Here is a 115,343-nt window from a genome sequence, read left to right as displayed (position 1 = left end):
TCAGTAAAAAATTAAAACCACGACTTCACATTAACTTAATTTAAACAAAATTCCAGTTACTCCCTGTTTAATACTGTCTGAATCAATAAAAAAGAATATCCTTTTGATGATTGCCATCATGAGAAAATTAGATTTAAAAACCAAATATAAGCTAACAAAAGAAATAAAAATCTAAAATAATAGTAATTTAAGATTTTTATTCTTAATTTGAGATTTATTAATCGAATCGACTCATTTTTTAATATGGTTGAGGTCATTTCATAAGAGAAGGTAAAATTTATTAGTACTTTTAACAGAATCCATGAATGCAAAGACGCCCCTGATATATCGCCGTGATGGTTAAAATAGAGGCAATGCGTGGAGGCAACATAATGGATCAACATAGTAAAAAGGTTTTTGGCTATGTGATTGAAAAGGATATTCAGGTCAACATCGTGCAGAACAGTGTTATCAACATTAACCACCTTAACCGGGAGAAAAACCCGGCCGTGGTGACGTTGAGGAAAACCATGATGCGACTGTTTATATACCTCCTTGAAAATGCAGATGGCAAAGTCATCCCACATGAAGATATTTTACTTAACGTCTGGGATAAATATGGTCTGAGTTCATCAACTCAGCGTCTGTGGCAGGTAATGCGATGTCTGCGTAATAAATTATCTTCTCTGGGAATACCGGAAGATTTCATTACCCGCATAGAAACAGGCCCGGAAAGAGGCTATCGAGTCAATAAAGATAAAGTCACCACTATTTATTATTACGACCAAAAGAATTTGTAGCAATCAATCTACAAATACCTTCCATTTACGGGAAGGGTATGTGGCTCAGTTTGCAATAAAAGAGCCACTAAAATCATCTGAAATAGTAAAAGGAGTTAATATGAAATACGCAACGCTTGCGGCAGTTATTTTCGCTGCATGTTCATCAGCTAATGTTTATGCTGCTGCTGAAGGTACAATTACTTTTAACGGCACGCTTCAGGCCACAACCTGTAACAGCAGCATCAATGGTGGCGATGCCAGTGCTGATGTTGAACTGCCAATTGTGGGTATTAATCAGCTTGCATCTGCTGGTCAGACTGCTGGTCAGACCCAATTTACTATTGGCCTGAGTGGTTGTGAAGGTGTGCTGACTACCGCTGCAGCCTTCTTTGAAACTGGCGATACCGTTGACTCTAATGGTCGCCTGATCGATCAGAACGACACTACCGATCAGAAAGTCGCATTCCAGCTGCGCAATGCTGGTAATCAGTCAATTATTGTTGTGGGTAACAGCAGCCAGGAAACCAACAATACCTATGGTGAAATGGTTGATGGAAGTTTAACCCTGCCTTACCTGGTTGAATACTATGCTAACTCCGCAGCAGGTGCTGGCACAGTAACCAGTAATGTAACCTACTCTATTATGTACAAATAATAGTGTCTGTAGCAGAGAGACGTCGTCTCTCTGCTTTTTAATTTAAAAAAACTTTTTATCGAATAAAGAATCCTGCATGAAAAAATTATTTTCTTCCGCGTTGCTGCTGGCAATGATTGCCACCCTGTACAGCCCCGTGTTATTTGCCAGTATCGTGGTCAATGGCACGCGCGTAATTTATCCCGGCAATGCCCGTGAAATTAGCGTAAAAATGACTAATATGGGGAAACGACCTTTATTGATACAGAGCTGGATTGACGATGGAGATATGAAAGCAAAACCAGAAAATATCCATGTTCCTTTTGTTCTCTCTCCACCTTTTAACCGCGTCGATGCCGGAAAAGGTCAGACACTAAGAATAAGCCAGACCGATTCAAGCCTGCCGGAAGATCGCGAATCAGTATTCTGGTTAAATATTCTGGAAATTCAGGCTAAAAATCCCCAACTCAGCGACAGTAATCATTTACAGATGGCCTTTCGTACGCGTATCAAATTTTTCTATCGGCCAGATAAACTGGCAGGTGATGCCAACGACGCAATCAAAATGGTCAAATGGCAGCAGCGTGGGAATCAGCTGATGGCCAGTAATCCTGGTCCTTATTATATTTCACTGGTCAATATTAAGTTGAATGGCAAAAAAGTCGAAGGTGAAATGATTGCGCCATTCCAGTCCCAGGCCTTTGCTCTTACAGGTAAATCCGGCGATGCGCTCACCGGAGAGTTTATCAATGATTATGGCGCGCTGATAAGCTTTGAAGCGAAGTTACAGGAATAACGCCCGCGTTAATTTAATGAATACTGACGGCATGGATGTTTCTGAAAAGGATTTCAATGAAAGTCTCCTTCTGTGGCCAGTGCAACAGAAAAGCCCTGCTGCTTTGTTTTTCTCTGATGCATATAACCGGCTTTGCCTCTGAGACAGATGAAAATATATCCGCACAAGAGCAGGAAGTAGAATTTGATTCATCGTTTCTCTATGTCAGTGACAAGAATGCTATTGATTTAAGCCGTTTTGCCAGCAGCGCATCGGTACTGCCAGGAATATACCGCACTGCGGTATATGTTAATAATACCGCATAAGGAAAGGATGATATTCATTTTATTTCCCGCCAGGACGGTTCAGTTTATGCATGCTTTAACGCGTCGTTGCTGAAAAAAATTCCCTTTGCTGAGGCGAAGTTGCCCGAGGATTTCTACCACGGCATCCGTGAAAGTGATCCTGAATCCTGTATTGATCTACGCGAAAAGCTCCCGCAGGCCGAGGTGCTCTATGACAGCAATGAGCAGCGTCTTGATATCAGCGTGCCGCAAATATTGTTAGTTAAAAAAGCGCGAGGTGCGGTTGACAAGGAAGAGTGGGATAGCGGTATTGCCGCGATGCCACTGGGCTACAACATAACGGGTTACCGCAGTGAAAGTCAGGGCAATGTCTGGCAGTCGGCTTACGGTACACTTAATGCCGGGTTGAATCTGGGTCCATGGTATTTCCGGCATAATGGTAACGGCAACTGGCAGGAACATAAAGAATTCAGTTACAACGCGGTAAACACCTGGCTGCAACGTGATCTGCCTGTTATACAGGGACGCATACTGGCAGGCCAGACCTCCACGCCTGGATTGATCTTCGATACGTTGCCGTTCAGCGGCGTGCAGATTGCCAGCGATGATCGCATGCTTCCCTACTCACTGCGCGGCTATGCTCCTGAAATCAGAGGTATAGCCCGCACTTCGGCTCGCGTTACGGTGAGGCAAAACAATCAGTTAATCTATGACACCACCGTCCCACCCGGTGAATTTTTGATTAACGATATTTATCCTGCTGGTTACGGCAGCGATCTGTATGTAACCGTGCGGGAAGCAGATGGTTCGGAGCAAAACTTTCAGGTTCCCTACTCTTCTATTGCTCAGTTACTGCGTCCTGGCAATCACCGCTATTCCTTTACCGCAGGTAAGATACGCAGCAGTAATCTGCATGACCATCCGCCATTCTGGGAGGCGACCTGGCAATACGGTTTCAGCAATATCCTCACCGGCTGGAGCGGCCTGCAACTCAGTGAACGCTACTCAGCTGTACAATTTGGTGCTGCGGTGGGAACGTCGGCGGGTGCCTTCGCGCTGGACATCACTCATGCCCGCGACAGCGAAAAGCAATGGAACAATCTCCAGAAAAGTAGCGGAGAAAGTTACAAGTTCAGCTACAGCAAAACGGTGGATGCCACCAGCAGTAATCTTAACCTTTCCGCCTGGCAATTCTCATCCCCGGGGTATCAGGATCTGCTGACTACGCTGCAAAATCGTCAGTCGCTGAAAAGTGGAACATCGACTTCTGCCAGCTGGCGAACTCGCCAGCGTCTGACGCTGACGCTCGATCAGTCTCTGCCGACAGGTTTTGGTCACCTGACCTTCTCAGGTTCGATACAGAATTACTGGAACCAGCCGCATGATACCCGGCAATTTCAGTTCGGCTACAGCAACAGATTTAAATCACTTACCTGGGGGATCACCGCCAACCGGACCTACTCTTCTGATGGTGACGCTGAAAATAATTACCTGCTGAATTTCACACTTCCGTTAGCAAAAAGCGCCAGCCACACCAGTTCACAGCTCCGTGTCGATTTAAGTCGCGATGGTGACGGACGGTATGCCAGACAGGCCACATTGACGGGAACGCTGGGCGACGCCAACCCGTTCAGCTACGGCATTTCCGCCACCAGTGAAAATGGTAATGGCACCTCCGGATCGGTGACCGGCAGCTATCACAGCCGTCTGACGGCAATGAGCGGCAGCTGGAGTCAGGGTAGCGGCTACAAAAGCGGCTCCTTCAGCCTCAGCGGCACGATGCTGGCCCATGCAGGAGGCGTCACTCTGACGCCTTATAATTCTGACACCTTTGCACTGATTGAAGCACGCGGCGCAGAGGGAGCCAGAGTCTCCACCTATCCTGGCGTTTATGTTGATCATGCCGGATTTGCCGCAGTTCCCTATCTCAATCCTTATCAGTTGAATGAAGTCACCATCGATCCCGTTGGTGCATCCAGCAGCATTGAGCTGGATAACACCACCCAGCGGGTTGTCCCCTGGTCCGGCGCCGTTGTTGCGGTGAAATACAACACCCGCTATGGCAATCCACTGTTAATCAACGCGCTCTACAACGGGGAACCGGTAAGATTTGGTGCAGAAGTTATTGATGAAGAAGGAAATTCATTGGGCTCTGTCGGACAGGCCGGACAAATTTTTGTCCGGGTCAACACCATGCAGGGGCAACTGACCGTGAAATGGGCAGAGGGCGCGGACGGTCGCTGTACGGTGGACTATCAGCTACAACGCGTTAAAAAGGAAAAACATCCTCGCCTGCAACGCTTTAACACTGTGTGCGCGGGTGCACCATCCGATGCGCTCCCGGTAAACAACCCGCGTGAATAAGCCAAAAGCTAACCGGCGGAACAAAAAGGAATTTAATGATGAAAATCACCTGCGGGCCCGGCGCTGTTACCACCCTCATTCTGCTGATGGCCTCAGCCTCCTGCCCTTCCTTTGCAGCCAGCTGTCAGCTCAGTAACAGCGCGCTCAAATCCACGGTTTTGCCGCTGCAAAGCAGCGCCCTGACGGTCGGCCAGGATGTCAGCAACGGCACCATTATTTATCATCAGCATTTCCGTCCCGCAACTTCTGTCACGCTCAGTTGCGAAAACGGCATCCCCGCAAACCCGACCATTCGCGGCGCACTCACCACAGCTCGCCGCCTGTCTGACTGGTCAGATGGTCGCTTTGCACCAGGCACGGTTTATCAGACCGACGTGCCCGGAATAGGCATGGCGATTTATGCTTATGGTAATACGCAATACACCGTTCCTTTCAGTTATCCATTAGCGGGAATACAAACGAACGATCTCTCCGAACGGGGATGGATACCCCATGAAGGAATTGAATTTGATGTTGTATTAATTAAAACCGGGGTTATTATACCCGGCAGAATTGGTGGCGAGAGTTTACCCGGTGTTAACTACAGTTTATATTCTGCCGATCATTCTCCGATTAATCTGGGCAATCTGCGATTTTCCGGCGCTATTGAAATAGTATCAAGGACCTGCACCACGCCGGATATTATTGTGCCGATGGGCAACTATGAAATATCAGGAACCTTTAAACAACCCGGCAGCTACAGCCCCTGGCAGGATGCCTCGATAAAGCTGACCGACTGTCCGCGATTTCACGGTATGATGTCGATGAGCAGTGGATCGGGAAACCTGCAACAAGGGAATAAAATTAATAACAGCATTAAGCTATCACTTTCTCCTAACACCCCGATTATTGACAGCTATAAGGGAATTCTGGCTGTAAAAAGCGGTAATGGCAGCGCTTCTGGGGTAGGCATCCAGTTAGCCTGGGGTACGCAGGGCGATCCTTCACCGCAATGGGTAAATTTTGCTGAAAGCCGGCAATTTTTTCTGCCTGATGACGGCGCCACCCAATTTTCTCTACCGCTGATGGCGCGTTATATCCAGACATCATCTCAGGTCATGCCGGGTAAAGCGGATGCCACAGTGACATTTACCATCTATTACTACTGAAATATGTCAAAAGGTTGTTAAGGATAATCAAACATAGAGGGAATTATGTGTATATATATTATTTCTGATGATCGTTTTTTTGTCGCAGGTCTGAGAGAAATTCTGAGCGCGACAGAAAACGAATTAAAGACGTATAGCTACGCGAATGGATTACTTCTTTTTTATTATTGTGGTTTTCGACAAGAAGATATTGTGATTGTCGATATCCATTATATGCAAATGACCCCATCACAAAACCTGGCCTACAACACCTGCTATTTTGGCGTAAATATTCTTTTTGTGGTTGATTTACCCTTACAGAACGAGCCGGGTAATTTCTATCCTTACTGGATAGTCTCCAAAAAATGTCCAGTAAAAATACTGCTACCGCTGCTGAAATCGATTGCCAGTGACAAACCGCCACATACCGACCACCTGTCCCGAAAAGAGAATATCGTACTGCGCGAACTGGCCGTTGGGCACTCGACTGACTTTATTTCTCGTAAGCTGAATCTTTCCACTAAAACTATCAGTTCCCATAAGCAAAATGCGTTTCGCAAACTGGGAATGACCCGGCTCAATGATATGTCACTGATTTGTTACCGACAGATACTGAATTTGTATGCCGGATTCAATCACTCTTGTGCTCAGCGAGCAAGAGGGCATGTTCCTCTGCCCGCTGGGATCAAACACTATTCACTAACCCGGTAACGTTCCAGCCAGTGAGCATAAGGAGCAGGCAGAACCCAGGAAGGTCGCTCTTTGTTCAGCGTCAGCGCTGCCTGATAAGGCCAGTTGGGATTGGAAAGATGTGCGCGACCCACCATCACCAGGTCGAGTTCTCCTTTCTCAATGGTCTGACTGGCAATCAGCGGGGAGTCGATCCCCCAGGCAGAAGCCACCGGAATTTCTGCTTCACGTCGGACCCGCTCAGCCACGGGAGCAAGGAAAGCCGGCCCCCACGGGATCTGCGCGTCTGGCGTGGAGAAACCGACGCTGACGCTCAGCAGATCCAGGCCACCGGCGCGGAACTGTCTGGTCAGGTCGATGGCTTCATTCAGCGTTTCTTCATCGCGCCCGTCGTATTCAATCACCCCAAAGCGGGCCGTCAGCGGCAGGCTGTCAGGCCACTCTCTACGAACCGCCGCCAGCGTCTCCAGCAGAAAGCGGCTTCGGCCCTGCAGATTGCCGCCCCAGGCATCGTCGCGCTGATTGGCATGGACGGAGAAAAAACTCTGAGCCAGATAGCCATGGGCAAAATGCAGTTCAAGCCATTCAAAACCGGCCTCCCTGGCACGTCTGGCCGCCTGGGCAAAGTCTTGCTGGATGCGGGCTATATCCACCCCAGTCATTTCCTGCGGGACCTTCGACAAATTAGCACCGAAAGAAATGGCGGAAGGTGAGAGCGTTGCCCAGCCGCGCGGGTCATTCTCAGCAATATGATCGTCGCCTTCCCACGGCTTGTTGGCACTGGCTTTGCGCCCGGCATGAGCAATCTGGATGCCCGGCACTGCCCCGGCAGCTTTTATTGTCGCCGCAATCTCTGCCAGTTTTTCAGCCTGCGCATCATTCCAGATACCCAGACAGGCCGGGGTAATCCGCCCTTCCGGCGATACGGCTGTTGCTTCCACAATCACCAGACCTGCACCACCCCGGGCCAGACTGCTGTAGTGCACGCGGTGCCAGTCATTACTGACACCGTCAATCGCGCTGTACTGGCACATCGGAGGCACCGCAATACGATTGCGTAACCTGATATTTTTTAACGTAAAAGGGGTAAAAAGTCCGGCCATAATTACCTCGTTATAACAGAATGATTTGTTTGCCGCTGAAGTTACGATGTTTAAGAGCATCAAGCTGCTGCGGCAGCTGCGCAAAAGAGAAGTGCAGCAGGGTTTCCTGCTTCAGGGTGCCCGACGCGATTTGTTGCAACAGCTGCTCACCGCTGGCGGTCAGCTTTTGCCAGTCTGACGCATCGCCATGTTGATGCAGTGCACCCAACGCCACCTCATGCATCGACAGCGCCCGGCCAAAAGGCGTGCAGGGCCAGTCTTCGACACGCCCCTGAATGCAGACCAGATGGCCGTTAGCTTTCAGCAAATCCGCAAGCGCCCGCGCATGCTCAGCGCCGACACAGTCAATCAGCGCAAAATAGCGCGGTGAGTCAGCCGGAGTGGCAATCTGTTCGCGGTTGGTCAGGCAACGCTGCGCGCCCAGTTCACTCAGACGTGACCAGTGCCGTTCGCTACACATCACCGTCACCCGGAAGCCTCTTGCCACCGCCAACTGGACCAGATAGTGCCCGACCGAACCGCCGGCACCGGCGATTAACAGCTCAGCACCCGGCTGCGTCGGCAGCTTTTCCAGCGCCTGCCAGGCGGTCAGTCCGGGACAGGGAAATGCCGCGGCCTGAGCAAACTCAAGAGCGTCGGGCAGCTGCATCAGTACATCAGCTGCAAGAGGGGTGTATCCCGCAAAACTACCGGCAGCGCGCAGATTCTGGTGATAGGCTACCCGCTTTCCCAGCCAGCTTTGCGCCACGCCACGGCCGACAGCCACTACGGTTCCGGCACCGTCCACGCCGGGCACCAGCCCTGTCTGGCTGTCCAGAACTTTCCAGTCTACCGGGTTCAGACCGATTGCCGCGTTTTGCACCAGCACCTCACCCGGCTGCAAGGGCATTGCATTGATGGTTGTCTGCCGGAGATGCTGCGCAGACTCCCCTCCCTGCCATACCCAGCCCTGCCAGGCGGCGGGCAGAACGGATGATACAGGCTTATTCATAGGCACCTGCCGAATAGGTCAGCTCATAGCTGTGGCTGTAAATTTCGAGGATATTGCCAAAAGGATCTTCCATGTACACCATGCGATACGGCTTCTCGCCGGGGAAGTATTCACGGACGGGCATCCGCTGACGGCCTCCCGCCGCCACAATTTTTGCCGCCAGCCGCTCAACATCCGGATCCTGCACACAGAAGTGGAAGACGCCCGATTTCCAGTATTCAAAGTTATCTTCACGACGCTGGGCATCGCGAAACTGGAAAATTTCCACCCCGACACGATCGCCGGTGGAGAGGTGGGCAATGCGGAACGAACCCCAGCCCGCACCAAATACATCACTGCACATCACGCCAATCGCTGAGTCATCTTCCCTGATTTCCGTGGGCGGCATAATCAGATACCAGCCCATTACCTCAGTGTAAAATTTCACCGCCGCATCAAGGTCGGTGACTGACAGACCAATATGAGAAAAGCTACGCGGGTAGCCTGGGATCATGGTTTTCACTCCTCATTATACAGAATGATATTCAGGCTACGCCCACCCCCCTATAATGAAAACAGAGTAATGGTTATGAGGATTATAAAATTTCATTATGTTAAATCCGCAATGGCTTCGTTCCTTTACCGTACTGACCGAAACAGGCAGCTTTACCGCCGCCGCCGAACGCCTGGGGATGACGCAGGCCGCCGTCAGCCAGCATATCCGTCACCTTGAGCAGCACCTTGGTTTGCTCATCCTGCGTAGCAAACGTCCACAGACGCTGACGCCGTCCGGCCTGGCCCTGCTGGATTATTGTCAGGAGCTGGACAGAGCAGAGAAACGCCTGATTCTGAGAATGAGTGAAACGGATATCACCTGCGGCGAGATCGGGCTGATTAGCCCCGGCAGCATCGGACTGCGCCTGTACCCTCTGCTGCTGACACTCCAGCAGCAACATCCGGCATTGTGCATAAGGCATCGCTTTGCTCCCGATCAGGAAGTGACCGAGGCGGTGCTGCATAACCGTTTTGAAATGGGACTGGTGACGCTGAAACCGGACGACCGACGGCTGCACGCCAGACCCTTTACCGAAGAGCCGCTGGAGCTGGTGATCCCACAGGCAGAAGAGGTTAACGGCTGGGACGATCTGGCACGCCTGGGCTTTATCGATCATCCGGATGGCATGGCGATGGCGACCCGTTTGCTCAGCCGTCGTTTTCCCGGCAATCCTGGCGTTCGCAATCTGCCGCAGCGTGGTTTTATCAATCAAATAGGCCTGATTCTGGAACCGGTGGCCCGCGGGCTGGGTTTCGCTGTACTGCCACGCTTTGCCCGCCAGGCCTTTGCGCAGCAGCAGGCAATCCGCGTGGTGGAATGTGATGTGCCGGTGGTGGATACCATCTGGTTGATCCACCGCGCCGAGTGGCCGCTGTCGCGCCGGGCCACAGAGGCGATCAACTTTCTGCAACAACACTTTCAGCCATCGCCCGGTCCGGAAAAAGAGTAAAAATTGCGGCCATTTGTAACATCGTCAATAAATGTCACACTTTAACCGTCGCAAATGCATCTTTCTGGTCGTGATTTGTTACGCAATCTTTATCATTGGGCGGAAAAACTGGCTATAACGCGATTGCCCGGTAATGAAATTCAGAGATTTTGCAGAAGAAGAAAAGTTGTTTGTACGCAGGGCATTGGTGGCCTTTGGATTAGTGCTGGCCGGTTTCGTCACGCTGGTCGTCAACCTCTGGCACCTGCAAATCGAGCAGAATCAGTACTACCAGACGCGTTCGAATCAGAATGACATCAAAATGATCCCTATTGCGCCAACCCGCGGGATGATCTTTGATCGCAACGGCATTCCGCTGGTGAAAAACGTCACCTGGTATGACATTGAGATCCTGCCGTACAAAGTCGAGGACATGAAAAGCTTACTGGCGCAACTGACGCCGATTGTTGACCTCACACCTGACGATATTGATACCTTCACCCACGCGCTGCATGCTAACAGCCGTTACAAACCGGTGGTGTTGAAAACCGAGCTGACCGACGAAGAGGTGGCGCGCTTCTCCGTCAATCAGTACAAATTCACCGGCGTCACCATCAGTAGCTATGAAGATCTCCAGTATCCTTACGGCCCCGATCTGGCCCACGTTATCGGCTACGTTTCCAAAATTAACGACAACGACTATAAGCGGCTGGATAAAGCCGGTATTGGTGAGAACTACGCCGCTGACCACAATATCGGTAAGCAGGGGATTGAAGGCTATTATGAATCGGTACTGCACGGTAAAACCGGCTATCAGGAAGTGGAGGTGGATAACCACGGTCGGGTGATCCGCGTGTTGAAAGAGGTGCCGCCGGTGGCCGGAAAAGATCTGTGGCTGACGCTGGATCTGCATCTGCATCTGCAACAGTATGTGGAAACCCAGATTGTCGGTCAGCGTGCCGCCGTGCTGATCGAAAATCCGCAAAATGGCGACGTGCTGGCAATGGTTTCCAGCCCAAGCTACGATCCCAATCCTTTTGTAAAAGGCATCAGTTACAAAGCGTATAAAGCATTGCTGGAAAACAAAGACCTGCCGCTTATTAATCGGGTTACCCAGGGATTGTATCCTCCGGCTTCTACCGTCAAGCCTTATATGGCGATGTCGGCGCTGTTAACTCACGTCATCACGCCATCTTCCACCTTCTTTGGCGCGGCCACCTGGACTCTGCCCGGCACCACACGGAAATATCGCGATTGGAAAAAAACCGGTCACGGTACGCTGGATGTCACCCGCGCCATTGAAGAGTCTGCCGACACCTTCTTTTATCAGGTGGCCTTTATGCTGGGCATTGATCGCATCCATACCATGCTCAGCCAGTTTGGCTACGGTAAGCCCACGGGTATCGACCTCAACGAGGAGTATAACGGCCTGTTGCCCAGCCGCGAGTGGAAGCAGAAAGTACATAAAAAGGGCTGGTATCAGGGAGATACCGTCTCGGTAGGCATCGGCCAGGGTTACTGGATTGCCACCCCGGTGCAGATGGTCAAAGCGCTGGATACGCTGATTAACAACGGTCGGGTGATCCAGCCGCATCTGCTCTATCAGGAAAAACAGGGAAAAGAGGTTACGCCGTGGAAACAGACCATTCCTGTTCAGCAAATCGGTGACGCCAACTCGCCATACTGGGGACTGGTGCGCCGGGCGATGTTTGGCATGGCAAATGCGCCAAACGGGACGGGCTATAAATACTTTCACACCGCGCCTTACGGCATCGCGGGAAAAAGTGGAACGTCCCAGGTGTTTGGACTGAAACAGAATCAGATCTATAACGCAAAAATGATCCCACAGCGCCTGCGCGATCATATTTTTTATACCGTCTTCGCCCCTTTCGATAAACCCAGGGTGGCGATGGCTCTGATCCTCGAAAATGGCGGGGTGAATGGCGTCACCGCCGCACCGCTGGCAAGGAATATTCTGGACCACATTTTCCTGCCACCGGATGTGGCACCGATGTCAGCCACCGCCGATCCCGGAAGTAACGTCAGTGCGCAGTAACGGTTTGAGTTCTTAACGGCGCAGGACAATTTGTGGCACCGCATCCTGACTGTGATGGTGAACCTGAAGGTCAGCCTGATACCAGCGGGTCAGCGTCGCCTCGGTCATGACCTCTGCGGGCGTGCCGCTGGCAACCAGGTGGCCCTGATGCAGTAACAACATGCGATCGGACCACAGCGCGGCCAGATTGAGATCGTGCAGCACGCAGCAGACCGTCAGTTCACCCTGGCGGGTCAGCTGATGCAGCAGCCGCAGCGCATGTTGTTGATGGTAGAGATCCAGCGCCGAAGTAGGCTCGTCAAGAAACAGCCAGCCACGAGGTCCGTCATCATGCCAGAGCTGGACCAGCGCGCGCGCCAGCTGCACCCGCTGCTGTTCGCCGCCGGAAAGGAAGCGATAGTCACGCTGCGCCAGCTGCTCACACCCCGTCAGTTCCATAACCCGATCGACAATCTCCCGGGCGGTTTTTTCAGACCAGGGCGCCCGCCCCATCGCCACCACCTCGCGTACCGGCACGGCAAACTCGATATGGCTTTGCTGACGCATCACCGCACGTCGTCGGGCCAGCTGGTCACCGTGCCACTCGGCAATCGGCCGGTCATCAAGACAGCAGCGTCCTGCACTGAGCGGTAAAAAACCGGTCAGTAGCCGCATCAGGGTCGATTTTCCCGCACCGTTCGGCCCAATCAGCGCCACCATCTCACCCGGATGCAAGGTCAGCGACACGCTGTCAATCAACAGACGCTGACCGAGACGATAAGAGGCATCAGTCGCCTGTAAAAGCTGGCTCACAAGCGGCCCCCCTGACGACGAAGGATCAGCCATAAGAACCAGGGCGCACCCAGCAGGCTGGTGAGCAGGCCGACCGGCATTTCTGCCGGAGACACCAGGGTTCTGGCCAGCGTATCGGCCACCAGCATCAGCATCGCCCCCAATAACACCGCACCGGGTAACAACCAACGGTGGTCACCCCCCATGCAGAGTCGGATCAGATGCGGTACGACCAGACCAACAAAAGCAATCACGCCGCTGACCGCCACCGCCGCCGCGACCATCAGCGCACTGAGGATCAGCAGGATACGCTGCGTGCGCCGCACATCCACCCCCAGATAATGTGCTTCCTCATCACCCAGTTGCAGCAAATTGAGCCGCTGCGCCTGCTACTGGGTCGCCAGCATGGTCGGCAGGATCAAAACAGCACAGGCCACGACCGTCGGCCACTGCGCCTGTCCCAGGGAGCCCATTCCCCATAGCGAAAGCTGGCGTAGCTGCTGATCGTTGCTGATCCATGACAGAACGCCCACCGCCGCCCCGCACAGGGCATTGATGGCTATGCCTGCCAGCAGCAGTCGCGGAAGCGTGGTGCTGCGATGACGGCTGAGGATAAAAATCATCATCGTCACCAGCAGACTTCCGACAAATGCCGCCAGCATCGGCCACCACAGCGCCAGTGCCGCAGGCAGCGTAACAGGTATCACTACGGCAAACGCCAGCATCAATGAGGCACCGCTGCTGATCCCCAACAGGCCGGGATCGGCCAGCGGATTACGAAACAGCCCCTGCATGGTGGCCCCGGAAAGTGCCAGCGCCGCCCCCACCAGTACGGCAAGAAGCACGCGCGGCAGGCGAATGTTCCACCAGATTTTCCAGATCATGCTGTCGGCAGGTGCCTGCCAGACCATTGCCAGCGACAGACGCATGGCACCGGTATTGGCCGCCAGTAGCATCATCGCCAGCAGCATCAGCAACATCACCAGCAAACGACGCTGCACCTTCACTCTTTTCATTGCGCTACGGTTTCCGCAGCCTTACGCAGCTTGACGATGGCCCCCGGCGTCTGTACACCAAAGCCCAGCAGCGCCATTTCATCTACGACCAGCAGGCTGTGATTTTTGCCTGCGGGCGTCAGCGCAAGACCCGGCAATTGCCAGATTTTGTCCTCACCGCCCATCGCCTTCAGGCCGTCCTCACCAATCACCACCAGCTGAGGCGCACTGGCAACAATCCCTTCCTGCGTCAACGCCTGATAGTGCGGGATATTGCCCATCGCGTTTTGTAGTCCGGCGCTACGAATAGCACCATCAGCAGCGGTTTCAGTACCGGCCGCCATGGCTTTCATCCCGGAATGATTGAGGATATAGAGCACTTTAACCGGCAGCGGCTTATCCGCTACGCCAGCCAGCTGGTCGTTGATTTTTGCTTCCAGTGCCTTGCCCTGCTCCTCACGGTGCAGCGCACCGGCAATGGTGCTCACTTTCTGCTTAATGGCGCTCAGTGAAGGCTCACTGGTAACGGTGACCACTTTCACTCCGGCCTGCTCAACCTGCTGCAAGGCGACGGAAGGCTTCGCCAGCGCGCTGACGATAACCAGTGTCGGTTTCATCGCCAGGATACCTTCTGCGTTCAGCTGACGCATGTAGCCCACATCAGGCAGTTTCGTCACCACCGCAGGTTGGAGGCTGGTGGAGTCACGGCCCACCAAATCCTGCTGGGCGTCCAGCGCATAGATAATTTCTGTCAAATCGCCGCCAATCGACACCACCCGCTCCTGCGCCAGCAGGGTAAAAGGCAGCGCCAGTAGCGCCAGCAGCCAGGTTTTCATGCGACTTCCCCCTCGCCCAGTAGCGATATCTGTTCACGCCAGCGGGTCTGCTCCGGCATTCCCTCAGTGCGCTGACCATTCAGCTGAGCAATCTGCGTCCCGTCGGCAGCAAACAGCTCCAGGCTGGTGACCATGCCATCTTTGGTAGGCTTGCGGACTACCCAGCTTTCCGCAATGGCGTCAGCCATCAGATGCAGGGTGAAGGTCGGATTAAAAATATTCAGCCAGTTGTCCATTGGCATCAGCTTCTCGACCACGCCGGTAAAGATCTGCACACACCCCCGGTTGCCAATGAAAATCATGATCTCATTCGCGTCTTTCTGCGCCATCTCCAGTAATTCGCTGAGCGCACCGTTATCCACCTGCTGCGCCAGATCGTCGGAAACGGCCCGGAAAGCCTGCTGGCGGCTGATATTGTGTCGTTTCAGCAGGCCAAAGAACTGATGGACGTCAGTCATCGCACGCCATTCCTGTTCTACCAGAGCACAGTCAGGCTGTGGGTCAGACGCCTCCACCTCCGGGCTGCTGATATGCAGTTCAGCGGCATTTTCTACGGTAAATCCGCCGATCAGCGTCTGCCAGGCAGCCATATCACTCTGCGGCGTGGTGTAGATTTTCAGTACGGCATCACCCTGGGCATCAAAAATCTGAATGCTGTGGCGATCGCCTCGCGCCGTTTTTTCATGTAACGCGAAGGCGCTTTTCCATTTGGCAGGAAAAAAACGCAGATCCAGCGCGCGGGGATTGAGGATTAACGCTCCGTGATTACCCAGATGCAGATTGTCATAGCGCCCGACCTGTTCATGAACCGCCCAGGCATTGCGGGTGATCGATTTGGTTTCGCCAACTGCGGCCAGCGCCGGTAACAGTGCGGTGAAATCAGGCCGCAGGGTGACGGCATCATCCAGGGTGCGTGCGTGCGTCAACTCCGCTTCACTGACGCCGAGCAGGCTGGCCAGATCGCGGGCGTACGTTTTCGGTTGTTCTGCTTTCAACGCCTGGTAACGCTGAAAAAGTGTGCTCTTTTCCATTTGCTCTCCTTAAAGCCCTGCGGTGTTACGCAGGGCAAACTGTGATTGGTCAGGGCGACGATCAGAAATCGATATTCATGCCCAACTGGAAGGTACGGCCAGGCATGACGGCCAGCGCTTTATCGTAAGCATCCTGACGGGTGGTTTCTGTCAGGTTACGGCTGCTGAGGTAATCCCAGTATTTACGATCCGTCAGGTTGTAGATGCCGCCGTTTACTCTGACGTGCTTCGCCACCTGCCAGTAAGCGGTCATATCCACCAGACCATAACCCGGCACACGCATATATTCGGCGGTGGAGTCAGTCAGCGCACTGCCGCTGTTCGTGTAGCTCTCGCGATTGGTATCGGTAGCGCGTTTACCTTTAACAAAGGTGGCAGTCACCGCCGCGCCGTAACGCTTCGCCGGATCATCCCACGCCATGCCGACGATAGCTTTTACAGGTGCCACGCTGTCGAGATCAACATAGCGGTCGCCGGAGTAGCTGGATTTTGATTTCCCTTCGTTGTAACCCAGCGCAAAGGTGGCGCTCAGCCCGTTTACCTCTTCAAACCAGGTGCCAAAGTTCAGTTTAGTGCTGACCTGTCCACCATAGATATAGGCTTTATCGCGGTTCTCAGCCTGATAGATAGTGTAGATATTTGATGGCACATTGGTGAACATGCCAGGGTTAGCAGAGCGCGTATAACGGGTATAGGCAATAAAGTTTTCATAGGTGTTGTAGAACATCGCCGCACTCAGCGTCACCCCTTCAACGGCCTGGCCTTTCAATCCCCACTCGACGTTATTACTGGTTTCAGTTTTCAGATCGGAATTACCAATCAGCGCATACTGCTGTCTTCCGGCATAGTTGGAACCCAGGTTCCACGAGCCATACAGCTGGCTGGCGTTCGGGAACTGCGCGCCACGTTTGTACATCAGATAAGTCATCAGCTGCGGCGTGATATCGTAATTAAAGCTCAGAGAAGGCAGCACCTGCGTATCGGAATTTTCTTTGCCGTACAGCGTCTGCAACTGAGATTCGGTCAGGATACCGCTGCCAGTGGTCAGGCTACTGAGGTTCTGCGGTTTAGTGGTCTGATGGGCAACCCTTACACCGGGCACGATGCTGAAGTCATGACCACCAAGGTCGAAATGAATCTTATCCTGCACAAAACCGCCGAGCGTATAACTGCGGCTGTCAGCATCAGGTTGCATAATCACGCTGTACTGGCTGGGGGCTGGCTCCTGGCGGAACGGGCGACGGGTCTCGCTGATGCTGCCGTTCAGGCCGCCGCTCAGTTCGTGCCGTCCCAGCGATTTTGCCAGCTGAGTGCCGAAACCATAGGTATCCACTTCATAATCGGAATAAACCCGCTCCATCGCCGTGGCGCTGGAAGGCATCCAGGTGTTGTCGTGGGCCTGCGTCTGCTGGTAGTAAACACGCGATGTCAGGCTGTCAATCCAGGCATTGGCCGGTGTCCATTCATCTTTCAGACTGACACCCCAGCGACGGGTATTACTTTGTTGCTGTGCGGTGCCCCAGATGGTGCTGCCTGCCGAATCCCAGGTATCGTAATGGCTGTGATTAGTTTTTTCGTAGTAATCCACCGTTCCGGTCAGCTTATGTTCATCATTTGGCTGCCAGATACCTGAGGCCATCAACGCATTGGAGTGCCAGTTGGCCGGATAAGCCGCAAGGGTGCCGCTGTTGTTGCGGGTCTGCTGGCCATCGCGACGGCTGTAGACAAACACCCCGCGCAGGGTTTCATCCCCGGCAGCGGCGGTAATACCGTTGTGCCAGCTGCGGTTGGAAGAGTCGTAATCAGACTGATAACCGAAATAGCTATGTTTGTTGGGCGACAGATAATCATCTGCCGATTTAGGCATAAAGGAGACGGCACCGCCGATAGCGTTATTGGCCCGCGATGTCGAGGTGGCACCCGATTCGATATCCACCTGACCATACATGTAAGGGTCGATGTAATCGCGGCCGATACCGAAGGTATTCACCCCCACACGCCCCACATAGCTGCGACCCGTGGCTTCCGGCTGAGGAATGCCATCGACATCAAGTCCGACACGGTTACTCTCCAGACCACGAATGTTGTAGCCGGTGTAGCCGCTGCGGTCGAAACCACTTTTACCCGCTGAAGAACCGCCACTGGTGCCGGTTGCACCGATCAGGGGTTCATATCGCATAACAGAACCAAAATCATTGGTTCCTTTTTGCTGCATCTCTTCTGCGCTGATGGTGGTTTTGCTGCCCGCTTCCTTTTTGGGCAATGGTGCCGTCACCACCATGACCGGTTCATCGGCCTTTTTTTCAGAAGAAACGGTCAGCGGTTTGCCAGAGGTGGTAACAGGCTGAGTGTTGGTGATGCTTTCTGCCCCGATGGTGTAGCCAGAGGTGACCAGCGTACTGAATAAGACAGACGTCCGGACAATTTCCCTTGAGGAAATAGGTTTACGCATTTTAATAAGCCTTTATTCTTTATTAGTATCGACTCATACATTGCTGCCACAGGCGTAACATCCGCAAAAAGAGCGTGCGCTTGCTGCGCATTATAAATGTCGATCCCTGACCCAATAACAAATGAGAATGATAATCATATTGATTCATCATATCAACATCCTCCATAATTAATTCATAATTCAAAAAAGAACGCATGTTGACAGGCTGTTGCCAGGATAAAACAATGCTGTTAGCCGCCCTCAGGAAAAACCCAATGAAAAACGCACCAACCGTCACTATTCACTACTGTTCCCAATGCAACTGGCTGCTGCGCGCAGGCTGGATGGCACAGGAACTGCTGCACACCTTCAGCACCGATCTGGCCGCCGTTACCCTGATCCCCGGCACGGGCGGCATTTATCAAATCGCCATCGACGGAGAGTTAATCTGGGATCGTAAAACGGACGGCGGTTTTCCGGAGGTGAAAGAACTGAAACAGCGGGTACGCAATGTCTGTTTTCCCGAGCGTGATTTAGGGCATATTGATAAAGCCTGATGCGTGCATAAGCGAAACCGCTAACTTTTCTGCTCTGTCCCCGGTTGATGGTTGCCTTTCTGTGAGGTGAGTCCGTGGATCTGCGGGCAAAATGTTTTACTGTCTACCAACCCCGTTTGCGCAAACTGAAAAATCATGCGGTTGCAAAAAAATAAGGAATGGCTTTCGCGAATGCCTGTTTGCGCAGCAAAAAGTCACTGGTCTGCACAAGGAAGAATAATGTCTCAGGATATATTTATAAAACTGAGTGGTGTTGAGGGTGAATCTGAGGATGCCAGCCATAACGGCGATATTGAGGTACTCAACTGGAAATGGGTGATAAGCCAGACGTCGAATATGCATTCGGGCAGCGGCGGCGGTGCCGGGAAGGCAACCATTTACGATCTACATTTTGAACACTATATCGATAAATCCAGCCCCACCCTTCTTCAATATTGCCTGAGCGGGAAACCTGTTTCCCAGGCGATTATTACCCAGCGAAAAGCAGGTGGTTCTCCTCTGGAATATCTGTGTATCACGCTTCAGGAGATTATTATCACCGGCGTGCACCCTGTTTATTACAATACCATGCGTGTACCGCGCGAAGTGGTAGCCCTGTCTTTCTCCAGCGTAACAATGGATTATCTGTTACAAAATACGCAGGGAAATATGGCGGGCACCGTCTCAGCAGGATATAACATCAAGGCCAACGCAATAATCTGATGATGGAAAAATAACGCTAAGGAAGGAGATAATATGTTATTTATTGATAAAAATGGCATGACGGATGCTGAACGTATCGTTAAGAAAAGATTCACTACCATTGAGCGGCAGGATCTTAATCAAATAAACGGCATTGTGGTGCATCAGACCAGTTCGTCAACTCATCCTGAGATAGCCAGGAAAAACATTACCGAAGCGAGCACAGCGAAATGGTGAATATAAAGATTGCGCTTATATTTTTTTTCACTTTTTTTTCCAGGTTCGCCTGTTCAGATGTCGTGACTGATATTGAAATCAATGAATCCGGGATCGCCTATATCGGCCATAGCAAAGTCGAACAGGAAGGATGTAAATTATTCAGGCCCACCCCTGAGCAACTTGCAGAATATTTTAATCAGGCTCAGAGGCTTGAATTCGGTGGATGGCGAGAACATACCTACTATTCACCCTGTATAGTGACAGGGAAAGTCTCATTCAAAAGTGGTCAGTCAGGAAAATTCACCATACAGTCGAGTGGCTATGGCTATGGAACGTTCAACAATAAAGCTATTAATTTTTTTCACAAAGAAAACCCGTGGTTTGATCCCTTCCAGTGCAGTTACGCTATGGGCGATGAACCCGATCCGGGTTGTGATGATCCCCAGCCCTGACAACAGCAGATAATATCCAGCTATAGTTCAAAGTACGCCTTTACTGGCGTACTGCGAACCTGCTCAATCTCAGGCTTCACAACCGCGACCTGACTGATAAACAATGATAAATTTTGGGTGAATTCTGGCTTATTCCCACTTACAAGGACCGCTATGAGCAAACTGCAATGCTGGAAAGTTGGTGAACTGCGCATCAGCAAACTGATTGAACAAAGACTGAGCCTGCCCGCAGAAGTCCTGTTTCCGGAGGTAACAGAGCAACAGCTTGCGCACTCTTACCCCGTAATGACCCGGCAAAACACACTGGATATCGCTGTTCATAGCTGGCTGGTCGAATCGCCACAGGGGCGCTTTCTGATTGATACCGCAACGGGTAACAATAAATCCCGCCCCTTCAGCCCACAGTTTGACCGGTTGAACAGCCCGTGGATGGAGAATTTTCTTGCCAGCGGATTACAGCCGCAAGACATCGACTACGTATTACATACCCACCTGCACATTGACCACGTTGGCTGGAACACCCAATGGGATGGCACAGGGTGGGTGCCAACTTTCCCCAATGCACAATGGATTATCCCGCAGGAAGAAATTGACTGGTATCAGACGCCGGCAGCGGCAGAAAGAACGGTGATTTTTGCCGACAGCGTGCAGCCATTGATTGAGGCGGGGAAAGTACAGACGGTGGCGGCGAGCGGTGGCGAAATCCTGCCGGGCATCCACTATCTGCCAACGCAGGGGCACAGTGCCGGTCATATGAGCATTGCATTTGCTTCCGCAGGAGAGATCGCGCTGTTCACCGGGGACGTTATGCATAATCAGATGCAGGTCGCCAACCCGGAACTCTCTTCGGTGTTTTGCCAGGATAAAGATGCGGCACGCCGCTCACGTAAGGTATTACTGGACTACGCCGTTGGACACCATGCCACCCTGTTTACCGTGCATTTCAGCGACAGCGCGGTGGGACGAGTCAGCACTTCCCCTGACGGCTACTGCTGGACAGCTATCTGATACCGGGCGGGTTATCGCCTCCGCCCACCCTCAAACCGGGGGCGGAATATACCGGGGGAGCATCTGCTCCCCCTTCCCATTTCGTCAGGCAAACCTGAATACGCCAATCGCCTGTTTCAGCGCATCTGCCTGTTGTTGTTGCTGTTGAGCCACCTGGACCGTTTCGCTGACGTGTCCCACGTTATCCTGCACACTGCGGTCAATACTGGCGATGCTGTCGCGCATCCGGGTAATACTGCTGCACTGCTGTTCGCTCATCTCAGACAGCTCATTGACCAGCAGCGTCAACCCTTCAATGCTGGCGATAATCTCGCGCATGGTATGCCCGGCATGGGTCACCTGCTGTGAACCACTGCGGGTACACTCCACCGAGGTACCAATCAACTGATGAATTTCTTTTGCGGCACCTTCACAGCGCACGGCCAGCGTACGCACTTCCGAGGCGACTACCGCGAAACCTTTGCCGTGAACGCCCGCACTCGCGGCTTCTACTGACGCATTCAGCGACAGAATATTGGTCTGGAAAGCGATGCTGTCGATCAGCTCAAGCGCGGCATTGATCCGGCGGGATTCTTCGTCAATCTGCGCCATTGACTCCACCGCATCATCAATCTTTTCGCCGCCTTTCAGCGCCACTTTACTGGTGCTCGCCGCCAGCTCACGCGCCCTTTGCGCCTTTTCACTGGCCAGCATCGCCGCCGAATTCATCTCTTCCATCGCGCTGGCGGCAGTGGCTAACGCTGCCGCCTGCTCATCGGTGCGCGTAGAGAGCGCAGCGTTGCGCTGCAAAATACTCTCGGAAGCGATGAGCAGTTGGCTGACGCCGTCGCTCACCTGACACAAGGTGTCACCCATGGTGCCCAGGGTGTTATTGAAGGTTTTACCAAAGGCCGTTTCCGTCGCCTCTTCATCCTGTGCCAGCGTCAGTTTCCCCGGCTCGCGGGTGATCCACGATGCCAGATGCGCCACCTCACTGGCAGAGCGGGCATCGGCCGCCATATTCAACGCAATGGCGACCAGAATAGCCGTCTGTGCCACCACAAACAGCGCATGAAACACCACCATATGAAAACCAGGATGCATAAATACCACCACATCAAACAGCCCGTTTTCCTGAAAATAATTAAACAGTACATGGTGAACCGCAGCCGTCGCTGCGCCCATCAGCAACGGGCGATAATCGCGATAGGCCAGCAGGGCAGAGAGCAGCACAAAAATCGAGAAATGGTATTCCGTATCACCGTTCCCCAACTGAATAATCAATGCGGCATAGGCGATCAGCACAAAGGCAAACCAGAGGCGGGTGAACAACCGACCAGGCAGCAGAGCTCTGACCACGGTTGCGCTGAGCGTCAGCGTGATACCGGTGATCAGTGCCAGCTTTACCTCATCATTAAACCAGCCGATCACCCCCGCAAAAAGCAGCAGCCCCCAACAAATAAACAGCATTAACAGATCGGCCTGACGCCAGATTCGATCAAGAGAAACCTGCTGCGCCGGCTGAATTTTTGCCTGGTCTGGATTGGTCAGTAACATGATAGCCCCGGTGATTATATCCACGTCATTTTCCGCACAAAGCGCGGGGCGTGGCTTCAGCGTCAGATTAGGACCGCTTCACTGTCATCGTCAATGTGATTTGTCACCTGCCCCCCGGGCCACGGGCGCAGAAGCTGGGGGAAATATCACGGAGGAAAAGAACAATGTCGGGCAAATGATTTTTTGGCGATATTTTAGTACGACTTAAGTCTGACTCAGCGTAGTTAATGGCCTTTTAGAACACAGGTAACTGACTGTCATCCTGCTGTCACACATTTGTGATGCAGGATCAACTATGGCCCATGCCGGTCCTGTTCCGTCCGGCTCGCATCACGCACCACAACGGCAGTGGCAGGGTCACCAGCAGCAGCAGCCATAACAGCGAGTAAACCGCGTCAACGCCGTCATTCTGCAAATTGATAAACAGTTTGACCGGGATCCCCTGAGGAAAATAGCTGAAAACCAGCACGATACCGAATTCACCGATCACCCTGCCCCAGGTCAGGGCCAGCGCCGCCGCCAGCCCCCTCGCCGCCTGTGGCAACGTCAGTCGCCAGAAAATCTGCCACGCCGTGGCCCCCAGCGTCTGGCCAGCCTCTTCAATATCGACCGATACCTGCTCAAAGGCGGCTCTGGCAGCAACCACAAACCACGGTAAACCGCCATAAAATTGCGCAATGATAAAGGCCCCGGCATTGTTATTCAGCGACACACCGAGCGTAGCCAGCACTTCGCCGAGCGAACCATAGGGACCAAACACCGACACCAGCAGGATCCCCATCGCCAGCGGCGGGGTCAGCAGAGGCACCAGCACCGCCACTTCCACCGCCCCACGCCAGCGCGACGAGGTTCTGGACAGCCACAGGGCCAGCGGCAGACCAGCGGCAATAATCAGCGGAACAGCAACCGCACTCATCGCCAGCGAGGTGGCAACGGCATGGCCGTCACCCCACGCCAGCTGAAAAGTGGACCACGGCGTAATCGCCAGCAGGGTGATAAAAGGCGTGACCAACAGCAGCACTGCCGGTATCCCCAGCCACAGCGATCGCACCTTACATCGCCCCGCCTTTCGGCGCGCCATAGCCATGGTTCTGCAACAACGTCTGCCCCTCTTTTCCCTGCATAAACTGCACAAATTTCTGTGCCATTTCAGGATGTGGCGCGTTTTTCAGCACGGCGGCATAAAACACCAGCGGCTGGGTATGCAGCGTTTTTTTCTGGCCTTTGGCGTCGGTGATGTCAAAACTGACCCGGCTGTACCACTCTTTATCCAGCGACGGATCGCTCAGGTTGATTTCATCCGGCAGGGTAATGTAGGGCAGATGTGCCGAGCGGGTAGCGCTTTCATAGCCGGAAGCCGCATCAATCTGTCCGGCTTCAAGACGCGTCAGCAGGCCACCTTCCGCAAACACCTGCTGAGGGTTTTGCACATCACCCAACACCTTGTTCGCCAGATCCGGCTGCTGATAGTAACGACTGGCCAGCAGCATGGTGAAAATGATGTTCTGCCCTTGCGGATCGGTGGCAGGATCGGTGCGACCAAAACGCAACGACGGCGTTTGCAGCACCTGCCACCACGCTTTCGCCCCCTGCTGGTGGTCACGAATGGCGTTGAACTGCGCGGCGTATTTGCCTTTCGGATTCCAGGCAATCACCATACTTGTACTGGCGACCGGCACCGCATGGTCCACCAGCCCGGCTTTTTGCAGCACGGCAATCGGTCCGGGCGTCACGGAAACAAACACATCCGCCACCACCTTTTTCGACGCCAGCAGATTTGCCATGCCATATGCGCCCTGCCCCTGGCCCTGGTAATTCACCTTATTTTCCCTGGCAAACGCCGGTCCCAGCGCCTTGTCCATCACCACACCCATCGACCCGGCATAAGTGACGCGGAAATCATCCGCCGCCTGCGCCGCGCTGGAAAGCGCCAGCAGAACGGCGGCGGCACCCGCCAGGCGGGTAAGGGTAAAAGCTTTACATCCGGACATGATTAAACGCTCATCGTTATATAACTGGATACATTACGATAATCGAATCTCCGGCCACGTCAATAAGCACGCCAGTTAACTTCACCGTGGAGGTTGCGTCACTGCTGGCGCGATCGGGCTGCGTGTTTTTTCGTCCTTAAACCAGATACTTATTAAACCAGCCGAGGGTGCGCTGCCAGGCGAGGTCGGCGGCGGCTTTATCGTAGCGCGGCGTCGAATCGTTGTGAAAGCCGTGATTGACTTCCGGATAGATATGCGCCTCATACACCTTGTTACTGGCTTTCAGCGCCGCCTCATACGCGGGCCAGCCTTCATTGATGCGCGTGTCCAGCCCGGCATAGTGCAGCAACAGCGGAGCCTTGATACGCGCCACGTCTTTCGCATCCGGCTGACGGCCATAAAATGGCACCGCGCAGGCCAGCTCCGGGTATGCCACCGCAGCGGCATTGGCTACGCCACCGCCATAGCAAAAGCCAGTGATGCCCACTTTGCCGGTGGTCCGCGCATCCTGCATCAGAAACTCAATCGCGGCGAAAAAGTCGTTCATTAACCGGGTCGGATCGATCTGCTGTTGCAGCTCGCGCCCCTTTTCATCGTTGCCGGGATAACCGCCCATCGCGCTCAGGCCGTCCGGTGCCAGCGCGATAAATCCGGCCTTGGCAACCCGCCGCGCCACATCTTCAATATAGGGATTCAGCCCGCGGTTTTCGTGCACCACCACCACCGCAGGCAGCTTACCGCTGGCTTTTGCCGGGCGCACCAGATAGCCACGCACGCTTTTATTGCCCTGCGGTGAAGGATAATGAATGTACTCCGGCAGGATATCCGGATCGGTAAATTCCACCTGCTGCGCCAGCGCGTAATTGGGGCTGAGCGAGGAGAGCAGCGCCGCCGCCGTCAGTCCGCCAACGGCAAACTTACCGGCCAGCGACAAAAATTCACGCTTGGTGATTTTGCCATGAACGTAATAATCGTAAATTTCCAGCAATTCAGGAGAGAAGTCTTTCGCAGTCATTCGGGACATCGGTTGGCTCCTTAAGGTTGTTTATGCTGAACCGCACATTTTGGCCGGGCAGAGACGCGCGGTTTTAAGATATCATTTCGTTAACATTGCATATACTTTCAGTCAACCGCCAGATTATTCATTATGACCCAAGCCCGGCCTGCTTCTTCACCGCCCGTCTTTGACGGACATAACGATCTGTTGCTCCGGCTGTGGCTGCATCAGTCCGACGATGCAGTGGGGGATTTTCTCCATCGCTCGCTGGAAGGACATCTGGATATGGCCCGCATTCGCCAGGGGGGATTTGCCGGCGGGCTGTTTGCCGTTTTCGTCCCGCCTGCACAGTATGTCAGGCAGCATAACCCGGCTTACGATGAACGCAGTCACAGCCCGCTGGCCATCACCGACGCGCAGATTGCCTTGCTGCATCAGGTGGCAGAGCGCTCGCAGGGCCAGGCCCGTGTCTGTCAGAGCGCTGAGGAGACAGAAAAGTGCATCGCTGACGGCGTGCTGGCAATGGTGTTGCACATTGAAGGCGCTGAAGCGCTGGATGCCGAATGCAGCCAGCTGGAAGGCTGGATCGCCGCCGGACTGCGCAGCATCGGACCATTATGGAACCTGCAAAATGTGTTTGGTCACGGCGTGACCGGGGCTTTTCCCGGCTCACCGGACAGCGGCGAGGGGCTGACGGCTGCCGGTCTGAATCTGCTGCGGCTCTGCAATCAGCAAAGGCTACTGATTGATCTCTCTCATATGAATGAGAAAGCCTTCTGGCAGACCGCCCGGCTGAGCAGCGCGCCGCTGGTTGCCAGCCATTCTAATGCGCATACGCTTTGCCCCCAGCCGCGCAATCTGACCGACCGCCAGCTGGATGCCATCGCCGCCAGCGATGGCTTTGTCGGCGTGAATTTTGGCAACGCGTTTTTGCGCGCCGATGGCAAACGCGATGGCAGTACGCCGCTGAGCGAAATCGTCCGACATCTGGACTGGCTGCTGAACAGGCTGGGTGAAGAGGGCGTGGGGCTGGGATCCGATTTCGATGGCATCAGCGTGCCTGAACAACTGGGTGATGTCGCCGGGTTACCCCGACTGATTGCCGCGATGACTTCGGCAGGCTATTCCAGCCAGCTGATTGAAAAAATCTGCTGGCGCAACTGGCTGCGGGTATTAAAGAAAACCTGGGGAAAATGAACCACCTGGAACATTGAGAGCGCTTTTGAGGTTAATCCCTGCTTTACACAGGGTTGATATCAATGTGACACAGGCGCAACATTCGTTCCAGAAAATATAAGATAATTGCCGATAAACCGATCACCCTCCGTCATTATGACGGCTTTTTGATAAACACCATGAGGAGAGCACCATGAAGTGGACTAAACCAAAATTTGTTGATTTACGTCTGGGCTTAGAAGTCACGCTGTACATCTCCAACCGCTAATCCCCTGTGCCCACTTCGGTGGGCATCTTCCTTTTCCTTTGCTGGTTCACACATGCAGATTAACGTTCTCGGTTCTGCTGCGGGCGGTGGCTTCCCTCAGTGGAACTGCAATTGCAAAAACTGCCAGGGCCTGCGTAACGGCACCCTGAAAACCTCAGCCCGCACTCAGTCATCCATCGCCATCAGTGATAACGGCGTTGATTTTGTGCTGTGCAACGCCTCTCCGGATATTGCTCAGCAGATTGCCGCCACGCCAGTGCTGAACAAACAGGGGGTGCTGCGCGGCACGGCGATTGGCTCGATAATCCTGACCGACAGCCAGATCGATCACACCACCGGCCTGCTCAGCCTGCGTGAAGGTTGCCCACATCAGGTCTGGTGCACGTCAGAAGTGCATCAGGATCTGAGCACCGGCTTCCCGGTTTTTCCCATGCTCAGCCACTGGAACGGCGGCCTGGTACATCATGCCATTACGCCCGGTGAACCTTTTTCAGTGGCGGTCTGTCCGGCGCTGACCTTCACCGCCATTCCGCTGCTCAGCAATGCGCCGCCCTACTCCCCTTACCGTGACCGACCGCTGCCCGGCCACAACGTGGCGCTGTTTATTGCCGACAGCCGCAGCGGCAAAACGCTGCTGTATGCACCGGGCCTCGGCGAGCCGGACGCGCCGTTGCTGGAGTGGCTGAATAAGGCCGACTGCCTGCTGATTGACGGCACCCTGTGGCAGGATAATGAACTGGCAAACAGCGGTGTCGGACGCAATACCGGCCGGGATATGGGCCATCTGGCGCTGGCGGAAGAAGGCGGGCTGCTGGCCCTGTTGGCCTCCCTGCCGGCAGAACGCAAAATTCTGATCCACATTAACAACACCAACCCAATCCTTGATGAAGAGTCAGCCGAACGCCTTGCGTTGACCAGAGCGGGCATTGAAGTAAGCTGGGACGGGATGCAAATTGACCTGTAACGAGATGAAGATGAAGCCAGACACGATGCCGGCAGAGGCGATGACGCCAGATGCCTTTGAGCAGGCGCTGCGGGCACGCGGCGCTTATTACCATATCCATCACCCTTATCACATCGCGATGCACAACGGTCAGGCCAGCCGCGAGCAGATCCAGGGCTGGGTGGCAAATCGCTTCTATTATCAGACCAGCATCCCGATCAAAGACGCGGCGATTATGGCCAACTGCCCGGACCCGCAGGTCCGTCGCAAATGGGTGCAACGTATTCTCGATCACTACGGGCAGGAAAACAGTCAGGGCGGTATTGAAGCCTGGCTGCGGCTGGGCGAGGCCGTCGGGCTGCCGCGTGAGCAACTGCTGTCGGAAGAGTGGGTGCTGCCCGGCGTACGCTTTGCGGTGGATGCCTACGTCAACTTTGCCCGACGGGCGGTCTGGCAGGAAGCAGCCTGTAGCTCACTGACCGAGCTGTTTGCTCCGCAAATCCATCAGGCGCGCCTGGACAGCTGGCCAAAGCATTACGGCTGGATTGAAGCCGAAGGCTATCACTATTTCCGCAGCCGTCTGAGCCAGGCTAACCGCGATGTCGAGCACGGACTGGCGCTGGCGAAAGCCTGGTGCACCACGGCGGAAAAACAGCAAAGGATGTTGCAAATCCTCCAGTTCAAGCTGGATATCCTGTGGAGCATGCTGGATGCCATGAGCATGGCCTGGGAGCTGCACCGTCCGCCTTATCACACCGTCACCGACCAGCCGGTCTGGCACCATGAGAGACTGCTGTAATGAATATCACCGATCGGCATATTGCCGCCTTTCGCCGGGGCTACCGTCTGCAATGGGAGCCCACCCAGCAATGCCATGTGATCCTCTATCCGGAAGGCATGGCAAAGCTCAATGAGAGCGCCGCCGCCATCCTGCAACAGGTGGATGGCAAGCGTTGCATCGCAGAACTGATTGCCGTGCTCAATGCCGCTTTTCCGGACGCGGGTGGCGTTGACGACGATGTCAGAGAGTTTCTCAGCCAGGCAGTAGAACAGAAGTGGATAATCCTGCGTGAACCCGCTTAAACCTCAAATCAATCCGCCGCTGTGGCTGCTGGCAGAGCTGACCTACCGCTGCCCGTTGCAGTGCCCGTACTGCTCCAACCCACTGGATTTTGCCCGCGAAGAGCAGGAGCTGACTACCGAACAGTGGATTGAGGTCTTCAGGCAGGCGCGGCAGATGGGGGCGGTACAGCTGGGTTTTTCCGGCGGCGAACCGCTGGTGCGTAAGGATCTGCCGGAACTGATCCGTGCCGCGCGCGATCTGGGTTTTTACACCAACCTGATCACCTCCGGCATCGGCCTGACAGAGAAGAAGATCGATGCCTTTGCCGATGCCGGTCTGGATCATATTCAGATCAGTTTTCAGGCCAGCGATGAGACGCTGAACGCCGCGCTGGCGGGATCGCAGAAAGCCTTCCAGCAGAAGCTGGCGATGGCAAAAGCGGTCAAAGCGCACGGCTATCCGATGGTGCTGAACTTTGTGCTGCACCGGCACAATATCGACCAGATCGACCGGATTATCGATCTGGCGATTGAGCTGGAAGCCGATGACGTCGAGCTGGCTACCTGCCAGTTTTACGGCTGGGCGCAGCTCAACCGGGAGGGACTGTTGCCAACCCGCCAGCAGATTGCCAGTGCGGAAGCGGTCGTCCAGCGCTACCGTGAAAAAATGAGCGCCGACAGCAATCTGGCTAACCTGCTGTTTGTCACCCCCGACTATTACGAAGAACGCCCTAAAGGCTGCATGGGCGGCTGGGGAGCGATTTTCTTAAGCGTTACGCCGGAAGGGATGGCGCTTCCCTGCCACAGCGCCCGTCAGCTGCCGGTCCAGTTCCCGTCGGTGCTGGAGCACAGTCTTCAGCAAATCTGGTATGAATCGTTCGGCTTCAACAAATATCGCGGCTTCGACTGGATGCCGGAGCCGTGCCGCTCCTGTTCGGAAAAAGAGCAGGATTTTGGCGGCTGCCGCTGCCAGGCCTTTATGCTGACCGGCAATGCGGATAATGCCGACCCGGTATGTAGCAAATCGCCGCACCACGAAAAGATCCTCGACGCGCGGCGGCAGGCTGAATGCAGCAACATGCGCATTGACCAGTTACAGTTTCGCAACCGCGTCAACTCGCAGCTGATTTTCAAAGTATGAGCAGGCAGCTGAGGCTGGAGAATGGGCTGCGGGTGACGGTGATCCACGATGCGGATGCGCCACGGGCCGCCGCACTGATCCAACTGGCGGCGGGCAGCCATCAGGAACCGCAGGCATGGCCGGGACTGGCGCATCTGCTGGAGCACGTGCTGTTTGCCGGTAGCGCGAATTTTCAGCATCAGCAGCGGCTGATGGCCTGGGCCGCCGCGCAGGGTGCCTCGCTGAATGCCACCACCCTGGCAAATCAGACCGCCTGGTTCTTTGAATCCGCCGCCGAAAGCCTGGCCGACGGGCTGGAGCGGCTGGTGGATATGCTGATCAACCCGCTGCTGAGCCATGAGGCGACAGCGCAGGAAGCCAGGGTTATTGATGCGGAATACCGCATGTTGTGCAGCCACAGCGCCACGCTGCGGGACGCCGCGCTCAGCCAGGCGTTTGCCTTCCCGCATCCCATACATAATTTTCACGTTGGCTCGCTGAGCCACTTTGGCCACGACAGCAGCGCGCTGCGCCAGGCATTACAGGATTATCATCAGCGCTGGTTCCATACGGCGAACCTGCACCTGTGGCTGCTGGGCCCCCAGCCGTTAACCGAGCTGACCGCACTGGCACAAAAGGTCGGGCGGGCTTTTCAGGCCAGTCCCTCCGTCATGCCCTCACCCTGCGATCCGCTGCTCCGCCTGCGCCCTGAGCGAACCTTTGCCCTGCACAGTCATCACACGGCGCTGCTGTTAAGTTTTCCGCTTAGCGGTGTCGATCCCGGCCTGTTTTCTATACTGCGCGAGCTGCTGCACGATAAAGCTGAACACAGCCTGGCAGAGGCATTACGGCAACAGTGCGACAACATTCAGCTGCTGGAGCCTTACCGCAGTCCACATCAGTCCCTGCTGAGCGTGGTTTTTCAACTCAACGCTGGCAATCATCAGCAAAACGCAGAAACTGAAGCCCTCTTCGGCCAGTGGCTGAAACAGGCCGCCAGTCTGACCGGACCACAGCTGGCGCATTATGCCCGTCTGGCACAGCGCGATTTTGCCGCGCAGTCCCCCGTTGAGCGGCTGCGAATACTGGCATTTGGCTTTGCGCCGCCGGAAGGTCTGACTGACGAAGCCGCTTCGGCGGAAGGTCTGACGGCACGTTTAGCGCAGTGGCGAAAACTGCTTACCCGGCTGTCAGCGAAGAATATGACCCGGCTGTGGCTGAGCGCACAGGACGATTTGCCGCACTGCGTGGCCCAGGGGTTTACGCTCTCCTGTGGTCCGCTGCGACAACCAGCCCGCACTGAGCACGACGTTGCGCTATCCCTCAGCGGCGAACAACGTCCGGCAGCGAAGATGCGGTTTCATCAGCCTGACAGCGCACTGCCGCTGCCGGTTTTGCCTGCGACGTCGGCCCCGTTACAGATTTTGGTTTGCCGTGGTCAACCCACGCTGTTGCTCACGCCACGGCCCGGCCAGTGGCTGAGCGAAGCGTGTGCGGCGGTGATGACGGCCGCCCTGCAACCGGCGATGGCCGACTGTCGTCATCGCGGCGGCGATCTGCGCTTTGTACAGCAGCAGGGAGTATGGCTGCTGCAACTCAGCGCCGGTGAGGAGTTAATGCTGGCGGGGCTGGCTGGCGCGCTGAGCGCGCTGAATTCGCCTTCAGAAGCCGTAATGGCGCAGGCTGAGCGCGCATATCAGCGCAGCAGGCAGGCAAATTTTGATGACGTCGCCGTGCGCTGCCTGCTGCATCATCTGCAACAGCTGTTACACCCGTCAGCCACGGCGGTCAGCCCGGTCCTGCCACTGCCGGGCAGTCTGCGCGATACCGACTGGCAGGCGGCGCTGTATGCGGAAGATCAACAGCTCAGCCAGCCGCTTGCCCGGCTGTTATCCGCTTTCCCCGCCGCGCTGCACCTCTCTTGCGGTCAGTACCGACCCGCGCTGCCGGATAAATCCTGTTACGCCGTTGCCACCCGCAGTGATGACGCCGCCGTTATCGTCTTCTGCCCGCTGGCTGAGCTCTCTTTATTGAATATCGCCACCTGTCAGCTACTGGCGACCCTGTATGGCCCACGTTTTTTCCAACGCTTTCGCGTGGAGAAGAATATCGGCTATGTGGTCAGCTGCCGCTTTCAGCATCTTGCAGGCCACGCCGGTCTGCTGTTTGCCCTGCAATCGCCGCTTCTCCCCTGCGGGGAGCTTTATCAGCACATCGCCAGCTTTGTGCAGCAGATGATTGCCGTCATCGCCACCTTACCTGCCGCAGAGCTGGAGGCGTGCATCGCCGCGCAGCAGCGCACACTTGCGCCGCATCCTCCCGGCAGTCCGGCGCAGTGTGTCGGGCACTGGCAACATCAGCGGATAAATTTACCGCCGCTGACCCCGGATATTTACCCGCAGATTACCCTGGCTACACTCCGCCAGGCCTGCCTGAGCCTGAGCGACGATCCCCAACGCTGGTGGCACCTGCACAATCAGCCCGGCGCATATTCCGCGGCCTGATATCCGGCATGCTCCCGCTGGTGAAAAATTCTGCGATGACCAGCATAAAGTTCCTGTCACGGTGATCCGATAACCTGTTCAGCGGGTTTTTCCCCATCACAGAGTGCACAGCATGATTAAAAATATGAAGGTCGTTACCAGCATTATTATTATGCTGGTGGTATTTAGCGGGCTGCTGCTGATTTCAAGCGCCCTCTCTTTTAAAGCCATTAACCAGGATAAAAACAATTTCACTCACGCCAACACACTGACCCACCAGCAGGGACAGCTCAGCGACAGCTGGCAGACCCTGATTAAAACCAGGGTGACGATCAACCGCGTCGCCATCCGTATTCTTAAAAAGCAGACCGACGCGGCAGCACAGGCGGCGATAGCCAAACTGCTGTCAGACGCTGCGGCCTCACTTCAGGTAGCGCAGCAACATTACGACGCCTACAAAAATGCGCCTGCCATCAACGGGCAAAGTCCTGAGCTGGCGGCGCGGGTTGCCAGCAGTTATCAGCAGCTGTTCGATACCCTGACCATGTCAATCCAGTATCTGCGGGCCAATAATTATGAAGCCTACGGCAACCTGGACACGCAGAAAGCGCAGGAGATGATGGAAGAGAGCTACAACCAGTGGCGCACACAGAATGACGCGCTGCTGGCAACCGGCATGGAGCAGAATCAGCACAGCTTCAGCCACATGGTGTGGACGCTGGCTGGCGTGGTGCTGGTGCTGGCACTGCTGGTGCTGGCGGTCTGGGTGGTGATTAAAGCCGTGCTGCTGACGCCGCTGAAGTTGGTCACCACACATATTCAGGGCATTGCTGGCGGCGATCTTTCCGGTCATCTGTCGGTGGAAGGCCGCAGTGAAATGGCACTGCTGGCCACGCACCTTTCGGCGATGCAGCAGTCGCTGAAACAGACCGTCAGCCATGTGCGTGACAGCGCCAGCGCCATTTATACCGGTGCAGGCGAGATATCACTTGGCAACAACGACCTTTCCGCCCGCACCGAGCAGCAGGCCGCCTCGCTGGAGCAAACCGCTGCCAGCATGGAGCAGCTGACCGCCACGGTGAAACAGAATGCGGAAAATGCCCGCCAGGCGTCGCAGCTGGCCAAAAGCGCCTCAGAAACCGCCGGAAAAGGCGGCCAGATGGTGGATGGCGTGGTGAAGACCATGGGGGAAATTGCCGGAAGCTCGCAGAAAATTGCTGACATTATCAGCGTGATCGACGGCATCGCCTTCCAGACCAACATCCTGGCGCTGAATGCAGCGGTAGAAGCCGCCCGTGCGGGGGAACAGGGACGCGGATTCGCCGTGGTGGCGGGTGAAGTACGCAATCTGGCGCAGCGCAGTGCGCAGGCGGCGAAAGAGATTAAAACCCTGATTGAAGCCTCGGTCAGCCGGGTGGACGCCGGTTCTGAACAGGTTAGCGTCGCCGGTAAAACCATGCACGATATCGTCGCCGCGGTCATGCGCGTCACCGACATCATGGGAGAAATCGCCTCCGCTTCCGATGAGCAAAGCCGGGGGATCGATCAGATTGGCCTGGCGGTGACCGAAATGGACCGCGTCACACAGCAAAACGCGGCCCTGGTGCAGGAGTCGGCGGCAGCATCCGCTTCGCTGGAAGAGCAGGCCAGCCGTCTTTCTCAGGCAGTGGCCGCATTCAGAACCGATCAGACGCCAGGCCGCAGCCTGAGCAGTGCAAAACCAGCAGACAAAGCCATACCCGCTCCGCTTCTGCCGTTAGCCCCACCCCGCAAAGCACTGCAAGGCGACCAGGGCAACTGGGAAACCTTCTGATTACGTTACAGACCGTTCAGCCTGCCCGAGCGGCGGCTGAACGGTCCACAGGCTGATCACAGGCTCGGTGCCTGGGTGCCGCCGATCAGCGGCAACACCTGTCGCATCAGCGCCAGAAACTGACGCAGTTTGGCAGGATAATAACGCGCCCAGGGATAGACCAGAAAAACCGGCAGCGGCTCTGCATACCAGGCGGGACAAAGATGCAGCAGCCGCCCGCTGGCAATATCCTCCGTTACCGCCCATTTTGACGCCACGCCAATGCCCATCCCCAGCAGCACACTGTTGCGCAAGGCATACAGACTGTCGGTCAACAAGCGGGGCTGGATATCAATCTGCTCTGTTGTGCCGTCGTCGCTATGCAGCACCATCTGATTGCGATAGAAAGTGCTGAGCGCCACCCAGGGATAGCTTTTCAACGCTTGCGGATGCTGCACCGGGTTATGCCCGGCAGATAATTCCGGCGCGGCCACCACAATGCGCGGCACTTCTGCAACCAGCACCGCCACCACTGAGGGATCGGTCATCGCCCCGATATGCACCGCGCAATCTATCCCTTCCGCAATAAAGTCTGGCCGCCGGTCACTGAGCATCCACTCCACGGTCATTTTTGGATAGCTCTGCAAATAGCGCTGCAATGGCGCAATCATCTGATCCTGACCAAATGCATGTGGCACCAGCACCCGTAACAGCCCGACCGGCTCTTCGGTTACCCCCCGAAGATCGTCTTCTATGGTCCGCCAGTTCTCAATCAGCGTCTGAGCATGGGCAAAGCAGCGTTGGCCGTCATCGGTTAACTTCATCACGTGCGTGGTGCGCTGTATCAGCTTCAGCCCCAGCAATTTCTCCAGCGTCTGTAAACGTCGGCTGACGGTGGGTTGGGTGGTTTGCAAACGGGCCGCCGCCGCAGAGAGGCTGCCCGCTTCAACAATACGGATAAAGGTTTGCATCAACTCTATACGGTCGGTGCCTGACAAAGGGATTTCTTTCATGCATTAAGCGTATAACAGTATTACCGGGCAGGCCACTACCACGCTTCCCCGCCTGGCGTTAAAAATGTGCTCCTTATCTCATCAGATTATCAGGAGAGCAGATGACATCCCCTTCGCCACACGCCCCCCTTGCCCGTCGCACCGTCGTAATACTGGCGACCGGCGCAGGCTTCAGCGTGGCCTCCATCTATTACAGCCAGCCGATGCTGGGGATTCTGGTCAGGGAGCTGCATGCCACCGTCTCCAGCGTGGGTCTGGTGCCGACGCTGACGCAGGCGGGTTATGCGCTGGGCATTCTGCTGCTGGCACCGCTGGGCGATCGCCATGACCGACGAAAGATTATTGCTCTGAAAGGGCTGCTGCTGGCCTGCGCGCTGGTATTCAGTGCCAGTAGCAGCGGGATCGGTATGCTGCTGCTTGCCAGCCTTACGGTGGGGATTGCCGCCACCGTGGCTCAGGATATTGTTCCGGCCTCTGCCCAGCTCTCTCCCGCCGCGCAGCGCGGTAAAACCGTCGGCAGCGTAATGACCGGGCTGCTGCTGGGGATCCTGCTGTCCCGCGTGCTGAGTGGCTTTGTGGCCGGGTATTTTGGCTGGCGCAGCATATTTATCGCCGCAGCGGTGATGGTTACCGCCATCACCCTGGTGTTGTGGCGCAGCCTGCCGTCAATGCCTCCGGCTACGCAGATGCGTTATCCGGCGCTGCTCTCTTCCATGCATCACCTCTGGTGCCACTATCCTGCGTTGCGGCGGGCCACGCTGGCCCAGGCGTTGCTGTCGGTCGGGTTCAGCGCCTTCTGGTCGACGCTGGCGGTAATGCTACATGACAGCTGGCAGCTGGGCAGTGCAACAGCCGGATCCTTTGGCCTGGCGGGAGCTGCGGGTGCGCTGGCGGCACCGCTGGCCGGAACGCTGGCCGATCGTCGTGGTCCCCGGCGGGTCACCCTGATCGGCACGACGGTCGCCTCCCTCTCCTTCGCATTGATGTTCCTGCTGCCGTGGCTGCCTGCTCCCTGGGCGCTGGCGGTGATTGTCCTCTCGGCGATTGGCTTTGATTTTGGTGTGCAGTCGACGCTGGTGTCGCACCAGTCGATCATCTTCAGTCTGGAGCCTGCTGCGCGCAGCAGGCTGAATGCGCTGATGTTTACCGGCGTATTTATCGGTATGGCGGCAGGCTCCGCTGCTGGCAGCATCATGCTGGAGAAAACCGGCTGGACAGGCGTGGTGGCACTGCTGACGCTGAGCGGCCTGGGCAGCATGGTGGTGCGCTGGCGCGACAGGACCCCACCAGCTGCGGTCCGCCAGCCTGCGGCCGGGTCATAACCCGACTGCGCTAACCCTGTCTGCTGACCAGCAGCACAGAGAAAGCTGGCGATCAATCGGACCGCAGCAGCACCGCCCGCTGACCGGGAACAGCGCCAGGTCAGGCAGAAAGGGATTGCAGCGGCTCTGGCAACACCAGTCAACGGAAAATGCCAGGCCCGCAACACCTTTCCGCAAGGGATAATGGCGAACGACGAATAAAATTATCGCTTTTTCTGCCTTCGGCACTTTCTGCTGATTATTTTTCAACAGCAATAATTTTATAAATCCGGCAATAAGACCATTCTGAGTGGGTAAAATTGCTGCGTATTAATAATAAGAATGGTTATCAAAAACATTTAAAAAACGGAATTTATGCCAATAACAGAGAGAACAATTATCACTTATCTTTCATTGTGTTAATTCGCCCGAAAATGACATAAAAAGGGTCTTAAAGAGTTTTTATTTCCGCGACAGCCGTGCATAATGCGCCCAATAATACCGTTAATAAAATTCACCGCGAAAAAATATGGAGCCGCTATGCTGACCAGCGAAATGACCGCCAAACTGAACGACCAGTTAAATCTGGAATTCTTTTCCGCCAATCTGTATCTGCAAATGAGCGCCTGGTGTTCTGATAAAGGTTTTGAAGGCGCGGCTGCGTTTATGCGTGAACACTCCGCTGAAGAGATGCAGCACATGCAGCGGCTGTTTAACTACCTGAGCGATACCGGAGCCATGCCGGTGCTGGGCACCATCGCTGCGCCGCCAGTGACCTTTAATTCACTGAATGAGGTGCTGGAACAGGCCTACCATCACGAAAAACTGATCACCAGCAAAATCAATGAGCTGGCACATGCCGCGATCACCACGCAGGATTACTCCACCTTTAATTTCCTGCAATGGTATGTGGCTGAACAGCATGAAGAAGAGAAGCTGTTTAAATCCGTACTGGATAAACTGGCGCTGGTCGGCAACAGCGGTGAAGCCCTGTTCTTTGTTGATAAAGACCTGATGAAAATGAGCAGCACCAGCAATCCGCAGAGCTGATGATAAAGGGCGGTTACTGCCGCCCAACAATCCCGCATACACCCGGTAAGTAGCCAGGCTCAGGGGCTGACTCCAGTTAAATAATAAGCTACGGGCCTGATCCACTCTTATTGCGTGCTATCCAACTTTATGGGGGCGGTACAGGTAAGTCACCGGACTTTTCCCGAATTATTTAAATGGATAAATATTCAGCCTAATTTTGCAATTTCTGATAATGCAAATGCATGGTTGTAAGGATTTGGCGATGTTTTGTGGTCATCATGCCCCACAGCAACCATAAGCCCATGTGCTTTCGCTGCCCTGTCAACTCTTAGTCTGTAAGTCACTTCATCATCTGACAATTTGAAATAACCCTTTTCTTCATCTGGTTTAATATACTCCATCCAGCTATTGTCCTCGTCCTTTTTAAATCACACCTTTTTATTACTGCTGATGCTCATTTTTGCAAATGCATCACATAAATCTTCTACCATATCGACCTTTTTGGTTAAATTTGAAAATGACACCTTTTTATTACTGCTGATGCTCATTTTTGCAAATGCATCACATAAATTTTCTACCATATCAACCTTTGTAGTTAAATTAGTAGCATTCGCTTTCTTACTTTGTGATGAATGGTCGGTATTTAAAGATGCAACAGCATGTGAATGGCTTGTTTTTTCAGCTGAGATATTCATGATTTTAATTACTCCTGCAAATGTTATTGAATTCAAAGCGTATCAATTTCTCCAGACTGAATATTTCAAAAAAGAACACGCCATCACGATGCCACAGAATGAAAACTACGCTTTTCCTTATAATCTCTGTAAGGCGTCATTTCCCATCAACGATAATGGAAAAATCGCGTGGTGGCTGGCGAATAAAGACACACTAAAATCAAATGTAACGTTTCCCCAACCTCACTCAACGTTAATCTCCGGGATGTTGGCGATGGTAACAAGTAGCAAAAAGAGAAGCCTCTTACTGTTCTGATAATATTAAAAATGGTAAACACTGAAAAAAAATGACGCTTTTTCCTGTCGATAATAACCGCAAAAAACGCACTGATATTTATTATTCAGGATGGAATGCAGGGCATGGAAAAGACAGAAATAAATAAAGCTCTCAGGCGAGGAATAACACATCCCGACAGGAAGAACGATGCTGACGGCAAATGTCTGTGCGAAAAGGCAGATATCCTGTGCCATACCGGCCTGGCGATGGCCGGAATAACACCTCAGAGACTGGCCCACCAGGTGTTATTGTCGCAGCCAGTCTGGACACGGACAGCGCACAGAAACCGGAGCGTACACGAAGTACGTGAGGATTTCGCGCACTGCCCGGGTTCAAAATGGCGAGTAAACCAGCCCTGATGGGGCAGGATCTTAATCACGCAATGCCATTTTTACTGCCGCAGAGCAAGACGGTAAAATTTGCTATCCACTTTCATTACCGGGAACGCATCGGGTAACGAAGTCTGAGAGACCTCCTGAAAACCGTTCTTCTCATAGAAACGATGTGCCGCCAGAAATTTACTGGTCGTACCCAGGTAAATATCGTGCAGTTCCCGGCGTGCAGCATGTTCCAGTAAACGGCTCAGCAAGGCGCTGGCAATGCCTTTCTCCCTTCCCCGCCAGGCCTCGGCAACAAACATTTTGCGTAGCGCAGCCTGTTGATTACCGATGTCCTTCAGGCCAATACATCCCACCACCTGCTCATCCGCCACCGCCAACCAGAAATCACCGTTACCGGACTGATAAAAACCGTCAATATCGCTGAGATCCGGCTGCTGAGCCGCAGAGATAGTGATACCAAACTCCTGATTCTGGATCGGCAGGATTAATGCTACCACTCCGGACTGCCAGACTGGCTGATACCGAACCAGAGAAACCGACTGCGCTGTCATAAGGCTGACTCCTGCGGGTGATGGCGGGCAAACATCGCTGCCGCCCACCTGATAGATAATCGAATGGATGAGTGTGGCTCTGAGATATTTCACTTTAACAGCATGTTTATTCATCTGACACGCGCAGCGTTGCCTCGCTGAGGGGAAATTTAACGCCACGGCAGTGCATACGGAACAGACGGGCGAGGTGTGCCCCCATCGGCGTCAGCGTACTGTCCTTACGCTGAATCAGATAAAAGGTGGCCTTCGGCATTTTTTCCTGCAAATTCAGTGCCACCAGCTGATTACCGTGAATGGGATCGGCAATCACGTCCTGCGACAGAATACTGACAAAATCGCTCTGCGTGACCAGGCTGATACAGGCCATAAAGGTTTCACAGGTGACGCTGATTGACGGGGTCATCCCCATATCAGTGAACAGATCGTGCAGCAGCCGGTAATAGCTGCCTTTCGGTGTAGGCATCGTCCAGTCACAGTGCTGTAGCGCCGCAAGCGAGGTGACATGCGCCATCGGATGCCCCTTGCGCACCACCACGCGATATTCGCGCTCCATCAGTTTTTCATAGCTCAGTTCATTATCCAGATGGCTCTGATAATAGGTATTAATCGTGAAATCCAGTTCGCCCTGGCGCAGTTCAGGGATCATCGACACCAGTTGCCCTTCAACGATTCGCACTTTCACATTGGGGAACTGGCGATGAAACTGAGTTATCACCTGTGGCATCACCGTGCGGGCCACGCTACCGCCCACCCCAATGTTTACCGAGCCGCCCCCCAGCCCCAGCCGCTGCTGGATATCTTCCTGCGCCACCCGTAACTCTTCCAGAATCAGGCTGGCATGTTGAAAGAAGGTATCACCCATTTCCGTCAGCACCACCCCCTGCCGACGGCGGATAAACAGCCGTACGCCAAGCACCTCTTCCAGTTCCTGAATGGCTTTAGTCAGGGCGGGCTGTGACAGACGTGAGGCGCGACTGGCGGCACGAATGCTGCCATGACGAGCCACATCGACAAAGGCTCTGAGCTGGTGAAGCTTAATGGCGGCAGGCATAAATCCCCAAAACTGGTGATAACCAATGTTTATCAAAGCAAAGATATTGTCATCTTCTTCCCCCTGGAGCCAGTGTGTACAGTCGAAAAAAACAACATTTTTAATCCCGTAACGGTGAGGAAAAAAAGATGGATCAGGCTGTTGCTGACTTTGTTAAAGAAATTGCCCCGCGGCTGCAAAGCTGGCGACGCGATTTGCATAAATATGCTGAATCAGGCTGGCTGGAATTCCGTACCGCCACACTGGTGGCCGAAGAGCTGCACCGGCTCGGTTATCAGCTGCAACTGGGCAAAGAGGTAATAAACGCCGAAGCCCGCATGGGGCTGCCGTCGCCGGAGATACTGGCACTGCACGAAAAGCGTGCGCTGGAACAGGGCGCACTGCCGCAATGGCTGCCACATTTTTCCGGGGGATTTTGTGGCCTGGTTGCCACGCTGGAAACCGGCCGCCCTGGCCCGGTGATGGCGTTTCGCGTCGATATGGATGCGCTGGATGTGGTGGAGTTGCAGGCACCGGAACACCGGCCTTTTGCCGAAGGATTTGCCTCCTGCAATGAAGGCATGATGCATGCCTGCGGTCACGACGGGCATACCACGATTGGCATCGGCGTCGCGCAGGTGCTGAAGCAATTTGAATCACGCCTGTGCGGCACCATCAAACTGATTTTCCAGCCGGCGGAAGAAGGCACCAGAGGCGCAAAATCGATGGTGGCAGCGGGGGTTCTGGATGATGTGGACTTTTTTACCGCTATTCACATCGGTACCGGGGTGCCCGCCGGAGAGCTGGTTTGTGGCAGTAACAGCTTCCTCGCCACGACCAAGCTGGATGTCACCTTCCGTGGGGTAGCCTCACACGCCGGGGCGCGGCCGGAAGAGGGAAAAAACGCCCTGCTGGCCGCGGCTCAGGCGACGCTGGCCCTGCATACGCTGCCGCAGCACAGTGCAGGCAGTTCACGTATTAACGTTGGCGTACTTCAGGCGGGGACCGGCCGCAACGTGGTGGCAGACCGGGCGATGATGAAGGTGGAAACCCGTGGCGCAACCAACGAAATCAACGACCATATTTTTCAACAGGCGTTACAGGTGCTGGCCGGTGCTGCGGCGATGTACGGCGTACAGCATGAAGTGACGCTGATGGGCGCAGCCCGCAGCAGCAAACCGACACAGCCCTGGGTCAACTACATCCGTCAGCAGGCCGCTCAGGTTGCCGAACTGACCTCTCTGGTTGATACCAAAGCGCAGCCAGCCGGTTCCGAAGACGCCACCTATATGATGGAGCGGGTGAAAGAACGTGGCGGCCAGGCGTCTTATATCATCTTCGGCACCGAACTCAGTGCCGGACACCACAACGAGAAGTTCGACTTTAATGAACAGGTAATGGCGGTGGCGGTCAAAACCCTCGCGGTGCTGGCCTTTAATATCCGGCAATTTCAGGAGGCATAATGGCCGATGATTTCAGCACCTTTGTCGCCGAATATATCGACCAGCATCAGGCGCGCTTCAGCGCCCTGAGCGATGCCATCTGGGACCGACCCGAAACCCGTTTTGCCGAAACCTTTTCCGCCGGTCTGCTGGCCGACGCGCTGGAGGAAGAGGGCTTTGGCGTGGCGCGCGGCGTGGGCGACATCGCCACGGCCTTTATCGCCAGCTATGGTCAGGGCCAGCCGGTGATTGCTCTGCTGGGCGAATTTGACGCGCTGGCCGGTCTGAGCCAGAAAGCCGCCTGCGCCACTGCGGATCCACTGGTGGAGAATGGCAACGGCCACGGCTGTGGTCACAATCTGCTGGGCACCGCTGCGCTGGCGGCCGCTTTTGCGGTGAAAGCCTGGCTGGAGCAACAGCGCCTGCCCGGCACGGTCCGCTTCTACGGCTGCCCCGGAGAAGAAGGCGGTTCCGGAAAAACCTTTATGGTGCGCGAAGGGTTGTTCGACGATGTGGATGCGGCATTCACCTGGCATCCGGAAAGCTTCAGCGGGATATTCAGTACCACCACGCTTGCCAATATTCAGGCCGCCTTTCATTTCAAAGGGGTGGCGGCGCACGCTGCCAACTCACCCCATCTGGGACGCAGCGCACTGGACGCAGTGACGCTGATGAACACCGGAGCCAACTTTCTGCGGGAGCATATTGTGCCGGAGGCCCGCCTGCACTATGCAGTGACCAACAGCGGGGGCAGTTCACCAAATGTGGTGCAGGCCAACGCCGAAGTACTGTATCTGGTTCGCGCTCCGCAGCCCGAACAGACGCAGGATATCTATCAGCGGGTATGCAATATCGCTCGCGGTGCCGCGCTAATGACCGACACCACCCTGAGCATCCGTTTTGAAAAGGCCTGTTCCAGCTACCTGCCGAACCGCGCGTTGGAAAAGGTGATGTATCGCTATCTGCAAGGTTATGGCCTGCCGGATTACAGCGCCAGTGAGCGCCAGTTTGCGCAGGAAATTCGCCAGACGCTGAGCGAAGATGATCTGCGTAATGCGAAGCTGAATATCGCCCGCACCGGAGGCCAGGCCGGGAAAGCCTGGGTGGCGGGGCTGGGCGATAAGGTGTTGATGGACGAGGTGGCCCCTTATGCGCCGGTAGATGAGGTGCTGTATGGTTCCACCGACGTGGGTGATGTCAGTTGGGTGGTTCCCGTCGCCCAGTGCTTTACACCCTGTTTTGCGCTGGGTACGCCACTGCACACCTGGCAACTGGTGGCTCAGGGCCGCACCTCTGTCGCCCACAAAGGCATGTTTCTTGCAGCCAAAACGCTGGCTGCCTCAGCGCTGGCATTACTGAGTGATAGCAGTCTGCTTGCCAGCGCCCGTGAAGAATTTCGCCAGACCCGCAAAGGGCACGCCTGGCAGTGTCCGATCCCGGCCGGTGTACGTCCCTCACCGCTGGCATAAGTTCATCTGCAACACAACGAGGCCGGGCATGAACCCGGCCCGAAAATTATAAAAATTGCCAACATAACAATGACCAGAGGGTAAAACATGAGTGATTCAACGACCGCAGGGAAAAACCCAGGCAGGATTTTTAGCTGGATTGAGCGGATCGGCAACAAGGTGCCGAACCCATTTTTGCTGTTTGTCTGGTTAATAGTGGTACTGATGATCGCCACGGCATTGCTGTCGTGGCTCAATGTTGCGGTGAAAAATCCGGCCAACGGTGAGATTATCCAGGTCAAAAACCTGCTCAGTGTCGCCGGACTGCAATGGATTTTGCCCAACATCATCAAGAATTTCAGTAGTTTTACCCCGCTGGGGGCGATCCTCGCGCTGATGATTGGTGCCGGACTGGCGGAAAAAGTGGGACTGCTTCAGGCGCTGATGCACAAGATGGCTTCGTTCGTCAGCGCCCGTTATGCCAGCTATATGGTGCTGTTTATTGCTTTTTTCAGTCATATCTCTTCTGATGCCGCGCTGGTGGTCATGCCGCCACTGGGTGCGCTGATGTTTATTGCCGTGGGCCGCCATCCGGTGGCTGGACTGCTGGCCGCCATCGCGGGCGTCGGATCCGGCTTCACCGCCAATTTACTGATTGTCACCACCGATGTGCTGCTTTCCGGCATCAGTAGCGAAGCCGCCAAAGCCGTCAGCGATACGGTTCACGTCAGCGTGGTGGATAACTGGTTTTTTATGGCCAGTTCGGTCATCGTCCTGACGCTGGCTGGTGGCCTGCTGACCGACAAATTTATCGAGCCGCGTCTGCCCGCCTGGCAGGGCCATGCCAGTGATGAGAAGCTGGAAAAACTGACGCCATTGCAGAATCGGGGGCTGAAACTGAGCGGCGTGGCCGCGCTGATTTTTATCGCGCTGGTCGCCCTGCTGGTGATACCGGAGGGGGCACCGCTGCGCCATCCTCAGACCGGAGCGATTATTCCCTCGCCATTTATTCAGGGGATTGTGCCGCTGATCATTCTGTTTTTCTTTGCGATGGGCATTACCTATGGTGTGGTCACCGGGCAGATCAAACGACCCGATGATATTCCGCAGCAGCTGATTGAGCCGATGAAAAGCATGGCCGGATTTATCGTGATGGTATTTCCACTGTCGCAATTCGTGGCGTTTTTCAACTGGAGCAACATGGGTAAGTTTATGGCCGTGGGGCTGACCGATCTGTTGGAAAGTGCCGGGATGACTGGCGCACCGGCGTTTCTTGGCCTGATGTTTCTCTCGGCATTTCTTTGCATGTTTATCGCCAGCGGTTCCGCTATCTGGTCGATTCTGGCACCGATTTTTGTACCGATGTTTATGCTGCTGGGCTTCCATCCGGCCTTCGCCCAGATGATCTTTCGCATCGCCGACTCCGCCGTGCTGCCGCTGGCACCGATGTCTCCCTTTCTGCCGCTGTTTCTTGGCTTCCTGCAACGCTACCGAAAAGATGCCCAACTCGGCACCTATTACATGCTGATCATTCCCTATCCGCTGGTGTTTTTCAGCGTGTGGATACTACTGCTACTGGCCTGGTACGCGATGGGATTGCCGATTGGTCCCGGCGTCTGGCCGCAGATGCCCTGAAAAAAAAGGCGGAGTGACCTCCGCCCTGTGGCGATCAGCCGCCGTGATGCGCGGCACTGGCGGCGGCGGAGAGATCAAGACGCTGCCAGAAATTCTGTTCCGGGGTGTTGCCGGAAAGCGGATAACCCCCGGCCAGCGCGGTTGAAACCATCAGATGACGGCGCTGGGCGGCGCTCAACTGCGGCAGCGGTCCTTCCAGCAGAACTTCTGCACCTTCCGGCACCACTACCGGCGTGGCTTTCACTTTCTCCTGCGGCAGATTCCAGGTCATGCTGTAGCGATAAAAGGTTTTCATCTGTGGTGCACTATAAGGATCCGCAGCGCCCTGAGGTTTAGCGCACTCCGCCAGCGAAGTGCCACACTCTTTCTCCAGCGCGACACGCAGCTGTTGCTTCGCTTCATCAAACAACGCACGGTATTTCGCATCATTCAGATAATGAGCCACGTTACGCTGAGCCACCATCCGTGATCCCATCAGATCGATAGGATAGTGCACACCCAGCACCATGCGGGAATAAGCATAACGAGCAGCGCGGTCCACCAGCGGCACGAAACGCTCCGGCAACATCTCACCCAGCAGCAGTGCGTCAGTGTAAGCGGTGTTGGTATGCCCGCTTGGATAAGAACCTTCAGTCGCTTTGTAAGGCGCGTTGTCCTTCACCACTGCGGTGTCCGGCACAAAGTGAATGCTGTTGCCAGGGATCAGAAACGGACGCGGATTATCAAAGTGTTTTTTCGCCGCGCTGGTACTGACTTCACTGGCTTTAATCAGCGCTGCGGCTTTGCCCAACTCGCCTTTGTTATAGGCGGTAATAAATGCCTGGCCCAGTTTTGGCCCCAGTGCATCTGCAAGGAAGTAGAGGTGGTCCTGCCCTTCTGCATCAATCAATGCCTGGGTACGCTGCCCCTGGCTGGCATTAAGGTTAACCTGTTCCACCGTTTTCAGGCTGGCGGCAATGGTCGTTTTTGGCAATGCAGGAAATGCGCTGAGCAATGCGATGCCCGCCTGCTGGTTCTCTTTTTTCGCAAAGTCATAGCCACTCGCTTTCAGCCATTTAGTATCGGCCTGCCTGTCGCTCTGCTCCGCATCTTTCAGGCGCTCGCGGGTCAGCTTGTCGCTGTCACCCTGCAACGCAGCAATTAATGATTGTTGAATGGCATGGTTAAGTTCCAGAAACTGCGCGTTACTGCTGGCAGGTGTGGTGCTGTCAATGGTGGCGCGAAGGCTCTCTTCTGAAGCCGGGGAGATTTTCGCCTGGGCCAGCTGGCTGACCAGCAGAGCCGCTGCCAGCAGAGTATATCGGGTGCGCATTGCTTTTCCTTTTTAAATGGGAGGTGATAACGAATAAGAGGGCGTTAAAACACTGACGTTATGTTGAGTAAAAAAGATGACAAAAATATGGCAAATTCTGAATTGTGACTGAATAAGGAGTTTCTGAATATTATTCTGATTTTACAGGCTTTAAACCCCCGTATGACAAGGGATGACGACGCTGTTTACTCCGGCGTTTTGGCGGCTGCCGCTGGTTTGACGCGTCCTGTCCGGCATCGGTTACGCCAGCGCTCCGCTGCCGTCAGGCTAAGATTGCTGCCCCTCTGCTCAAGACCTGGCGTGTCAGGCCCTGAGCAGCGTGCGTGCTGCATTTGAGTGACTAATCCTGCCTCGCCTCTTCTGGCGCTTTTTCATCCTCTGGCGCTGAAGCCTGTTGATGTACACCAATGTAGCGCTGATAACGACTGGCCTTCAGTCTGGTCAGATCAACCATCACCAGACCATCAATACAATGGTTAAAATCAGGATCGCTACCAAAATCAATAAACTGCACGCCTCCCGCTTCACATAACTCCGAATACTGTTTGCAAAGCGGAGGTATTCCGGTGCCCAGATTATTCAGCAGGCGCTTTAAGCGTCGTAAATCTTCCTGGTAATCCTGGCCGGTAAACTGGGCCAGTACATCCGGCAGTGAGGCCGGATAAGGGCGACGGGAGACGGCCATCGGCAGCGCCGGAGAGAAGTAGAGGCGGTAAAACGCTATCAGAAGATCACGTGCCGCAAGCGGCATCCCGCCGGAGATGGATACCGGGCCAAACAGATAACGGTATTGTGGATACTTTGCCAGCCAGGCACCGATGCCCAGCCACAGATAATCCAGCCCCCGTTTTCCCCAGTATGCTGGCTGGATAAAACTGCGGCCCAGTTCGATACCCTGTTGCAGCACAGGCTCCATCTGGTCGCCATAATGAAACAGGCTGTGGCTGTAGATCCCCTCCAGCCCTTTGAGTTTCAGTTGCTCAGCCGTTGGCATAAAACGATACGCGCCAACAATATCCAGCGTCTCTTCATCCCAAAGAATCAGGTGGTAATAATCGTCATCGTAGTCATCCAGATCACGACGTCGCCCACTGCCCTCGCCCACCGCACGAAAAGCGATTTCCCGCAGTCGCCCCAGTTCACGCAACAGCGGCACAGCATCTTCGCCATTACGCCGCCAGAGATAAATCATTTTATTGTCACTGGTTTTTCCTAACACCTCACAACCCGCCAGCGCTTTTTTCAGCACCGCCCGGTCTTCCGCCCTGGCAATCGCTGGCTCAGTCTGAAACAACGCCGATTTCCCTTGAGCCATGCGATAGATATGACGGCGAAAACGTGCGGCCAGCTCTTTAGCCGACGTATGACCATCATGCCAGCTGGCATAAGGGATGCGCGCACCAATTTTCAGCTTCAACCGTGCCCCACGATTGCCGAACATCTCCCGCACCAGCAGCAGCATCGACAAAGGCCGGTAGATAAATGAAGTCAGATAGAACAACATGCTGTTGCTGCCACTCACGTGGATGGGAACCACAGATGCGCGGTAGCGGGCAGCCAGGCGAACGAAGCCATGACTCCATTTGCTGTCCTTCACCCCTTTGCCGCCCAGGCGGGAAACCTCTCCCGCCGGGAAAAAAATCAGTACGCCGTGGTGTTCAAGCTGATCCTGCATGGCTGCAAGCTGCTGGCGGTTAGTACGGTTGCCCATATTATCTACCGGCACCATCAGGCTGGTGAGTGATTGCAGACAGTTGAGCAGCCGGTTGGTGACAATTTTCACATCACGCCGCACTTGTGAAACGGCATGTAACAATGCCAGACCATCCAGGGTTCCTAACGGATGGTTAGCAACAATAACAACCGGCCCGTGTAGCGGAATCTGTTCCAGATCGCGTTCACTCAGTTCACAGCGGATATCGAGGTATTCCAGCACCTGCTCCACCATATCCAGCCCTTTAAGATGGCGGTAACGCTGATTAAATTGCTGAAATTCCTTTTCACGTAACAAAACTCTGAGAAGTCTTTTTTGCCATTGCGGTGTCTGACGCTGCGGGCAGAGATCATCTAAAACAGCTTCGATTGTAAACACAGGCATTTCTCCGGGCGTTTTGTCGCGACACTAAACAGCCCGGATGAAGATTTCATGGCAGACAGGTTACGGGATAAAGATGATTACATCTGCTGCTGATGGCATAAGTTGGCAGCAAGAGCGGGTGAACCAGCCAGAAACTGTACTCTTTCATCAACTTGCAAAGAGGCTTTTGAAGCCCGAAGACGTAAAGCCAGATTCCATTGTTCCAGCTCACGAGCATTAGTCACCAACGGATTATCTGCTGCCATACGGCCACTCATCACCAGCCACTCCGCCACTTCGGCCCAACTCCACAGCGGCGATTGCCCTTTAATCCGATGGATTGGATTGGGGAAGTCGCCTTTACCCCGCGCCCCATCTTTAAGTAGCGCAACAGCCTGGCGGGAAAGTTTTGTCAGTTCCGCAATATCACTCAGCCCGACGAGGGTGGAGTCTACAGACCCGACCATCGCCCCGATTCCGGCTTCTTCGATATTGCGGATTGCACTGGAGATTGCCGCGTTCAGTGTGACGGCTTCACGGTCGAACTCCAGATAAACCGCCGTGCCATAAAAACAGATCAATGCATCATCACAACCCGCCGCAAACAAAGCATCTTCCAGTTTTGGTGTCGATGACGTCACTCCCGACAGTACCAATGTGAAATTCCATAGCATCATATTTATCCTCCAGCCCTGGCTCACCTGTTATCAACGACAGTTGGTTTCTGTCGTTTCGTCATTTTTTCCGGCAATTCAGTTTGTCCTTACCGGCGTACACTGGCAGACCTTCCTGACAATCTGCTTTGCATGATTTAGCGGATTACCCGGCGTTGACCAGATGCTCATCATGTGCTCCTGATGACCGGGAACCCCACAGCGGAGTTTGGCAAAACAGTGTGCCGATTTTCCGGCTGCGATCAGTATCCAGCCATTATCTGTTGCGAATTCAATGGCCTGTTGTATCTGCCTGTTCTTATGCTTCCTGCTCATAATCTCTACTTTTCCTGTACATTACTCAATCTGTTGACGGGTGTCAACAAGTCAAATTTATCGCCCTTTGTTTCTGAACAATTGCCAACGGCAACATCAGATTCCCTTTCCAGCAGGAAATTACGTTAGCAGAATTGACGGGGTTGCCAGACAAAAAATCGTTGCAAGGCAAAAGGTTAGTCATTTTTTGAGTAGCGTCTTCAGAAAAATTGTACCCCCGACAATAATCAGGGAGGCGATAAGGGAGGGAGATCACGATTTAACATTTTAATGCCGCTGTCTGCACAATTTCCGTCGGTTTCAGCGTATGTTTCGTCTTTCGGGAAAGTGGGACGACGGAAATGTATAACGTTGATCTGGTATTACTGCTGCTACAACAGATGTGTGTTTTTCTGGTTATTGCCTGGTTGATGAGTAAAACCCGGCTGTTCACGCCTCTGATGCAGGTTACCGTTCGCCTGCCGCATAAGCTGCTTTGCTATATCACCTTCTCTGTTTTTTGCATTCTGGGTACTTATCTGAGCCTGCATATCGAGGGTTCACTTGCGAATACACGTGCTATTGGTGCCGTCATCGGTGGACTGCTGGGCGGGCCGGTCGTGGGCGCTCTGGTGGGATTAACAGGCGGACTGCACCGCTTTTCTCTCGGTGGCATGACAGCGGTCAGCTGCATGATTTCCACTATTGCCGAGGGACTGCTGGGTGGCCTGATGCACAGCTGGCTTATCAAAGCCGGGCGCAGCGACAAAATATTAAGTCCGCTGATCGCCGGGGTAGTGACGCTGTTGGCCGAACTGGTTCAAATGGTGATCATCCTGATGATTGCCAGACCATTTCAGGATGCACTGCATCTGGTACAAAGCATTATTGTGCCGATGACCGTGACCAACTCTCTGGGGGCTGCCATGTTTATGCGTATCCTGCTGGATAAGCGGGCTATGTTCGAAAAATACACTTCCGCTTTCTCTGCCGTTGCGCTTAAGGTTGCGGCTTCCACTGAAGGTATTCTTCGCCAGGGGTTCAATGAAGAAAACAGCCTGAAAGTGGCGCAGGTTCTCTATTCAGAGCTGAAAACAGGCGCCGTTGCCATCACCGATCGGGAAAAGTTACTGGCTTTTACCGGAACAGGTGATGATCATCACCTGCCCGGAAAAGAGATCTCATCAGCCTGTACCCTGCGCGCCATTGAGAGTGGGCAGGTTGTCTATGCCGATGGTCATGAGATCCCCTACCGCTGTTCGATTCATCCCGGTTGCGAACTGGGTTCAACGTTGGTTATCCCGTTGCGTGGTGAAAATCAGCGGGTCATCGGCACCATTAAACTGTATGAAGCCAGAAACTGTCTGTTCAGCTCCATCAATCGTACGTTGGGAGAAGGGATAGCTCAGTTACTTTCCGCACAAATTCTTGCAGGTAAATATGAGCAACAGAAAGCCCTGCTGGCACAGGCCGAAATTCAGCTGCTGCATGCCCAGGTGAATCCCCATTTTTTATTTAACGCGTTGAATACGTTACTGGCAGTGATCCGCCGCGATCGGCAGCAGGCCGGGCAGCTGGTGCAGGATCTGTCGACCTTCTTTCGTAAAAATCTTAAGCGTCCCTCGCAAATTGTTACCCTGGCCGATGAAATTGAGCATGTAAATGCCTATCTGCAAATTGAAAAAGCCCGCTTTCAGTCACTTCTTACCGTCAGGATGCAGATCCCGTGCGCACTTTCACACTACCGGCTTCCTGCTTTCAGCCTGCAACCGATTGTTGAAAATGCCATAAAACACGGCACATCGCAGCTGCCGGACAAAGGAGAAATTTTGATCGAAGCGCACCAGGAAAAGGATCGTCTGATTCTGACTATTGAAGATAATGCGGGACTTTATCAGCCAGCAAAAGAGGTATCCGGACTGGGCATGAGCCTGGTGGATAAACGTTTACGGGCACAGTTCGGAGACGCCTGTGGCATCAGTGTCCATTGCCAGCAGGACCAGTTCACCCGCATCAGCCTGCAACTGCCGCTGGAGGAAACATGCTGAGAGCCGTGATTGTTGATGACGAACCGCTGGCAAGAGAAAACCTGCGCCTGATGTTGCAGGCCGAGCAGGATATTAGCATCGTCAGCGAATGTGCAAATGCGATAGAGGCAATTGGCGCGGTTAACCGGCTGAAACCCGACGTGCTGTTTCTGGATATTCAGATGCCACGTATTAATGGTCTGGAGATGGTCAGCATGTTAGATGACGGCCATCGACCCTCGATTGTGTTTCTCACCGCATTTGAAGAGTACGCGATAAAGGCATTTGAAGAACATGCTTTCGATTACCTGTTAAAACCGGTTGCCGCAGAACGGCTGAGCAAAACCCTGGTCCGTCTGCGTCAACAGCAGCACCGTTACCCTTCTGCCCCGGTGCCAGAAAACCCGCAGCCTTTACAATTTATCCCCTGTAGCGGACAGAGTCGTATTTATCTGTTGCAGATGCAGGATGTGGCTTTTGTCAGCAGTCGCCTCAGTGGTGTCTGGGTCACCAGCAATGAAGGCAAGGAGGGATTGACCGAGCTGACATTACGCACGCTGGAAAGCCGTACGCCGCTGCTCCGCTGCCACCGGCAGTTTCTGGTCAATATGGCGCAGCTGAAGGAGATTCATTTACAGGATAATGGCCAGGCCGAATTGCAGTTACGCAGCGGCCAGACAGTGCCGGTAAGTCGCCGCTATCTTAAACCGTTGAAGAAAAGTATTGGCTTGTGAATATCAGGATGCCCTGCGACAGCCCTCTCCAGGGGCGGTCGCAGCTATGCGCAGCATTCAGCAACACCGCATCCCGCCCTTGCCGTTGCCGCCATAGCGAGCCTGCTGTCGTTCACGAAAAAACGCTTTGTAACTCATCACCGGCTGGTCCGGATGGTGGGTCTGCATATGCTGAACATAGGTGTCGTAATCAGGGATGCCGACCAGCATTCTGGCCGCCTGCACAGCATATTTACGCATGTTACCTGGATGAAATAACATAATTTTTCCTGAGTGATCGGCCCCACCGTTGTGGGGCAGAAAGAGGGCTCAGTGGCCGGAAGAAACTTTCACACCTTCTTTCGGGACGGCGACATAGGGCGTTTCTTTGTCGGTGCGCTCTGGCGATCGGCCCGCACGGATAGCAGCACGAATGCCGTAGAAAATAATGCTGTAAACCACCACCAGGAACAGAATACTCAGCGCTGCATTGGTGTAATTGTTAATCACAATGTGATTCATATTAGCAATCTGCTGAGCGCTCAGCCCGTCTCCACCCGCCAGCAGCCGCGTCTTATATTCCGACGCCATATAGAAAAAACCTTCCATCTCTGGCCTGTGGCTGAACAGCTTAACGGCCAGCGCCCAGGTGGTACAAATCAGTAACCAGCATGCCGGGATTACCGTGACCCAGATATAGCGGGTACGCTTCATTTTGATCAGGATAACCGTCACCAGCACCAGCGCAACCGCCGCCAGCATCTGATTGGAAATACCAAACAGCGGCCACAGGCTTTTTACTCCGCCCAGTGGATCAACCACACCCTGATACAGCAAATATCCCCACAATCCCACGCATCCTGCGGTGCCAACGATCCCCGCGATCAGCGAATCGGTTTTCTTCAGGAAAGGGACAAAGTTGCCCAGCAGATCCTGCAACATAAAGCGACCGGACCGCGTACCGGCATCCAGCGCGGTCAGGATAAACAACGCTTCAAACAGAATCCCGAAGTGATACCAGAACCCCATATCCGCTACCGGCAGAATTTTGTTAAACACCATCGCAATCCCCACCGCCAGCGTCGGCGCACCGCCCGCACGGTTCAGAACCGATGGCTCACCAATGTCTCTGGCGGTTTGCAGAATTTGATCGGGTGAAATAACAAACCCCCAGGCACTGACCGTTGCCGCCGCATGCGCCGTCACGTCATGCAACTGTGCCATGATTGCCGGTGCGTTGCTTCCCCCCAGTTCATGCAGATTCGGCATGGTTATCCCCAGAGCGGCTGGCGGCGTGTTCATCGCAAAATAGAGCCCCGGTTCAATAATGGCGGCCGCCACCAGCGCCATCACCGCCACAAAAGACTCCATCAGCATCGCTCCGTAGCCGATGAAGCGCGCTTCAGTTTCAAAAGCCAGTAGTTTGGGTGTCGTACCGGAGGCAATCAGCGCATGAAAACCAGAAACCGCGCCACAGGCAATGGTAATAAACAGGAACGGAAAGAGCGCGCCTTTCCATAACGGACCGCTGCCATCGATATACTGCGTTAGCGCTGGCATTTTCAGATCGGGGTTAAGCAGAACAATCCCCAGCGCCAGTCCGACAATCACACCAATTTTCAGGAAGGTCGCCAGATAATCGCGTGGTGCCAGGATCAACCAGACCGGCAGCAGGGCGGAGACAAATGCATAACCAATCAGCGTAAAGGTGATGGTGGTATCTTTGAAGGTGAGAGCCGGCCCCCAGTAAGGATCGTGCGCAATCACGCCGCCAAACCAGATGGATGCCACCAGCAGAATGATGCCAATAACCGAGACTTCCCCCACCCGACCGGGCCGGATAAAGCGCATATAAATGCCCATAAACAGCGCAATGGGAACGGTAGAACAGACGGTAAACACGCCCCAGGGACTTTCAGCCAGCGCTTTCACCACGATCAGTGCCAGTACGGCGAGGATGATAATCATAATAATAAAGCAGCCGAACAGTGCGATAGTGCCCGGCACCGGCCCCATTTCTTCTTTTACCATCTCGCCAAGCGAGGCACCGTTACGACGCGAAGAGATAAACAGCACCATAAAATCCTGTACCGCTCCGGCCACCACCACCCCGGCCAGCAGCCAGAGCACCCCGGGCAGATAGCCCATTTGCGCAGCCAGCACCGGCCCCACTAATGGCCCCGCCCCCGCAATGGCAGCAAAATGATGTCCAAACAGGACAAATTTGTTGGTTGGGACGTAATTCAGCCCGTCGTTATTGAGCACAGCCGGGGTCGCGCGCGTGGCATCCAGCCGCATCACTTTTTGTGCGATATAGAGGCTGTAATAGCGATAAGCCACCAGATAGACCGAAACCGAGGCCACGACAATCCACAATGCGCTGACGTGCTCGCCCCGGCGCAACGCAACTGTCGCCAGACAAAAGGCGCCGATAATGCCGAGAATGGCCCACGGAAGATGTTTGAGTCTTTTTTTGATCATGATGCGTCATGCCTGATGTCAGAGTGAAAGACAAACTGCAATCCTGTCCGGTCGGCAGCTAAATGAATGGTTCAGGGAAGAACTGGCCATCCGGAGCAGCAGCCATGTTGACCAATTTTTAATATTGTCGGGGAAATAAATCGCTGAGCGGTAAATCTGCGTATTAAGCGGTAGTGAGCCGCTGCCAGCGGTTCAGGTGTGAGAGATTGTGATCGAGCGCAAATTGCAGCGGAATTAAAGCAGATTTCTTTAATTATCCCTGGTTGTAATTAACGGCAAAAGCTTAAGAAAAAACGCGTATCCCCCCTGTTACTTCAGTAAGACGATGATCGAATTCTTTTTCACGAGAGAGGAATACCTTTAGTGGCAGCTTTATTGCGGTCAGTATTAACTCAGATTGCGCGTGGCGGATGAAAAACGTTGCTGACAATTTTCTATTAGAAATATTTAAGATTAAACGCATGGAAGAAAAATTATTCTTAATTAGTATCTTAAGTGGACCTGTAGTGTTTTCATTATTGGATTTGTTTTTGATACCGGCGACCTGCCGGTATCTTTTTGTCGGTGGCCCGGCCCGATCAGCAGAAAACGATCCCTCTTCTGCCATCACCGCCATTAAACGTCGCCGGCACGAAAGGGATACCGTGCCTGCTGCCTGCCTGGAGAAGGTTATTCATCAAGTTCAAGTGGCGGCAACCGGGCAAAAACGCTGAGCAGACCAGCGCTCCACAGCTGACGGATTTGTGAGAAATAGGGATGCTTATCGGTCAGATGATACTGCTGGGCTGCACTAAAACTGTTGCTGTGATACATCATCACGTCCAGCGGCAGCCCGACGGAGATATTACTGGCCAGCGTGGAGTCCATTGAGATCAGTGCACATTGCATGGCCTGATCCAATGGCGTATCGAAGCGTAGCACCCGGTCAATGATCGGCTTACCGTACTTGCTCTCACCAATCTGAAAATAGGGCGTGTCGGTGCTGGCCTCAATGAAATTACCCTGCGGATAGATCTGAAACAGCCGCGGCTCCTCACCTTTGATCTGCCCGCCAAGCATCAATGTGCCGCCAAATTCCTCACCGTCTCGTTTGATCACTTCCCGCAGCGTTTCCCCCACCAACAGCGCGACATCATACATGCTGGTACAGCTCATCAGATTGGGTTTTTCAGCATCTTCGCAGCTTCGTCGCAGCAGACTGAGGGCGCTTTGGGTGGTCGCCAGGTTGCCTGCGCTTTGTAGCACCAGTGTGCGCTCATCATCCTGCTGAAAAACATGCAGTTTGCGGAATGACGAGATATGGTCAACCCCCGCGTTGGTACGGGAGTCAGAAACAAAAATCATCCCTGACGATAAACGCATTGCCACACAGTAAGTCATAGTTAGCCCGGTTAAATTAAGTGCCTGTTCTGCCAGGCGGTGTTATCTGCCATTCTGCTGAGCGGCAACGCTGCCCATCCGGGATACTGCCCGCAGAGCCGGTGGTGATGCGCTGTCGGTATTCAGACAGGCGGCAACAACACACGCCTGGCTGAAAGCTCTTACTGTTGCGAATTAATCAGTTGTACCGCCGCCACGGCCAGCATATCTTCACTTCCGCCCCCCAGACGTACCCCTCTGACCGGGCAGGCATCCATGTAATCGACGCCGACGGCCAGTTTCAGATGCTGTCGGGTGCTGCGCGTATTATTGGTAATATCAAAACTGTGCCAGCTGCCATCCACCCAGGCTTCAACCCAGGCATGGGTTGCCACATGTTCAACGGCATCAGTATAAAGATATCCACTGACATAGCGAGCCGGGATATTCAGGCTGCGGCAACAGGCGAGAAACACGTGGCTGTGATCCTGACAAACCCCGGTGCCAGCGGCAAACACTTTTGCCGCCGTATCCGTGACCATCGTACTGCCCGGCTGCCAGGGCATTTTGAGCAACAGTTCCCCCATTAAGCGCTCAAGACTGGCCAGCGGCGCTTCTGCACGATAGTAACGCTGAGCAAACTCACGAATCGCCTGGTCGGGCTGAGTCAACCGGGTGACACGCAAAAATACCAGCGGCGATATCGCGTTGTCCGGGTCCGGTGCGCTATCGCCCTCATCGAGGATCTCCACCACGCCACGCGCCTCAATTTCGATAGACTGGTGCGGCGTATCCAGCGTCAGGACGTGCAGGACGTTACCCCAGGTATCGGTGGTGCAGACGGCCTGAGCGGGCAGCAGCAAATCCCACGACAGAATCTGCTGATGAACGGAGTTTTGCGGCGTCAGGCGCAGATACTGGGTACTTTGTTTCACCAGATTCTGATAGCTGAAGCAGGTCTTATGAGCAATATCCAGTTTCATTTGGCCTCCAGATAAGTCTGTTGAATACTGCCGGCAATCTGATTCAGACTGGCAAGGAAATTCTGTAGCCAGTGATGCAGGCCTTCGCTGACCAGCCTGTCGTAACTGTTAAACCGTAGTTCCGCATGCAGAACAGTGACCAGTAAACGAGGCTGGTTTTCACCACTTCCGCCAATCAGATCAAGTTGATTGTCGATCTCTTCAAGGCAGGATCGCAGCGATCGCGGGCTTTCTTCACGCAGGATAAGCATTTCGTTGACGCTGTCGCTGGCCAGCTCCTGTCGGTAAATGGTGTGGTAGGCTTCGCGGGCAGACACCGAGCGCAGCAGGGTGTCGAGGCGGTAATACTCCCGCACGGAATCGTCATCCTGCTCGCTGAGATAGCGCGTCACATCCAGTAATCTTGCGGTACAGTCCGCTCTCTCCAGCAGCGTGCCAAGACGAATAAAACTCATGGCGTCACCAGGCATTAATGTGCCGAACATCGCGCCACGAAACAGGTGCGAACGCTCCTTCACCCAGTCAAAAAAAGCATCAGCGCCGCTGCTGTTAACGCCTTTTCGCCGTAGTTTACGCAGTTCGATCCAGCTGGAATTAATGCTTTCCCACACCTCCGAAGAGAGGCTGCCCCGCACCGCATGGGCATTGTTCCAGGCCGATTCCCAACAGCAAAAAATACTGCCGGGATTACGGTCATCGAGCACAAAAAAAGAGAACAGCTGAGGCATCGCCAGCCGGTCATTCAGCTTCCAGAACAGCTCGGTCGTCGAGGTCAGATTGAGCGGCACCCGCAGTTCTTCATCTGAACGGCTGCGCACCTGCATCAGCGACAGCCGGTTGGTGACATCAAGCACCCTGGCGATATTCTCAGCGCGCTCCAGATAGCGCGCCATCCAGTACAGGCCACTGGCCGTGCGACTTAACATGCGTCATCCTCCAGTACCCAGGTATCCTTGGTGCCACCGCCCTGCGACGAGTTCACCACCAGTGAACCTTCGGTCAGTGCCACGCGGGTCAGCCCCCCTGGCACCAGGCGAATTTCCGCGCCGCTCAGTGCAAAAGGACGCAGATCGATATGGCGGGGAGCCAGCCCCTGGTCAACAAACGTCGGACAGGTGGAGAGCGCCAGCGTATTCTGCGCAATATAATTTTGTGGTCTGGCAAGCAGCAGATTACGGAAGGTTTCCAGCTCTTTCTGGCTGGCAACCGGCCCGATTAACATGCCATATCCGCCAGCGCCGTGTACCTCTTTCACCACCAGCTTTGGCAGGTTAGCCAGTACCCAGGAAAGTTCGTCAGGGCGACGACATTGCCAGGTGGGAACATTATTCAGGATGGGGTCTTCATCGAGATAAAACTTAATCATGTCGGGCACATAAGGATAAATCGATTTATCGTCCGCCACCCCGGTGCCGATAGCGTTAGCCAGCACCACATTTCCGGCGCGATAAACCGACAGCAGCCCCGGCACGCCCAGCATCGAATCCGCACGGAATGCGAGCGGGTCGAGGAATGCATCATCCACCCGCCGGTAAATCACATCCACTTTGCAAGGCCCGGCAGTGGTACGCATCATTACTGCCCCGCCCTTCACAAACAGATCGGCACTCTCTACCAGCTCCACGCCCATCTGCTGTGCCAGGAAGCTGTGCTCAAAGTAAGCACTGTTAAAACGCCCCGGCGTCAGTACCACCACCACCGGATCGTTCACCGGCGAACTCTCACGCAGGGTCTGCAACAGGTGCGAAGGATAACGCTCCACCGGCGCGATGCGCTGCTGCACGAACAGCTCCGGATAAAGCCGCATCATCATTTTGCGGTTTTCCAGCATATAAGAAACGCCGGATGGCGTGCGCAGATTGTCCTCCAGCACGTAATACTCACCGTCGCTGTTGCGCACCATGTCCACCCCACAGATATGGGCATAGATATCACGATGCAGATTCAGTCCCTGCATACAGGGCTGATACTGATCGTTGACCAGCACCTGCTCCGCCGGGATGATATTTGCCTTCAGAATATGCTGCTGGTGATAGATGTCGTAGAGGAATGCATTCAGCGCCTGTACCCGCTGGCGGATACCTTTGTCCAGTCGTGACCATTCACTGGCCGGGATAATGCGCGGCACGCTGTCGAATGGGATCAAACGTTCCGCCCCGCCGTCCTGCCCATAGACGTTAAAAGTGATGCCGACACGGTGAAAGAGCAGTTCAGCCTCTTCACGTTTGCGGGCGATAGCCTGCTGGTCCGCCTGTTTCAGCCAGTGCCAGTAATCGCGATAGTGTGGACGATGCTGGCCTTCGCTCAGCAGCATTTCATCATAAAATTGTGACGCTGATTGATAGCCTGAATTCATGATTTCCCTTCTGATGTCGATGGACGCGAATAGATTTTGCACAAAGCGTGCCAGCACGTACTCAGCGTCAGAAGTGGCGTTACGCAGCCGCGGTACGGCAAGCCCTGTCGCCGTCATCAGCGGCAACAGGGTGCCCTGTGGAGAGGTGATAAGCATCCCGCACCATCGCGGTGCAAAAGGCGTTATGGCTGTTGCAATTGATGCCAGATCTCCGTCACCGCGCCTTCTCCGCCGGTAATCGGGTCATGCTTTGGCATTGGCACGCGGGCAATCTGCGCAACCGACTGCGCCAGCCATTCCTGTTCATCGCGACGGGTTTCCGGCTGTACGCCACGCAGGTAAGCTCCCACCGCAAAGAAATCATCGCTGGAAGCCAGCTGCTGATGCCCTACGCCCGCCGGGATCAATACCGCATCGCCGACATGAAGAGTGACAGCCCGGCCGGTTTCACCACCAAACAGAATCTGCGCCCATCCCGCCGCAATCCCCAACAGCTCGTGCGCGTTAGGATGGTAATGGGTATAAGGATAGACCGGATAACGCCAGCGTGGCAGCCACTGATGGTGGGCAAACAGATCTTCAAAATAGCTGGGGATGTCCTCTTCGCCTTCCGGCACCACCTGCGGATAGATAATCAGCGGCAGTGGGTTATTCGGTACGCCATTGGCGGGCTGAAAGGTCATATATTGTGGATTGTTTGACGCCCCCGCAGAAAATGTGCCGGCAGCGAAAGACATCATGGTGAGCAAACTACCAGCATAGGACAACATACGGCGTCTCCTGTTGACTGTGGCAGACGTGAAAACAGTTTGTTAATCAAGTGTGGCACTTACGCAAAAACTTGCAATCACCAGGCCCGGCTTTTGATCACATAACGCATTAATTTTACGAAGCTTAAGTCAAATTCACCGCTGCGCTGTACAGCTCAGAAGTATGACGTCGCCGTTGGCGGGATAAGCGTCAATTTTCATCGGAAATAGGCGCTGAAAAAGTCCGGTGGGAAGGAGTCCCACCGGGAGAGCCAAACAATGCCTGGCTTAAGGGCCCTGACAGGTTTCAGATAAACGGCCAGCAATCGATTAAACACGGTTACCCGGATGATGAGCGTAAAAATGGCCGTTCTCCGGTTGAGGTTCGGCACACCGCGCAGTCGCCGTTCACTGGCGGCTGCGCTGCACCTGCCCGCCCGGATTTCAGCCGGGAGACGTTAAAAAAATGCCTTAATTTTGTCGCCAATCCGCTTATTTAACTGACACACTCTGGCCTGGGTCAGATCCAGAACCAGGGCAATCTCTTTCAGACTTAAATCCTGTTTGTAGTAGAGATTGAGAATAATTTTTTCGCGATCTTCCAGCGATGCAATGGCCATCGCCAGGGTACGCTGCGTTTCTATCTCCTCTTCCAGCCGTCGCCCCTCCAGGGCTATGTCTTTACCTTCTCCTGACAGCAGCAGATCAAAACTCTCCATCGTACCGGCGCTCTCCAGCATCAGATATTGCTGGTAATCGTCACTGCTCATCGCCAGCTGCTGACAAATTTCTTCCGGGGTCGGTTCACGCCCCAGGCTACGCGACATAGCGCGAATGGCATCGTTGGTTTTATGCGTTTTTTGCCGCAGAGTGCGTGGTCGCCAGTCGTGCAGACGGAACTGGTCCAGTACCGCACCGCGAATACGCTGAGCGGCATAGCTGGCAAATTGCTCGTCAGGTACGCCATAGCGTCGCAGTGCCTCCAGCAACCCCATTAGCGCGATCTGTTCAATATCTTCCCGATCAATCATGCTGTTAGCCTGCGGGGCCAGTTGGCGGACGATGCGTCTTACCAGAGGTAGCCATTGCTGCATGTAATGGCTCTCTTCAGCTGGCGTCAGTGCCGACAGCTTATTTAACATTTCCTGATGCGCCATTACATAAAGACCATTTTTGAAAGAGTAAGATCGGTGAAAGGCATCAACACGTTGATAGCATCGAAGTCTGATTGATATCTCTCCATCATCAGCTGGCGCAGCTCCATCATGTTCATGCTGCGCACCTCATCCGGAGAGAGGGAGTTGAATATATCGAGGGTGAACGCTTTGATTTCTGGCAGCAGATTTTCAGTCTGCTGCGCACGCACATCGTCTGAGGTGCTGAGAGCCAGATCGAGTGACAAAGCGTGTTTGCCTGTGCCTTTATCGTCCAGAGACACCCGCAGATTTTTTACTTCAACGTATTGCCATCCATGCTGTTCTTCACGGGTTGAGACGACAGGCGGATTTGCCTCTGATTTGACGGACCTCTGGAGATAGTGGTTACCCATTACCACCAAACCGGCGTTGACGACTGCTCCGGTCACAACCAGAAGCAAAATGAGGAAAAAAGATTTTATTGTCATGAGATAAACCATTGTCAGTATTATGCCGTTACAGCGCCCTGGTATTCAGGATGCAAAGGGCCTCAAATGTTGGCGACTGCTGTCGCTCTCTTTTCTGACGCCACCTGAAGTTGTTTCGTATAGATAATCAGGGGGATTGACCTTATATGCTGGATGACGAAACGAACCGCAATTAATATTGCAACAGCCGTGCCAGTATTAAAAAATCTTAATATTCAGATAATTGGAATTACCGAGGAGGAAGTAACACTTCCGCCAGGCGGAAATATAAGATCATAAAGAGGAAGAAAAGCGTCGGGATATTTATGCTTAACAGAGATAAGGACCACATTGACTGTCGCAGGGTGCCGTACACAGGTTTATCCGGACGGAACGATAACAATGGCGGGTTGAGTCTGTGTGTTCATGCCTGCATGGATACAAGAATTATGATAGCAATGATTATTTTTACTCTGTGGAGCAAAAGTCATCCGCCATTTTTTAAACAGATAAAAAATGAACATCCCTCTGATTATTGATGGCTGTAAAAAATGGAAAACAGCATAAAGCTGAATAAGCCGGGACTTCAGAGCAATAAAATATTACTGCTAAAATGATGGCTGAAATATCAGGCCGGTTTATCAACATAAAAGTCAGTAGCCATTAAAAAAAAGAATATTAAAGATAACCGTGGTAACTTACACCGCTCAAATATTAAAGAGTCGTACAAGCCTGATGAAGAAATTACCACACTGTTATTTTCCTGCTGAAAGGCGGTCTTTAATCCCATGAGTTCACACTGCGTTATCCATCACTGGCTGATTGATATTGCCTCCAGCTCGTTAATTCATCAGCAAACGGGTGAACAACGTCGGCTGGGTGAATACCAGTTCAGGCTGCTGTTGGTGCTGGCACAAAACGCCGGTCAGATCCTCACCCGTGAAGAACTGAACACCCTGGTATGGGAACGCCGGGTGATAGGCAATAACAGTCTGCCCAATGCCATTCACGCCCTGCGTGTGGCGCTGGAAGATGATGGTAAACAACAGCGCATCATTAAAACCATTCCCAGGAAAGGATACATTCTTGAAGCAGAGTTCTGTGAGTTCGGCCTGGATGAGCAGCAAAGCCCTGAGGAGAGGGGCCACGCAGCAGAACCAGACGGCGTTAACGCATCTCTGACCACCCCGTACGCGCTGAGCGCAATACCGCACGCCAGAGAGGAATGGCAGAAAGAATCGCAAAAGGAGAATTTGCGGCTTACGCAACAGCGAGAGGAAAAACGTCAGCGTTTCTGGCGCGGGATGTGCCTGGCGCAGGCGGTGCTGCTGCTACTGGTAATGATTTTTCTGTCACTGACTGGCTCCGAAAAAATCGGTGAACGGCTGAACGAGCAGGACACGGGCCTTTACAGTCAGATAAGAATTTATACCCTCACCCGCGCCAATGATATGCAAATGACTGGCGAAGATATTTCCGGCGCTATCAGCCCCACCCTTACCGCCCTTAACGAGGTGTTAAGCAACCAGCACATGAAGATGCAGGTATTTTATTCCACCACCAGCACCACACTTAAATACACGCTGCTGATAAGCAACACCTGCGATCGGCGTCAGCTGGCGATGAATATCGGCCAGTTTCGCAGTAATACTGCCTTGCTGAATACTCTTATCTATCGGGAAACAGAGCGAAAAATCAATGAAATGGCAAACTGTCTCAGTCAGTCTGATGGCCCTGACGTTAACGATCACCGGCGCGGCGCTGATGATCAATCTGTTCACGCCGGGTCTGCAAAAGGCAGGCCTGTTCAGTGAAAATGTAAATCGCTACCATCTGCAACTGGGCTATTACGATTTATTGTCTAAAAACAGCGAATTGTATAATCCCCGTTTTGCTGTCAGCAATGATGCGGTGGTGATGAAACTGACCAGTCCCGATGACAACCAGCTACAGATTACCCTGCTGATGAACCTGATAAAAACAACGCCTCAGGGAGTGGTCTACAGCTACAAATCGGTGTCGTCTCCGGACAAAAACAGCGATCTGTTGATCGCCAATACGCTGGGCTACCTTGAGCATCAGAACATCCGGTTCAACACGCTTCGCTATCCCGAAGGAAAAGTAACGGTGACCTCGTCAGGGCTGATTATCACGCATAACTAACCGTCTGCAAGGTGGAGACAGCGCTGGGCACGTTGCCGCCGTACCGGCCTCGCAGCATCTCCCCTCTCAGGCATCGGCAATCTGAGACGGTAAAAATTTTTCTTCCGCGTGTTAAGTTTCGACGGGTGCGGCCGCCATGATATTTAAGAGCCGTTTAAACCCAGTAACAGGCAGTTTATTGATGAAAATGTCTACCAGCAATTTAATTCACCGCAGCCGTCCGGTCAGTGCTGTCGCCGCGCGTGCGGTGGAAAGCACCATCACCTCTCCCTCCCTCGCCACAACATCAGGGAGAGAGCTCAGCCTGGTCCGGCAGATCTCAGATGCCATACCGGAGGTGGACAGCGAGAGGGTTCACGCCATGCAGGCCGCGCTCAATAACCATGAGCTGTCGCTGGACAGTCTTCTGCTGGCAAGGGCAATGATGGCGTATTATCGCCGCTAGCTCAGCTCATCGGTACCGAGCGGGACAGAAGCGACGGCGTAAACGCCAGAAATCAGCCAACAACAGATGAAAAGGCCAGTAGCGCTTGCAGTTTTTCGTTCACCGTCAAGCTGTAAAAGCCGAGGGGATTCAGGCGCTGAAATTCAGGTCAAAACCCTGCTCACGCATACTGGCAAGTCGATAACGCAGCGCGCGCGGCGTTATCCCCAGGCAGGCCGCAGTCCGGGATTTATTACCGTGATAACGCTTTAACAGATCGTTGATGTACTGAAACTCCGCCATTTTTCCGCGCCGCTTAATCAGATTTTCGTCAGCGTACGCGGGCTGTTCAGGGCGAACAGCCGGTGGCAGCGGCAACCCGAAGCAATCGCTGTCCAACACGTCGCCTTCGCACATGATCAGACCGCGCTGCACGGCATTTTCCAGTTCGCGGATGTTTCCCGGCCAGTCGTAAGAGAGCAATGTCTGGCGTGCTGAGGGGGTCAGACGGGGAGTTCTGCCGGAAAAACTGCGATATTTTTCAATAAATAACTCGGTCAGTGGCATAATTTCCTGCTTCCTCTCCCGCAGTGGCGTGAGCTGTAGCGGAACCACCGCCAGACGGTAAAACAGATCCTGACGAAAGCGCCCTTCAGCAATTTCTGTGGACAGATCTTTATTGGTGGCGGCAATCAGACGGATATCCAGCGAAACCGGCTGATGGCTGCCTAACCGCTCCACTTTTTTTTCCTGCAATACCCGCAATAATTTCGCCTGAAGCGCCATCGGCATGTCGCCTACTTCATCCAGCAGCAGCGTGCCTCCGTTCGCCTGTTCAAATTTACCAGGCTGACTGGTGACCGCGCCGGTAAATGCGCCTTTTTCATGACCAAATAGCATTGCTTCCAACATATGCTCAGGTATGGCCGCGCAGTTGACGCCAATATAGGGTGAGTCATGGTGAAAAGCATGACGATGAATATATTTTGCCACACACTCTTTTCCCGTCCCGGTTTCGCCGGTTATCAATACCGGCACATTAATTTTCGCCAGGCGGCGGGCCAGAGATAATAAACTCTGGGTAGCTATGGATGCCGCAATAAGTTCAAATCTGTCACAGGCAGATGCGTTTTGATTTATTTCCATTCTGACTTATCTCACAGATTAATGCTTTAACTGATCCAACCCTATAAGGGTGAACCCAGAATAAAAAGCATGAATAAGATAAAAAATCACTAATTTAACCCAAGGGAAAAGTGAAGAGGAAAAATAAACCCCACTCTCTTTTACGATGAAAATCAGTATACCCTTACTGGATTAATCTTATGAGCTTTAATGGAATATTAAAAAATAAACCCTTACTTTTCATATCAGTAGAAATATGCAGCGCGATTTACAGCATTCATTAATAACAAATTAATAATCCTGTACGGATTGCTTACCAGCTGAAACAGCGGTCTAATTGACAACATGACTTCCGCAGTAAAATCCGGTTCCGTTCAGAAAAAGAAAAATATCAACCCATGTCAGACAGAAGTAAAAAAATAACTGCTGGCGTGATGTATGGAATATTAAATGATACCGCATATTGCCTGCTCTGATAATAGTGGCGTACAGATACCCGACGGCTTATAGCCAGTAATCTGAATGTGAGAAAAAGTATCAGTGACAGACGAAACAGAGTGTCGGAACGGCAAAACATTAAGGTGAATCCGATGTCCGTGAAAGGTGAGTCGAGTGAAAAAACCACAGTCAGTAAACTGAAAAAAAACCATGAGCAAGGCGAAACCCCACGCGCGCGCGAAACAGGCCTGGCTGCCGGACTGATTGCGGGGCTGCTGGTGCTGACGACTCTATTCCCCTGGTACCGCAATCTGATCCACAGCTCACTGCTGGCCATGCGACAGCTGGCCGGGCACATCAATGAGAAGGGAACACTGCATCAGTTTATGCGACTTAACATCCTGATCGTGCTGAAAATAACTCTGTCGCTACTGCCTGTCCCGGTGGCAGCCAGGCTGCCAGACCTGATCGCCGCCTGCTGGATTTTTGTCGCCAGACATATCCCGCCCGGTTGCAGGAAACTCAGCCCGCTGGCGGGTGTCGGATACCGTGAACACCGTTTTCAGGTGCTGAAAATGGTGTTCAGGTGCAGCGTGCTGTTGGTGGTGGTCGGTCTTACCCTGCAACAACAACTGCCGCTGCTGGATCTGAAAGACTCTTTTCACGGCGGGACCCTTACCGTCGCCCTCGCACAGTTTGCAGAGATAATGCAGCGTTTTATTATCGTCATTGCGCTGTTTGCCCTGTCTGATGTTTCGTTTCGCCAGTTTCTTTTTCTCAGGCAGATGCGTTTCAGCAAAAGGGATTGATGATGTGGCGCAGGATATCCGCCGCGTGGCCGGGCAGCATCAGAATGACGTGGTTGAATTACTCCTCAGGCCGACATGCTGAGACCCCGGGATAAATCGCTCCCCAATGGCTAACTCTGAAACAGTGCACGCCAGCGATTGATGGTTTCAGGCGGGTTCTTCTGATCCTGTTCGCTGGTGAGATAGTGCATCTGTCCGCCGTTTTCCGGCGTTAACAGGGCAGCCCAGATTTTACCCTCAGCCGTGTACATAATGATCGCCGCCCGACGGCTGGCGTCACCGTTTACCGCCAGGGTGAGCACCGTGGCGTGAAGATTGTCCTGGTCGACGGCATAAGTAACCTTATTCGCCACCCTGATATATTGCTGATAATCCTTACCGGCCAGCTGACGAAAGCGGTCATCGAGCGTTTTGGACGGCAGTATGCCGACAGAAAACAGGGTGGCGGGCGGGCGGGGATCCTGAGTGGCTCGCTGCCAGACCCCATCAATCGCCACGCCCTTTGGCATAATCAGTTTACAGCTGTTGTCATTATCGCTGCTGACGGTGATTTTGCCGTCTGGCTGCGGAATAAAGACCACCGTACAGCTGGCACCCCACCTGATGTTATCGACGAAGCCCACGCCGTAAAACATCTTCACATTACCGCGCAGCGTTGATGTATACGCGCCCCCCCAGACTCTGGCGTCAAAATCAAATGCCCACTGATTAACATTATTCAGGATCAGCCGCCCACCGTTACCGTTGCTCGCCGTGGTGTTCCACCACTCTCCGCTCCAGTCAAAGGTCTGCGGCACGTGATACAACTGCCCGATCCCCTGAAGATAAGCCCAGCGCAGACAGCTGCTGCTGGTGCAGGCATCCCGTGAAATCCGCCATTGCCGCATCGCCGCATTGACCCCTTGCGGATCGCTACTCTGCATAACGTTGCGCCAGGTGTTATTTAACAGCGAATCCAGCCATACCAGTGATGGCGACTGGCAAATGGTGCTTTCAACGACGGTCGAGGCTCTGGCACACTCAATGGCTGTCGCGGGTGAAACAGAGCAAAAAGCGGCGATCAGCAGTAGCGCATTGATAAGCGATTTCATTCATTCCGCCATAAAGTCAATTTCCGGAAGTTGCCAATTATGGTCTGTTTGCGGCATAAAATCCCCCCTGCGGCACGACTGTTATAGTTTTATTTACCCTGACTGTGACTGCTGCACAGAGCGACTTTATGTTTAACTGGGCGCGGTTTATTCAGGAGAGTCACCGTGGGAAACGTTAAAGAAATTCTGTTACGCGAAATTGACATGCTGAATCGGCAGGAACAGCGTGATAACCGACCACGCTTCAGCCTTTCCTTTCTGAAAAATCACCCTGGCCTGTGGGCATCGATGTATATCTGCTATGCGCTGACCGTAGCACTGATTTTCACCACTGAATTCCTCGGCTGGCCAGCCTTCTGGGGGGCAACCTTGTTTGTCCTGCTGATGAGCGGCCTGATGCTGTTGGATGTCAATCCCCGCTACCGCTTTGAAGATATCGACACGCTCGATTTACGCGTCTGTTATAACGGCGAATGGTATTACGTGCGCACGCTGTCGCCGCAGGCCATTGAGGATATTCTCACCAGCAGCGAGGTGCCTGCTGAGGTTAAACAGGGCATCGAAAAACTGTTGCGTCAGAAGGGTGAGGTGGATTTCTACGATGTTTACCACCTGACATGGGGCCAGCAGCGCGCCTCCAGCCTGTGACCGAATCTCCCTGGCGGGATGTCAGTTACCCGCCATCATTTCCCTGATCAGCCTGCCCAGCGTTGCCACCGCAGCGTCCTGTTGCTCACCCCATTCCCACGCCGTATTAAAGCGAAAATAGTTGGCATACTGCTCCCCGGAAGAAAACATTTTTCCGGGCGCAATGCTGATATTGTGTCGGAGCGCGCGGTAATAGAGCTCGGTGGTATTGATCTCTGTCGGCAGTTCAACCCACAGGAAATAGCCGCCCTGCGAATCGTTGATACGTGCGCTGGCTGGCAGGTGCCGCTTCAGGGCATGACGCGCCTGGTTTTTGCGCTGTTCCAGTTGCTGTCGCAAGCGGCGCAGATGGCTGTCATAACTCCGTGTGGAGAGATAGTTTGCCAGCGCCAGCTGCATAGGCGCGCTGGTTGCCAGCGTACTCATCAGTTGCAGACGCTGAATACGCTGCGCATGTCGGCCTGCGGCCACCCAGCCAACCCGGAAACCCGCCACCAGATTTTTGGAAAAAGAGGAGCAGTGCAGCACACCGTCGTGACGGTCAAACGCCTTTGCCGGCAGCGGCTTTTCATGACCAAACCAGAGCTCGCTGTAGACATCGTCTTCAATCAGCATCACCTGATGTTGCGCCAGCAGCGACACCAGTTGCTGCTTTTTCTCTTTGCTCAGGGTACAGCCCACCGGATTCTGCTGATTGCTCATCAGCCAGCAGGCTTTAACCGGCCAGCGGCTCAGGGCGGCGTCAAGTTCCTCAAGGTCGATGCCATGCTGCGGATGGGTGGCGATGGCCACGGCTTTCAGCTTCAGCCGTTCGATCACCTGTAATGCGCCGTAAAAACACGGGTTTTCAATCGCCACCCAGTCACCCGGTTCGGTGACCGCCTGCATACTCAGGTTCAGCGCCTCCATCGCGCCATTAGTGATCACAATTTCATCCGGAGAAACCGCGATACCCTGTAGGGCATAGCGCTGTGCCAGCGTCTTGCGCAGCGCTTCGTTGCCCGGCGGCAGATTGTTCAGCGCATCCGCCGGTTTCAGCGAATGCGACACCGCCGTCAGCGATCGCATCAGCTGGCGTTGCGGAAAAAGCTCGGGATCGGGAAAGGCAGAGCCGAAAGGCTGGATATCCGGCGCACGACAGGCCTGCAATACCTCAAAGATAAACCCATTAATGTCCACGGATTCCGCCAGCTGCACTTTCTGATGGCTGTCAGGCTGGCTGATGAACTCGGCGTGGGGAGCCACAAAATAGCCGGACTGAGGCCGGGACTGAATAAACCCCTGGCTTTCCAGTACCTGATAGGCATGTAACACCGTCATCAGGCTCAACCCGCTTTGCGCTACCTGCTCACGCAGCGAGGGGAGTTTTTCCCCTGGCTGCCAGATTTCGTCCGCAATCTGTTGCCGGAGGCGATCGATTAATTGTTGGTATTTAGCCATAACAGTGAGCAGCTCGTGGATAAGTTCTGGCAACTATTATAACTATGCCATAACAAATCACCCAACATCTGAGGTTCACTGCGGCGTGACTTACAGCGGCTGGAGGCCACTGTAGTGTGCCAGTTCCGGTACTTTCTCTGGCGACACCGGCCGTCCCAGCAGATAGCCCTGCAATGAGTGACATCCCAGCCCGGTCAGAAATGATTGTTGCTCGCTGGTTTCCACGCCTTCAGCCACCACCTTCAGATTCAGCATGCGCGCCAGAGCCACAATGGCGCTGACAATGGTGGCATCTTCATTACGGGATTGCAGTTCGCGGACAAAAGCGCGGTCAATTTTCAGTTCACTGGCAGGCAGACGCTTCAGATATAACAGGCTGGAATACCCGGTGCCAAAGTCGTCGATTGAGGCCTTCACCCCAAGATCGGTGAGTTGCGTCAGGATCCTGACACTCTGATCCGGATCGCGCATTGCCGTGGTTTCCGTGACTTCCAGCGTCAGCAGCTCCGGCGCGATCTGGTTTTCCCGCAGGGCATTAATCACCGTCTCCACCAGACCTGCCTGCTCAAATTGCAGTGCCGAGAGGTTAACCGCCACCGACCACTGCGGATTACCCAGTTGGTGCCAGATACGTAACTGGCGACAGGCTTCGTGGATCACCCAGTTACCGATGCTGACTATCAGTCCGGTTCTTTCCGCCAGCGGCAGAAAAATATCCGGGGAGAGCAGGCCACGCTGTGGATGCTGCCAGCGGATGAGCGCTTCAAAACCCACTATCGGTCCCTGTGGTGCGCAGAATTTTGGCTGATAGTGCAGGCGCAGCTCACCGCGCTGCTGCGCCAGCCACAGGTCGTTAATCAGCTGTATCTGGCTTTGCGCAATGCTGTTCATTGATGGCTGGAAAAAATGATAACCGTTGCGGCCATGATTTTTGGTGTGGTACATCGCCACATCGGCATTAAACATCAGTTCCCGCCCATCCTCTCCATCCCCCGGAAAGAGGACAATGCCGATGCTCAGCGTTACCGACAGCTCAAAACGACAGACGACAAATGGCCGTTCCATCGCCTTCACCAGTGTTGCGGCAAGCTCAGCCGCGTCCTCAGGCTGGTCCCTCTCTACCAGCAGTACAAACTCATCACCACCGAGGCGGGACAGCGTGTACTGCCCGGAAAGCAACGTCTGTATTCTGTCGGTGAAGGCTAACAGCAGGCTGTCGCCAACCTGATGACCAAAGACATCGTTGATCGCCTTGAAGCCATCAAGATCCATATACATCAGGGCAAAAGAGCTGCCGTCATGTTGCGCTTTGCGCAGCGCCTGACTGAGGCGATCTTCCAGTAAGATACGGTTTGGCAGACGGGTCAGACTGTCATGCAACGCAAACTGAGCCAGCTCACGGTTAGCTTCAGCCAGTGAAGAGGCCAGCACCGAGGTTCGCGTTTGCAGGCGGGCATCCAGCGTTGATACCACCAGCGTGATACCCAAAACCGAGAGCGTCACCACCACCACCAGTAAAGCCAGCCAGTGACTGTTGATACTCATCTGCATGGCATGAGAATCCAGCGGGAAGCAGGCAGCCGCCATGCCGCTGTAATGCATCCCGGCAATGGCGATTCCCATGATGGCAGACGCCCCGGCGCGCACTCCCCCGGAACGCTTTCCCTGGCGCAGGGTAAACGTCAGCCAGAGCGCCATGGCGGAAGCGACCAATGCGATGGCGACAGAAACCAGCACCCAGCCCCAGCGCCAGGTAATGTCAGAGGCAAACATCAGCGCCGCCATGCCGGTGTAGTGCATGGCAACCACGCCGCCGCCCATAATCAGGGCGCCTAACAGCAGGCGATACGGCGGCAGGCTGGGATGGCAGACAATCCACAGTGCATAGATCGAGGCCGCGATGGCAACCAGCACGGAGATTATGGTCAGGCGCGGATCATAGCTGATTACCCTCGCCATATTGAGCGCCAGCATCCCAATAAAATGCATCGACCAGATGCCAATTCCCATAGCAAAACCGCCGCCCAGCAGCCACACCCGTGCGGCATTGCCGGTCGAGGTTGTCACCCTGCTGGCCATATCCAACGCGGTGTAAGCGGTCAGGCAGGCAACAAAAACAGAGACAATAACCAGCAAGTGGTCGTAAGAACTCATCAGCATATGTCGATCTCTGGGACTGAAGCCTGCTGGCTGGCACCCTGATAGTTAAATAAAAAGCATCGTAAACCGATCGGTAATCATCACGGTATCGGACAACATGCGGTCAACTTTACCGACATCGTCAGCAGTCGCGGCAAATTATCTCGACAGGCTTCGGTAAGCTGTTTATTACCTTACGATTTACCAGGCTTATCCGGCTGTTTTTTTCTGCCGGAAACCTTACCATCCACACTTTTTTTTGCCCAGCCTCAGCCAGGATAATTCTTAGATATTTTTGCCCGCACAGGTCGCAGCACTAAACGGTGTGTTTCGGCTGATCTCCGGAAGCGGGTTACGCCGATCTGTTGCAGCTAATGGCAGCCCGCAGTCGGGGTGGCAGCGACAGAAAAATTATGATGGGGAAGGAGTAACTGAAGGAGAGATGTGGCTTAGCTACGGGGCCTGAGTTGCTCAGGCAGACACACAGCGATGCCTGCCTGAGCGCCAGCGGTGATGTTAATCAGCCCAGATGGTTACCCCCGGTGACGCCGTGTACCTCGGCGGTGACATAGCTGGATTCCTGCGAGGCCAGATAAACGTAAACCCCGGCCAGCTCGGCTGGCTGCCCGGCACGTTTCAGTGGCGTTTGCTGTCCAAACTCCGGAATTTTATCCTGGGTCTGCCCACCGGCGATCTGAAGTGGCGTCCAGATGGGACCGGGTGCAACACAGTTCACCCGGATACCTTTCTCCGCGACCTGTTTTGCCAGTCCACGGGTGTAGTTAAGGATGGCGGCTTTGGTCGAGGCATAATCCAACAGGTGCGGGCTGGGCTGATAAGCCTGAATGGATGAGGTGGTGATGATGCTGCTGCCTGCCGGTAAATGAGGGATCGCCGCTTTGGTTATCCAGAACAGCGACATGACGTTGGTATCGTACGTCTGGCGAAACTGCTCGGTGGTCAGCTCAGCGATGTCCTCCACCGCAACCTGCTTACCGGCGACCAGCGCCAGAATATCCAGGCCACCCAGCTGTTGACGGGCATCCTCCACCAGGCTGATGCTGAACCTTTCATCGCTGATATCGCCCGGTAGCAGTATTGCCTTACGCCCTGCCTCGCGGATCAGGCTGGCGACCTCCTCCGCATCCTTCTGCTCGTCAGCCAGGTAAGAGAGTGCCACATCGGCCCCTTCTCTGGCGTAGGCAATCGCCACCGCCCGGCCAATACCGGAGTCCGCTCCGGTGACCAGTGCCTTTCGTCCTTCCAGTCGCTGGCTGCCTCGCCAGGTTTTTTCACCGCAATCCGGTACGGGCTGCATTTCGGCCTGAACCCCTGGTGCGCTCTGGCGCTGCTTTGGATAATCGTCGGTGTAGTACTGGTTGAGAGGATTCTGCATTTTGTACTGGTCAGTCATAGGTACTCCTGAGTTTAAGAATCAATGCCACCTGTCATTAAGCCTGGCAGACGGTGACAGCCCGTCCAGTCCGGAAACATATGGATATAAAGATGACGTCGGTGATGAAGTTCAGGTGGCTGAAAACAGAAGAAAAAACCGGCAGACAAAAGTAATCCTCCGCAGAACACAGACAATATGCGAGACGCCTCAGCTACGCTCAGCCGCTCCATCCTGTTAATTTTTTGTTACTAATGTAAAAAACCATACTCTGTTAACGGTGAAGTTCGTCACATTAAATCCCGCCAGCTCAGGCTAGAAAGGAAAAAAACATAAAGGAAGCTGTATGACTGCGTTAACTTCTCCTCCGAAAAAGCCTCAGGGCAATGCCAGAACCATCTTCAACGTGACCAGCGGCAACTTTCTGGAAATGTATGATTTTATGGTGTTTGGTTACTATGCGACCGCCATTTCTAAAACGTTTTTCCCGGGTGATGACCCTTTTGCCTCGCTGATGCTGACGCTGATGACCTTCGGTGCAGGGTTTCTGATGCGCCCGCTGGGGGCCATTATCCTTGGCTCCTATATCGACCATCATGGTCGTCGTAAAGGCTTGTTGCTGACGCTGAGTCTGATGGCGCTGGGCACGCTGACCATTGCGCTGGTGCCTGGTTATCAGACGCTGGGGGCCGCCGCGCCAATCCTTATCCTGCTTGGACGTCTGCTTCAGGGCTTTTCTGCCGGTGTGGAGCTGGGTGGCGTTTCGGTCTATCTGGCGGAAATCGCTCCGAAAAATCGCAAAGGCTTTTTCGTCAGCTGGCAATCCGGCAGCCAGCAGATTGCGGTTATCTTTGCCGCCCTGCTGGGGCTGGGTCTGAACCATCTGCTGGCGAAGGATCAGGTGACCGACTGGGGCTGGCGTATTCCGTTCTTTGTCGGCTGTATGATCGTGCCGTTCCTGTTCTGGATCCGGACCATGCTGGAGGAAACCGAAGCCTTCAGCCAGCGTAAGTCGCATCCCAATATGGGACAGATCCTGCGTTCCGTTGCCAGCAACTGGGCGCTGGTGCTGGCAGGAATGCTGATGGTGGTCACCACGACGGTGATGTTTTATATGATCACCGCCTTCACGCCGACTTTTGGCAAAACGGTGCTGATGATGAGCGATAAACAGAGCTTTTTCGTCACCCTGTGCGTGGGCCTGTCGAACCTTTTCTGGCTGCCAATTATGGGTTCGGTCTCTGACCGCTATGGACGTCGTCCCCTGCTGATTCTGTTTACAGTATTGATGATTGCCACTGCATGGCCGGTACTGCACTGGCTGGTCGGCTCGCCGACCTTTGCTCACCTGCTGGCAGCCGAGCTGTGGCTCTCTTTCCTCTACGCCAGCTATAACGGCGCAATGGTAGTGTATCTGGCAGAAGTGATGCCAGCAGAGGTGCGGGCGACCGGGTTCTCGCTGGCCTACAGCCTGGCGACGGCGCTGTTTGGCGGCTTCACGCCGGCCATTTCCAGTTACCTGATCCACGCCACCGGCGATAAAGCGATGCCGGGCGTGTGGCTGACCTTTGCCGCAGTGTGCGGTCTGGCAGGCACCATGATTATTAAACGCCTGGTTCGTCAGTATCAGGCGAAGCATTCCAGTGCACCAGCGGTGCAGATGTAATGCGCTAAGGGATAGCAACCGGCAGATAAGCCGACGGCTTGAGGGTGGTGACACCCTCTGATCCAGGCACAGGGGAAGTCCGTTATGGACTTCCCCTTTTCACCTCAGCCCAACGCCGCTACGCATCTCCGGTATTCCCCTCTGTCGGGTTTTGCGCTTTATCCTCCAGGGCGGCACGGAATTTAGGCAGGCTTTGAGGATAATTTTGCTGAATAAACTCAATCATCTTCTCGCGCACATAGCAGCGTAAATCCCAGGCGGTGGGTGAGTTTTGCGCGGTCATCAACAGGCGGACCGTCATGGTTTTATCGGTGGTATCACTGACCTGCAATACCTGAGTCTGCCTGTCCCACAGCGCTGTCTCGTTGAGTATTTTTTCGAAATGCTCACGTAAGGGTTGCAGCGGCATGGAGTAATCAACATAGAGAAAAACCGAACCTAAAATCTGGGCGCTGTTGCGCGTCCAGTTCTGAAAAGGGTTTTCGGTAAAATAAGTAATGGGCAGCACCAGACGACGCAGGTCCCAGATGCGCACCACGACATAAGTGAGATTGATTTCCTCAATCCAGCCCCATTCGTTTTCCACCACTACCGCGTCGTCAATCTTGATTGGCTGGGTAAAGGCTATCTGGATGCCGGCAAACAGATTGACCAGCGATTTTTGCAGGGCAAAACCGATGATGATCCCGGCAACGCCGGCTCCGGTCAGAATGGTGGTGCCGTATTTACGCACGCTGGCAAAATTCAGCAAAATCAGTGATACACACAGCACAATCAGGATGACGATGACCACTTTTTTTACATAAATAATCTGCGTGCGGATCTTTCTGGCCCGGAGATTATTGGCGTGGGTAATATCGTAGCGCAGAAATAACATATCCTGAGCAACATTGGTCAGCCGAACTGCAATTGAACAAAAGGATAAAATAATAAATATCGTCAGCAATCTGGAGAGGAATGTCATTGTATCTGCGCTGATAGCAATATAATTAATTCCTGTATTGATTATCAGCAGGGGAATAAAAAGAAACAGCGAACCATGCAGGTTATTTTCCAGCGATTTAAACAGCTTTCTGTCCCGCTTTTGCCAGTAGCGGATAATTTTGAGGATGATAAAGCGGGCGGTGAATCCAAAAACAAGTGCAAAAACAACCAGTACCAGAGCAGGCAACCATGGCGTGGCATTGATAAAATCATTTAACTGCCAGGGCATTTCTGCCTCCTTTTGATTAACATCCCGACCTTCATCAGGCCAGAAAAGTGACTGAAACCATCTTTAATTATGACGGCACGCGCCCGCCAGTGATTACCGACAGCAGCCGTTGCAAAGGAAAAGCGTTGTTGATGCCAGGAGAAAAGTAAAGTATCGCAACGAGTTTACTGCCTTCAGCACTGCAATACGTGCCTGAATCATCGTCTGACAGGCCTCTGCACAGGAGAGGGTTTACGGGCGATACCAGCCAGGGTTTTCAGGGGGAAGAGCGTGTGGGACTTAAGCGGATACACCCGCCTGGCTGAAGAGGCGGGTGTGATGAGATTTTGTGACTTTACGGTGGATGGAGCCGGTGATTCAGCCGACAGAGGCGCGTCGGCCGCCATGTTTTTCAGCAAATTATTTGCCGCTGGTTTCCATGCCCACCAGACCAATTTTCAGATAGCCCGCCTGACGCAGTTTATCCATAACCCCCATCAGCGTTTCATAATCAACTGATTTATCAGCCTGGAAAAAAATGGTGGTGCTTTTATCACCCTGGGTTTCAGCACTCAGCTTCTCCACCAGTGATGCGGCGGTGACAGCATCATTACCAATGAACAGCTGCTTATCGGCTTTGATCGACAGATAAACCGGCTTTTCCGGACGCGGCTGTGGGGCGCTGGTTGAGGCAGGCAGATTAACGCGGACATCCACCGTAGCCAGCGGGGCCGCAACCATAAAGATAATCAGCAGCACCAGCATGACATCGATAAACGGCGTCACGTTGATTTCGTGCATTTCGCCGTTGCTGTCAACATCTTCATTCAATCGCATAGCCATGATGCTTACCCCACCCGCAGTTTCTGCGCGGGATGTGGGCGCTGACTTTCGTTGCTGGCGGCGAGATCAAGATCGCGACTTTGCAGCAGCATGATTTGGGCCGCCACATCACCCAGCATGGCTTTGTAACTGCCAATCATGCGGGCAAAGACGTTATAGATAACCACCGCAGGAATGGCGGCGACCAGACCGATGGCCGTTGCCAGCAGCGCTTCTGCAATGCCCGGCGCAACCACCGCCAGATTGGTGGTCTGGGTCTGGGCAATACCGATAAAGCTGTTCATGATGCCCCATACGGTGCCAAAGAGTCCGACAAAGGGGGCGATGGCACCAATAGTTGCCAGAAAACCGTTACCACGACCGGCATGACGGCTGAAAAAGGCCACGCGACGCTCCATGCGGAAAGCCGTGCGCTCTTTGATACCGTCGTTATCGTCCGAGCCCTGCGACAGCAGTAGCTCATTTTCCGCCTCTTTCAACAACTGGCTGCTCTGGCTGTTGGCACTGAAACTGGCAGCTGTGTCGGCGGCTTCTTCCAGCGAACGGACGTTGTTCAGCGCCTGCTGCTCACGCTTCAGACGGCGTTTAGCTGAAGTCAGTTCGGCACTTTTGCGAAAGAAGATGGCCCAGGTCACAACCGACGCCAGCAGCAGACCAATCATTACCACTTTCACCACGATGTCTGCATGCTGATACATGCCCCAGACGGAAAGATCCGTCTGCATCAAATCATTCGTCACGCTGTCTCTCCAGGGAAAAACGGGAAAAAAAAGCCAGCGCAGATCATACCAAATCAAAAACGAATTGATAGTGGTTATCATTACTATTTGACCAGAGGTTGCCATTTTTTACATTTTCACCGTCCGACAGGGCAGCGCCGGGTCATTTTTTGCTGAATCTTTGTCACTGAGCAGGCTGCCAATTTCCCCTCTTCCGCTGGCGTGTTAACGTTAGCGACATATCACCATTTATTAACTGAGTATCAGCATGAACAGCAGAAAGATTGAAACGGCATTGATTTCCGCCGGACGGCGCAAACGCTACACCCAGGGAGCGGTGAATAGCGTTATACAACGCGCCTCCTCTCTGGTATTTGACAGCGTGGCCGATAAGAAACGTGCCACCGCAGGGCGCGCTGAGGGTGAACTGTTCTATGGCCGTCGCGGTACGCTCACCCATTTCTCCTTAAAGGAAGCGATGACAGAGCTGGAAGGCGGCGCGGGCTGTGTACTTTATCCCTGTGGTGCGGCGGCGGTGGCAAACGCCATTCTCGCCTTCGTTTCCGCCGGTGATAATGTGCTGATGGCCGGTTCAGTGTATGAGCCCACGCAGGATTTTTGCAGTAAGATCCTCAGCAAAATGAATGTTTCCACCACCTGGTTTGATCACTGTAGCGGCGCAGAAATTGCTGAGCTGGTGCAACCCAACACCCGTGTAGTATTTCTCGAATCGCCCGCCTCCATCACCATGGAAGTTCAGGATATCCCCGCCATCGTTAGCGCAGTGCGCAGCAAAGCGCCTGAGGCGGTGATGATTATCGACAATACCTGGGCGGCCGGTATTCTTTTTCCGGCGCTGGCGCTGGGGATTGATATTTCGATTCAGGCGGGAACAAAATATCTTATCGGCCACTCTGACGCGATGATCGGTACTGCCGTCGCCAACTCCCGCTGCTGGGCGCAGCTGCGGGAGAATTCTTATCTGATGGGGCAGATGGTAGATGCCGATACCGCCTATATGGCCAGCCGGGGGCTGAGAACCCTGGCGGTACGACTTCGCCAGCATCAGGAGAGTGGTTTGCAGGTGGCAAACTGGCTGGCGACAAGGCCCGAGGTAGCGGTGGTCAACCATCCGGCGTTAGCGCAGTGTAAAGGTCACAGGTTCTGGAAACGGGACTTCACTGGCAGCAGTGGACTGTTCTCTTTCGTTCTGAAGTCCCGCCTCAGTGACCAGCAGCTGGCCGCTTATCTGGATCATTTTGAGCACTTCAGCATGGCCTATTCCTGGGGAGGGTTTGAGTCGTTGATTCTTGCCAATCAACCAGAGGAACTGGCGGCTATCCGCCCGGCAGGCGGGGTTGATTTTCATGGTACGCTGGTCCGGGTGCATATCGGACTGGAAAATGTTGACGACCTGATTGCCGATCTGGCGGCGGGTTTCGATCGTCTCGCAGACTGCCCGGCCTGAAAAACGCCAGATAAATACGTAATAAAACGTTAATCGCGTCAACGCGCAACGGTCAGAATATGAGTACAATTAGCCGCTCAACGCAGTAAACAGGATACGAAATGGCTGTTTTACACGAGATTGTTCAGGCGCTCTGGCGACAGGATTTTGCCGCTCTGGCCAGTCCGGAAGTCATCTGGATAGTGTATGGAATTATGTTTGTCACGCTGCTGCTGGAAAATGGCCTTCTGCCTGCCGCTTTCCTGCCGGGAGACAGTCTGTTACTGCTGGCTGGCGCGATGATTGCCAGGGGTGCGATGGGCTTTGTCCCGACCATTGCGATCCTGACGCTCGCCGCCAGCCTCGGCTACTGGTTGAGCTATTTGCAGGGCCGCTGGTTGGGTAATACGCCGATAGTGAAAGGCTGGATGCTGCACCTGCCGGTCCATTATCACCAGCGGGCCTGGAATTTGTTTCACCGCCACGGCCTGATGGCGTTGCTGATTGGGCGTTTTCTGGCATTCGTACGTACGCTTCTGCCAACCATGGCCGGAATTTCCGGTCTGAAAAACTCACGTTTTCAGTTTTTTAACTGGCTGAGCGGATTACTGTGGGTCGGTATTCTGGTGACGCTGGGCTATACCATCAGCCATGTGCCCTTTATTAAACGCCATGAAGATCAGGTGATGGCTATCCTGATGATCCTGCCGCTGGTGCTGCTGTTCGCTGGCGTATTCGGTAGCATTATGCTGATGCTGAGACGGCGTAAATCGCTCTGATAGCGCGGCATCCATTGCCGTTATCCTGTCGGTGTCGATACTCCCAGGCGTGCACGGGCAATCTCTTCGCCCGGCGTCACGCCAAAGTAGCGTTTAAACTCACGCGAGAACTGCGAAGCACTTTCATAGCCCACCCGCATAGCCGCCGCGCTGGCTTTCAATCCCTGCTGCAACATCAGCATTCGCGCCTGATGCAGTCGATAGCTTTTCAGGTATTGCAACGGCGAGGTGCTGGTGACGGCCTTAAAATTATGATGAAAAGCCGAAACGCTCATGTTCACCTCTGCGGCTAACAGATCCACACTGAGATTATCCGTGTAATGACGCTCGATACGCCGCACGGCGCGGGCAATCTGACTGAACTGCGTCTGGCGGCTGACCATTGCCATCAGTGCGCCACCGCAAGGCCCTGACAGAACGTGATAAAGGATCTCCCTGACAATCTGCGGTCCAAGAACACGGGCATCGCGCGGGTTGCTGAGCACATCTAACAGGCGCTCGGCCGCGCACAGCATCTCTTCAGTCAGCGGCGATGAGTGGATCCCACGGGTTTGTGGCTGTGGCTGAAAACTGTCGTCGTCGCCAATGTCCACCAGCAAATCCTGAAGTTTAACCGGGTCGACATTCAGCAAAATACCGGCCAGCGGCTCTTCCGGCGTGGCAAAGGTTTCGCACTCCACCGACAGCGGCACGGTCAGCATCAGATATTCCGTGGCGTCATAATGGAAAATATGACTGCCCAGATAGCCCGTTTTTCGCCCCTGAAACAAAATAACTATCCCTGAGCTGTACAATACCGGCGTGCGTCCCCCCGGCTGATTAGCGTATATCAGCCGGATATCCGGTACGGATGCCGTGGCAGGGGTGCCCGCCGTGACCAGATTAACAACCTGCCGGGCCAGCCGGGTACAAAGGGTATGCCTGTCCATCATTTATTCTCAGTCAGAATTTTTGCCGGTTCATGATGGCGAATATTCAGACATAACTCCAGCAGCGTGGAGAAACAGGCAAGATCAGGGCAGGAATGGGCATTGTGCTGCCCGTGGCGCACCCACAGGATGGGGGACCAGAAGATTTCGCAGGTCACCGGCTAAACTCAACTAAACTTAGGATCGTTAAGTCGGCACCCGCCGGCGGCTTTATTCGCTGCATAAGGAGAGATCATGACAGAGCAACCTGTAATTAAACTCCGCGATGGCACTGTGATGCCGCAAATCGGTCTTGGCGTGTGGCAGGCCAGTATTGATGAAGCCCGGCAGGCGGCGCTGAAAGCGCTGGAGGTGGGCTATCGTTCGATTGATACCGCGGCAATCTACAAAAACGAAGAAGGAATCGGTCAGGCGCTACAGGAAACGACGGTGGCGCGTGACGATATTTTTATTACCACCAAACTGTGGAACGACGACCAGCAGAATGTGCCTGAGGCGCTGGAAACCAGCCTGAAGAAACTGCAACTGGAGAGCGTGGATCTCTATCTGATGCACTGGCCCTGCCCGCAGAAAGATCATTTCGTCAGCGCATGGCAGGCGATGATTGAGTTACAAAAACAGGGTCTGGCAAAAAGCATTGGCGTCTGTAATTTCCATGAGGCACACCTGAAGCGTCTGATGGAGGAAACCGGCGTCAGTCCGGTAATCAACCAGGTCGAGCTGCATCCCATGCTACAACAGCGCTCTCTGCATGCCTGGAATGCGCTGCATCAAATTCAGACTGAATCCTGGAGCCCGCTGGCGCAAGGTGGCAAAGGCGTGTTTGATCAGGAAATCATCAAAAAGCTGGCGAGGAAATATGGAAAAACCCCGGCCCAGATTGTTATCCGCTGGCATCTGGACAGCGGGCTGGTGGTGATCCCCAAATCGGTCACTCCCTCACGTATTGCGGAAAACTTTCAGGTCTTTGACTTCCGCCTGGAAAAGCCCGAGGTCAGCGAAATCGCTTCGCTGGACAAAGGCCATCGTCTGGGACCAAATCCTGACGAGCTGAACTGATGCCTGTTATTTTAATCACTTTGCAATAATCTGATATTCCGGACCAGTCTGTTAAAAAAATAGTGGTCCGGAATAATTTCAGCAGCCCGGCTGGTTAACAATAATGCTGTTATTAATATTTGTCGCAATCTATTCTAAACCCTGATTAAACAAGTCGCCATCTCTGAAATATGCCCGACATTAATGAGATAAATTCCACTAATCAGTGGCACGCCCGCCTGTTCAGAGAATATTTCCTGAAAAGGGATAATTCTCATCAACATAGCTGTAAATTAATAAAAAAATAACATCAGATAATGTGAATTTATTAAAATAATAATGGTACTACAGAATAATTTTATAAATGAAAACATGGATATTTTCAGATAAACTTGCATACTGTTATAAAAATGCAGATATCCACTAATCAACTTTAATTACGGATGGTCTTACAATGAAAAAAATCATTTCTTTTATTGTTCTTACTATGTTGAGTGGTTCAGCTCTGGCAGCGCAAATTGTACCGAAAAATGAACTCAAAAATTATACAAAAAAAGAACGTGTTTCCATCGCCAACGTCAGAGGTGGCAAGTCAAAAGCGGTAGATGCGCTGAAAGCTGAGGTGGATAAAAAAGGCGGTGAGTATATGTATATCTCTTCGCTTGGTCGTCCGGGTGATTCAAGCCACTGGCGCGGAACGGCGGTTATTCTGGAAAAGAAAACGGCACAATAATTACCCGACTTATCATCAGCCAGCTGGCGATGATATGACACCAGGCGTGACCATTCCCGGCCATACCACTGATGATATGGCCGTTATTCATCTGGTTTTTTCACTTAACAACAACGCAAATGGTTATTCAGGGAAATTAATATCACATTAAAATCAGCAGATATTCTTTACAGCCTGTTAATAATAACCTCAGGCAGTTTCATCATCGCTGATGACTAATTAAAACCACGCTGAATTTTATTAAAAATATTCATATCCCAGGTTTGACCGCTCTGTAAAAATCAGACTCATCTTTATAAGCGCGGTGTAACCTTTGCCGGTCGCACAATCATGACAATATCAACAGAGAACAGACCGTGAATTACTGGACGGGTTGTACCTGAAGTTGCCCGGCGCTGCCACGATCGGCCATCTCCAGCGTCTGACTGTAGTAGACAAACGGGAAATGATCGGACGAGGGTTGTGTAAAGGAGACTAACAGCTCCACGCTACCATCCACCCAGACCGTGTCCTTCCAGCCGCGATCTTCCAGCATTGGCTGCGCACCGTTGACGTTCTTAATCAGGAACATCACTCCCTGAACGTGAAAGGACTGCGGCAGGTCGGCATAGATTATCCAGCGTTCAAAGGTCCCCTGCTGCGCCTGGGTATCAATACGAGCCATATCCCACAGCGCCCCATTAATTCCCGGTGTTGAATCGCCCAGGCGAAACTCCCGCGTACGACCGCTTCCTCCTTCAATCAGCTGATCGGGCAGCAGCCGCATCGGCAAATTATCGGTCACCAGCGGCAGCAGGCCGGTGGGACGCAGCGTCAGAACCAGCGTGGAGGTGAGGATTGAAGAGGGCTGGAACAGTCCACGCAGCCGTTCAACCACGCCAGCAGCCCTGCCCGCAGTAATCGATACTTCATTGCCCTGGCTCATATCCACCAGAATTTCACGACGCTCACCGGGCGCCAGCGACAGCTGCTGGACCGATACCGGAGCAGGCAGGAAACCCTGATCGCTGGCAATCACGTTAAATGCCCGACTGTCACTCATCTGCAACAGGTAACGGCGGGAGTTTGAGGCGTTAAGCAACCGCAGGCGGACCCAGCCACGCGAAACGTCAACATAAGGATTTTGTACGCCGTTGACCAGCAGGGTATCGCCCACAAAGCCACCGCTTGAGGGGGGATCGTATTCCGGCGAACCGAAGTTATCGATACGCTTGTCCTGAATAATCAGCGGAAAATCATCCACGCCATAGTGCGCAGGCAACGGCAGCGCTTTGCTGACCTCGTCTTCCACCAGCCACATGCCAGCAAGCCCATTGTAGATATGCTCTGCCATATGGTTTGGCGTCATAGCATGATACCAGCAGGTTGCCGCTGGCTGGCGCACCGGCATTACCGGTGCCCAGTCGACGCCGGGCGACATCAGTCGCGGTGCGCCTCCCGCCAGCGCGCCCGGAACCTGTAGCCCGCTGATGGTCATGGCAACCGGCTCGTTCAACCGGTTACTGTAAATAAGTTTGACGTCATCCCCCTTCCACACGCGTACCGTCGGGCCAAGATAGAGGCCATTAATCCCCCACACCTGAGCTTTACTGCCTCCGGTAAAAGACCAGTGGCTGCGTTGCAGGGTAAGAAAGACCGGTTGCCCGCGACGAGACTCCACCAGCGGCGGAACCGGCAGCGCAGTGCCCGGTCCGGCGGCGCGCACCTGGACAGGCAATGCGCTGGCACAGAGTGCAACGCCGGATGTCTTAATAAACTGACGACGACTGAGGGACATAAAAACTCCGAATTCCAAAAAGCAGCGCTGCTGGCAGGCTGCTATCCATTTTTATGATTTTAATCAATGCTGTGTATCTGGTCAGGAAAGTATCAGATTTTCCCGTCGGCTTCGCGCCTGGCCACTTCTGCGTTCAGTTCTTCCAGTTTGAGCGCCATCAGCTCGCGGCAATGGGTTGCCAGCTTACGTACCGACTGATCGGCAAAGGCTGAGGTATCTACCGGTGGCAGCATCTCAACAATTACCAGACCGTTTTTCAGCCGGTTGAGTTTGATTTTATCGTGGGTGTTACTGACCACCACCGGGATCACCGGTACGCCCGCCGCGACGGCCGCATGGAACGCGCCGGTCTTGAATGGCAACAGGCCGCGTCCCCGACTGCGGGTGCCTTCCGGGAACATCCAGAATGAGATTTTTTTCTTTTTGAACTGATTGACCAGCTCAGCAATGGTGCCATGCGCACTGGCACGGTTATCACGGTCAATCAACAGATTACCCGTCAGCCAGTAGAGCTGCCCGAAAAACGGGATCCACAACAGGCTTTTCTTACCCACGGTGACGGTGGTCGGCTGCACAATATTGGCGGCAGTGATCATGTCGTAGTTGTTCTGATGATTGGCGATATAGATAGCGTTTGGATAATTTTCCGCACCGGCAGGTTTGCGCAGCTCCACTTTCACGCCAAATACCCTGGAAAGACGGCCGAACATATGCCCAAAGGTCGCCACATGGCGTGGGTTGCGCGGGCTGAGCAGACAATAAATACTGCCGAATACACAGACCAGTACCGAATAAGTAATTACTACGATGAAGCGTAAAATGGAGAGCATACATCCTCATTATTGCTGTCATACCTGGTCAGCAGGCACCGACCAGAGTATATCCTTAATTGGCGAAATCCACCGCATTTCACCGGGTTAGCAGATGGCTGTTATGCGTCACCGTCGCCCGTCTGTTCACGCGCCGGCATATCCACCTCAACACGGTCTATCCGTTGCAGTCCTCGTGGCAGTAGCGTTCCCCGCCGCCCCCGCTCAGCACGGAACTTCTGAAGATCTTCCGGGCGCAGAGTGAGTTTGCGTTTACCAACATGCAGAGTAATCGCCGTTTGCGGCGAGAGCAGCAACAGCCAGCTCAGCTTATCTTCACCAGACGCCGCCTGCGCCGAAGGAATGGAGACGATCTTGTTGCCTTTGCCCTTGCTCAGCTGTGGCAAATCCGCCACCGGGAACAGCAGCATTCTTCCGGCAGCGGTAATCGCCAGCAGCAGATCGTCATCGTGATGAATCGCCAGTGGCGTCATCACTCTGGCATTTTCAGGCAGATTTAACAGGGCTTTTCCGGCGCGGTTACGGGAAACCAGATCGTTAAAGGTACAGACAAAGCCATAACCCGCATCCGAGGCCATCAGCAGCCGTTGATCGTCAGCCTCCATCAACACCTGTTCCATTATCGCGCCCGGTGGCGGCGTGAGTTTGCCGGTCAGGGGTTCACCCTGACCACGCGCCGACGGCAGAGTGACCGGGTCTAACGCATAGCTGCGTCCGGTAGAGTCAATAAAGACCACCGGCTGGTTACTCTTACCGCGCGCCGCAGCCCGGTAATTGTCTCCGGCCTTATAACTCAGCCCGACCGGATCAATATCATGGCCCCTGGCACTGCGCACCCAGCCCATTTGAGACAGCACAATGGTCACCGGTTCGGACGGCACCAGTTCGCTTTCGCTGATCGCTTTCGCTTCTTCACGCTCGCGCAGTGGCGAGCGGCGGGCATCCCCATAAGTATCGCTGTCAGCCTGAATTTCTTTCTTCAGCAGGGTGTTCATCTTGCGTTCAGAGGCGAGGATCTCCTGCAATTTATCGCGCTCTTTCGCCAGTTCATCCTGCTCACCGCGAATTTTCATCTCTTCCAGTCTGGCAAGATGACGTAATTTCAGTTCAAGGATCGCTTCGGCCTGGGTTTCGCTGATACCGAAACGCGCCATCAGTTGCGGCTTCGGCTCATCCTCAGTGCGGATGATATGAATAACTTCATCAATGTTAAGAAACGCAATCAGCAAACCTTCCAGAATGTGCAGGCGTTTCAGCACCTTTTCCAGACGGAAGTTCAGGCGACGACGGACAGTTTCACGGCGGAAAACCAGCCATTCGCTGATAATTTCCAGCAGATTTTTCACCGCCGGACGGTTATCCAGGCCGATCATATTGAGGTTAATGCGGTAGCTTTTTTCCAGATCGGTCGTGGCAAACAGGTGATTCATCACCTGTTCTACATCCACGCGGTTAGAGCGCGGGACAATGACCAGCCGCGTCGGGTTTTCGTGGTTGGACTCATCACGCAGATCTTCCACCATCGGCAGCTTTTTGTTGCGCATCTGTGTGGCAATCTGTTCCAGCACCCGGGCACCGGAAACCTGATGCGGCAGCGCAGTGATCACCACGTCGCCGTCTTCTTTTTTCCATACGGCACGCATTCGCACCGAGCCACGCCCGCTCTGATAGATTTTACGGATCTCATTGCGAGGGGTGATAATCTCCGCCTCGGTGGGATAATCCGGCCCCTGCACAATGTCCAGCAGCTCATCCAGCGATGCTTTGGGCGAGTCGATCAGTTTAATCGCCGCCTGCGCCACTTCACGCAGGTTATGCGGTGGGATATCGGTTGCCATTCCCACCGCAATGCCGGTGGTGCCGTTGAGCAGAATATTTGGCAGACGTGCAGGGAGGATCGAAGGCTCCTGCATCGTCCCGTCAAAATTTGGAATAAAATCAACGGTGCCCTGCGTTAGCTCGCTGAGCAGCAGTTCGGCATACTTTGACAGCCGCGATTCGGTATAGCGCATCGCCGCGAAGGATTTCGGATCGTCCGGCGCGCCCCAGTTGCCCTGCCCGTCCACCAGCGGATAACGGTAGGAGAAGGGCTGAGCCATCAGCACCATCGCTTCATAGCAGGCGCTGTCGCCGTGCGGATGGTATTTACCCAGCACGTCACCCACGGTACGCGCCGATTTTTTAAATTTGGCGCTGTTATTCAGTCCCAGTTCGGACATCGCATAGACGATACGGCGCTGAACAGGTTTCAGACCATCCCCAATATAGGGCAGCGCACGATCCATGATGACGTACATGGAATAGTTGAGGTAGGCCTCTTCGGTAAACTTATGCAGGGCACGACGCTCTGCACCATCCTGCGTCAGATCACTCATTACTGTTGATTCCTCACATCGTGGCGCAATCGGTATGCCACATCGGGGTGATTTGGCGAGGATAGTACCTTATCCGGACAGGTTCTGTCACAGGTAACCGTGGAGGAAGTTGGATGAGGGCGGGAGCCAGGTTTCCCGCCGTAAAAGCCTATTTTGCGTCAGCCAACCATTCACCCGCAGTCTGCTGGTATTCGCCGGTGGCGATACTGAGATGCAGCCACTGATCGACATACAGCTTCCAGCTCATGTCATCGCGCGGCAACATCCAGGCTTTTTCGCCATACTGCATCGGCTGCTGAGGGTTAATGGCACAAAGCTGCGGGTAGTGCTTCTGCTGGTAAAGCGCTTCCGAAGCATCGGTTATCATCACGTCGGCTTTTTTATCCACCAGTTGCTGAAAGATGGTGACGTTATCGTGGTACAGGGTCAGATTTGCCTGTGGCAGTACCTGATGGGCGAAAGCTTCGTTAGTGCCGCCCGCCGGTTCAATCAGCCGTACAGCAGGCTGGTTCAGCTGCCTGACCGTCTGGTATTTCGCTTTATCGGCACAGCGCACCAGCGGAATTTTGCCGTCGCTGCCCAGCGAGCTGGCAAACCATGCCTTCTGCTGGCGTTTCAGGGTGACAGAGATCCCGCCGACCGCAATATCACACTGCTTCGCCAGAAAATCCTGCATCAGGGTCTTCCAGGTGGTGGGCACCCATTTGATTTGTGCATCCAGGCTTTTGGCCAGCGAGCGGGCCATGGTGATATCAAGCCCCTCATAGTCTCCGTCTGGCCGCAGCAGGCTGTATGGCCGGTAATCCCCGGTGGTACAAACCGTCAGCACTTTACTTTGCAGAACACGGTCGAGATGTGATTGCGCACTGACGCTCCCCGCTGCCAACAGCAGCAGTAGAATAAACCCTCTTTTCATCATGTTGTTGCTCTCTTGTTTCAAGAAAATCACGCAACAGAGTTTATCGCCTGTTACTGCACAGATAGCAAAGATGTTGTCAGCAGAAAGATAGCTTTCTGCGCCCTGCTCCGCTTAAACACGCACCAGACACAGGTATGCTGACAGAATTACAGGGCGTCAAGCCAGTCGTTTATGATTCTGACCACTTCTTCAGCGGTCAGGTCGGTAGTGGAAAGGCGCAGGTGAAAGGCGGCTTCAATACGGTCGCGGTAGTGATACTGGCTTAAAATCTTTTGCAGCGCATCCTGGGTATTCACCTTGCCAAACCGGGCACGATCGCTGTTTTTCACCCGGTTCAGAAGCTGAGCTTCGTCGCTGCAAAGCTGCACGAAACAGGGCGTGACGCGGTGCTTCTCACAAATCGTCTTTATTGCGGCGATATATTCATCGTCTTTACTTCCTTCATAACAGAAGGTGGTGATCACATCGTTATCACGCTGAGCAAAAAGCAGCGACAAAGTATACAGCCGAATTTTACAGGCAAATTGCTTTGTGAAGTCAAAGCCACTGTCCGGGGGCAGTAGCGCCACCGCCAGATCGTAAGTCAGATGATTATGGAACAGCGTTGCCGCCGTTTGAGCTGCCAGCAAACCACCCACGGTGAGTTTCCCCACCGCCGGAGGACCGTAAAGAAAAATGAGCTTCTTCATCACTGCCTGGTGCTCATGGTGCCGGGTTCATACCAGGTGACATTGAGTGCATTGCGTGTTTTGACCGATTCTCCCGTTAACGGCACAACCTGATGCCAGGTTTCATAATATCCGTCGCGAATAATGACGCTGGCGTTGCCAACAAGAGGAAGGACTGAACAACAGACTTCCGCGTGATTATCGGGGTTGAGGATCTGAAATGCCCCGCCCCAGCTCTCCTGCCACTGGTCATTGAAATAGATAATCATGCGAAATCCCCGGGTCAGAGAGGCATCAACGTGTGGCAGATAGTGAGTATCCCGTCCACCACGAAACGCGACCGCTTCCATTTTGAATTCAGCCAGGGGTGCCTGGCAAAATGTGGATAACGCGGTAATAAATTTGTCAGACAGCAGTTCATTACACATTCCCTGCCAGGCATGGCTCAGCGTGGCCGGATCGGTTAAATGACCTTGTCCAAGTGGAATAAGGGTACGGCGATAAAAATAGCCACCATTACGTTCACGATAATTAAATCCTTCGGTCGGAAATTCCTCTGCCAGGGTTAACGCTGTGGTGCTGTTATGCCAGATTTGCGTTAATTCCCCCCAGGGGAAAGGCGATTCATGCCTGCGTCCATGAATAATATTTTCAAGATTGAAGTATTCAGACATAGCTTATTCCCATAAACATTTTTAAATAACAATGACAGCGGTAAATAACTTATGGCAGTGAAGCAAGCGCCGTGGTAATACGCTGGGCTAATTCCTCTGCCTCTTTATCCGAAAGGGTAAAAGCCGGTGCCAGTTTTAAATAACAGCCGGCAGCACCTACAATAACTCCGTGCTGCCGTATTACCGCCTGTGCACGTCCACAAAGCATCGGCGATGCAAATGTCATTGATAACATCAGCCCTTTTCCTTGCAGGCTGAGCAGCCCATCTGTTTGCGGCAGAGCATCGCGGATTAACCGTAAAAGTCTGTTTCCTTTTTCCACCACGGCATCATAAAGATGGTGTTTATCCAGATAGTCGAGGATAAACAGTCCTGCGCGACAGCCGAGTAAATTACCGGATTGCGTATGTCCATGACGGAAAAACGGCAGCGCCTGTCCTTTAAAGCTGTCAGCGATTTTTTCTGTGGCAATCACGGCAGTAACAGGTACGCCACCGCCAAGGCATTTACTGAAAATAACAATGTCAGGATGGGCGCCCTGCGAAATTGATTCACAAAACGCGCCCGCGCGACCAATACCACAATAGACTTCATCGCAGATCAGCGGAATATCATATTTGTTGGCCAGTGCAGAGAGTTGTTGCAAAAAACCTTCGGGCAGCAGGCGTGTACCTTCCATCGCCATAATTGGCTCGATAATCACCGCAGCGATGGTGTCCTGCTGCTGTTCAAAAACATTTTGCCAGGCGTCAAGATCCTTCAGCTGCGTCGGTGGCGGCATGGTTATCGTATTGTCAGCCAGCAAAGAGGGTAAAATGCCCTCATTAATAAATGCCCGCCTTGTCGCCATCATCGCACCCAGCGTGCAGCCATGATAAGCGCCATCGATAGCCATGATTTTGGTTCGTTGCATACGCCCGCAGTTGACCTGATATTGCCAGGCCATTTTTAATGCGCTCTCAACCCCTTCGCTGCCGCTACCCACGAAGAAGCTGTTGCGCAGACCGGTATCAGTCAGCTTTGACGCTATTTTCTCAGCAAGCTGTCCGGGCAGTTGGGTATTTGAATAGATATTGCAGGCATGCATCAGCGTGGCGATCTGTTGTTGCAGCACGGCAATCAGTTCAGGATGAGAGTGCCCAAGGCAGTGGTTATAACATCCCGATATGCCGTCAAGATAACGCTCGCCATTCTCAGCAAATAAATAAATACCCTGTCCGTGGCTGATAAGCGGTCGTTCATCTTTCCCGGTAAGCACCGTATAAGGCGGCCAGTGTGGACTATAAATATGGCTCATATTTTGTCCCTTTCAGGGTAGTGATGAGTTGAGGGTAATTACTGATGACAGAACTGAGGGGACGGCTCTCTTTTCTGCCGGTTCCGGCACAAAGTCTGAGTTCAGAAACACCGAGGAAAGACAATATTTCACCGGCAGCGGTTTCGGGGGCGGCAACCACATCTTCATAATAAAGGGTCAGCATCTGATGATGCTGAAAAGCTTCGGTGAATTTAAGGCGGTTTTCTGTATTTTCATCAATGAATGGCAGCAACTCATCAAGAGAAACTGCAATCTTTTCATCAGAAACAGCCCGGCTGTCGTTCCTGGCGAAATACCATATCTGATCGCGCAGGCTTTTCTTTAACGACACGAACTGTTGCAACAGACTTTTTCTTTCCAGCAGGATCAATTTCAGGTCGGGGATCGCCTGTAAATCAGGCCAGACAGAATGTTTTCCCCACTGCGTGTCGAGATCGCGAAAAAGCACAAATCCCACCGCTTCAACATATTCAAACCAGGGCCGGAAAAGATGGCGCTGAATAATGGTGTCAACAGGAGTATCACTTACCGAGTAAGGAAGTAAGTGCTGGCCAAAGCGATTGAAGGCTTCGCCGTGCATTTCAATATTGGGATGAGAACCCAGCAGCGTGCGGATCAAATGCGTACCCGCTCTGGGCGTCGATACAACAGCAAATTTCTTGTAACTGGTTTGCGCAGCCAGCACCTCTGCCCCCACGCTGCCGCCAACCCATTTGAATTTTTCCGCTAAGGCAATTTTTTCACAGAACAACGAAAAATAGTGCGGGGCGGCCTGTTGCAGCTCCAGCAACGGAGCTTTAAGTTCGTCTCCTCTGATCCCCTGCGAACTCCAGTTTTCGCCTTTACGACGATATTCATCAACAAATGCCAGCATCGCCGCGCGTGTTTTTTCTGCCACCGTTATATTTTCTAAATCTGAACGCATTTGCGCCTGAAGTCGTTCCGGGGGACAGGTAAGCCAGCTGTTCCACTGTTCAGCCAAAGTGGGTTCGTGCATCATCTTTCCTTATTAAGCGCTAAGTTTCGGTACATCGACAAACATGCCTCGCAGCAATGTTCTTGGACAAGCCGGGTCATCTGTAAAGGCACGACGTCCGTGTGAAATTTTGTCATTACGAAATATCAGGGCCTGTCCACGACAGAGAGGAAATGTCAGAAAATAACGGCTTCCTTCTGTTGCCAGCTGTGACAGATAGTCAACGGCATCAGCAACGCGAGGATTTATTTTATAAGACCATTCCCAGTCGGCGGTAATATCCAGGGTAAATCCGCCAATAAAGCCACCGTTCTCATCGGAACGAAAAACCGGCCCGATATGAGAATACTGCTTTCCCGATTGTGTTCCGGTTGAACGTCGCCTGAATATATTCTCTTCAAGTAAGATGTTTGCCAGGTCGGGATAATCAATCCGCAGTTGTTGAAATGCAGATACGCTATCAAACAGAACCGTTTCTCCCCCCTGGGAGGCGTGTTGTTTACAAAGAAGAATTGACGTTTTTATGCTGCCAATCGGGATATAAGAACCATCAGTGTGCAGGGGAAGATGTGCGCTACTGTTAAACACAACATGCGTGCCGCGTGACAGTCCACCAATCTGATTTACCCCGGAAGAAAATACCCCTTCTTCATGCTCCACCCGGTTAAATGCAGACTGATAAATATCGCCCAAAAAATAAAGGTCAGAGATATAGCGAAAATCAGCATCGTCATATTGCCAGTCGTTCTCAATAACAGCAAATCGATATTTCTCAAGGTGCTTAATTACCGCAACTTTATCTTCGATATTAATAACGCATGGCTGCCATCCATCAAAGCAACTCTTCATAGTTGAAACCTCTGTCTGGTAACGCGATCGTCTGGAAAAATATTATTGTGTCTTCATCACCATTCAGATCATCGCCGCTCCCTGTCACCGGGCGCGATCCCTGTTTGACAGTTAAACCTGTTTATCTGCCAGCGGAAGTGATAAAAATGAAATTATACCGCACTGATGCCACCATCAATGGCGAGTGTCTGGCCCGTGATATATTTGCTGGCATCTGAGGAGAATAAAATCGCCGCGCCTTTTAAATCTTCGTTATCACCTATTCGTCGCAAGGGTGATTTTTGTGCGAGCGTTTCAACTCCCACCTTATTCAGTAAATTACGCGTCATGGTTGAAGGAAAAAAACCAGGCGCAAGCGCATTAACGGTAATATTAAATTCGCCCCACTCACCGGCCAGTGCGCGGGTAAAATTTACCACCGCACCTTTGCTGGTGCTGTAGGCAATGCCTTCCAACCAGCCTGGCAGATTGCCCTGCAACCCCGCCAGCGAGGAGACATTAATAATTTTTCCGTAGCGGCGAGGGATCATGCTGTGTTTGCCGATATTGCGGGTTAATAAAAACAGGCTACGGATATTCAAATCCATCACGCGATCCCAGTCGTCAATGGCATGATCTTCTGCCGGCGTACCAAACGCCGTACCGGCATTATTCACCAGAATATCGACGTGACCTTTTTTGGCTATGGCTTCTTGCGCGAGGCGTTCAATATCGACATCCCGCGTATTATCAGCAACTATCCAGTCGGCACTGATGCCCAATGAAGCGAGATGCGACTGCGCCGTGCGTAATTCATCAGCATTTCGTGCAGAAAGGATGACATGCGCCCCCTGCGATCCCAGGGCTTCAGCAATTTGTAATCCTAATCCACGCGAACCGCCGGTGATTAATGCCGTCCGCTCTGACAGATCAAAGAGTTGTGGTGTGCCCAAAATCAGTCTCCCTTAATCTTAAAGCCTGGCCCATCAGGGCTGTTTTACCTGCCATTCTTAACCTGGGCAGTGCTCGAAATCCTCACGTACCCCGTGTACGCTCCGGTTTCTGCACGCTGTCCGTGTCCAGACTGGCTGCGACAATAACGCCTGCTGGGACAGGCTGTTATTTGATGGCCAGGAAATGTCATTTTCCTGACAGGATAATCAGAGCCTGCCTGGCTTCACTCTCTGCCAGCAATCACTGATGATATGTGCAGACCGGCTGTGATTACTGATAACGGCGTAGCTGAAAAATTCTTTCCGCTCCAAAGTTATTTTATCTCTGTTAAAAATAAGACACTCAGACAATTAATTTACTTTAACGCGTTCCGGATATATTTTTTTCTGACCATAAATTACCCCTTCCTCAATTGAATGCGAAAGTAATAATATGAATTTTGCTATAACGATGACTGATATCATTTCATGCCCAAAGGCTGAATATCTCATCCAGTTTTTATTTATCCTGCACAGTGGCAGTGTTGAGGGACGTGTTTAGTGCTCCATTCTGTATATGGCTACTTTTTCAAATTTAAGGTGTAAACTTCCAGGGCCTGCCTGTTATATTTCATCTTAATAAGTTATCACCATTTTTTCACAGCAATTTTTTTAGGATAAGTCCTGGTTTATCCTTTCAGGTGAATATAGTTTCTCGCGTGAATATCTTCTCAAACCGGACGTCGCCAGCATAACAAAAAGTGATACATGGCAAATATATATATTGCTCACGAATTCTTAGTCAACATAATGATCGAAATAAAGCGATTATGATACATTACGCCGTCTGTCAGATAATGTGATGTCTTTGACACTGCTGAAAAATTCTTTTCCCAAAAAGGTTATCTTCGACACAAAATATTATATTGACTGCGACAATCCCAGCCAGGCAGACCAGGATGCTGTGCGCTGAAAATGACGGTGTGACCGTAGCCGCGCAGGCACCCGTCCCCTGAAACGAACTTTCATCAACGCAAAAAGGATCAATATGCTTACCGTTATTGCCGAGATTTGTGTCAGAGCTGGCCGTCGCACTGCCGTGTTACAGGCGATTGAAAAGTTGATCCCCACGGTATTGCAGGAAGAGGGATGCGGAGGGTATCTGCCGCTAATCGATCACAAAGCCCAGGTTCCCTGGAAGCAGCACTCGCCTGACTCAATTTTTATGCTGGAACACTGGGATTCCCTGCGTCATCTGGAGCAACACCAGCAGGCCGAGCATATGGAGCAACATCGTAGTCTGATTAAAGACGATGTGGTGGAGGTGAAAATTTTTGTGCTGGAACCCGTGAAATAACCTTATCGCGGCAAACTGTTTTGTTCGGATTAGTTCTGAGAAATGCCTGCTGGCTGGATTTGAGGACGCAATGAGAAAGATAATTTTTGATACTGATATCGGCGTGGATGATGCTTTCGCGCTGGCCTATGCGGCAAAAACGCAAAATATTTTGGGGATCACTACCGTTTTTGGCAACGTTGCAGTGGGTCAGGCGGTGAAAAATGCCCGCCTGTTTTCACAGCAGATCGGTCTGGATGTGCCGGTATTTCGTGGTTGTTCGCGCCCGCTGGCGCTCTCTCAGGTGACCGGCGCGGCAAAAGTCCACGGCAGCGACGGGTTGGGCGATGTGCTGGAGAATCCTTTCGACGACCGGGCAGAAAGCGCCGTGGAATTCATTATCGACACAGTAAGAGCGCAGCCAGGGGAAATTACCCTGGTGGCTATCGGGCCGCTGACCAATCTGGCAGTGGCAGCTAATCTGGCACCGGACATCATTCCGCTGGTGAAAGAGGTGGTCATCATGGGTGGCGCATTCGGCACCCATGGTCATGCGGGTAATGTGACGCCACACAGCGAATTTAATATCTGGAAAGATCCCCATGCCGCAGACCAGGTTTTCTCTTTCGCCTGGCCCGTGGTGATCCTGCCGCTGGATGTCACCCATCAGGTGCTGATCGGTGCTGAGGATATCCGCAGTCTTAATCTGCCGGTGCTGGAGGCCATTTCTCAGGGCTATCTGCGCTACAGCCTGCAAAAAGAGGGATTCGCCGGAATGGCGCTTCACGACACCCTGACTATTTCCTGGCTGAATCATCCGACGCTGTTTACCACGGTGCAATCGCCGGTCAGGGTCGTTTGCGAAGGCATTACTTTCGGCCAGACCGTGCGGCAACTGACGCAGCTGGCCTCACGTTTCAATCCGTTCGCTGAATGTCCGGCGCAGAGGCTGTGTCTGGAGGTGCAGGCAGAAGCGGTTAAACATGCCTTTCTTGCTGCTCTCGGTGCGGGTGGGCGATAGCTCAGACAACGAAACCGCAGGCCGGTCGCTGTCTGCCGGCCTGCGGTAAAAGCCGCCCGGCTCAGTCGGGATTTGCTCTGCTGTCCAGACGCAAATGAAGGAAGTTCAGATCCAGCCAGTGACCAAACTTACAGCCCACCTCACTGAGCCGCCCGGCGTCGGTGAAGCCAAACTTTCGGTGCAAGGCCAGCGAGGCTTCGTTTGAGGATTCAATCCCGGCGACCATAATGTGTTTCCCTTGCAGGGTAGCCTGTTGAATCAGCACCTTCATCAGCGCAGCGCCAGTGCCTTTACCTCTGGCATTTTTGTCAACATAGATAGAGTCTTCAACGGTATGGCGATAACCATCCCAGGGACGCCAGGCACCGTAAGTGGCATAGCCCAGCACGCTGTTGGCCTGATCCACCGCCACCAGTACCGAAAATCCGGCGTTTTGCCTGTCACTCAGCCATTTTATCCGGTTAGTGATATCGACCGTGCAGTCATTCCAGACAGCGGTTGTCTGCAATACCGCTTCGTTGTAAATCTCAGTAATCGCTGCCGCATCACCTTCTGTCGCCTGACGTATCTTCATGCTGGACACCTCGTTGTGCTGTCACTAAAGTAGATAATCATTCACTATAGTAGTTATCCATTATGTCAGACGAATTGTCCAGTAAAGAAGACGACATTAATCAACGTATCGGTCAGAAGGTGAAAACTGAGAGAGAAAGCCGGGGCTGGTCGCTGACCGATCTGGCCGGATTTTCCGGCGTTTCCAGAGCCATGATCCACAAAATTGAACGGGGAGAAAGCAGCCCGACGGCAACACTGCTGGCGAAACTTGCCGGATCTTTTGACATGAGTATGTCCCAGCTGATTGCCCTGAGTGAAGCCAGGAGTGGAACGCTGATTCGTCATCAGCAGCAGGCTGTCTGGCAGGATCCTGAAACCGGCTATATCCGACGCCACGTCTCACCGGGAAAAATCCCGCTTGACCTGGTCAGTGTGGCGCTACCGGCCGGCGTCACGGTGCCAATGCCCGCTATTTCCTATCTTGGCCGCCGCCAGTTAATCTGGGTGCTGGATGGCACACTCACTTTTCAGGAAGGAAATACGGTGCTGGAGATGAACAAAGGCGATTGTCTGGAGCTGGGCGACCCTACCGACTGCATTTTTCAGAATGCCACCGCCCAGCCCTGTCACTATGCGGTGGTGGTGCTGAAGTCGTCCTGAAGACCACGTCGGCAGGAAAATGCATCCGGCTTAGTTTTTCTTCTGTTTGAACAACCAGTTGCGTGCCGCGTGAATATAAAAAAACTTGCGGGCAGAGGCCATGTGATCGACACCTTTAAAGGTGAGAAACGTAATATTGCCGCCTTCTGCCAGGTAGCCTTCAATGCGTTCGGAGAGTCTGTGCTGATTATCGACCGGGAAAATCAATGCGGGATCGAGTTGCTCGTCAGGCCGGGTTATCTTACCGCCCGCCTGCTGCCAGACAGGGATACATTTCTCATTCCACGGCGTGGCTTTGTTATCCTCTGACCCGGTGATAATTAACAACTTCTGCTTTGCCAGGGTCACCACATCTTTTGGCCGCTGCTGACCGGCAATAATCAGTCCGGCAGCAAAGGTTTCCGGGTGTTTCGCCATCAGCCAGAGCGAGGTCATCGCCCCCATTGACCATCCCGTGCAGTAAACCCGTGAAGCATCAATTTTCAGCACTTTGTCGCGGCGATCCGCCAGATTGGGATTACCGTAGTCCCAGCTGTTGCTTAACAGTGACTGCACCAGTCGCCAGGTGTTCTCCACATCGCTGGTGTGTTCCCAGTAATCATTCATGGTGGTGCGTTCGTAACGTGGGGTGATCACCACGCATTCATGCTGTTCCTGCTCTTCCGGCATACTCCAGATAGCCGCGATACACTGCTCGGTCAGCGTCTGCGCACAGGTGCCATCATAACTGGTGCCGGAATGGGTAATCGCCAGTAGCAGAGGATAAGCTTTGTTTTCGCCCCCCGGTTGGAGGAATGACTGCGGCAAATAAATACTGTATTCCAGCCAGGCTGAGCGCTGGTCATCCCACCACCAGTGATTTTGTTCCCAGCGATCAACACCCCGGATCGCGACGTTATTGCCATGCGCTCCGGCATTGCTCCAGCGGGTGCTGGTCGCCGCATAAACCTGACCTTTCAGCGTGTTAACATTTTTTACCTGGGTCAACCAGACGATGTCGCTGTCCTGAGTGGGTAAACTGAGGTCGGGATCGTGGCTGAACTCCGCAATCACATATCTTCCGGTAACGCTCCTCTGCCCCGATAACAGTGCGGGTGCCGAATTGGTGTAGATAACACTCACCGCTCGCGGCTGCGGGGCGGCGTTGCCCGCATTTTTGTCGGGTTCATCAGGCATACCGGCAAAGAACCCTTCCGCAGCCGGAACGACTGCGGTTTGATAGCTGGTAAGCGTCAGGCTCGCTGGATCAATATCCACATCATATTCAACCGCGATGCCGTAAACCTTTTCACCACCGCCAGTGACTTCACACAGGGCAACAATTCGCTGTATGCCTGGCCCTTTCGCCGCCTCAGCGCCTTGCCCGTTTCCCGCTTCAGACGCCGCCATAAATCCGTTTTTGTTTGCGGCGCGGGCTTCACGGCTTAGCCCGGTGGTGGAAATGGCACTGGCCAGCACGGTTCCGGCCACCATAAATGATCTTCGTGACATATCAGGCATGGTTATCTTCCTTAACAGATTGGGGTTTTATGCAGGTGTTGCCCACATCACTTTCAGCTGACTGATGATGGCTCCGGCTGCGACTTCAGCAGCGCCATCCTGCCCCACTGCATCAGCACCACAGGCAGGTCACTGAACCCATCCGGCTGATAATCAAAGCTTTTAACCGGTCCTGTTAGCGGACAGCAGGGGAGAATTTTTGTGCCCTGACAGAGATGTTTTGCTGCTCTGCGGTTTCAGCTGATTTTAAGCGCCAGCTCGGTACCGCGTTTGATCGGCAGGGTAACGGAGATGAAACCGTTTGCCGGGTTGCGGATAAATTCCAGGAAGTCAGGTTCAGCGTTGTCATTTAGCACATACCCGCCCACACGCAGTTGAGGGGCCATAATTTCAATAACCTGCCTTGCCAGCGTCGGTCCTTCTGCAAGTGGCCAGCCATCGATAAGGACAAAATCAACCGGGCCACCAACATCTTTAAGCGTTTCACGCGCATCTCCCTGGCGGATAGTGACAAATTCATCCAGCCCGGCTTGTGCAAGATTCCGGTATGCCGTTTTCACTTTTTCCGCGACCAGTTCCGCACCAATCACCTCGCCACCGCCGTTATCGCGCATCGCGGCAGCAAAATAGATAGCTGACATCCCCACGGAGGTCGCAAAATCCACCACGCGGGTGGCGTTCATCGCACGGCATAACAGATAGATAAGATCGCCCTGTTCAGGATGAATGGAGAAGCCATAGTCAGCAAAATGTTCAGGGTCGGGCGCGCCGGGTGTGGCAAATGCCGCGGCATCCGGACGCTTGCGGCGTTCATTCATGCTTTGGATCACCTTTAATATCTTCGGATCACGCAGGGCGTGAGAAGTCTGATCGAATCGTTCCGATATCATGATGTTTTCTCCAGAAGTCGCGTTAATATTCACCAGATGTCGATTAACAGGGTGTATCAATTTATGGTACTTATCAAGTACCATATAAGGATGCAGCACTTCGCAACGTGTAAGTAAATATGAACAATCAGCATAATCAGCCTTCCTCGCGTCGGGGGCGGCCACGAACCGAAGACGCGGCCAGTCGGCGCAAAAGCATCATTGCCCACGCATATCGTGCTTTTATTGAACTCGGTTTTGCCAGTACCAGTACGGCGGAAGTGGCCCGCCGGGCAAAAGTGTCGAAAAGAACGCTGTATGAAGTATTCAGTGATAAGCAGGCGCTGTTTGCCGCAGTTGTCAGCGAGCATCGTCATCTGCTGTTGGATCTACCCAGACCTGAACAGGAGCAGTGTTCAGTGGACACCTGCCTGTTTCGTATTTTCCGTCTTGATATCAGCGATGAGGAATATCAGGAACGTGAAGCGATTCTGCGACTGATGACGCGCGAATCTGTTCTCTTTCCTGAACTGTCTGACTATCTCTATGAAAACAAGGCCGTACGTTCCCGCGAAATGTTAATGGCGTGGTTACAGAGTGCAGGCGGGGAGAAAAATTTGCAGCCGGGCTGTCTGGAAGTCTATGCCGGAATGTTGATGGACATCGTTTTTGGTGCGCTGGTGCCCCACCGCCGCGTGAATACGGCCGGACAAAGAAAAGAGATTACGGAGCATATAAAACAACGCATCCGAATCGCGCTCAGGGGAATGGGTTGGCTGCATGACTGAAAAATAAATGTCCTGTGCAATGCATCAGCCATGGTGGCGTTGATCACACAGCGACATTTATCTTTTACCCGGGCTTTTACCGCTTTATCGGTGCTTCCCTGCCTTTGTTCAGTCACCAGCTTCTGTACCGGGGTTTCCCCCCGGCTGTCAGACTTCGATTTCCGCAGTATGGCCGTTTTCCTGGAGCCAGTTACGGCGATCTTCGGCCCGCTTTTTGGCCAGCAGCATATCCATTACTGCCATAGTCTGCTCAATTTCATCATCATCGATGGTGAGCTGTACCAGACGGCGGGTATTCGGATCCAGGGTCGTTTCACGCAGTTGCAGTGGGTTCATCTCGCCCAAGCCTTTGAAGCGCTGTACGTTCGGTTTCCCTTTTTTACGTTTCAGTTGCTCCAGAATGCCTGCTTTTTCTTCTTCATCCAGAGCGTAGTAAACCTCTTTCCCCAGATCGATACGAAACAGCGGCGGCATGGCAACATAGACATGACCGTTTTTTACCAACGAACGGAAGTGACGGACAAACAGCGCGCAAAGCAGCGTGGCGATGTGCATACCGTCAGAATCGGCATCTGCCAGAATACAAATTTTGCCGTAGCGCAGCTGACTCATGTCCTCGCTGTCGGGATCGATGCCGATCGCCACCGAAATATCATGCACCTCCTGCGAGGCCAGCACTTCATCAGAGGAGACTTCCCAGGTGTTCAGGATCTTACCCTTTAGCGGCATGATCGCCTGGTATTCACGATCGCGCGCCTGTTTAGCCGATCCGCCCGCCGAGTCGCCTTCCACCAGGAACAGCTCGGTGCGGTTCAGATCCTGAGCGCTACAGTCAGCCAGCTTGCCGGGCAATGCCGGCCCGCTGGTCAGCTTCTTACGCACCACCTTTTTAGCGGCACGCATCCGGCGCTGAGCGCTTGAAATTGCCAGTTCGGCCAGCATCTCTGCCGCCTGAACATTCTGGTTCAACCACAGGCTGAAGGCATCTTTAACCACCCCAGAAACAAAGGCCGCGCACTGTCGTGACGAAAGACGCTCTTTGGTCTGCCCGGCAAACTGTGGCTCCTGCATTTTCACTGACAGCACGTAAGCACAGCGATCCCAGATATCTTCTGCCGACAGCTTCACACCACGGGGCAGGATATTACGGAATTCACAGAACTCACGCATCGCATCCAGTAATCCCTGACGCAGCCCGTTGACGTGCGTGCCACCCTGCATGGTAGGGATAAGGTTAACGTAGCTCTCCGTCAGCAGTTCACCGCCTTCCGGTAGCCATAACAACGCCCAGTCGACCGCCTCGACATCACCAGCAAATGCACCGACAAAGGGTTTTTCCGGCAGAGTGGGTAAACCGTTGACCGCTTCACAGAGATAATCGGTCAGACCATCGGCATAGCACCAGCTCTGTTCGCTGTTGTTAACGTTATCTTTAAAAACGATTTCCACCCCAGGGCAGAGCACCGCTTTCGCCTTTAACAAATGGCTTAAACGTGAAACGGAAAAACGCGGGCTGTCGAAAAATGACTCATCCGGCCAGAAGCGTACCCGTGTGCCGGTATTGCGTTTGCCAACGGTTCCCGTCACCCGTAAATCTTCTACCTTATCGCCGTTCTCAAATGCCATTTCGTAGACTTCAGCATTACGACGAACCGTCACTTCCACCCGTTTTGACAGGGCGTTAACCACCGAGATCCCCACGCCATGCAGACCACCGGAGAACTGGTAGTTTTTGCTGGAGAATTTACCGCCAGCGTGAAGTCGACAGAAGATTAACTCCACGGCGGGAACGCCCTCTTCCGGATGGATGTCAACAGGCATACCGCGTCCGTCGTCAATGACTTCCAGAGACTGATCCGCATGAAGGATAACCTCAACACGGCGGGCGTGGCCTGCCAGCGCCTCATCGACACTGTTGTCGATCACTTCCTGGCCTAAATGGTTTGGGCGTGAGGTGTCGGTATACATGCCCGGCCGGCGACGGACGGGTTCAAGGCCGCTGAGTACCTCAATGGAATCAGCGTTATAGCTGGATTGGGTCATCGTATAAGTCTGACTGGTGGCTGAAAAGAGTTAGCCAGCCCTCTGCGGCTCACTTCAGTGGCCTGAAAAACCAAGGAAGTCGATAATCGCAGAGAAATGGCGTTCGAATCCGATATAAGCATGATTTCCGCCCTCTTCTACTGTCTGACGGCAGGCGGCGTAGTAAGCCAGAGCCTGTCGATAGTCGAGAACTTCATCACCCGTTTGCTGAAGCAGCCAGATTAAATCCGGGGACTCCAGCGGGTCAATCTGCATTACTTTCAGATCGTAAATGTGGCGAGACTCTAACACATATTGCTGACCGGTGTACGGGTTCTCGTTCTCCCCGAGATAATCCACCAACAGCTCAAAAGGCCGTACGGCAGGATTTACCACCACCGCAGGCAACATAAAACACTGTGACAGCCAGGTTGCATAATATCCGCCCAGCGAAGAACCGATAATCCCCAATGGCTCGCCTGCCGAGGACATAATGATGTTTTCCAACATCATTGCAGCCTCCCCCGGGAATGATGGCAGTTGAGGGACATGTAAACGGATAGCGGGATGATGCTCTGTCAGCCACTGGCGGAACAGTGTGGCCTTAGCCGAGCTGGGAGAACTGTTAAAACCGTGCAGATACAGGAGTGTGGCCATCGCTCAGTAACCTTCGGCATCGGGATCGGGACTGAAAGCACGGGTTTGCAGGCGTTCAACTCCTGTCTCCACCCGACCATTGTCGTACAGCTCCAGCCAGCGCCAGCCGGGCGCTTCAGAATCGATGGTGAAATTGGTGCAGTGTGGCTTGAACTGGACGCAGGTTGAAGGAGTGGCTAACAGGCGACGACCATTCCAGTTGAGGTCTAACTCCTGGTGGATATGCCCGCACACTAAGGTGGCAGCCAGCGGATAGCGCTGTAACACCGCCTCCAGCATCGTTGAGTTACGTAAACTGTGCTGATCGAGCCAGTTACAGCCGGAAGGCAGCGGATGATGATGCAGTAACACCAGGGTATGACGGTTGGGTTCCATTGCCAGCGTTTTATCCAGCCACTCCAGCTGATAATCACTGAGTTCACCGTGGGGTACACCAAATACCTGACTGTCCAGCAACACTATCTGCCAGTTATCGCCCGCCAGCACATGCTTTGCATCAGCAATGCTCGTTTCTGCCAGCGTGCTGTACATGGCGGGCTGAAAGTCATGATTGCCCGGTAACCAGACGCAGGGCGCAGCAAGACGCGAAACGCCCTCAGCAAAATGCTGATAGGCTTCTACGGTATGGTCCTGAGCGAGATCGCCAGTAGCAACGATTAAATCATACGGCTGCTGACCGGCTGAGATAGCCTGTAGCACCGCATCAAAACTGGCCCAGGTGTTCACACCTAAAAGCGTTTCGTTTTTACCGGCAAAAAGATGGGGATCCGTTATCTGTAAAATCCTGATGCAGGCCCCGCTTTGAACAGGAAGTTTTAACTGGCTATCCAATCACAATCCTTAAAGTTAACGCTATCGCAGAAGGTCCCGTTACCTTACTAAACCGGAACAGCCACCGCGCCATGTGTTAAACAGTAACGCAACCAGTCGGCCAGAAACTGGTTTATCTGATGCTTTTCATCACGCTGATGCAGCTTTTTGTTCGGGTAATCATAGCGTGCTTTGAAGCGATAGATCTGCTGTGTGGAACACACTTCCGCGACCCTCGCATCATGGTAAAGCCGGACCGTCATCGCAGGCAGGCTCCAGTAACTGACCGCCGGCGCAATTTGCTTAATCTCAACCAGAGTGGTGTAGCGGGTTGACTCAAGGATGGTCAGCGTGTAACTGGCACCGTGGACCTGATAAGTCACTGACTCAGTTGCCTGTTCATCTTTTGCACCAAGCAACAGGCGACGCAACTGGGCGAAATTCGTCTCGCAGATGCGCATCATCTCAGGAAAATCAGGCACGTAGCGCTTAATCATTCGTTTTTCCACTCTTCTTGAAGTTTTTTATGGTGCAGTTCGAGCCATTGCAAAGCGATGACAGAAGCCGCGTTATCTATTTTCCCCTCTTCCACCCATTGGTATGCCTGTTGACGGCTGACCACATGAACAAGAATATCCTCATTCTCTTCCTCCAGCCCGTGGTTTCCCTGCGCCACGCTGGCATCCACTTCCCCCACCAGAATCGCCAGTCTTTCGCTGGTGCCGCCGGGACTGGCCAGATAATTAAGCACCGGCCTGACACGACCCGGGGTTAATCCTGCCTCTTCTTCCGCTTCACGGCGGACAACATCTTCCGGTGTTTCTCCCGGCTCAATAATACCGGCCACTAATTCTAACAGCCAGGGCGTTGCGCTGCTGTCAAAGGCCGGGATGCGGATTTGCTCAATCAACACCACTTCATCGCGCTGCGGATCGTAAGGCAGCATTGCAGCGGCATGACCACGTTCAAAAACATCCCTTGTTACTTCACCACTCATTTCTCCACTGAACAAGCGGTGGCGAAAATGATATCGAATGAGTGAAAAAAAACCACGGTACAACGTCTCCCGTGCAATAATTTCTACATCGTTTTTGGTGAAAGTCACCGGATATTTTTTGTCGGATTCCATCGGGTTCTCCCTTTGTGCCTGATAGTGGTAAAAACAGGAAAAAGCCATCCCTGCCGCGCACTGAGTGTAGTTCTTAATGAATTATTTAAGTAAATTATGGCAACATGGCACTTTCCGCCAACTTATCTCTCTTGTTTACTCTGCTAGAATCGGCGGTAATTTTTTGGCTTACGTCAGCGCTATCAGAGTAGCTTTGCTGCACAACAAGGAATGCAAATGAAGAAACTGCTCCCGTTACTTATCGGCCTGAGCCTGGGCGGCTTCAGCGTCGCCAGTCAGGCAGAAAATCTGCTGCAAGTCTATCAGCAGGCTCGACTGTCTAACCCCGACCTTCGCAGTTCGGCAGCCGATCGCGATGCGGCCTTTGAGAAAATTAATGAAGCGCGTAGCCCACTTTTACCGCAATTAGGCCTCGGGGCAGATTATACCTACAATAATGGTTACCGCGACAACAGCGGACTGCACTCCAACACCACCAGCGGCTCTTTGACTCTGACGCAAACCATTTTTGACATGTCAAAATGGCGCGCATTAACGTTGCAGGAAAAAACAGCCGGTATTCAGGATGTCACTTATCAAACCGCACAGCAAACGCTGATTCTGAACACCGCTACCGCCTATTTCAACGTCCTGAACGCTATCGATACGCTTTCCTATACCGAAGCGCAAAAACAGTCGATCTACCGCCAGTTAGATCAAACGACGCAACGTTTCAATGTTGGCCTGGTCGCCATCACCGATGTGCAGAATGCCCGCTCACAGTACGACAGCGTACTGGCCAGTGAAGTTACCGCACGCAACACTCTGGACAACAATCTTGAAACGCTGCGGCAGGTAACAGGTAACGACTATCTGAGTCTGGCCTCACTGAATGTCGACAGTCTTAAACCGGAAAAACCTCAGCCAGTGAATGCCCTGATGAAAGAGGCTGAAAGCCGCAACCTGAGCCTGTTATCCGCCCGTCTGAATCAGGATCTGGCGCGTGAGCAAATTCGCTCAGCAGAAACCGGCCATATGCCAACGCTGGACCTGACTGCCTCAACCGGCTTGTCCAACAGTAAATATGGCGGTAGTCGCGCCAATCAGAGCAGTTCGACCACGGACAGCATCACCGGCAGTAATCAGGTAGGACTGAGCTTTAATCTGCCTCTTTACGCTGGTGGTTCAGTAACATCCCAGGTAAAACAGGCGCAATATGCCTATGTTTCTGCCAGTGAGCAGTTGGAAAGCGCTCACCGCACTGCGATTCAGACCGTACGTTCCTCTTTCAACAATGTGAACGCCTCTATCAGCAGTATTAACGCTTACAAACAGGCGGTGATCTCAGCGCAGAGTTCACTTGATGCCATGGAAGCAGGTTACCAGGTGGGTACCCGTACTATTGTTGACGTACTGGATGCCACCAGTACGCTCTATAGCGCAAAACAACAGCTCGCCAATGCGCGTTACAGCTACATGATTAACGAACTGAACATTAAATCTGCCCTGGGCACATTAAATGAACAGGATCTGCTGGCGCTCAACGGTCGTCTGGGTAAAGAAGTTGCCACTTCCCCTGACAGCGTAGCGCCTGAAAATCCCCAGCAGGTTGCAGCAGTGGATAACAATCAGAGCAGCACGCCAACGTCCTCCACTGCGGCGGCTGTGCAGTCTGGCGGAAAACGCAATCCCTTCAGCCATTAATCATTCGGGCAGCGTTCGCTGCCCGTTCACCATTAAACGTATAGCTACGTAAAGATCCCCTTATCCCTTCGCCCCTCGCTTCAATTATCACCGCTATTCCCCTATTCTGAGCGCTACCTCTGGGCACAGGACAGAAGATGATGAAACGGACTAAAAAGATCAATCATGCCTCCTTTCGTAAAAGCTGGAGCGCACGCCATTTAACGCCAGTGGCGCTGGCAGTAACGGCGGTATTTATGCTGGCCGGTTGTGAACAGTCAGATGAAACCGTCTCGCTGTATCAGAATGCTGACGACTGTTCCAAAGCCAATCCTGGTAAGAGTGAACAGTGTACGACTGCGTACAATAACGCTAAAAAAGAAGCTGAAAAAACTGCTCCTAAATATGCCACTCGCGAAGACTGTGTCGCGGAATTTGGCGAAGGTCAGTGCCAGCAAACGCCTGCTCAGGCCGGTATCGGCACCAGCAATGCCGAATCACAACAAAGCGGCAGCTTTTGAATGCCGCTGATGGCAGGTTACATGATGGGACGCCTGATGGGCGGCGGCGCAGGTTTCGCCCAACAACCACTCTTTACCTCACGCGCACCGGGTAGTCCGGCCAATGGCAAATTTGTTGATGCCAGCGGTAAGAGTTTTGGCAGCGCCACGCCGGGTCGGACTATCACCGTTCCTAAAACCGCTATGGCACCTAAACCCGCAACCACCACTACCGTGACGCGGGGTGGATTTGGTGAAAGCGTCGCGAAGCAGTCAACCATGCAGCGCAGCAGCGCCACCTCTTCCGGCACCCGCCGCTCTGTCGGGGGCTAATCACTGATGAAACGTCTTGCTATTACGGAACGTCCGGGCTGGCGTGAAAAAGCAACTGAATTCGGCTTCCGCTTCCATACCCTGCACGGTGAGCCCTACTGGTGTGAAGATGCTTATTACCAGTTCACTCTGCAACAGATTGAAAAGTTGGAAGACGTCACCAGTGAGCTGCATCAGATGTGCCTTCAGGTGGTGGATAAAGTGGTTAGCAGCGAAGAGCTGCTGACCAAATTCCGCATTCCGAAGCACACATGGGATTTCGTGCGCACCTCATGGAAAACCAGTCAACCCTCGCTCTACTCCAGGCTGGATTTAGCCTGGGATGGGCATGGGGATGCCAGGCTGTTGGAGAACAATGCAGATACCCCAACCTCATTATACGAAGCTGCTTTTTTCCAGTGGCTGTGGCTGGAGGATCAGCTCAATGCCGGACTTCTTCCCGCAGGTAGCGACCAGTTTAACAGCCTGCAAGAAAAGCTGATTGATCGCTTCGCAACGCTACATCAACAGCATGGTTTCAGCTGGCTGCATTTCGCCTGCTGCCGTGACAGTGATGAAGATCGCGGCACCGTACAGTATTTACAGGATTGTGCCACCGAGGCGGGTCTACCCAGTGAGTTTCTCTATATTGATGAGATTGGCCTCGGTGAAAAAGGCCAGTTCAGCGACATCAACGACAGCGTCATTAGCAATCTGTTTAAACTCTATCCCTGGGAATTTATGCTGCGTGAAGTATTCTCCACCAAGTTGGAGGATGCAGGCGTTCGCTGGCTGGAGCCCGCCTGGAAAAGCATAATTTCTAATAAAGCGCTGCTACCGATGCTGTGGAAAATGTTTCCCAATCATCCGAATTTGCTGCCCGCGTATTTCGCAGAGGATAGCGTTCCGGCAATGGATAAGTACGTCGTGAAACCGCTGTTTTCACGGGAAGGGGCGAATATACGTATTATGGAACATGGTCAGGAGATCGCCCGCGTTGATGGCCCTTACGGAGAAGAGGGCATGATCGTCCAGCAGTTTCATCCACTGCCGAAGTTTGGCGACAGTTATACCTTAATCGGTAGCTGGCTGATTGACGATCAACCCGCCGGGATCGGCTTGCGTGAAGACAGAGAGTTAATTACTCAGGATCTTTCACGTTTTTACCCGCACACCTTTCTTGAATAACAGATCGGGCGGTAAATAAACCGCCCTCTGTAATTATCCTACCTGCACTGACAGCATACTCAACGAGGCCATCTCAAGACCATCAACCGGAATGGATAGCGTCTCTCCGGGCTGACGGGCGCCCAGCACATACAACAGCGGCAGGTAATGTTCCGGGGTCGGATTAGATAAAGCAGCACCATCGTGCTGCATGAAATTTACCAGCGGATGCTGCTCTGTCGGACCTTCCCAGCTGAGATTTTCTCTGACGTAGTCATTAAATGAGGAAGCCCACGGATAAGGCTCAGCTTCGCCCTGCCAGCGTATCATACGCAGGTTATGTACCACGTTACCGCTGGCGACAATCATGACCCCTTGCTTACGAAGTGCCGCAAGTTTACGGCCAAGTTCAAAGTGAAAGGCCGGGGGCTGGGTGGCATCAACACTCAACTGCACCATTGGAATATCGGCCTCAGGATACATTTTGATCAATACGCCCCATGAGCCATGATCGAATCCCCATTGTTGATTCATTTCCACATCGATCGGAGCCAGTATTTCAGCCACCTTACCCGCCAGAGCAGGCGATCCGGGTGCCGGATAATGCGTATCAAACAACGCCTGAGGAAAGCCACCAAAGTCGTGAATAGTGCGTGGTTTTTCCATCGCTGTTACAGCAGTACCCCGCGTGTACCAGTGAGCGGATATAGCCAGAATGGCTTTCGGTCGCGGCAGCGTTTTGCCTAACTCACGCCAGGTTTTAGTATAAATATTCTCTTCCAGCACATTCATCGGACTACCGTGGCCAAGAAAAAGAGCGGGGATTATCTGACTCATCGTGTTTGCTCCAAAGGACTTAATGTCAGTGATGTTACGCCCTTTTAACCACGATGAAACCGGAGAAAGATGATGAAGATCATCAGCAAATTTGAAGTAATATTTTTCTGAAGAGCAAAAAAACACGCCACAGATATCCCAGCTGGCCGACATTGAGTTGAGCGTTTTATATAAAATATCCTGCGCCTCTTATGATATAAATTCTTTCACACATCAATTTTTTAGAAAGTGAAATATGCCGTACATAGCAAAAAATAATAATTTGAAAGTTGAAGTTACTAATAGTATCTGTCACAACGAGTTGGCTAACACAACTTCTGTCAGTAACCTGACCACTAAAATCGGAAAAGTTGAAAATATCTGCTGTAATAAATCTGACATTATAAATTCACATGAGGTAAAGGATAGTTCGCTACCATCCCTCAATATTGTCATATCATTTTCAGCGCAAAAAAATAGCTCTCACAGCATCAACGTTCTGTCATCAGCTCGATTTGAAAATCATCCAGACTCTGTTACTTCTGATGAGCCTCGGGAAAACGGCTCTGAATCACAAATGTCAATCGGCTCCTCCCAGGAGGACAAGATGTCGATTGATGATTCACAAAGAAGCTTCTCCGAATCACAAATGTCAATCGACTCCTCACAAGAGTACGAGATGTCCATTGATGATTGATAAAAAAGCTTTTTCGAATCACAAATGTTTATCGACTCTTAAATGAAAGATATTTTTTCGGTTTCATAAACAGCCTGATAGCTAAAATTTTCCCCCACACAGATTTTATATGACTTACGTGACAACATCACAGTGTCAAATATGCTATTGAAATTGCGCCAGGGATATTCAGCAGATAATGAGTCGATTATGTATTCTAAAAATTATTAATATTTCTTTTTTGAACGTCCTCTGCACATTGCCATTTCATGGCAATCATTACCGGCATTGATCCAGAAAGGTAAAACGCTGAAGTAACTATGACGGCAGTTCTGGCCTGTTTTATCCAGGCCAGAATAAACGATTAAGAGATGAAATATCAGCTGGCCTGGAGCGTTTCACGGCTGCGACGATAAGCTACCAAATCGTCAATGGTCACTACCGGCATGTTGTGTTGTTTTGCAAATGCGATAACTTGCGGAGCATGAGCCATTGAGCCGTCATCGTTAGTCAGTTCACAAAGTACACCCGCAGGTTTGAAACCGGCCAGCGTCACCAGATCAACGGTCGCTTCAGTATGACCACCACGGGTCAGTACACCGCCATTCTGGGCGCGCAGAGGAAAAACATGGCCCGGGCGATTTAAATCACCGGGCTTGGCATTGTCAGCAATGGCCGCCCGGATAGTGGTGACACGGTCCTGAGCAGATACGCCAGTGGTTACACCTGTCGCCGCTTCAATCGTCACAGTAAATCCGGTGCCAAAAGCACTGGTATTGTTGTCAACCATCATGGGCAGTTCAAGTTGCTGACGGCGTTCCTCGGTCAGACAGAGGCAGACAATGCCGCTACCGTGACGGATAGTCAGTGCCATCTGCTCAACGGTGATGGTTTCTGCGGCGAAGATCATATCTCCTTCGTTTTCACGATCTTCATCGTCCAGTACCATTACCCCCATGCCGTCGCGCAGAGCCGCGATAGCACTTTCCACACGCTGTTCCGGCGTGCCAAATTCTGATAAAAGCGACTGATTCATGGTAAAAAACCTTATTAAATGTATGAGTTACCAGAATCAGGGCGATCTTAGGAGTGTCATGCAGACAAAAAATAACGGCGAGGCGACATAAAGCCGACTGGAATCGTTACTCTCTCCCATCCGGACTGTAACCGTCGGCCCCGGAATTACACCGGATCTGCTGACCTTTGAACCGGGAGGTCCAAAGCGCTCGCGGGCTTTCAGCCGAAGCTGATTTACCGCCGGTGGGGAATTTCGCCCCGCCCTGAGAATAAGCCCGTTTACTATAGCGCTGAAAAAAAATTGGGGCAACGAACAAAAACCGCATTAAGTTGCCCATTTTTCTGCTTTGACGTTTTCAGGTTTGTCCTTTCGGCTTATGGCATTACAATTACAGAAACTTTGCTGCTACCAGGAAGCCGCCATGATTGACCCGAAAAAAATTGAACAACTTGCCCGCCAGGTTCATGACGCTATGCCGAAAGGGATACGCGAGTTTGGTGATGATGTTGAAAACAAAATCCGCCAGACCTTGCAGTCACAGTTGACCCGGCTGGATCTGGTTAATCGCGAAGAGTTTGATGTGCAGACCCAGGTTCTGTTGCGTACGCGTGAAAAATTAGCTGCGCTGGAAAGCCGCATTGCCGCACTGGAAAGCAACAACACACCGGAACCTGCGGCAAAAGTTGAAGATAAGCCTTCGGCCTGAAAATGATAAGGGGGGATTTGCCCCCTTACCTCACCGAAAAGCACGTTTTGTGGACGTTTTTGCCGGGCATTTGCTGAAGCGGCCCTGACATAAATGAAGGCAGGTCAAAGCGAGCAAGGCCTTTTAAGAGCAGTAATTATTCCCGCAGAGAGGCTGCCAAAGCGACTTCTGTAACGGCAACTCTTTATTTACCCTTTCGATTTGATGGCTTTAATAATGTTGGTTGTCGAGATGCCATCTTCAAAATTCAGCACCCGCACATCACCGCCATTGGCCCACACCTCTTTACTCCCTGCAATATCCTCTGGTTTATAATCACCACCTTTAACCAGCAGGTCGGGAAGGATTTCGGCGATCAGCCGCTGGGGGGTATCTTCTTCAAACGCAACCACCCAGTCCACCGCCTCAAGCGCCCCGAGAACAATCATTCTGTTAACGAGTGGATTAACCGGACGGCTTTCGCCTTTCAGACGCTTCGTTGAGTCATCGCTGTTAACCGCCACAATCAAACGATCCCCCAGTTTGCGGGCATTTGCCAGATAGGAAACGTGTCCGGCATGAAGGATATCGAAGCAGCCATTGGTCATCACCACCTTCTCACCGCGGCGGCGAGCCAGCGCCACGGCTTCCTGCAACTGCTCTTCGCTCATCACGCCGAAGCCTGATTCCGGACGGGCACGAATCGCATTCTCCAGTTCAACCGGCGACACCGTGGAGGTGCCGAGTTTGCCTACCACCACGCCCGCCGCAGCATTAGCCAGGAAACAGCTCTCTTCCAGGGAATTACCTGCGGCCAGCGCAGCGGCAAGGACGCCAATTACCGTATCGCCCGCCCCGGTTACGTCATAGACTTCCTGCGCCTGGGTGGGCAAATGGAATGGCTCCTGACCGGGTTGCAACAGCGTCATGCCATTTTCTGAGCGAGTAACCAGCAGTGCCGACAGCTCAAACTGCTGCATCAGCGCCATACCCCGAGCGACGAGGTCAGCGTCATCCTTACATTTGCCGACCACAGCTTCAAATTCAGAAAGATTCGGCGTCAGGATTGTCGCACCACGATAGCGTTCAAAATCGGTTCCTTTCGGATCAACCAGCACAGGTACATTTGCTTCGCGGGCGATGCGAATAATGGTTTCCACGCTGGCCAGCGCCCCTTTGGCATAGTCGGACAGCACTAACGCACCAGCCTGTGGCAATGCCTGACGAATACGCTGGTGTAAAGGGCCGACATCAACGCCTTCGAAACCCTCTTCGAAATCCAGGCGAATAAGTTGCTGGTTGCGTGACAGGACGCGCAGCTTGGTGATGGTAGGATGGGTGGTGACGGCAACAAAATCACACTGAACATTAACACCACTCAGGGTATGATTCAGCGCTCGTGCAGCATCATCAACGCCGGTCAGGCCAACCAGGCGCGATTGCGCTCCCAGTGAAGCAATGTTCATCGCCACATTGGCCGCCCCGCCAGGACGCTCCTCAACGTTATCCACCTTCACCACCGGAACAGGGGCTTCGGGGGAAATGCGGCTGGTCGGGCCGTACCAGTAGCGATCCAACATCACGTCGCCAACGACAAGAACTCCCGCACGGTTAAAATCGGGCAGCGTAATTTTCATTCCAGAAACTCCTGACCAGTAGTCAAAAAACAGTGCGCGCGATGATAGCACAAGCTGAGTAGTACAGATATTTCGCCTTCACATCCAGGGTTGCGACCGGTCAATCGGACTGCGGCTTCACTCCTGCTCAAACCAACGCTGCCAGCTGGCATTGACCAACGCCTTTTCCGCAGCAAATCGCTCCGGCGACACCTGTCCCGCCTGTTCTTCCAGCGCAAGGTGATGCAGTTCATCGCGCAGAGTAACGTAGGCACAGGTAAGTGCCTGCGCCTCGTCCTGATCGATTCGACCATTTTCAGCCATCAGCGTCAGGATCCGCACGTTATCAGACCAGCGAGTCAGTCTGGGTTCCTGATGCGCGTAACGCAGGACCAGATACTGGGTGATAAATTCGATATCGGTGATCCCCCCGCGATCCGCTTTAATATCCCAGCGATCTTTATATTTGCTACCGAGGTGCGTGCGCATTTTCTCTCTCATCTCACGCACTTCTTTTTTCAGCGTCATGGCATCACGTGGCAGGGATAAAATAGCATGGCGGATCTGATTAAATTTCTGCGCCTGAACGGCCCCACCGAAGACAATGCGCGCCCTCACCAGCGCCTGATGTTCCCATGTCCAGGCCTCATTGCGCTGATAGTCATCAAAAGCATCAAAGGTGCTCACCAGCATCCCGGCGGCACCTGAAGGGCGCAGGCGGGCATCCACTTCATACAGAATGCCGGACGACGTACGGGTGCTGAACAGATGCATTACCCGCTGAGCCAGACGCAGATAAAACTGTCTGCCATCAATGCTGCGCTCACCGCTGGTGAAGGATTTATCAGGACAGTCGTGCAGGAACACCAGATCGAGATCGGAACTGTAACCCAGTTCCCAGCCGCCCAGTTTGCCATAGCCAATCACTGCAAAACCGCGCGCCTGCTCATCCTCAAGATGCGAGGGACGTCCATAACGCTGAACCATCATTTGCCATGCCTGTTGCACAACCTGCTCAATTATCGCTTCAGCCAGCCAGGTGAGGTGATCGCTTACTTTCATAACCGGTAGTGTTTTAGCAATATCAGCGGCAGCAATACGCAGATGCTGTGCCTGCTTGAACTGACGTAACGCCTCCAGTTGCTGTTCTTCGTCCTCTTCCGGTATGCGTAAAAGATACT

The 115,343-nt window shown here is 53.3% G+C and carries 107 protein-coding genes, 3 pseudogenes and 1 riboswitch (1 of these 111 cut by a window edge); of the genes and pseudogenes, 49 read left to right on the top strand and 61 right to left on the bottom strand.

Annotated features, from left to right (window positions below; translation table 11 throughout):
- Window positions 1-371: 371 nt before the first annotated feature.
- From BG55_RS10150 to BG55_RS21435, 7 genes and pseudogenes are all read left to right on the top strand, one after another.
- Window positions 372-779, top strand: coding sequence for a winged helix-turn-helix domain-containing protein (locus BG55_RS10150; protein ID WP_034937118.1), 408 nt, complete (start codon window positions 372-374; stop codon window positions 777-779).
- Between the two features lie 40 nt (window positions 780-819).
- Window positions 820-1,416 carry a fimbrial protein gene (locus BG55_RS10145; RefSeq protein ID WP_235192741.1) on the top strand — a complete coding sequence of 199 codons (597 nt, stop codon included), beginning with the start codon at window positions 820-822 and terminating at the stop codon, window positions 1,414-1,416.
- Window positions 1,417-1,492: 76 nt separating this feature from the next.
- The gene (locus tag BG55_RS10140) at window positions 1,493-2,191 is read left to right on the top strand and encodes a fimbrial biogenesis chaperone (protein ID WP_034937113.1); all 699 of its coding nucleotides are present in this window, start codon (window positions 1,493-1,495) and stop codon (window positions 2,189-2,191) included.
- Between the two features lie 35 nt (window positions 2,192-2,226).
- Window positions 2,227-2,805 (top strand): annotated as a pseudogene (locus BG55_RS23225) (FimD/PapC N-terminal domain-containing protein); the annotation flags it as partial.
- On the top strand, window positions 2,794-4,839 hold the full coding sequence (locus tag BG55_RS10135) for a fimbria/pilus outer membrane usher protein (RefSeq protein WP_235192745.1): 2,046 nt from the start codon (window positions 2,794-2,796) through the stop codon (window positions 4,837-4,839). The pseudogene BG55_RS23225 and the gene BG55_RS10135, both read left to right, overlap by 12 nt.
- A 35-nt stretch (window positions 4,840-4,874) precedes the next feature.
- Window positions 4,875-5,987, top strand: coding sequence for a fimbrial protein (locus BG55_RS10130; protein ID WP_152542717.1), 1,113 nt, complete (start codon window positions 4,875-4,877; stop codon window positions 5,985-5,987).
- Window positions 5,988-6,179: 192 nt separating this feature from the next.
- A complete protein-coding gene (locus BG55_RS21435; RefSeq protein ID WP_160170847.1) occupies window positions 6,180-6,677 on the top strand; it encodes a helix-turn-helix domain-containing protein in 498 nt (165 codons plus the stop codon).
- Here the strand turns inward: BG55_RS21435 and BG55_RS10120 are convergent.
- The 3 genes from BG55_RS10120 to BG55_RS10110 are packed head-to-tail and all read right to left on the bottom strand — an operon-like array spanning window position 6,659 to window position 9,243.
- Complete coding sequence (locus BG55_RS10120; protein WP_034937108.1) at window positions 6,659-7,759, bottom strand: NADH:flavin oxidoreductase/NADH oxidase; 1,101 nt, start codon at window positions 7,757-7,759, stop codon at window positions 6,659-6,661. The genes BG55_RS21435 and BG55_RS10120 overlap by 19 nt on opposite strands.
- Before the next feature lie 10 nt (window positions 7,760-7,769).
- Window positions 7,770-8,750 (bottom strand): zinc-binding dehydrogenase, encoded by a 981-nt coding sequence (locus tag BG55_RS10115; protein ID WP_034937105.1) that lies wholly within the window; start codon window positions 8,748-8,750, stop codon window positions 7,770-7,772.
- A complete protein-coding gene (locus BG55_RS10110; RefSeq protein ID WP_034937102.1) occupies window positions 8,743-9,243 on the bottom strand; it encodes a lactoylglutathione lyase family protein in 501 nt (166 codons plus the stop codon). Before BG55_RS10110 ends, BG55_RS10115 begins: the two co-directional genes overlap by 8 nt.
- 97 nt (window positions 9,244-9,340) lie before the next feature.
- On the opposite strand from BG55_RS10110, the gene BG55_RS10105 reads away from it, so the two are divergent.
- Both BG55_RS10105 and mrdA read left to right on the top strand, forming a co-directional pair.
- A complete protein-coding gene (locus tag BG55_RS10105) occupies window positions 9,341-10,234 on the top strand; it encodes a LysR family transcriptional regulator (RefSeq protein ID WP_052018779.1) in 894 nt (297 codons plus the stop codon).
- A 133-nt stretch (window positions 10,235-10,367) separates the two neighbouring features.
- A complete protein-coding gene (mrdA, locus tag BG55_RS10100; RefSeq protein WP_034937100.1) occupies window positions 10,368-12,269 on the top strand; it encodes a penicillin-binding protein 2 in 1,902 nt (633 codons plus the stop codon).
- Between the two features lie 12 nt (window positions 12,270-12,281).
- Here the strand turns inward: mrdA and BG55_RS10095 are convergent, their stop codons facing one another.
- From BG55_RS10095 to BG55_RS10075, 5 genes and pseudogenes are all read right to left on the bottom strand, one after another.
- On the bottom strand, window positions 12,282-13,061 hold the full coding sequence (locus BG55_RS10095) for a heme ABC transporter ATP-binding protein (RefSeq protein ID WP_034937097.1): 780 nt from the start codon (window positions 13,059-13,061) through the stop codon (window positions 12,282-12,284).
- Window positions 13,058-14,056 (bottom strand): annotated as a pseudogene (locus BG55_RS10090) (FecCD family ABC transporter permease). Before BG55_RS10090 ends, BG55_RS10095 begins: the two are co-directional and overlap by 4 nt.
- Complete coding sequence (locus tag BG55_RS10085; protein WP_034937096.1) at window positions 14,053-14,871, bottom strand: heme/hemin ABC transporter substrate-binding protein; 819 nt, start codon at window positions 14,869-14,871, stop codon at window positions 14,053-14,055. The pseudogene BG55_RS10090 and the gene BG55_RS10085 overlap by 4 nt, the downstream one beginning before the upstream one ends.
- Window positions 14,868-15,902: a hemin-degrading factor gene (locus tag BG55_RS10080; protein ID WP_034937093.1), complete on the bottom strand. Its 1,035-nt coding sequence runs from the start codon at window positions 15,900-15,902 to the stop codon at window positions 14,868-14,870. The genes BG55_RS10085 and BG55_RS10080 overlap by 4 nt, the downstream gene beginning before the upstream one ends.
- A 61-nt stretch (window positions 15,903-15,963) precedes the next feature.
- Window positions 15,964-18,354 carry a TonB-dependent hemoglobin/transferrin/lactoferrin family receptor gene (locus BG55_RS10075; protein WP_034937092.1) on the bottom strand — a complete coding sequence of 797 codons (2,391 nt, stop codon included), beginning with the start codon at window positions 18,352-18,354 and terminating at the stop codon, window positions 15,964-15,966.
- A gap of 254 nt (window positions 18,355-18,608) precedes the next feature.
- On the opposite strand from BG55_RS10075, the gene BG55_RS10070 reads away from it, so the two are divergent.
- The 5 genes from BG55_RS10070 to BG55_RS10050 all read left to right on the top strand — a co-directional run bounded on the left by BG55_RS10070 (window position 18,609) and on the right by BG55_RS10050 (window position 21,250).
- Window positions 18,609-18,890 (top strand): Rdx family protein, encoded by a 282-nt coding sequence (locus tag BG55_RS10070; RefSeq protein ID WP_034937088.1) that lies wholly within the window; start codon window positions 18,609-18,611, stop codon window positions 18,888-18,890.
- A gap of 219 nt (window positions 18,891-19,109) precedes the next feature.
- A complete protein-coding gene (locus BG55_RS10065) occupies window positions 19,110-19,592 on the top strand; it encodes an Hcp family type VI secretion system effector (protein WP_034937087.1) in 483 nt (160 codons plus the stop codon).
- A 33-nt stretch (window positions 19,593-19,625) separates the two neighbouring features.
- Complete coding sequence (locus BG55_RS10060) at window positions 19,626-19,808, top strand: hypothetical protein (protein WP_034937085.1); 183 nt, start codon at window positions 19,626-19,628, stop codon at window positions 19,806-19,808.
- Window positions 19,802-20,242: a hypothetical protein gene (locus BG55_RS10055; RefSeq protein ID WP_034937084.1), complete on the top strand. Its 441-nt coding sequence runs from the start codon at window positions 19,802-19,804 to the stop codon at window positions 20,240-20,242. The genes BG55_RS10060 and BG55_RS10055 overlap by 7 nt, the downstream gene beginning before the upstream one ends.
- A 153-nt stretch (window positions 20,243-20,395) precedes the next feature.
- Window positions 20,396-21,250 carry an MBL fold metallo-hydrolase gene (locus BG55_RS10050; RefSeq protein WP_034937082.1) on the top strand — a complete coding sequence of 285 codons (855 nt, stop codon included), beginning with the start codon at window positions 20,396-20,398 and terminating at the stop codon, window positions 21,248-21,250.
- An 84-nt stretch (window positions 21,251-21,334) separates the two neighbouring features.
- Here the strand turns inward: BG55_RS10050 and BG55_RS10045 are convergent, their stop codons facing one another.
- The 4 genes from BG55_RS10045 to yghX all read right to left on the bottom strand — a co-directional run bounded on the left by BG55_RS10045 (window position 21,335) and on the right by yghX (window position 25,801).
- A complete protein-coding gene (locus tag BG55_RS10045) occupies window positions 21,335-22,786 on the bottom strand; it encodes a methyl-accepting chemotaxis protein (RefSeq protein ID WP_034937080.1) in 1,452 nt (483 codons plus the stop codon).
- 289 nt (window positions 22,787-23,075) lie between these two features.
- A complete protein-coding gene (locus tag BG55_RS10040; RefSeq protein WP_200871610.1) occupies window positions 23,076-23,867 on the bottom strand; it encodes a molybdate ABC transporter permease subunit in 792 nt (263 codons plus the stop codon).
- Window positions 23,839-24,777, bottom strand: a complete 939-nt coding sequence (locus BG55_RS10035; protein ID WP_034937076.1) for an extracellular solute-binding protein — start codon at window positions 24,775-24,777, stop codon at window positions 23,839-23,841. The genes BG55_RS10040 and BG55_RS10035 overlap by 29 nt, the downstream gene beginning before the upstream one ends.
- Before the next feature lie 136 nt (window positions 24,778-24,913).
- Complete coding sequence (yghX, locus tag BG55_RS10030) at window positions 24,914-25,801, bottom strand: YghX family hydrolase (RefSeq protein ID WP_034937072.1); 888 nt, start codon at window positions 25,799-25,801, stop codon at window positions 24,914-24,916.
- 123 nt (window positions 25,802-25,924) lie between these two features.
- Here yghX and BG55_RS10025 point away from each other — a divergent pair, with 123 nt between their 5' ends.
- The 8 genes from BG55_RS10025 to BG55_RS09995 all read left to right on the top strand — a co-directional run bounded on the left by BG55_RS10025 (window position 25,925) and on the right by BG55_RS09995 (window position 34,639).
- Entirely contained in the window at window positions 25,925-26,971 is a 1,047-nt protein-coding gene (locus tag BG55_RS10025; protein WP_034937070.1) for a dipeptidase, read from the top strand.
- Window positions 26,972-27,143: 172 nt separating this feature from the next.
- A complete protein-coding gene (gene pqqA / locus BG55_RS21850; RefSeq protein ID WP_071995007.1) occupies window positions 27,144-27,218 on the top strand; it encodes a pyrroloquinoline quinone precursor peptide PqqA in 75 nt (24 codons plus the stop codon).
- Between the two features lie 52 nt (window positions 27,219-27,270).
- Complete coding sequence (gene pqqB, locus BG55_RS10020) at window positions 27,271-28,182, top strand: pyrroloquinoline quinone biosynthesis protein PqqB (protein ID WP_034937067.1); 912 nt, start codon at window positions 27,271-27,273, stop codon at window positions 28,180-28,182.
- A gap of 25 nt (window positions 28,183-28,207) precedes the next feature.
- Window positions 28,208-28,960 (top strand): pyrroloquinoline-quinone synthase PqqC, encoded by a 753-nt coding sequence (pqqC, locus tag BG55_RS10015; RefSeq protein WP_034937064.1) that lies wholly within the window; start codon window positions 28,208-28,210, stop codon window positions 28,958-28,960.
- Window positions 28,960-29,244, top strand: a complete 285-nt coding sequence (pqqD, locus tag BG55_RS10010) for a pyrroloquinoline quinone biosynthesis peptide chaperone PqqD (RefSeq protein WP_034937061.1) — start codon at window positions 28,960-28,962, stop codon at window positions 29,242-29,244. The genes pqqC and pqqD overlap by 1 nt, the downstream gene beginning before the upstream one ends.
- Window positions 29,231-30,364, top strand: coding sequence for a pyrroloquinoline quinone biosynthesis protein PqqE (gene pqqE, locus BG55_RS10005; protein ID WP_034937059.1), 1,134 nt, complete (start codon window positions 29,231-29,233; stop codon window positions 30,362-30,364). Before pqqD ends, pqqE begins: the two co-directional genes overlap by 14 nt.
- A complete protein-coding gene (pqqF, locus tag BG55_RS10000; protein ID WP_034937056.1) occupies window positions 30,361-32,847 on the top strand; it encodes a pyrroloquinoline quinone biosynthesis protein PqqF in 2,487 nt (828 codons plus the stop codon). Before pqqE ends, pqqF begins: the two co-directional genes overlap by 4 nt.
- Before the next feature lie 112 nt (window positions 32,848-32,959).
- Window positions 32,960-34,639: a methyl-accepting chemotaxis protein gene (locus tag BG55_RS09995; RefSeq protein WP_034937054.1), complete on the top strand. Its 1,680-nt coding sequence runs from the start codon at window positions 32,960-32,962 to the stop codon at window positions 34,637-34,639.
- 56 nt (window positions 34,640-34,695) lie between these two features.
- Here the strand turns inward: BG55_RS09995 and BG55_RS09990 are convergent, their stop codons facing one another.
- Entirely contained in the window at window positions 34,696-35,631 is a 936-nt protein-coding gene (locus tag BG55_RS09990; protein WP_034937052.1) for a LysR family transcriptional regulator, read from the bottom strand.
- A 101-nt stretch (window positions 35,632-35,732) separates the two neighbouring features.
- Here BG55_RS09990 and BG55_RS09985 point away from each other — a divergent pair, with 101 nt between their 5' ends.
- Both BG55_RS09985 and ftnA read left to right on the top strand, forming a co-directional pair.
- A complete protein-coding gene (locus tag BG55_RS09985; protein ID WP_052018778.1) occupies window positions 35,733-36,953 on the top strand; it encodes an MFS transporter in 1,221 nt (406 codons plus the stop codon).
- A gap of 519 nt (window positions 36,954-37,472) precedes the next feature.
- Window positions 37,473-37,982, top strand: a complete 510-nt coding sequence (gene ftnA, locus BG55_RS09975) for a non-heme ferritin (RefSeq protein ID WP_034937048.1) — start codon at window positions 37,473-37,475, stop codon at window positions 37,980-37,982.
- A 188-nt stretch (window positions 37,983-38,170) separates the two neighbouring features.
- Here ftnA and BG55_RS09970 read toward each other — a convergent pair whose 3' ends face one another.
- Together BG55_RS09970 and BG55_RS22830 are read right to left on the bottom strand one after the other, a co-directional pair.
- Window positions 38,171-38,365: a hypothetical protein gene (locus BG55_RS09970; RefSeq protein ID WP_034937047.1), complete on the bottom strand. Its 195-nt coding sequence runs from the start codon at window positions 38,363-38,365 to the stop codon at window positions 38,171-38,173.
- Between the two features lie 27 nt (window positions 38,366-38,392).
- The gene (locus BG55_RS22830) at window positions 38,393-38,659 is read right to left on the bottom strand and encodes a hypothetical protein (protein WP_034937044.1); all 267 of its coding nucleotides are present in this window, start codon (window positions 38,657-38,659) and stop codon (window positions 38,393-38,395) included.
- Here BG55_RS22830 and BG55_RS22825 point away from each other — a divergent pair.
- A complete protein-coding gene (locus BG55_RS22825; RefSeq protein WP_034937043.1) occupies window positions 38,658-38,954 on the top strand; it encodes a DUF943 family protein in 297 nt (98 codons plus the stop codon). The two genes, BG55_RS22830 and BG55_RS22825, sit on opposite strands and share 2 nt — an antisense overlap.
- A gap of 412 nt (window positions 38,955-39,366) precedes the next feature.
- On the opposite strand, the gene BG55_RS09950 is transcribed toward BG55_RS22825, so the two are convergent.
- Window positions 39,367-39,867, bottom strand: coding sequence for a GNAT family N-acetyltransferase (locus BG55_RS09950; RefSeq protein ID WP_034937040.1), 501 nt, complete (start codon window positions 39,865-39,867; stop codon window positions 39,367-39,369).
- A gap of 106 nt (window positions 39,868-39,973) precedes the next feature.
- Window positions 39,974-40,918 carry a LysR family transcriptional regulator gene (locus BG55_RS09945; protein ID WP_034937397.1) on the bottom strand — a complete coding sequence of 315 codons (945 nt, stop codon included), beginning with the start codon at window positions 40,916-40,918 and terminating at the stop codon, window positions 39,974-39,976.
- A gap of 128 nt (window positions 40,919-41,046) precedes the next feature.
- On the opposite strand from BG55_RS09945, the gene BG55_RS09940 reads away from it, so the two are divergent.
- The 3 genes from BG55_RS09940 (at window position 41,047) to abgT (ending at window position 45,422) form a co-directional block, all read left to right on the top strand.
- On the top strand, window positions 41,047-42,360 hold the full coding sequence (locus BG55_RS09940) for a M20 family metallo-hydrolase (RefSeq protein WP_034937038.1): 1,314 nt from the start codon (window positions 41,047-41,049) through the stop codon (window positions 42,358-42,360).
- Window positions 42,360-43,808, top strand: a complete 1,449-nt coding sequence (locus BG55_RS09935) for a M20 family metallopeptidase (RefSeq protein WP_034937037.1) — start codon at window positions 42,360-42,362, stop codon at window positions 43,806-43,808. The genes BG55_RS09940 and BG55_RS09935 overlap by 1 nt, the downstream gene beginning before the upstream one ends.
- Before the next feature lie 87 nt (window positions 43,809-43,895).
- On the top strand, window positions 43,896-45,422 hold the full coding sequence (gene abgT / locus BG55_RS09930) for a p-aminobenzoyl-glutamate transporter (RefSeq protein WP_034937035.1): 1,527 nt from the start codon (window positions 43,896-43,898) through the stop codon (window positions 45,420-45,422).
- Window positions 45,423-45,456: 34 nt separating this feature from the next.
- Here the strand turns inward: abgT and BG55_RS09925 are convergent, their stop codons facing one another.
- The 3 genes from BG55_RS09925 to BG55_RS09915 form a co-directional block, all read right to left on the bottom strand.
- Window positions 45,457-46,734, bottom strand: coding sequence for an acid phosphatase (locus BG55_RS09925; protein WP_034937034.1), 1,278 nt, complete (start codon window positions 46,732-46,734; stop codon window positions 45,457-45,459).
- 340 nt (window positions 46,735-47,074) lie between these two features.
- Window positions 47,075-48,826, bottom strand: a complete 1,752-nt coding sequence (gene olsF, locus BG55_RS09920) for a bifunctional ornithine lipid synthase OlsF (RefSeq protein WP_034937396.1) — start codon at window positions 48,824-48,826, stop codon at window positions 47,075-47,077.
- An 83-nt stretch (window positions 48,827-48,909) separates the two neighbouring features.
- Window positions 48,910-49,488: a helix-turn-helix transcriptional regulator gene (locus BG55_RS09915; protein WP_034937032.1), complete on the bottom strand. Its 579-nt coding sequence runs from the start codon at window positions 49,486-49,488 to the stop codon at window positions 48,910-48,912.
- 653 nt (window positions 49,489-50,141) lie between these two features.
- Between BG55_RS09915 and BG55_RS09905 the strand changes: the two genes are divergently transcribed.
- Both BG55_RS09905 and btsR read left to right on the top strand, forming a co-directional pair.
- The gene (locus BG55_RS09905) at window positions 50,142-51,827 is read left to right on the top strand and encodes a sensor histidine kinase (RefSeq protein WP_034937027.1); all 1,686 of its coding nucleotides are present in this window, start codon (window positions 50,142-50,144) and stop codon (window positions 51,825-51,827) included.
- Entirely contained in the window at window positions 51,821-52,540 is a 720-nt protein-coding gene (gene btsR, locus BG55_RS09900; protein WP_034937025.1) for a two-component system response regulator BtsR, read from the top strand. Before BG55_RS09905 ends, btsR begins: the two co-directional genes overlap by 7 nt.
- A gap of 57 nt (window positions 52,541-52,597) precedes the next feature.
- Here btsR and BG55_RS09895 read toward each other — a convergent pair whose 3' ends face one another.
- The 10 genes from BG55_RS09895 to BG55_RS09850 form a co-directional block, all read right to left on the bottom strand.
- Window positions 52,598-52,801: a YbdD/YjiX family protein gene (locus BG55_RS09895; protein ID WP_034937023.1), complete on the bottom strand. Its 204-nt coding sequence runs from the start codon at window positions 52,799-52,801 to the stop codon at window positions 52,598-52,600.
- A gap of 48 nt (window positions 52,802-52,849) precedes the next feature.
- Window positions 52,850-55,000 carry a carbon starvation CstA family protein gene (locus BG55_RS09890; RefSeq protein ID WP_034937021.1) on the bottom strand — a complete coding sequence of 717 codons (2,151 nt, stop codon included), beginning with the start codon at window positions 54,998-55,000 and terminating at the stop codon, window positions 52,850-52,852.
- A gap of 283 nt (window positions 55,001-55,283) precedes the next feature.
- Entirely contained in the window at window positions 55,284-55,616 is a 333-nt protein-coding gene (locus tag BG55_RS09885) for a hypothetical protein (RefSeq protein ID WP_034937018.1), read from the bottom strand.
- Window positions 55,617-55,669: 53 nt separating this feature from the next.
- Window positions 55,670-56,380: a proteasome-type protease gene (locus BG55_RS09880; protein ID WP_034937017.1), complete on the bottom strand. Its 711-nt coding sequence runs from the start codon at window positions 56,378-56,380 to the stop codon at window positions 55,670-55,672.
- A 161-nt stretch (window positions 56,381-56,541) separates the two neighbouring features.
- Window positions 56,542-57,342, bottom strand: coding sequence for a transglutaminase family protein (locus BG55_RS09875; RefSeq protein ID WP_034937014.1), 801 nt, complete (start codon window positions 57,340-57,342; stop codon window positions 56,542-56,544).
- Window positions 57,339-58,268 (bottom strand): alpha-E domain-containing protein, encoded by a 930-nt coding sequence (locus BG55_RS09870; RefSeq protein ID WP_034937012.1) that lies wholly within the window; start codon window positions 58,266-58,268, stop codon window positions 57,339-57,341. Before BG55_RS09870 ends, BG55_RS09875 begins: the two co-directional genes overlap by 4 nt.
- Entirely contained in the window at window positions 58,262-59,698 is a 1,437-nt protein-coding gene (locus tag BG55_RS09865) for a circularly permuted type 2 ATP-grasp protein (RefSeq protein WP_034937394.1), read from the bottom strand. Before BG55_RS09865 ends, BG55_RS09870 begins: the two co-directional genes overlap by 7 nt.
- Window positions 59,699-59,880: 182 nt before the next feature.
- Entirely contained in the window at window positions 59,881-60,468 is a 588-nt protein-coding gene (locus tag BG55_RS09860) for a cupin domain-containing protein (protein WP_034937010.1), read from the bottom strand.
- A 437-nt stretch (window positions 60,469-60,905) separates the two neighbouring features.
- On the bottom strand, window positions 60,906-61,589 hold the full coding sequence (locus tag BG55_RS09855; protein WP_034937393.1) for a FliA/WhiG family RNA polymerase sigma factor: 684 nt from the start codon (window positions 61,587-61,589) through the stop codon (window positions 60,906-60,908).
- A 14-nt stretch (window positions 61,590-61,603) separates the two neighbouring features.
- On the bottom strand, window positions 61,604-62,071 hold the full coding sequence (locus tag BG55_RS09850) for a flagellar basal body-associated FliL family protein (protein ID WP_160170846.1): 468 nt from the start codon (window positions 62,069-62,071) through the stop codon (window positions 61,604-61,606).
- A gap of 767 nt (window positions 62,072-62,838) precedes the next feature.
- Here BG55_RS09850 and BG55_RS09845 point away from each other — a divergent pair.
- The 3 genes from BG55_RS09845 (at window position 62,839) to BG55_RS09835 (ending at window position 64,658) form a co-directional block, all read left to right on the top strand.
- Window positions 62,839-63,864 (top strand): winged helix-turn-helix domain-containing protein, encoded by a 1,026-nt coding sequence (locus BG55_RS09845; protein WP_052018776.1) that lies wholly within the window; start codon window positions 62,839-62,841, stop codon window positions 63,862-63,864.
- On the top strand, window positions 63,815-64,213 hold the full coding sequence (locus BG55_RS09840; protein WP_034937007.1) for a hypothetical protein: 399 nt from the start codon (window positions 63,815-63,817) through the stop codon (window positions 64,211-64,213). The genes BG55_RS09845 and BG55_RS09840 overlap by 50 nt, the downstream gene beginning before the upstream one ends.
- A 181-nt stretch (window positions 64,214-64,394) precedes the next feature.
- Window positions 64,395-64,658 carry a flagellar biosynthesis anti-sigma factor FlgM gene (locus BG55_RS09835; RefSeq protein ID WP_034937005.1) on the top strand — a complete coding sequence of 88 codons (264 nt, stop codon included), beginning with the start codon at window positions 64,395-64,397 and terminating at the stop codon, window positions 64,656-64,658.
- Between the two features lie 129 nt (window positions 64,659-64,787).
- On the opposite strand, the gene BG55_RS09830 is transcribed toward BG55_RS09835, so the two are convergent.
- Entirely contained in the window at window positions 64,788-65,783 is a 996-nt protein-coding gene (locus BG55_RS09830) for a sigma-54 interaction domain-containing protein (protein ID WP_034937003.1), read from the bottom strand.
- Window positions 65,784-66,352: 569 nt separating this feature from the next.
- Here BG55_RS09830 and BG55_RS09825 point away from each other — a divergent pair.
- Complete coding sequence (locus tag BG55_RS09825) at window positions 66,353-67,009, top strand: EscU/YscU/HrcU family type III secretion system export apparatus switch protein (protein WP_034937002.1); 657 nt, start codon at window positions 66,353-66,355, stop codon at window positions 67,007-67,009.
- Between the two features lie 110 nt (window positions 67,010-67,119).
- Here BG55_RS09825 and BG55_RS09820 read toward each other — a convergent pair whose 3' ends face one another.
- Entirely contained in the window at window positions 67,120-68,100 is a 981-nt protein-coding gene (locus BG55_RS09820) for a lysozyme inhibitor LprI family protein (protein WP_034937000.1), read from the bottom strand.
- A gap of 165 nt (window positions 68,101-68,265) precedes the next feature.
- On the opposite strand from BG55_RS09820, the gene BG55_RS09815 reads away from it, so the two are divergent.
- Complete coding sequence (locus BG55_RS09815) at window positions 68,266-68,748, top strand: YlaC family protein (protein WP_034936999.1); 483 nt, start codon at window positions 68,266-68,268, stop codon at window positions 68,746-68,748.
- A 21-nt stretch (window positions 68,749-68,769) separates the two neighbouring features.
- On the opposite strand, the gene BG55_RS09810 is transcribed toward BG55_RS09815, so the two are convergent.
- The 3 genes from BG55_RS09810 to BG55_RS09800 all read right to left on the bottom strand — a co-directional run bounded on the left by BG55_RS09810 (window position 68,770) and on the right by BG55_RS09800 (window position 73,741).
- Window positions 68,770-70,188: an aminotransferase-like domain-containing protein gene (locus BG55_RS09810; protein WP_034936997.1), complete on the bottom strand. Its 1,419-nt coding sequence runs from the start codon at window positions 70,186-70,188 to the stop codon at window positions 68,770-68,772.
- A 90-nt stretch (window positions 70,189-70,278) separates the two neighbouring features.
- Window positions 70,279-72,348, bottom strand: a complete 2,070-nt coding sequence (locus BG55_RS09805) for a putative bifunctional diguanylate cyclase/phosphodiesterase (RefSeq protein ID WP_034936995.1) — start codon at window positions 72,346-72,348, stop codon at window positions 70,279-70,281.
- Window positions 72,349-72,847: 499 nt separating this feature from the next.
- Window positions 72,848-73,741, bottom strand: a complete 894-nt coding sequence (locus BG55_RS09800) for an SDR family oxidoreductase (RefSeq protein ID WP_034936992.1) — start codon at window positions 73,739-73,741, stop codon at window positions 72,848-72,850.
- Between the two features lie 325 nt (window positions 73,742-74,066).
- Here BG55_RS09800 and tcuC point away from each other — a divergent pair, with 325 nt between their 5' ends.
- Window positions 74,067-75,386 (top strand): MFS transporter, encoded by a 1,320-nt coding sequence (gene tcuC, locus BG55_RS09795; RefSeq protein WP_034936990.1) that lies wholly within the window; start codon window positions 74,067-74,069, stop codon window positions 75,384-75,386.
- A gap of 118 nt (window positions 75,387-75,504) precedes the next feature.
- Here tcuC and BG55_RS09790 read toward each other — a convergent pair whose 3' ends face one another.
- The 3 genes from BG55_RS09790 to exbB all read right to left on the bottom strand — a co-directional run bounded on the left by BG55_RS09790 (window position 75,505) and on the right by exbB (window position 78,161).
- Window positions 75,505-76,599, bottom strand: a complete 1,095-nt coding sequence (locus BG55_RS09790; RefSeq protein ID WP_052018775.1) for a mechanosensitive ion channel family protein — start codon at window positions 76,597-76,599, stop codon at window positions 75,505-75,507.
- Between the two features lie 399 nt (window positions 76,600-76,998).
- Complete coding sequence (gene exbD, locus BG55_RS09785; protein WP_034936987.1) at window positions 76,999-77,421, bottom strand: TonB system transport protein ExbD; 423 nt, start codon at window positions 77,419-77,421, stop codon at window positions 76,999-77,001.
- A 5-nt stretch (window positions 77,422-77,426) separates the two neighbouring features.
- Window positions 77,427-78,161 carry a tol-pal system-associated acyl-CoA thioesterase gene (gene exbB, locus BG55_RS09780; protein ID WP_034937387.1) on the bottom strand — a complete coding sequence of 245 codons (735 nt, stop codon included), beginning with the start codon at window positions 78,159-78,161 and terminating at the stop codon, window positions 77,427-77,429.
- A gap of 247 nt (window positions 78,162-78,408) precedes the next feature.
- Between exbB and metC the strand changes: the two genes are divergently transcribed.
- Both metC and BG55_RS09770 read left to right on the top strand, forming a co-directional pair.
- Window positions 78,409-79,608 (top strand): cystathionine beta-lyase, encoded by a 1,200-nt coding sequence (gene metC, locus BG55_RS09775; protein WP_034936985.1) that lies wholly within the window; start codon window positions 78,409-78,411, stop codon window positions 79,606-79,608.
- Window positions 79,609-79,709: 101 nt separating this feature from the next.
- Window positions 79,710-80,366: a DedA family protein gene (locus BG55_RS09770; RefSeq protein ID WP_034936983.1), complete on the top strand. Its 657-nt coding sequence runs from the start codon at window positions 79,710-79,712 to the stop codon at window positions 80,364-80,366.
- Window positions 80,367-80,386: 20 nt separating this feature from the next.
- Here the strand turns inward: BG55_RS09770 and BG55_RS09765 are convergent, their stop codons facing one another.
- Entirely contained in the window at window positions 80,387-81,295 is a 909-nt protein-coding gene (locus BG55_RS09765) for an AraC family transcriptional regulator (RefSeq protein ID WP_034936980.1), read from the bottom strand.
- A 234-nt stretch (window positions 81,296-81,529) separates the two neighbouring features.
- On the opposite strand from BG55_RS09765, the gene dkgA reads away from it, so the two are divergent.
- Window positions 81,530-82,354: a 2,5-didehydrogluconate reductase DkgA gene (gene dkgA / locus BG55_RS09760; RefSeq protein WP_034936977.1), complete on the top strand. Its 825-nt coding sequence runs from the start codon at window positions 81,530-81,532 to the stop codon at window positions 82,352-82,354.
- 433 nt (window positions 82,355-82,787) lie between these two features.
- Window positions 82,788-83,066 (top strand): YdgH/BhsA/McbA family protein, encoded by a 279-nt coding sequence (locus tag BG55_RS09755; protein WP_034936975.1) that lies wholly within the window; start codon window positions 82,788-82,790, stop codon window positions 83,064-83,066.
- A 361-nt stretch (window positions 83,067-83,427) separates the two neighbouring features.
- On the opposite strand, the gene ftsP is transcribed toward BG55_RS09755, so the two are convergent.
- From ftsP to BG55_RS09705, 10 genes are all read right to left on the bottom strand, one after another.
- Complete coding sequence (gene ftsP, locus BG55_RS09750) at window positions 83,428-84,843, bottom strand: cell division protein FtsP (RefSeq protein WP_034936972.1); 1,416 nt, start codon at window positions 84,841-84,843, stop codon at window positions 83,428-83,430.
- A 92-nt stretch (window positions 84,844-84,935) separates the two neighbouring features.
- On the bottom strand, window positions 84,936-85,673 hold the full coding sequence (locus BG55_RS09745) for a 1-acylglycerol-3-phosphate O-acyltransferase (RefSeq protein WP_034936970.1): 738 nt from the start codon (window positions 85,671-85,673) through the stop codon (window positions 84,936-84,938).
- A gap of 101 nt (window positions 85,674-85,774) precedes the next feature.
- On the bottom strand, window positions 85,775-88,048 hold the full coding sequence (gene parC / locus BG55_RS09740) for a DNA topoisomerase IV subunit A (protein ID WP_034936968.1): 2,274 nt from the start codon (window positions 88,046-88,048) through the stop codon (window positions 85,775-85,777).
- A 148-nt stretch (window positions 88,049-88,196) separates the two neighbouring features.
- Window positions 88,197-88,967 (bottom strand): transporter substrate-binding domain-containing protein, encoded by a 771-nt coding sequence (locus tag BG55_RS09735; RefSeq protein WP_052018774.1) that lies wholly within the window; start codon window positions 88,965-88,967, stop codon window positions 88,197-88,199.
- Window positions 88,968-89,113: 146 nt separating this feature from the next.
- The gene (locus tag BG55_RS09730) at window positions 89,114-89,656 is read right to left on the bottom strand and encodes an AAA family ATPase (RefSeq protein ID WP_034936963.1); all 543 of its coding nucleotides are present in this window, start codon (window positions 89,654-89,656) and stop codon (window positions 89,114-89,116) included.
- On the bottom strand, window positions 89,656-90,309 hold the full coding sequence (locus BG55_RS09725; RefSeq protein ID WP_034936961.1) for a 2OG-Fe(II) oxygenase: 654 nt from the start codon (window positions 90,307-90,309) through the stop codon (window positions 89,656-89,658). The genes BG55_RS09730 and BG55_RS09725 overlap by 1 nt, the downstream gene beginning before the upstream one ends.
- Before the next feature lie 49 nt (window positions 90,310-90,358).
- A complete protein-coding gene (locus tag BG55_RS09720) occupies window positions 90,359-91,606 on the bottom strand; it encodes a class-III pyridoxal-phosphate-dependent aminotransferase (protein ID WP_034936960.1) in 1,248 nt (415 codons plus the stop codon).
- Window positions 91,590-92,624, bottom strand: coding sequence for a sulfotransferase family protein (locus BG55_RS09715; RefSeq protein ID WP_034936958.1), 1,035 nt, complete (start codon window positions 92,622-92,624; stop codon window positions 91,590-91,592). The genes BG55_RS09720 and BG55_RS09715 overlap by 17 nt, the downstream gene beginning before the upstream one ends.
- Before the next feature lie 12 nt (window positions 92,625-92,636).
- Window positions 92,637-93,452: a TauD/TfdA family dioxygenase gene (locus tag BG55_RS09710; protein WP_034936957.1), complete on the bottom strand. Its 816-nt coding sequence runs from the start codon at window positions 93,450-93,452 to the stop codon at window positions 92,637-92,639.
- A gap of 152 nt (window positions 93,453-93,604) precedes the next feature.
- The gene (locus BG55_RS09705) at window positions 93,605-94,384 is read right to left on the bottom strand and encodes an SDR family oxidoreductase (protein WP_034936954.1); all 780 of its coding nucleotides are present in this window, start codon (window positions 94,382-94,384) and stop codon (window positions 93,605-93,607) included.
- A gap of 1,027 nt (window positions 94,385-95,411) precedes the next feature.
- On the opposite strand from BG55_RS09705, the gene BG55_RS09700 reads away from it, so the two are divergent.
- Window positions 95,412-95,720: a putative quinol monooxygenase gene (locus BG55_RS09700; protein ID WP_034936951.1), complete on the top strand. Its 309-nt coding sequence runs from the start codon at window positions 95,412-95,414 to the stop codon at window positions 95,718-95,720.
- 70 nt (window positions 95,721-95,790) lie between these two features.
- On the top strand, window positions 95,791-96,720 hold the full coding sequence (locus BG55_RS09695; RefSeq protein ID WP_034936949.1) for a nucleoside hydrolase: 930 nt from the start codon (window positions 95,791-95,793) through the stop codon (window positions 96,718-96,720).
- Window positions 96,721-96,781: 61 nt separating this feature from the next.
- Here BG55_RS09695 and BG55_RS09690 read toward each other — a convergent pair whose 3' ends face one another.
- The gene (locus BG55_RS09690) at window positions 96,782-97,294 is read right to left on the bottom strand and encodes a GNAT family N-acetyltransferase (RefSeq protein ID WP_034936947.1); all 513 of its coding nucleotides are present in this window, start codon (window positions 97,292-97,294) and stop codon (window positions 96,782-96,784) included.
- 62 nt (window positions 97,295-97,356) lie between these two features.
- On the opposite strand from BG55_RS09690, the gene BG55_RS09685 reads away from it, so the two are divergent.
- Window positions 97,357-97,935 carry an XRE family transcriptional regulator gene (locus BG55_RS09685; protein WP_034936945.1) on the top strand — a complete coding sequence of 193 codons (579 nt, stop codon included), beginning with the start codon at window positions 97,357-97,359 and terminating at the stop codon, window positions 97,933-97,935.
- Between the two features lie 30 nt (window positions 97,936-97,965).
- Here BG55_RS09685 and BG55_RS09680 read toward each other — a convergent pair whose 3' ends face one another.
- Both BG55_RS09680 and BG55_RS09675 read right to left on the bottom strand, forming a co-directional pair.
- Window positions 97,966-99,435, bottom strand: coding sequence for a prolyl oligopeptidase family serine peptidase (locus BG55_RS09680; protein ID WP_034936943.1), 1,470 nt, complete (start codon window positions 99,433-99,435; stop codon window positions 97,966-97,968).
- Between the two features lie 236 nt (window positions 99,436-99,671).
- Complete coding sequence (locus tag BG55_RS09675) at window positions 99,672-100,253, bottom strand: O-methyltransferase (RefSeq protein WP_235192740.1); 582 nt, start codon at window positions 100,251-100,253, stop codon at window positions 99,672-99,674.
- Window positions 100,254-100,444: 191 nt separating this feature from the next.
- On the opposite strand from BG55_RS09675, the gene BG55_RS09670 reads away from it, so the two are divergent.
- A complete protein-coding gene (locus BG55_RS09670) occupies window positions 100,445-101,092 on the top strand; it encodes a TetR/AcrR family transcriptional regulator (RefSeq protein ID WP_034936941.1) in 648 nt (215 codons plus the stop codon).
- Window positions 101,093-101,239: 147 nt separating this feature from the next.
- On the opposite strand, the gene parE is transcribed toward BG55_RS09670, so the two are convergent.
- The 5 genes from parE to nudF are packed head-to-tail and all read right to left on the bottom strand — an operon-like array spanning window position 101,240 to window position 105,710.
- Entirely contained in the window at window positions 101,240-103,135 is a 1,896-nt protein-coding gene (gene parE / locus BG55_RS09665) for a DNA topoisomerase IV subunit B (protein ID WP_034936938.1), read from the bottom strand.
- A gap of 54 nt (window positions 103,136-103,189) precedes the next feature.
- On the bottom strand, window positions 103,190-103,771 hold the full coding sequence (gene yqiA / locus BG55_RS09660; protein ID WP_034936937.1) for an esterase YqiA: 582 nt from the start codon (window positions 103,769-103,771) through the stop codon (window positions 103,190-103,192).
- A 3-nt stretch (window positions 103,772-103,774) separates the two neighbouring features.
- Window positions 103,775-104,602, bottom strand: a complete 828-nt coding sequence (cpdA, locus tag BG55_RS09655) for a 3',5'-cyclic-AMP phosphodiesterase (RefSeq protein WP_034936935.1) — start codon at window positions 104,600-104,602, stop codon at window positions 103,775-103,777.
- 47 nt (window positions 104,603-104,649) lie between these two features.
- Entirely contained in the window at window positions 104,650-105,078 is a 429-nt protein-coding gene (locus BG55_RS09650; protein ID WP_034936934.1) for a DUF1249 family protein, read from the bottom strand.
- Complete coding sequence (gene nudF, locus BG55_RS09645) at window positions 105,075-105,710, bottom strand: ADP-ribose diphosphatase (RefSeq protein WP_034936932.1); 636 nt, start codon at window positions 105,708-105,710, stop codon at window positions 105,075-105,077. Before nudF ends, BG55_RS09650 begins: the two co-directional genes overlap by 4 nt.
- Before the next feature lie 216 nt (window positions 105,711-105,926).
- Between nudF and tolC the strand changes: the two genes are divergently transcribed.
- From tolC to BG55_RS09630, 3 genes and pseudogenes are all read left to right on the top strand, one after another.
- Window positions 105,927-107,393, top strand: a complete 1,467-nt coding sequence (gene tolC / locus BG55_RS09640) for an outer membrane channel protein TolC (RefSeq protein WP_034936930.1) — start codon at window positions 105,927-105,929, stop codon at window positions 107,391-107,393.
- Window positions 107,394-107,533: 140 nt separating this feature from the next.
- Window positions 107,534-108,205 (top strand): annotated as a pseudogene (locus tag BG55_RS09635) (DUF1190 family protein).
- A gap of 6 nt (window positions 108,206-108,211) precedes the next feature.
- Window positions 108,212-109,372 carry a glutathionylspermidine synthase family protein gene (locus BG55_RS09630; protein ID WP_034936929.1) on the top strand — a complete coding sequence of 387 codons (1,161 nt, stop codon included), beginning with the start codon at window positions 108,212-108,214 and terminating at the stop codon, window positions 109,370-109,372.
- Between the two features lie 33 nt (window positions 109,373-109,405).
- Here BG55_RS09630 and ygiD read toward each other — a convergent pair whose 3' ends face one another.
- Window positions 109,406-110,188, bottom strand: a complete 783-nt coding sequence (gene ygiD / locus BG55_RS09625) for a 4,5-DOPA-extradiol-dioxygenase (RefSeq protein ID WP_034937382.1) — start codon at window positions 110,186-110,188, stop codon at window positions 109,406-109,408.
- A gap of 235 nt (window positions 110,189-110,423) precedes the next feature.
- Between ygiD and BG55_RS22530 the strand changes: the two genes are divergently transcribed.
- Complete coding sequence (locus tag BG55_RS22530; RefSeq protein ID WP_152542708.1) at window positions 110,424-110,864, top strand: hypothetical protein; 441 nt, start codon at window positions 110,424-110,426, stop codon at window positions 110,862-110,864.
- 358 nt (window positions 110,865-111,222) lie between these two features.
- Here the strand turns inward: BG55_RS22530 and ribB are convergent, their stop codons facing one another.
- Window positions 111,223-111,879 (bottom strand): 3,4-dihydroxy-2-butanone-4-phosphate synthase, encoded by a 657-nt coding sequence (ribB, locus tag BG55_RS09620; protein ID WP_034936927.1) that lies wholly within the window; start codon window positions 111,877-111,879, stop codon window positions 111,223-111,225.
- A 104-nt stretch (window positions 111,880-111,983) separates the two neighbouring features.
- Window positions 111,984-112,135: riboswitch (FMN riboswitch) on the bottom strand.
- Window positions 112,136-112,282: 147 nt separating this feature from the next.
- Between ribB and ubiK the strand changes: the two genes are divergently transcribed.
- Window positions 112,283-112,567, top strand: a complete 285-nt coding sequence (ubiK, locus tag BG55_RS09615; RefSeq protein ID WP_034936926.1) for a ubiquinone biosynthesis accessory factor UbiK — start codon at window positions 112,283-112,285, stop codon at window positions 112,565-112,567.
- Window positions 112,568-112,755: 188 nt separating this feature from the next.
- On the opposite strand, the gene hldE is transcribed toward ubiK, so the two are convergent.
- Both hldE and glnE read right to left on the bottom strand, forming a co-directional pair.
- Window positions 112,756-114,183 (bottom strand): bifunctional D-glycero-beta-D-manno-heptose-7-phosphate kinase/D-glycero-beta-D-manno-heptose 1-phosphate adenylyltransferase HldE, encoded by a 1,428-nt coding sequence (gene hldE, locus BG55_RS09610; RefSeq protein WP_034936923.1) that lies wholly within the window; start codon window positions 114,181-114,183, stop codon window positions 112,756-112,758.
- A 117-nt stretch (window positions 114,184-114,300) separates the two neighbouring features.
- On the bottom strand, window positions 114,301-115,343 hold the final stretch of the coding sequence (gene glnE / locus BG55_RS09605; RefSeq protein WP_034936921.1) for a bifunctional [glutamate--ammonia ligase]-adenylyl-L-tyrosine phosphorylase/[glutamate--ammonia-ligase] adenylyltransferase. The gene runs 1,795 nt beyond the window's last position; only the last 1,043 of its 2,838 coding nucleotides appear in the window; its start codon lies off the right edge, out of view; its stop codon occupies window positions 114,301-114,303.

The sequence above is a fragment of the Erwinia mallotivora genome (assembly GCF_000590885.1).
In the GTDB taxonomy this organism is placed as follows: domain Bacteria; phylum Pseudomonadota; class Gammaproteobacteria; order Enterobacterales; family Enterobacteriaceae; genus Erwinia; species Erwinia mallotivora.
The sequence above is the reverse complement of the archived record's forward strand: the minus strand, read 5'-3'. Positions and strand labels throughout refer to the sequence as shown.

Bases quoted from the DNA above. Each gene is read 5' to 3' on its own strand.
- BG55_RS10150 (WP_034937118.1), top strand. From the start codon at position 372: ATGGATCAACATAGTAAAAAGGTTTTTGGCTATGTGATTGAAAAGGAT.
- BG55_RS10140 (WP_034937113.1), top strand. From the start codon at position 1,493: ATGAAAAAATTATTTTCTTCCGCGTTGCTGCTGGCAATGATTGCCACC.
- BG55_RS10135 (WP_235192745.1), top strand. From the start codon at position 2,794: ATGCCACTGGGCTACAACATAACGGGTTACCGCAGTGAAAGTCAGGGC.
- BG55_RS10130 (WP_152542717.1), top strand. From the start codon at position 4,875: ATGATGAAAATCACCTGCGGGCCCGGCGCTGTTACCACCCTCATTCTG.
- BG55_RS10120 (WP_034937108.1), bottom strand. From the start codon at position 7,759: ATGGCCGGACTTTTTACCCCTTTTACGTTAAAAAATATCAGGTTACGC.
- BG55_RS10115 (WP_034937105.1), bottom strand. From the start codon at position 8,750: ATGAATAAGCCTGTATCATCCGTTCTGCCCGCCGCCTGGCAGGGCTGG.
- BG55_RS10110 (WP_034937102.1), bottom strand. From the start codon at position 9,243: ATGATCCCAGGCTACCCGCGTAGCTTTTCTCATATTGGTCTGTCAGTC.
- BG55_RS10105 (WP_052018779.1), top strand. From the start codon at position 9,341: ATGTTAAATCCGCAATGGCTTCGTTCCTTTACCGTACTGACCGAAACA.
- mrdA (WP_034937100.1), top strand. From the start codon at position 10,368: ATGAAATTCAGAGATTTTGCAGAAGAAGAAAAGTTGTTTGTACGCAGG.
- BG55_RS10085 (WP_034937096.1), bottom strand. From the start codon at position 14,871: ATGAAAACCTGGCTGCTGGCGCTACTGGCGCTGCCTTTTACCCTGCTG.
- BG55_RS10080 (WP_034937093.1), bottom strand. From the start codon at position 15,902: ATGGAAAAGAGCACACTTTTTCAGCGTTACCAGGCGTTGAAAGCAGAA.
- BG55_RS10075 (WP_034937092.1), bottom strand. From the start codon at position 18,354: ATGCGTAAACCTATTTCCTCAAGGGAAATTGTCCGGACGTCTGTCTTA.
- BG55_RS10070 (WP_034937088.1), top strand. From the start codon at position 18,609: ATGAAAAACGCACCAACCGTCACTATTCACTACTGTTCCCAATGCAAC.
- BG55_RS10065 (WP_034937087.1), top strand. From the start codon at position 19,110: ATGTCTCAGGATATATTTATAAAACTGAGTGGTGTTGAGGGTGAATCT.
- BG55_RS10060 (WP_034937085.1), top strand. From the start codon at position 19,626: ATGTTATTTATTGATAAAAATGGCATGACGGATGCTGAACGTATCGTT.
- BG55_RS10055 (WP_034937084.1), top strand. From the start codon at position 19,802: ATGGTGAATATAAAGATTGCGCTTATATTTTTTTTCACTTTTTTTTCC.
- BG55_RS10050 (WP_034937082.1), top strand. From the start codon at position 20,396: ATGAGCAAACTGCAATGCTGGAAAGTTGGTGAACTGCGCATCAGCAAA.
- BG55_RS10045 (WP_034937080.1), bottom strand. From the start codon at position 22,786: ATGTTACTGACCAATCCAGACCAGGCAAAAATTCAGCCGGCGCAGCAG.
- BG55_RS10040 (WP_200871610.1), bottom strand. From the start codon at position 23,867: ATGGCGCGCCGAAAGGCGGGGCGATGTAAGGTGCGATCGCTGTGGCTG.
- BG55_RS10035 (WP_034937076.1), bottom strand. From the start codon at position 24,777: ATGTCCGGATGTAAAGCTTTTACCCTTACCCGCCTGGCGGGTGCCGCC.
- yghX (WP_034937072.1), bottom strand. From the start codon at position 25,801: ATGTCCCGAATGACTGCGAAAGACTTCTCTCCTGAATTGCTGGAAATT.
- BG55_RS10025 (WP_034937070.1), top strand. From the start codon at position 25,925: ATGACCCAAGCCCGGCCTGCTTCTTCACCGCCCGTCTTTGACGGACAT.
- pqqB (WP_034937067.1), top strand. From the start codon at position 27,271: ATGCAGATTAACGTTCTCGGTTCTGCTGCGGGCGGTGGCTTCCCTCAG.
- pqqC (WP_034937064.1), top strand. From the start codon at position 28,208: ATGCCGGCAGAGGCGATGACGCCAGATGCCTTTGAGCAGGCGCTGCGG.
- pqqD (WP_034937061.1), top strand. From the start codon at position 28,960: ATGAATATCACCGATCGGCATATTGCCGCCTTTCGCCGGGGCTACCGT.
- pqqF (WP_034937056.1), top strand. From the start codon at position 30,361: ATGAGCAGGCAGCTGAGGCTGGAGAATGGGCTGCGGGTGACGGTGATC.
- BG55_RS09995 (WP_034937054.1), top strand. From the start codon at position 32,960: ATGATTAAAAATATGAAGGTCGTTACCAGCATTATTATTATGCTGGTG.
- BG55_RS09990 (WP_034937052.1), bottom strand. From the start codon at position 35,631: ATGAAAGAAATCCCTTTGTCAGGCACCGACCGTATAGAGTTGATGCAA.
- BG55_RS09985 (WP_052018778.1), top strand. From the start codon at position 35,733: ATGACATCCCCTTCGCCACACGCCCCCCTTGCCCGTCGCACCGTCGTA.
- ftnA (WP_034937048.1), top strand. From the start codon at position 37,473: ATGCTGACCAGCGAAATGACCGCCAAACTGAACGACCAGTTAAATCTG.
- BG55_RS09970 (WP_034937047.1), bottom strand. From the start codon at position 38,365: ATGGAGTATATTAAACCAGATGAAGAAAAGGGTTATTTCAAATTGTCA.
- BG55_RS22825 (WP_034937043.1), top strand. From the start codon at position 38,658: ATGATTTTAATTACTCCTGCAAATGTTATTGAATTCAAAGCGTATCAA.
- BG55_RS22830 (WP_034937044.1), bottom strand. From the start codon at position 38,659: ATGAATATCTCAGCTGAAAAAACAAGCCATTCACATGCTGTTGCATCT.
- BG55_RS09950 (WP_034937040.1), bottom strand. From the start codon at position 39,867: ATGACAGCGCAGTCGGTTTCTCTGGTTCGGTATCAGCCAGTCTGGCAG.
- BG55_RS09945 (WP_034937397.1), bottom strand. From the start codon at position 40,918: ATGCCTGCCGCCATTAAGCTTCACCAGCTCAGAGCCTTTGTCGATGTG.
- BG55_RS09940 (WP_034937038.1), top strand. From the start codon at position 41,047: ATGGATCAGGCTGTTGCTGACTTTGTTAAAGAAATTGCCCCGCGGCTG.
- BG55_RS09935 (WP_034937037.1), top strand. From the start codon at position 42,360: ATGGCCGATGATTTCAGCACCTTTGTCGCCGAATATATCGACCAGCAT.
- abgT (WP_034937035.1), top strand. From the start codon at position 43,896: ATGAGTGATTCAACGACCGCAGGGAAAAACCCAGGCAGGATTTTTAGC.
- BG55_RS09925 (WP_034937034.1), bottom strand. From the start codon at position 46,734: ATGCGCACCCGATATACTCTGCTGGCAGCGGCTCTGCTGGTCAGCCAG.
- BG55_RS09915 (WP_034937032.1), bottom strand. From the start codon at position 49,488: ATGATGCTATGGAATTTCACATTGGTACTGTCGGGAGTGACGTCATCG.
- BG55_RS09905 (WP_034937027.1), top strand. From the start codon at position 50,142: ATGTATAACGTTGATCTGGTATTACTGCTGCTACAACAGATGTGTGTT.
- btsR (WP_034937025.1), top strand. From the start codon at position 51,821: ATGCTGAGAGCCGTGATTGTTGATGACGAACCGCTGGCAAGAGAAAAC.
- BG55_RS09895 (WP_034937023.1), bottom strand. From the start codon at position 52,801: ATGTTATTTCATCCAGGTAACATGCGTAAATATGCTGTGCAGGCGGCC.
- BG55_RS09890 (WP_034937021.1), bottom strand. From the start codon at position 55,000: ATGATCAAAAAAAGACTCAAACATCTTCCGTGGGCCATTCTCGGCATT.
- BG55_RS09885 (WP_034937018.1), bottom strand. From the start codon at position 55,616: ATGGCGGTGATGGCAGAAGAGGGATCGTTTTCTGCTGATCGGGCCGGG.
- BG55_RS09880 (WP_034937017.1), bottom strand. From the start codon at position 56,380: ATGACTTACTGTGTGGCAATGCGTTTATCGTCAGGGATGATTTTTGTT.
- BG55_RS09875 (WP_034937014.1), bottom strand. From the start codon at position 57,342: ATGAAACTGGATATTGCTCATAAGACCTGCTTCAGCTATCAGAATCTG.
- BG55_RS09870 (WP_034937012.1), bottom strand. From the start codon at position 58,268: ATGTTAAGTCGCACGGCCAGTGGCCTGTACTGGATGGCGCGCTATCTG.
- BG55_RS09865 (WP_034937394.1), bottom strand. From the start codon at position 59,698: ATGAATTCAGGCTATCAATCAGCGTCACAATTTTATGATGAAATGCTG.
- BG55_RS09860 (WP_034937010.1), bottom strand. From the start codon at position 60,468: ATGTTGTCCTATGCTGGTAGTTTGCTCACCATGATGTCTTTCGCTGCC.
- BG55_RS09855 (WP_034937393.1), bottom strand. From the start codon at position 61,589: ATGTTAAATAAGCTGTCGGCACTGACGCCAGCTGAAGAGAGCCATTAC.
- BG55_RS09850 (WP_160170846.1), bottom strand. From the start codon at position 62,071: ATGACAATAAAATCTTTTTTCCTCATTTTGCTTCTGGTTGTGACCGGA.
- BG55_RS09845 (WP_052018776.1), top strand. From the start codon at position 62,839: ATGAGTTCACACTGCGTTATCCATCACTGGCTGATTGATATTGCCTCC.
- BG55_RS09840 (WP_034937007.1), top strand. From the start codon at position 63,815: ATGATCAATCTGTTCACGCCGGGTCTGCAAAAGGCAGGCCTGTTCAGT.
- BG55_RS09835 (WP_034937005.1), top strand. From the start codon at position 64,395: ATGAAAATGTCTACCAGCAATTTAATTCACCGCAGCCGTCCGGTCAGT.
- BG55_RS09830 (WP_034937003.1), bottom strand. From the start codon at position 65,783: ATGGAAATAAATCAAAACGCATCTGCCTGTGACAGATTTGAACTTATT.
- BG55_RS09825 (WP_034937002.1), top strand. From the start codon at position 66,353: ATGTCCGTGAAAGGTGAGTCGAGTGAAAAAACCACAGTCAGTAAACTG.
- BG55_RS09820 (WP_034937000.1), bottom strand. From the start codon at position 68,100: ATGAAATCGCTTATCAATGCGCTACTGCTGATCGCCGCTTTTTGCTCT.
- BG55_RS09810 (WP_034936997.1), bottom strand. From the start codon at position 70,188: ATGGCTAAATACCAACAATTAATCGATCGCCTCCGGCAACAGATTGCG.
- BG55_RS09805 (WP_034936995.1), bottom strand. From the start codon at position 72,348: ATGCTGATGAGTTCTTACGACCACTTGCTGGTTATTGTCTCTGTTTTT.
- BG55_RS09800 (WP_034936992.1), bottom strand. From the start codon at position 73,741: ATGACTGACCAGTACAAAATGCAGAATCCTCTCAACCAGTACTACACC.
- tcuC (WP_034936990.1), top strand. From the start codon at position 74,067: ATGACTGCGTTAACTTCTCCTCCGAAAAAGCCTCAGGGCAATGCCAGA.
- BG55_RS09790 (WP_052018775.1), bottom strand. From the start codon at position 76,599: ATGCCCTGGCAGTTAAATGATTTTATCAATGCCACGCCATGGTTGCCT.
- exbD (WP_034936987.1), bottom strand. From the start codon at position 77,421: ATGGCTATGCGATTGAATGAAGATGTTGACAGCAACGGCGAAATGCAC.
- metC (WP_034936985.1), top strand. From the start codon at position 78,409: ATGAACAGCAGAAAGATTGAAACGGCATTGATTTCCGCCGGACGGCGC.
- BG55_RS09770 (WP_034936983.1), top strand. From the start codon at position 79,710: ATGGCTGTTTTACACGAGATTGTTCAGGCGCTCTGGCGACAGGATTTT.
- BG55_RS09765 (WP_034936980.1), bottom strand. From the start codon at position 81,295: ATGGACAGGCATACCCTTTGTACCCGGCTGGCCCGGCAGGTTGTTAAT.
- dkgA (WP_034936977.1), top strand. From the start codon at position 81,530: ATGACAGAGCAACCTGTAATTAAACTCCGCGATGGCACTGTGATGCCG.
- BG55_RS09755 (WP_034936975.1), top strand. From the start codon at position 82,788: ATGAAAAAAATCATTTCTTTTATTGTTCTTACTATGTTGAGTGGTTCA.
- ftsP (WP_034936972.1), bottom strand. From the start codon at position 84,843: ATGTCCCTCAGTCGTCGTCAGTTTATTAAGACATCCGGCGTTGCACTC.
- BG55_RS09745 (WP_034936970.1), bottom strand. From the start codon at position 85,673: ATGCTCTCCATTTTACGCTTCATCGTAGTAATTACTTATTCGGTACTG.
- parC (WP_034936968.1), bottom strand. From the start codon at position 88,048: ATGAGTGATCTGACGCAGGATGGTGCAGAGCGTCGTGCCCTGCATAAG.
- BG55_RS09735 (WP_052018774.1), bottom strand. From the start codon at position 88,967: ATGATGAAAAGAGGGTTTATTCTACTGCTGCTGTTGGCAGCGGGGAGC.
- BG55_RS09730 (WP_034936963.1), bottom strand. From the start codon at position 89,656: ATGAAGAAGCTCATTTTTCTTTACGGTCCTCCGGCGGTGGGGAAACTC.
- BG55_RS09725 (WP_034936961.1), bottom strand. From the start codon at position 90,309: ATGTCTGAATACTTCAATCTTGAAAATATTATTCATGGACGCAGGCAT.
- BG55_RS09720 (WP_034936960.1), bottom strand. From the start codon at position 91,606: ATGAGCCATATTTATAGTCCACACTGGCCGCCTTATACGGTGCTTACC.
- BG55_RS09715 (WP_034936958.1), bottom strand. From the start codon at position 92,624: ATGCACGAACCCACTTTGGCTGAACAGTGGAACAGCTGGCTTACCTGT.
- BG55_RS09710 (WP_034936957.1), bottom strand. From the start codon at position 93,452: ATGAAGAGTTGCTTTGATGGATGGCAGCCATGCGTTATTAATATCGAA.
- BG55_RS09700 (WP_034936951.1), top strand. From the start codon at position 95,412: ATGCTTACCGTTATTGCCGAGATTTGTGTCAGAGCTGGCCGTCGCACT.
- BG55_RS09695 (WP_034936949.1), top strand. From the start codon at position 95,791: ATGAGAAAGATAATTTTTGATACTGATATCGGCGTGGATGATGCTTTC.
- BG55_RS09690 (WP_034936947.1), bottom strand. From the start codon at position 97,294: ATGAAGATACGTCAGGCGACAGAAGGTGATGCGGCAGCGATTACTGAG.
- BG55_RS09685 (WP_034936945.1), top strand. From the start codon at position 97,357: ATGTCAGACGAATTGTCCAGTAAAGAAGACGACATTAATCAACGTATC.
- BG55_RS09680 (WP_034936943.1), bottom strand. From the start codon at position 99,435: ATGCCTGATATGTCACGAAGATCATTTATGGTGGCCGGAACCGTGCTG.
- BG55_RS09675 (WP_235192740.1), bottom strand. From the start codon at position 100,253: ATGAATGAACGCCGCAAGCGTCCGGATGCCGCGGCATTTGCCACACCC.
- BG55_RS09670 (WP_034936941.1), top strand. From the start codon at position 100,445: ATGAACAATCAGCATAATCAGCCTTCCTCGCGTCGGGGGCGGCCACGA.
- parE (WP_034936938.1), bottom strand. From the start codon at position 103,135: ATGACCCAATCCAGCTATAACGCTGATTCCATTGAGGTACTCAGCGGC.
- yqiA (WP_034936937.1), bottom strand. From the start codon at position 103,771: ATGGCCACACTCCTGTATCTGCACGGTTTTAACAGTTCTCCCAGCTCG.
- BG55_RS09650 (WP_034936934.1), bottom strand. From the start codon at position 105,078: ATGATTAAGCGCTACGTGCCTGATTTTCCTGAGATGATGCGCATCTGC.
- nudF (WP_034936932.1), bottom strand. From the start codon at position 105,710: ATGGAATCCGACAAAAAATATCCGGTGACTTTCACCAAAAACGATGTA.
- tolC (WP_034936930.1), top strand. From the start codon at position 105,927: ATGAAGAAACTGCTCCCGTTACTTATCGGCCTGAGCCTGGGCGGCTTC.
- BG55_RS09630 (WP_034936929.1), top strand. From the start codon at position 108,212: ATGAAACGTCTTGCTATTACGGAACGTCCGGGCTGGCGTGAAAAAGCA.
- ygiD (WP_034937382.1), bottom strand. From the start codon at position 110,188: ATGAGTCAGATAATCCCCGCTCTTTTTCTTGGCCACGGTAGTCCGATG.
- BG55_RS22530 (WP_152542708.1), top strand. From the start codon at position 110,424: ATGCCGTACATAGCAAAAAATAATAATTTGAAAGTTGAAGTTACTAAT.
- ribB (WP_034936927.1), bottom strand. From the start codon at position 111,879: ATGAATCAGTCGCTTTTATCAGAATTTGGCACGCCGGAACAGCGTGTG.
- ubiK (WP_034936926.1), top strand. From the start codon at position 112,283: ATGATTGACCCGAAAAAAATTGAACAACTTGCCCGCCAGGTTCATGAC.
- hldE (WP_034936923.1), bottom strand. From the start codon at position 114,183: ATGAAAATTACGCTGCCCGATTTTAACCGTGCGGGAGTTCTTGTCGTT.